This is a genomic window from Bacteroides sp., from assembly GCF_030151085.1.
Taxonomy (GTDB): Bacteria; Bacteroidota; Bacteroidia; order Bacteroidales; family Bacteroidaceae; genus Bacteroides.
In genome coordinates, this window is record NZ_JASLER010000080.1 from 1 (window position 1) to 82,163 (window position 82,163).

69 protein-coding genes, 2 tRNA genes and 1 pseudogene are annotated in these 82,163 nt (G+C 41.0%); 34 read left to right on the forward strand and 38 right to left on the reverse strand.

Annotation, left to right across the window (positions count from 1 at the left end):
• The 8 genes from Q1W14_RS15830 to Q1W14_RS15865 form a co-directional block, all read left to right on the forward strand.
• Positions 1 to 375, forward strand: a 375-nt coding sequence (locus Q1W14_RS15830; protein ID WP_300703119.1) for a hypothetical protein, incomplete at its 5' end; no start/stop codon positions are given.
• Positions 359 to 1,516 carry a F0F1 ATP synthase subunit A gene (gene atpB, locus Q1W14_RS15835; RefSeq protein WP_300703120.1) on the forward strand — a complete coding sequence of 386 codons (1,158 nt, stop codon included), beginning with the start codon at positions 359 to 361 and terminating at the stop codon, positions 1,514 to 1,516. The genes Q1W14_RS15830 and atpB, both read left to right, overlap by 17 nt.
• 37 nt (positions 1,517 to 1,553) lie before the next feature.
• On the forward strand, positions 1,554 to 1,811 hold the full coding sequence (gene atpE / locus Q1W14_RS15840) for an ATP synthase F0 subunit C (RefSeq protein WP_018668722.1): 258 nt from the start codon (positions 1,554 to 1,556) through the stop codon (positions 1,809 to 1,811).
• A 28-nt stretch (positions 1,812 to 1,839) separates the two neighbouring features.
• A complete protein-coding gene (gene atpF, locus Q1W14_RS15845) occupies positions 1,840 to 2,343 on the forward strand; it encodes a F0F1 ATP synthase subunit B (protein ID WP_300703125.1) in 504 nt (167 codons plus the stop codon).
• A 12-nt stretch (positions 2,344 to 2,355) separates the two neighbouring features.
• Entirely contained in the window at positions 2,356 to 2,916 is a 561-nt protein-coding gene (locus Q1W14_RS15850) for a F0F1 ATP synthase subunit delta (protein WP_300703128.1), read from the forward strand.
• 123 nt (positions 2,917 to 3,039) lie between these two features.
• Positions 3,040 to 4,623 carry a F0F1 ATP synthase subunit alpha gene (atpA, locus tag Q1W14_RS15855; RefSeq protein ID WP_300703258.1) on the forward strand — a complete coding sequence of 528 codons (1,584 nt, stop codon included), beginning with the start codon at positions 3,040 to 3,042 and terminating at the stop codon, positions 4,621 to 4,623.
• A 91-nt stretch (positions 4,624 to 4,714) separates the two neighbouring features.
• Positions 4,715 to 5,605, forward strand: a complete 891-nt coding sequence (locus Q1W14_RS15860; RefSeq protein ID WP_300703130.1) for a F0F1 ATP synthase subunit gamma — start codon at positions 4,715 to 4,717, stop codon at positions 5,603 to 5,605.
• 207 nt (positions 5,606 to 5,812) lie between these two features.
• Positions 5,813 to 8,023 carry an HRDC domain-containing protein gene (locus tag Q1W14_RS15865; RefSeq protein WP_300703131.1) on the forward strand — a complete coding sequence of 737 codons (2,211 nt, stop codon included), beginning with the start codon at positions 5,813 to 5,815 and terminating at the stop codon, positions 8,021 to 8,023.
• A 52-nt stretch (positions 8,024 to 8,075) separates the two neighbouring features.
• Here Q1W14_RS15865 and Q1W14_RS15870 read toward each other — a convergent pair whose 3' ends face one another.
• From Q1W14_RS15870 to Q1W14_RS15890, 5 genes are all read right to left on the reverse strand, one after another.
• Entirely contained in the window at positions 8,076 to 8,975 is a 900-nt protein-coding gene (locus Q1W14_RS15870) for a sugar nucleotide-binding protein (RefSeq protein ID WP_300703133.1), read from the reverse strand.
• A 19-nt stretch (positions 8,976 to 8,994) separates the two neighbouring features.
• Positions 8,995 to 9,555: an occludin gene (locus tag Q1W14_RS15875; RefSeq protein WP_300703135.1), complete on the reverse strand. Its 561-nt coding sequence runs from the start codon at positions 9,553 to 9,555 to the stop codon at positions 8,995 to 8,997.
• A gap of 102 nt (positions 9,556 to 9,657) precedes the next feature.
• Positions 9,658 to 10,437 carry a hypothetical protein gene (locus tag Q1W14_RS15880; RefSeq protein ID WP_300703137.1) on the reverse strand — a complete coding sequence of 260 codons (780 nt, stop codon included), beginning with the start codon at positions 10,435 to 10,437 and terminating at the stop codon, positions 9,658 to 9,660.
• Positions 10,438 to 10,458: 21 nt separating this feature from the next.
• Positions 10,459 to 11,178 carry a response regulator transcription factor gene (locus tag Q1W14_RS15885; RefSeq protein ID WP_300703138.1) on the reverse strand — a complete coding sequence of 240 codons (720 nt, stop codon included), beginning with the start codon at positions 11,176 to 11,178 and terminating at the stop codon, positions 10,459 to 10,461.
• 151 nt (positions 11,179 to 11,329) lie between these two features.
• Positions 11,330 to 12,871 carry a HAMP domain-containing sensor histidine kinase gene (locus tag Q1W14_RS15890; protein WP_300703140.1) on the reverse strand — a complete coding sequence of 514 codons (1,542 nt, stop codon included), beginning with the start codon at positions 12,869 to 12,871 and terminating at the stop codon, positions 11,330 to 11,332.
• A gap of 181 nt (positions 12,872 to 13,052) precedes the next feature.
• On the opposite strand from Q1W14_RS15890, the gene Q1W14_RS15895 reads away from it, so the two are divergent.
• Both Q1W14_RS15895 and Q1W14_RS15900 read left to right on the forward strand, forming a co-directional pair.
• Positions 13,053 to 15,185, forward strand: coding sequence for an outer membrane beta-barrel family protein (locus tag Q1W14_RS15895; protein ID WP_300703142.1), 2,133 nt, complete (start codon positions 13,053 to 13,055; stop codon positions 15,183 to 15,185).
• 230 nt (positions 15,186 to 15,415) lie between these two features.
• Positions 15,416 to 16,615, forward strand: coding sequence for a TlpA disulfide reductase family protein (locus tag Q1W14_RS15900; RefSeq protein ID WP_300703144.1), 1,200 nt, complete (start codon positions 15,416 to 15,418; stop codon positions 16,613 to 16,615).
• Between the two features lie 19 nt (positions 16,616 to 16,634).
• On the opposite strand, the gene Q1W14_RS15905 is transcribed toward Q1W14_RS15900, so the two are convergent.
• Positions 16,635 to 17,927, reverse strand: coding sequence for a PAS domain-containing sensor histidine kinase (locus Q1W14_RS15905; protein ID WP_300703146.1), 1,293 nt, complete (start codon positions 17,925 to 17,927; stop codon positions 16,635 to 16,637).
• A gap of 15 nt (positions 17,928 to 17,942) precedes the next feature.
• Positions 17,943 to 19,349, reverse strand: a complete 1,407-nt coding sequence (locus tag Q1W14_RS15910) for a sigma-54 dependent transcriptional regulator (protein ID WP_300703148.1) — start codon at positions 19,347 to 19,349, stop codon at positions 17,943 to 17,945.
• A 241-nt stretch (positions 19,350 to 19,590) separates the two neighbouring features.
• Here Q1W14_RS15910 and Q1W14_RS15915 point away from each other — a divergent pair, with 241 nt between their 5' ends.
• The 3 genes from Q1W14_RS15915 (at position 19,591) to Q1W14_RS15925 (ending at position 24,555) form a co-directional block, all read left to right on the forward strand.
• On the forward strand, positions 19,591 to 22,020 hold the full coding sequence (locus Q1W14_RS15915) for an ABC transporter permease (RefSeq protein ID WP_300703150.1): 2,430 nt from the start codon (positions 19,591 to 19,593) through the stop codon (positions 22,018 to 22,020).
• 55 nt (positions 22,021 to 22,075) lie between these two features.
• On the forward strand, positions 22,076 to 22,753 hold the full coding sequence (locus tag Q1W14_RS15920) for an ABC transporter ATP-binding protein (RefSeq protein ID WP_300703152.1): 678 nt from the start codon (positions 22,076 to 22,078) through the stop codon (positions 22,751 to 22,753).
• 131 nt (positions 22,754 to 22,884) lie between these two features.
• A complete protein-coding gene (locus tag Q1W14_RS15925; protein ID WP_300703153.1) occupies positions 22,885 to 24,555 on the forward strand; it encodes a formate--tetrahydrofolate ligase in 1,671 nt (556 codons plus the stop codon).
• Between the two features lie 99 nt (positions 24,556 to 24,654).
• Here Q1W14_RS15925 and glyA read toward each other — a convergent pair whose 3' ends face one another.
• The 5 genes from glyA to pyrB all read right to left on the reverse strand — a co-directional run bounded on the left by glyA (position 24,655) and on the right by pyrB (position 28,864).
• Positions 24,655 to 25,935 (reverse strand): serine hydroxymethyltransferase, encoded by a 1,281-nt coding sequence (glyA, locus tag Q1W14_RS15930; protein WP_300703155.1) that lies wholly within the window; start codon positions 25,933 to 25,935, stop codon positions 24,655 to 24,657.
• Positions 25,936 to 26,061: 126 nt separating this feature from the next.
• Complete coding sequence (locus Q1W14_RS15935) at positions 26,062 to 26,835, reverse strand: porin family protein (RefSeq protein WP_300703157.1); 774 nt, start codon at positions 26,833 to 26,835, stop codon at positions 26,062 to 26,064.
• Between the two features lie 6 nt (positions 26,836 to 26,841).
• Positions 26,842 to 27,426 carry a flavin reductase family protein gene (locus tag Q1W14_RS15940; protein WP_300703159.1) on the reverse strand — a complete coding sequence of 195 codons (585 nt, stop codon included), beginning with the start codon at positions 27,424 to 27,426 and terminating at the stop codon, positions 26,842 to 26,844.
• 15 nt (positions 27,427 to 27,441) lie between these two features.
• The gene (pyrI, locus tag Q1W14_RS15945; RefSeq protein ID WP_300703161.1) at positions 27,442 to 27,903 is read right to left on the reverse strand and encodes an aspartate carbamoyltransferase regulatory subunit; all 462 of its coding nucleotides are present in this window, start codon (positions 27,901 to 27,903) and stop codon (positions 27,442 to 27,444) included.
• A 25-nt stretch (positions 27,904 to 27,928) separates the two neighbouring features.
• The gene (gene pyrB / locus Q1W14_RS15950; protein ID WP_300703163.1) at positions 27,929 to 28,864 is read right to left on the reverse strand and encodes an aspartate carbamoyltransferase; all 936 of its coding nucleotides are present in this window, start codon (positions 28,862 to 28,864) and stop codon (positions 27,929 to 27,931) included.
• A gap of 612 nt (positions 28,865 to 29,476) precedes the next feature.
• Between pyrB and Q1W14_RS15955 the strand changes: the two genes are divergently transcribed.
• The 5 genes from Q1W14_RS15955 (at position 29,477) to Q1W14_RS15975 (ending at position 35,618) form a co-directional block, all read left to right on the forward strand.
• Entirely contained in the window at positions 29,477 to 31,801 is a 2,325-nt protein-coding gene (locus tag Q1W14_RS15955; RefSeq protein WP_300703165.1) for a transglycosylase domain-containing protein, read from the forward strand.
• Between the two features lie 15 nt (positions 31,802 to 31,816).
• Entirely contained in the window at positions 31,817 to 32,194 is a 378-nt protein-coding gene (locus tag Q1W14_RS15960; RefSeq protein WP_300703167.1) for a 2-amino-4-hydroxy-6-hydroxymethyldihydropteridine diphosphokinase, read from the forward strand.
• A gap of 19 nt (positions 32,195 to 32,213) precedes the next feature.
• Entirely contained in the window at positions 32,214 to 32,969 is a 756-nt protein-coding gene (gene kdsB, locus Q1W14_RS15965) for a 3-deoxy-manno-octulosonate cytidylyltransferase (protein WP_300703169.1), read from the forward strand.
• An 18-nt stretch (positions 32,970 to 32,987) separates the two neighbouring features.
• Positions 32,988 to 34,274: a pitrilysin family protein gene (locus tag Q1W14_RS15970; RefSeq protein WP_300703259.1), complete on the forward strand. Its 1,287-nt coding sequence runs from the start codon at positions 32,988 to 32,990 to the stop codon at positions 34,272 to 34,274.
• 186 nt (positions 34,275 to 34,460) lie between these two features.
• Positions 34,461 to 35,618 (forward strand): phosphatidylinositol-4-phosphate 5-kinase, encoded by a 1,158-nt coding sequence (locus tag Q1W14_RS15975; RefSeq protein WP_300703171.1) that lies wholly within the window; start codon positions 34,461 to 34,463, stop codon positions 35,616 to 35,618.
• Between the two features lie 125 nt (positions 35,619 to 35,743).
• Here Q1W14_RS15975 and Q1W14_RS15980 read toward each other — a convergent pair whose 3' ends face one another.
• On the reverse strand, positions 35,744 to 36,682 hold the full coding sequence (locus Q1W14_RS15980; protein WP_300703173.1) for a ribose-phosphate pyrophosphokinase: 939 nt from the start codon (positions 36,680 to 36,682) through the stop codon (positions 35,744 to 35,746).
• Between the two features lie 178 nt (positions 36,683 to 36,860).
• Here Q1W14_RS15980 and Q1W14_RS15985 point away from each other — a divergent pair, with 178 nt between their 5' ends.
• The 3 genes from Q1W14_RS15985 (at position 36,861) to Q1W14_RS15995 (ending at position 43,504) form a co-directional block, all read left to right on the forward strand.
• Positions 36,861 to 41,147, forward strand: a complete 4,287-nt coding sequence (locus Q1W14_RS15985) for a DUF5113 domain-containing protein (RefSeq protein ID WP_300703261.1) — start codon at positions 36,861 to 36,863, stop codon at positions 41,145 to 41,147.
• 151 nt (positions 41,148 to 41,298) lie between these two features.
• Positions 41,299 to 42,027 carry a DUF5932 domain-containing protein gene (locus Q1W14_RS15990; RefSeq protein ID WP_300703176.1) on the forward strand — a complete coding sequence of 243 codons (729 nt, stop codon included), beginning with the start codon at positions 41,299 to 41,301 and terminating at the stop codon, positions 42,025 to 42,027.
• Between the two features lie 22 nt (positions 42,028 to 42,049).
• A complete protein-coding gene (locus Q1W14_RS15995; protein WP_300703178.1) occupies positions 42,050 to 43,504 on the forward strand; it encodes an AbgT family transporter in 1,455 nt (484 codons plus the stop codon).
• A gap of 5 nt (positions 43,505 to 43,509) precedes the next feature.
• Here Q1W14_RS15995 and Q1W14_RS16000 read toward each other — a convergent pair whose 3' ends face one another.
• The 5 genes from Q1W14_RS16000 to Q1W14_RS16020 all read right to left on the reverse strand — a co-directional run bounded on the left by Q1W14_RS16000 (position 43,510) and on the right by Q1W14_RS16020 (position 47,301).
• Complete coding sequence (locus Q1W14_RS16000) at positions 43,510 to 44,436, reverse strand: fimbrillin family protein (RefSeq protein WP_300703180.1); 927 nt, start codon at positions 44,434 to 44,436, stop codon at positions 43,510 to 43,512.
• Positions 44,437 to 44,641: 205 nt separating this feature from the next.
• A tRNA-Arg gene (locus Q1W14_RS16005) sits at positions 44,642 to 44,715 on the reverse strand.
• Positions 44,716 to 44,834: 119 nt separating this feature from the next.
• A tRNA-Lys gene (locus Q1W14_RS16010) sits at positions 44,835 to 44,910 on the reverse strand.
• Positions 44,911 to 45,000: 90 nt separating this feature from the next.
• A complete protein-coding gene (locus Q1W14_RS16015; protein WP_300703182.1) occupies positions 45,001 to 45,804 on the reverse strand; it encodes an MBL fold metallo-hydrolase in 804 nt (267 codons plus the stop codon).
• 114 nt (positions 45,805 to 45,918) lie between these two features.
• Positions 45,919 to 47,301, reverse strand: coding sequence for a peptide MFS transporter (locus Q1W14_RS16020; protein ID WP_300703184.1), 1,383 nt, complete (start codon positions 47,299 to 47,301; stop codon positions 45,919 to 45,921).
• A gap of 407 nt (positions 47,302 to 47,708) precedes the next feature.
• Here Q1W14_RS16020 and Q1W14_RS16025 point away from each other — a divergent pair.
• Positions 47,709 to 47,837 (forward strand): annotated as a pseudogene (locus Q1W14_RS16025) (DUF4846 domain-containing protein); the annotation flags it as partial.
• Between the two features lie 14 nt (positions 47,838 to 47,851).
• Here the strand turns inward: Q1W14_RS16025 and Q1W14_RS16030 are convergent.
• Positions 47,852 to 48,415 carry a Crp/Fnr family transcriptional regulator gene (locus Q1W14_RS16030; RefSeq protein ID WP_300703186.1) on the reverse strand — a complete coding sequence of 188 codons (564 nt, stop codon included), beginning with the start codon at positions 48,413 to 48,415 and terminating at the stop codon, positions 47,852 to 47,854.
• A gap of 93 nt (positions 48,416 to 48,508) precedes the next feature.
• Between Q1W14_RS16030 and Q1W14_RS16035 the strand changes: the two genes are divergently transcribed.
• A complete protein-coding gene (locus tag Q1W14_RS16035; protein WP_300703187.1) occupies positions 48,509 to 49,198 on the forward strand; it encodes an HAD family hydrolase in 690 nt (229 codons plus the stop codon).
• A 115-nt stretch (positions 49,199 to 49,313) separates the two neighbouring features.
• Here the strand turns inward: Q1W14_RS16035 and uxaC are convergent, their stop codons facing one another.
• Positions 49,314 to 50,720: a glucuronate isomerase gene (gene uxaC / locus Q1W14_RS16040; RefSeq protein WP_300703189.1), complete on the reverse strand. Its 1,407-nt coding sequence runs from the start codon at positions 50,718 to 50,720 to the stop codon at positions 49,314 to 49,316.
• A gap of 221 nt (positions 50,721 to 50,941) precedes the next feature.
• On the opposite strand from uxaC, the gene Q1W14_RS16045 reads away from it, so the two are divergent.
• The gene (locus tag Q1W14_RS16045; protein WP_300703191.1) at positions 50,942 to 52,003 is read left to right on the forward strand and encodes a substrate-binding domain-containing protein; all 1,062 of its coding nucleotides are present in this window, start codon (positions 50,942 to 50,944) and stop codon (positions 52,001 to 52,003) included.
• Positions 52,004 to 52,038: 35 nt separating this feature from the next.
• Positions 52,039 to 53,487, forward strand: coding sequence for a tagaturonate reductase (locus tag Q1W14_RS16050; protein WP_300703193.1), 1,449 nt, complete (start codon positions 52,039 to 52,041; stop codon positions 53,485 to 53,487).
• Between the two features lie 439 nt (positions 53,488 to 53,926).
• Here the strand turns inward: Q1W14_RS16050 and Q1W14_RS16055 are convergent, their stop codons facing one another.
• The 3 genes from Q1W14_RS16055 to Q1W14_RS16065 all read right to left on the reverse strand — a co-directional run bounded on the left by Q1W14_RS16055 (position 53,927) and on the right by Q1W14_RS16065 (position 56,649).
• A complete protein-coding gene (locus tag Q1W14_RS16055) occupies positions 53,927 to 54,448 on the reverse strand; it encodes an FHA domain-containing protein (RefSeq protein ID WP_300703196.1) in 522 nt (173 codons plus the stop codon).
• A gap of 21 nt (positions 54,449 to 54,469) precedes the next feature.
• Entirely contained in the window at positions 54,470 to 55,582 is a 1,113-nt protein-coding gene (locus Q1W14_RS16060; RefSeq protein WP_300703198.1) for an SPOR domain-containing protein, read from the reverse strand.
• 83 nt (positions 55,583 to 55,665) lie between these two features.
• Positions 55,666 to 56,649 (reverse strand): Gfo/Idh/MocA family oxidoreductase, encoded by a 984-nt coding sequence (locus tag Q1W14_RS16065; RefSeq protein ID WP_300703200.1) that lies wholly within the window; start codon positions 56,647 to 56,649, stop codon positions 55,666 to 55,668.
• A gap of 151 nt (positions 56,650 to 56,800) precedes the next feature.
• On the opposite strand from Q1W14_RS16065, the gene rfbC reads away from it, so the two are divergent.
• From rfbC to Q1W14_RS16080, 3 genes are read left to right on the forward strand one after another with little or no spacing between them, the layout of a single operon-like run.
• Positions 56,801 to 57,349, forward strand: coding sequence for a dTDP-4-dehydrorhamnose 3,5-epimerase (gene rfbC, locus Q1W14_RS16070; protein WP_300703201.1), 549 nt, complete (start codon positions 56,801 to 56,803; stop codon positions 57,347 to 57,349).
• 3 nt (positions 57,350 to 57,352) lie between these two features.
• Positions 57,353 to 58,666, forward strand: coding sequence for a UDP-glucose/GDP-mannose dehydrogenase family protein (locus tag Q1W14_RS16075; RefSeq protein ID WP_300703204.1), 1,314 nt, complete (start codon positions 57,353 to 57,355; stop codon positions 58,664 to 58,666).
• A gap of 17 nt (positions 58,667 to 58,683) precedes the next feature.
• The gene (locus Q1W14_RS16080) at positions 58,684 to 59,472 is read left to right on the forward strand and encodes a DUF4738 domain-containing protein (protein WP_300703207.1); all 789 of its coding nucleotides are present in this window, start codon (positions 58,684 to 58,686) and stop codon (positions 59,470 to 59,472) included.
• 10 nt (positions 59,473 to 59,482) lie between these two features.
• Here Q1W14_RS16080 and Q1W14_RS16085 read toward each other — a convergent pair whose 3' ends face one another.
• Positions 59,483 to 60,760, reverse strand: a complete 1,278-nt coding sequence (locus Q1W14_RS16085) for a DEAD/DEAH box helicase (RefSeq protein ID WP_300703209.1) — start codon at positions 60,758 to 60,760, stop codon at positions 59,483 to 59,485.
• Positions 60,761 to 60,821: 61 nt separating this feature from the next.
• The gene (gene serB, locus Q1W14_RS16090; RefSeq protein WP_300703211.1) at positions 60,822 to 62,051 is read right to left on the reverse strand and encodes a phosphoserine phosphatase SerB; all 1,230 of its coding nucleotides are present in this window, start codon (positions 62,049 to 62,051) and stop codon (positions 60,822 to 60,824) included.
• A 265-nt stretch (positions 62,052 to 62,316) separates the two neighbouring features.
• Between serB and Q1W14_RS16095 the strand changes: the two genes are divergently transcribed.
• Entirely contained in the window at positions 62,317 to 62,817 is a 501-nt protein-coding gene (locus Q1W14_RS16095) for a TlpA family protein disulfide reductase (RefSeq protein WP_300703213.1), read from the forward strand.
• 113 nt (positions 62,818 to 62,930) lie between these two features.
• Here the strand turns inward: Q1W14_RS16095 and Q1W14_RS16100 are convergent, their stop codons facing one another.
• From Q1W14_RS16100 to lon, 3 genes are read right to left on the reverse strand one after another with little or no spacing between them, the layout of a single operon-like run.
• On the reverse strand, positions 62,931 to 64,067 hold the full coding sequence (locus Q1W14_RS16100; RefSeq protein ID WP_300703215.1) for an LptF/LptG family permease: 1,137 nt from the start codon (positions 64,065 to 64,067) through the stop codon (positions 62,931 to 62,933).
• A complete protein-coding gene (gene tgt / locus Q1W14_RS16105) occupies positions 64,064 to 65,194 on the reverse strand; it encodes a tRNA guanosine(34) transglycosylase Tgt (protein WP_300703217.1) in 1,131 nt (376 codons plus the stop codon). The genes Q1W14_RS16100 and tgt overlap by 4 nt, the downstream gene beginning before the upstream one ends.
• On the reverse strand, positions 65,191 to 67,671 hold the full coding sequence (lon, locus tag Q1W14_RS16110; protein ID WP_300703220.1) for an endopeptidase La: 2,481 nt from the start codon (positions 67,669 to 67,671) through the stop codon (positions 65,191 to 65,193). Before lon ends, tgt begins: the two co-directional genes overlap by 4 nt.
• Positions 67,672 to 67,842: 171 nt before the next feature.
• On the opposite strand from lon, the gene Q1W14_RS16115 reads away from it, so the two are divergent.
• On the forward strand, positions 67,843 to 68,550 hold the full coding sequence (locus tag Q1W14_RS16115) for a methyltransferase (protein ID WP_300703222.1): 708 nt from the start codon (positions 67,843 to 67,845) through the stop codon (positions 68,548 to 68,550).
• Between the two features lie 154 nt (positions 68,551 to 68,704).
• Entirely contained in the window at positions 68,705 to 69,418 is a 714-nt protein-coding gene (locus Q1W14_RS16120) for a tetratricopeptide repeat protein (RefSeq protein ID WP_300703224.1), read from the forward strand.
• A 69-nt stretch (positions 69,419 to 69,487) separates the two neighbouring features.
• Here Q1W14_RS16120 and Q1W14_RS16125 read toward each other — a convergent pair whose 3' ends face one another.
• From Q1W14_RS16125 to Q1W14_RS16135, 3 genes are read right to left on the reverse strand one after another with little or no spacing between them, the layout of a single operon-like run.
• On the reverse strand, positions 69,488 to 71,497 hold the full coding sequence (locus tag Q1W14_RS16125) for an alpha amylase C-terminal domain-containing protein (protein ID WP_300703225.1): 2,010 nt from the start codon (positions 71,495 to 71,497) through the stop codon (positions 69,488 to 69,490).
• Between the two features lie 28 nt (positions 71,498 to 71,525).
• Positions 71,526 to 71,972 (reverse strand): YhcH/YjgK/YiaL family protein, encoded by a 447-nt coding sequence (locus Q1W14_RS16130; RefSeq protein WP_300703227.1) that lies wholly within the window; start codon positions 71,970 to 71,972, stop codon positions 71,526 to 71,528.
• A gap of 32 nt (positions 71,973 to 72,004) precedes the next feature.
• Complete coding sequence (locus tag Q1W14_RS16135; protein WP_300703229.1) at positions 72,005 to 72,670, reverse strand: DUF2461 domain-containing protein; 666 nt, start codon at positions 72,668 to 72,670, stop codon at positions 72,005 to 72,007.
• Positions 72,671 to 72,969: 299 nt separating this feature from the next.
• Here Q1W14_RS16135 and Q1W14_RS16140 point away from each other — a divergent pair, with 299 nt between their 5' ends.
• A complete protein-coding gene (locus Q1W14_RS16140; protein WP_300703232.1) occupies positions 72,970 to 73,194 on the forward strand; it encodes a hypothetical protein in 225 nt (74 codons plus the stop codon).
• A 187-nt stretch (positions 73,195 to 73,381) separates the two neighbouring features.
• Here the strand turns inward: Q1W14_RS16140 and Q1W14_RS16145 are convergent, their stop codons facing one another.
• From Q1W14_RS16145 to Q1W14_RS16170, 6 genes are all read right to left on the reverse strand, one after another.
• On the reverse strand, positions 73,382 to 75,079 hold the full coding sequence (locus Q1W14_RS16145; protein WP_300703235.1) for an alpha-amylase family protein: 1,698 nt from the start codon (positions 75,077 to 75,079) through the stop codon (positions 73,382 to 73,384).
• Positions 75,080 to 75,101: 22 nt separating this feature from the next.
• Positions 75,102 to 75,920 (reverse strand): patatin-like phospholipase family protein, encoded by an 819-nt coding sequence (locus Q1W14_RS16150; protein ID WP_300703237.1) that lies wholly within the window; start codon positions 75,918 to 75,920, stop codon positions 75,102 to 75,104.
• Positions 75,921 to 76,078: 158 nt separating this feature from the next.
• A complete protein-coding gene (locus Q1W14_RS16155; RefSeq protein WP_300703240.1) occupies positions 76,079 to 77,617 on the reverse strand; it encodes a 4Fe-4S binding protein in 1,539 nt (512 codons plus the stop codon).
• Between the two features lie 30 nt (positions 77,618 to 77,647).
• A complete protein-coding gene (locus Q1W14_RS16160) occupies positions 77,648 to 78,583 on the reverse strand; it encodes a DUF362 domain-containing protein (protein WP_300703243.1) in 936 nt (311 codons plus the stop codon).
• Between the two features lie 29 nt (positions 78,584 to 78,612).
• Entirely contained in the window at positions 78,613 to 79,122 is a 510-nt protein-coding gene (locus Q1W14_RS16165; RefSeq protein ID WP_300703246.1) for an ECF transporter S component, read from the reverse strand.
• 65 nt (positions 79,123 to 79,187) lie between these two features.
• Positions 79,188 to 80,309: a DUF362 domain-containing protein gene (locus Q1W14_RS16170; RefSeq protein ID WP_300703249.1), complete on the reverse strand. Its 1,122-nt coding sequence runs from the start codon at positions 80,307 to 80,309 to the stop codon at positions 79,188 to 79,190.
• Positions 80,310 to 80,480: 171 nt separating this feature from the next.
• On the opposite strand from Q1W14_RS16170, the gene Q1W14_RS16175 reads away from it, so the two are divergent.
• Positions 80,481 to 81,128: a DUF4476 domain-containing protein gene (locus Q1W14_RS16175; RefSeq protein ID WP_300703251.1), complete on the forward strand. Its 648-nt coding sequence runs from the start codon at positions 80,481 to 80,483 to the stop codon at positions 81,126 to 81,128.
• Between the two features lie 80 nt (positions 81,129 to 81,208).
• Positions 81,209 to 81,940, forward strand: coding sequence for a DUF4396 domain-containing protein (locus Q1W14_RS16180; RefSeq protein ID WP_300703254.1), 732 nt, complete (start codon positions 81,209 to 81,211; stop codon positions 81,938 to 81,940).
• A gap of 8 nt (positions 81,941 to 81,948) precedes the next feature.
• Here the strand turns inward: Q1W14_RS16180 and Q1W14_RS16185 are convergent.
• Positions 81,949 to 82,163, reverse strand: a 215-nt coding sequence (locus Q1W14_RS16185) for a bifunctional hydroxymethylpyrimidine kinase/phosphomethylpyrimidine kinase (protein WP_300703256.1), incomplete at its 5' end; no start/stop codon positions are given.

Genomic DNA, 82,163 nt, shown 5'->3' on the forward strand with positions numbered 1-82,163 from the left:
ACGATATTAGTAGGAGGATTAGGCGGTTGGGCCTATTATTCGGTTTTTCCGCACCACTATTTTGGTGGTTATCCGCTAATACCTGTTTTCTTTTACGTATACGGAGTGTTTATGGTGAGCATGACCGAAAATTGCCGTAAGCGAATGCCGCGGCGGATGTTGCAGATATACTTGCTAATGCGTGTTATGAGGATGCTGGTATCAATGATCGTAATGGTGATTTATTGTATTGCTGTGCGTGAAGAAGCGAAAGAGTTTCTATTGACGTTTATAGCAAACTATCTGATATATTTGATGTTTGACTCCTGGTTTTACTTCAATTTTGAAGCGAACCGGAAACTGAAAAAGAATAAAGAGAATGAGACAATTGCGTAACATACTGACTGGTGTACTACTGGCTTTCGGATTACTGATGCCGGTCATTGTACATGCCGATAGTATTCCTGCCTCCTTGAATGGACTGGAAACGGATCTAGACAGCATAGCCCAGCGTGATAAGGTGACTTCTGCCGAACAAAAGGAAAATACGGTGGATGTAAAGGAAATCGTTTTCGGTCATATCGGCGATTCGTACGAATGGCATATCACGACTTGGGGGAACACGCCTATCACTATTCCGTTACCCGTTATTGTCTATAGCCAGACTACCGGTTGGCATGTATTCCTCTCTTCACGTTTGGAAGAAAACGGCGGTAGTTATGAAGGTTTCTCTATTGCACCTTCAGGCAGTAAGTACGAGGGGAAGATAGTAGAGCATGATGCTGCCGGAAGTGAAATCCGTCCTTGGGATATTTCTATCACGAAAGTGACGTTGTCCTTGCTTATCAATAGTGTGTTATTGCTTGTCATTATTCTGGCAGTGGCGCATTGGTATCGCAAGCATCCACAAGATAGTGCAGCGCCGGGTGGTTTTATCGGATTTATGGAAATGTTCATTATGATGGTGAACGATGATATCATTAAGAGTTGTGTAGGACCTAAATATAAAAAGTTTGCGCCTTACTTGCTGACAGCGTTTTTCTTTATCTTCATCAATAACATGATGGGGCTGATACCCTTCTTTCCGGGAGGTGCCAATGTAACGGGAAATATAGCTATCACAATGGTGCTTGCACTCTTTACGTTCGTTGCCGTAAATTTATTCGGTACAAAAACGTATTGGAAGGAAATATTCTGGCCGGATGTGCCTTGGTGGTTGAAGGTTCCTATACCTATGATGCCATTCATCGAATTCTTCGGAATCCTGACGAAACCGTTTGCTTTGATGATTCGTCTTTTTGCCAATATGCTGGCGGGACACATGGCGATGCTGGTACTTACCTGCCTTATCTTTATTTCGGCAAGTATGGGACCTGTACTCAATGGAACTTTAACCGTAGCTTCCGTGCTCTTCAATATCTTTATGAATGCACTGGAATTACTGGTTGCCTTTATTCAGGCTTATGTATTCACTATGCTATCTGCAGTATTTATCGGTCTGGCACAAGAGGAACATAAAGTCAGTGAAAAGAAATAAAATCATTAATAAAATAACCATTTAAAAACAAAAAGTTATGTTACTATCTGTATTATTACAAGCTGCTGCGGCAGGTGTGGGAGTTAGTAAGTTGGGAGCAGCAATTGGTGCTGGTTTGGCTGTTATTGGTGCCGGTCTGGGTATTGGTAAGATTGGTGGCTCTGCTATGGAAGCCATTGCTCGCCAACCGGAAGCATCGGGAGATATTCGTATGAACATGATTATTGCGGCCGCCTTGATTGAAGGTGTTGCTTTGTTGGCAGTAGTAGTATGTCTGTTGGTATTCTTCTTATAATGTAAATTGTCAAAAAGTAAATCGAATTATGTCATTGTTATTACCTGATAGTGGCCTGCTGTTCTGGATGCTTCTTTCATTCGGTGTAGTGTTTGTGGTGCTTGCCAAATACGGTTTTCCCGTAATCACCAAGATGGTGGAAGGCCGCAAGACATACATAGACCAGTCAATGGAAGTGGCGCGCGAAGCAAACGCCCAACTCGCCAAGCTTAAAACGGAAAGTGATGCATTGATCGCTGCCGCCAACAAGGAGCAAGGACGCATCTTGCGGGAGGCGATGCACGAACGTGACAAGATCATTGTTGAAGCACGTAAGCAGGCTGAAATTGCCGCTCAGAAGGAGCTGAAAGACATTAGAGTCCAGATTCAGCAGGAAAAGGAAGAAGCCATCCGTGATATTCGCCGCCAGGTAGCAATCTTGTCTGTGGATATTGCAGAGAAAGTAATCCGTAAGAATCTGGATGAAGAGCACGAGCAAATGGAAATGATTGACCGTATGCTCGATGAAGTGCTGGCAGCCACTAACCACTAATCACTAAAAAAGATGGATATAGGAATTGTTTCGATGCGATATGCGAAAGCATTGATGGATTATGTCAAAAGCACGGGAACGGAGGAAGTTATTTATAAAGAATTCCGTATGTTATCCCATAGCTTTAAAAAGCATCCTGATTTGCGTATGGCGCTGGATAACCCCATCCTGACGACTCGTGAAAAGTTCTCGTTGATATGCACCGCCGCTATGGGCGATGCTGCACCCGGACGTGAGTTTGCTCGTTTCATCACATTGGTGCTAAAGAACCGCCGTGAAGGCTTCTTGCAATACATTTGCCTGAGCTTTCTGGATTTGTACCGGAAGGACAAGCATATCGGTATTGCCAAACTGACTACTGCTGTGCCTGTAAGCAAGAATGTGGAGGACCGCATCAGAAACAGCGCCTCTTCCTTGCTGCATGCTCACATGGAGTTGCAAACCGAAGTAGACCCTTCTATTGAAGGTGGCTTTATTTTCGATATTAATGACGTCCGGCTGGATGCCAGCATCGCTACACAACTCAAGAGAGTGAAACAACAGTTCATTGATAAGAATAGAAGAATCGTGTGATTTACGATCGGACGATTTACGATTTACGATTGAAGTTACTTTTAGTTGTAAAGAGTGAATCGGTCAAATAAAGAAGAGTATTTTTAATCGTAAATCGTAAATAACTAAATCGTAAATAATATGTTGTCTGAAAATATAAAAGTAAGCGAAGTTTCCGATGTCCTCCGTAAACAGTTGGAGGGGATTGATACCCGCGTGCAACTGGACGAAATAGGCACAGTGCTTCAGGTGAGCGACGGTGTGGCGCGTATCTACGGATTGCGTAATGCCGAAGCTAATGAATTGCTGGAGTTCGACAACGGTGTCAAGGCAATCGTGATGAACCTTGAAGAAGATAACGTTGGTGCGGTATTGCTGGGTCCTACCGATAGAATAAAGGAAGGCTTCGTTGTGAAACGTACGAAGCGTATCGCTTCTATTATGGTGGGTGAGGGGATGCTTGGACGTGTTATCGACCCGCTGGGTGCACCACTTGACGGAAAAGGATTGATCGGTGGCGAGCTTTGCAATATGCCGTTGGAACGTAAAGCTCCGGGAGTAATCTTTCGTCAACCGGTGAATCAACCCTTACAAACAGGATTGAAAGCTGTAGATGCTATGATTCCTATCGGACGCGGGCAGCGTGAGCTGATTATCGGTGACCGTCAGACAGGTAAGACTGCTATTGCCATTGATACTATAATCAATCAACGTGCTAATTTTGAAGCCGGCGATCCGGTATATTGTATCTATGTAGCTATCGGTCAAAAAGGTTCTACGGTTGCATCTATCGTAAATACGTTGCGTGAGTATGGTGCTATGGATTATACCATTGTAGTAGCAGCGACGGCGGGTGACCCGGCTGCTTTGCAATATTATGCTCCGTTTGCGGGTGCAGCTATTGGTGAGTATTTCCGTGATACCGGTCGCCATGCACTGGTGGTTTACGATGATTTGTCAAAACAGGCGGTTGCTTACCGTGAAGTTTCTTTGATTCTGCGTCGTCCGTCAGGTCGTGAAGCATATCCGGGTGATATCTTCTATCTGCACTCCCGTTTGTTGGAGCGTGCGGCAAGAATTATCAATCAGGAAGAAGTAGCCCGTGAGATGAACGATTTGCCGGATAGCCTGAAAGGTAAAGTGAAGGGTGGTGGCTCATTGACTGCATTGCCTATCATCGAGACACAAGCCGGTGACGTATCTGCGTATATCCCAACGAATGTAATTTCTATTACGGATGGTCAGATCTTCCTCGATACGAACCTCTTTAACCAAGGTAACCGTCCGGCTATTGACGTAGGTATCTCCGTAAGCCGTGTAGGTGGTAATGCTCAGATCAAGGCAATGAAAAAGGTAGCAGGTACTCTGAAGATAGATCAGGCACAGTATCGCGAACTGGAAGCATTTACCAAGTTTAGTGGAGATATGGACCCTGTTACGGCATTGACCATCGACAAGGGACAAAAGAACACGCGTTTGCTGGTACAACCACAATACTCTCCGATGCCGGTAGAAAAGCAGGTTGCTATTCTCTACTGTGGTACTCACGGTTTGTTGAAGAACGTACCCTTGGATAAAGTCAGCGAATTTGAAAAGAATTTCCTTGAATATCTTGAATTGAATCATCGTGAAGATGTTCTCGATATACTGAAAACAGGTGTTATCAACGATGAGGTCAGCGGGAAGATTGAAGAGACGGCGGTGATGATTGCAAAACAATTTATGTAATGTACAATTAGACAATTTACGATTTACGATTTGCCATGCGGTTTATAGCGCAGCCCAATTGTACATCGTAAATCGTAAATAGTAAATCAATATGGCTTCACTGAAAGAAGTAAAAAATAGAATTAACTCCGTCAAGAGTACGCGTCAGATTACATCGGCTATGAAGATGGTGGCATCCGCTAAGTTGCACAAGGCGCAAGGGCGGATTGAGAATATGCTGCCTTATCAACGGAAGCTGAATGAAATTCTGACTAACTTCTTGCGTACGGATGTTTCTGTTGAATCGCCTTATACGGATATAAGGCCTGTGACGCGGGTGGCTATTGTGGCGTTTTCGTCCAATAGTTCGCTATGTGGTGCATACAATTCGAATGTGGCTAAAATGCTGGAGCGGACTTTAGCGGATTATAAGTCGTTAGGTAAAGAAAATATCTTGATTTATCCGGTAGGGAAGAAGATCGAAGAAGTCGTAAAAAAGCTGGGTTATGTGCCACAGGGCAGTTATCAGGTAATGGCCGATAAACCGGCATATCCGGAGGCGTATGAACTGGCCGGCAAACTGATGGAAGAATTTATAGAGAAGCACATCGATCATGTAGAGCTGATTTACCATCACTTTAAATCTATGGGTACGCAAGTATTGCTTCGTGAGAATTATTTGCCTATTAATTTGGCACAAGTAGCTGAAGAGGCTGCTGAAGATTCTAAAAAGTCTTCACGAGGTTTTAATAATGATTATATTGTAGAGCCTTCGGTAGGTGAATTGATAGCGGAACTTTTGCCGAAAGTATTAAGTCAGAAAATATTTACTGTATTGCTTGACTCTAATGCTTCCGAACATGCCGCCCGTACGCTCGCCATGCAGACGGCTACGGACAATGCTAACGAATTAATACAAGATTTGACGAAGCAGTATAATAAGAGTCGTCAGCAGGCTATTACGAATGAATTGCTCGATATTATTGGTGGAAGCTTGAAGTAACTGCTTACTGGTAAATAACCGATTGACTAGGTCGGCATTAAATACATATAAATAGGACAGAGATTGTGAAATAAACATTATCTTTGTCCTATTATTGTATATAATAAATGGTTACTGTATACGATAAATCTGAACGTGAAAATATGACTTTAGATGAAATCCATGATCTAATGATAGAGAGTGGATTGGCAGAATAAAAACTTAATAATGGAACAAAACCCTGAATTGGCGCTTGCATGGCAATTCATTGAAAACACAGGCACCCATCTTTTCTTGACCGGTAAAGCAGGAACCGGTAAAACAACTTTCCTGCGAAAATTGAAATCAGAGAGTCCGAAACGGATGATCGTACTTGCACCGACGGGAATAGCCGCTATTAATGCAGGCGGCATCACAATCCACTCATTTTTCCAATTACCTTTTGCACCTTACGTGCCGGAGAGTTCTTTTAGTTCGAAAGACGGAACTCCTCAATACCGTTTCCGGTTTGGTAAGGAGAAGATCAATATTATTCGTAGTATAGACCTGCTGGTGATTGATGAAATCAGTATGGTACGTGCCGATCTGCTGGATTCAATAGATGCGGTATTGCGACGTTACCGTGACCGGAGCAAGCCTTTCGGTGGGGTACAACTGTTAATGATAGGCGACCTTCAGCAACTTGCTCCCGTAGTGAAAGATGACGAGTGGCAATTGCTGAGTAAGTACTATGAAACCCCTTATTTCTTTTCCAGCCAGGCGTTGAAACAAACGGAGCATTGTATTATCGAATTGAAAACGGTCTATCGCCAAAGCGACGGTAATTTTCTGAAATTACTGAACTGTATTCGCGAGAATCAATGTGATGAGCAAGTGCTGAAAACGCTGAATAATAGATATATTCCGGGCTTTGAACCTCGCAAAGAAGAAGGATATATTCGCTTAGTAACACATAATTATCAGGCTCAACGTATTAACGATCATGAACTGGAACAACTTCCCGGTCGTTCATTTGCTTTCCGTGCAACCATTGATGGGAAATTCCCTGAATATTCTTACCCTACGGATGAAGTGCTGGAAGTGAAGCGAGGTGCTCAGATTATGTTCGTAAAAAACGATACTTCCGGCGAACACCGTTTTTATAATGGTATGATCGGAGAGGTGACCGATGTTTCATCGAGCTTTATTGAGGTACGCAGCAAGGATAATGACGAATCATTTGTTCTGCAAGAAGAAGAATGGACGAATGCCAAATACGTACTGGACGAGGAAACGAAAGAGATTACAGAAGATATTGAAGGAACTTTCAGACAATACCCCATTAAACTTGCTTGGGCTATTACGATTCATAAAAGCCAGGGCTTGACATTTGAGAAAGCTATTATTGATGCCAGTGCTTCGTTTGCACACGGTCAGACATACGTTGCTTTGAGTCGTTGCAGGACATTGGAGGGTTTGGTACTTAGCGCTCCGTTATCTGCAAGAGCTATTATCAGTGATAGTGCAGTAGACCTCTTTACAACGGAAGCACGAAGAAACGAACCGGATGAAACACGTTTCCGCTCCTTACAGCAATCTTATTTTCTGGAGTTGTTATCCGGCTTGTTCGATTTTCAACCGATGGAACAAGCATTAAGGCGGTATGTGCGTCTTGTTGACGAACATTTATACAAATTATTTCCCAAGCAGCTGGCTACTTATAAAGAAGAAACGGAGCGATTCCATGAAAAAGTGACGAAGGTTTCCCAAAAGTTTAATTTGCAATATACCCGTCTGATTGATGCGGCACAGGATTATGCTACGGATGAGACTTTACAGGAACGCATCCATTCCGGAGCAGATTACTTCAAGAAAGAGATACAGCCATTGTATGCTACCTTGCTACGTCTTGCACCCCTTGAAGCCGATAATCGGGAATTGAAAAAGAAACTCAAAGATGCATACGAAGAGTTGCGGGACTGTTTCTTATTAAAGGACGATTTGTTGGATTACGTTATAAATCAAGGTTTTCATACCAGTGAGTATCTGAAGCAGAAAGCAATCTTATCTATAGAAGATTCAGGAAAACCCATTTCCGGCAAAGAAGATATGCGCCGCAGAGGAAGATCGGAAGAAGCCGGAAAAACGACATCAGAGCGTAAAAAGAAAGAGAATGCTCTGAGTGTGGAAGCAACAGCGGATGTCCTGCATCCGGAACTTTATGAACGCTTAGTAGCATGGCGTAATGCAGAAGCATCACAATTAAAACTACCTGTATATACTGTTATCCAGCAAAAAGCTATTTTAGGCATCAGTAATTTGTTGCCTTCGGATAAGACGATGCTCGTACGCATTCCCTATTTTGGAAAGAAAGGAGTGGAGAAGTATGGTGACATTATCCTGGAAATGGTACGAACTTATCGAAAAGAGAAAGGACTGGCAGAACCGGAATTATTGTAATAAGAAATGTGAATTCATGCATGAATTCACACAGATAGCTATTAACTTCCTCTTAAAGTTCAAACATCAGGTGTATTCCTTCGTCTAGGGTATGGGGTTGATATCCTAATTCTTTCCGGACCTTTTCAATACTTAAACCGCTGAACTGAGGACGTGGTGTTTTTTCTCCCATCTCTTGCGTAGTAACAGGACGAATAAGTGAACGGTTTAATCCAAGTATATCCGCTACCCGGAGAGCTATATCGGAAATGGTAAGGCAGTCGCTTCCACAGATATGGTAGATTCCATTGTATGGATGAGTTATCAGCTTTTCCACACCCTGGGAAACATCTCCCACATAGGTAGGAGTGCGCCATTGATCGGAAACGACAAAGATTTCTTCGTTGCTCCTTAATCTATTGGCAACAAGTTGTAGGATATTACCATGTTGTCCCGGAAGTGCAGCGCCATATACTACAACGACACGAACAATGGCATAATTTTGGCAAATGGCTGCAATACGCTTTTCACCTTCCCATTTGGTATAGCCGTAGTAATTAACAGGAGCGGGAGTATCCTCTTCCGTATAAAGCCTATCTGTATGCCCGCTAAAGACAAAATCAGTAGAGAGGTGTATCAATCGGCTACCACATGCCTGGCAGTGCTTGGCCAGGTTTTCTACGGCAGTGATATTTATCGCATCTGCTTCCTCATGGTGTGTTTCGCAATAATCGGGAACGGAGAGGGCGGAAGTATTGATTACAGCATCAGGTTTCAGCTCTTCGAATAACTTTGCCAAAGCCTTGTCATCACAAATATCCGTACGGATAAAATGATAATTTCCCGATTCCGGGGCAATGTCTTCGTGTAAGGAACAGCCCGCAACCTGATAGGAATGATTACGGGATAAATCATCAAGAATGCGTCGCCCGGTGAAGCCATTGGCGCCTATAATTAATACTTTCTTTCTCATGGTAATCTTTTTTGTATGCTCAATACATCCCATTTCTTCCTTGTTGTACCTCAATCCGTATTCCAAACGAGCCATTGGAAGATTTCAGCTCGAATGCACCTTTGAAATTATTCTTTTCCCAAGGTAAAGCAGAAGGGTTACGAACTTTCCAGCCATCTTTATCATACTCGCCATATGTATTGATGCGCATGCCGTTCTTTAGCTTGAAACTTCCCATTTGCAGATTGTCCGTAGAATTCCAGAAGCCTGTAAGACCAAAAGGATTGGAACTGAAATACTGGGAGTTATTGAGGGAGAATATGTTTGAAAGTCCTTGCGAGTAAGTTACGTCAGGATTCAGTTGAAAAATCCGGCTGTAATCTTTACTGGCATCCGGTATCTCCAATGTAAACTTGGGAAGTTTGGGAGCAGATACATTCATCAGTCCCATATCGAGCAGGAATCCGTCATAGTTCTTAACGTTCGGCATTAGATCCCTGCCCGATGGTGGTACGTCATCAGAGGCAACTACTTCGTTTTGCGCATTGATAGTAATAATGCTCGTAAGCAAAGTGATGATGCAGAAGAAGATTCGTTTCATATCTTTGTTCACTTTTTAGTTAATGTCTGCGCTATACATGGCAGACTGAACAAAGATACTTCTTTCCTCTTATTCTTAAAAATTTCTTTGTATTATTTCTATTTACTTACCAATACGAAAGACCGGACCGAAAATGGGTACTGTTGTCCACTTCATTTTTGTGGGATCATATACACGTTCCACACCGCCGTGAATTTCGAAATGATCGGTTACTTTCACTTCCATTACAATGCCATACTCACTTTGCCGATACATAGGGTTCATATAGCCATTCAACGAATTAGACTTTCCAAAACCGGAGTATTGACCGAAGGCGCGGATGCGAAGACGATCATTGATACGGTAAGCAATGGAAGCATTAAGTCCTAAATCCATTTGTGCACCATGTATGCGGGAAGGAATGGTGTATTTGGAGGCATAAACACCTCCTGACAATTCCCAGCGTTCATTGGGAGAATAGTACGTAATTCCTGCTCCTGCGTCCATAATGGCGCCCATCGTTGGATAAGTACTATAGCTGCTGTACATATCCAGTATTACTTCCGGAGATAGCAGAAAGTTTGCATAGCGTTCATAATCCATATCAAAGGGATTGGATTTGAAAGGCATCTTCTCCATATCCGCCCAGGGCAGTGGCTCTATATATTCGGGCGGAGTGACGTGCAGGGTAACGCTGTCTTGCTGGTTCATAGGATAGTTTAGTTCCGGTTGCTCTTCTGAAAAAGTGCCGGCACGATTGGGTGGCATACCCTTCTTCGAAACGGAAGGAACTTGTTCCTTTATCACAGGAAGACGGTCTTTGATCGTATCGCCCGGAAGCTCGCTCTGAGCATGTGCGTAAAGCGACGAAAGGGCAAAAATGAATAATAATAACTTCTTCATAAATAGTAGTTTAGTTTTCGTTTAGTTAATTATCAGTTTATATCCAATACCTCGTACATTGACGATGCGTATACGATCATCTTGCGACAATTTATGGCGTAATTTGGTGATGAATACATGCAGGCTGCGGGAGTTGAAAAAGCTGTCGTCTCCCCAAAGGTCGAGCAAAACATTTTGGGTATTGACTACCTGGTTACGGTTTTCGCAAAGCCGTTTCAGGATTTCGGATTCACGGTGGGAGAGTTCTACTTCGGTATTTATGTGCGATGAAGTAAGGGCTCCAACGTATGTAAGGCGTTGCGTTACGGAGTTGAAGCGGTAACTGCCTATTTCAAAGCTGGTCGTTTCCATCGGTTTCTGGTTGGTGAAGGAAAATGCTTTGCCTACCAGTGCTTTGATGCGGATAATGAGTTCCTGCATGCCGAATGGCTTTTTCAGGTAATCATTAGCACCCAGCTCAAATCCTTCTACTACGTCATTAATCGCAGAACGGGCGGTAAGGAACAAAACCGGAGTACCTTTGTCTGTCTGCCGGATGCGTCGTACCATCTCGAAGCCATCCATACGGGGCATCATAACGTCTGCTACCAGGACATCGGGACGGATGTCGAAGAATAGCCGCAATCCTTCCTCACCGTCCGAAGCAGTGTGAATAATGAAGTTTTGCCCTTCCAGCGTATCTTTGATAATCATGGCAAGGGTTTGCTCATCTTCTACTAATAGTACGTTAATCTTTTCCATGGCTTATAATGCTTTTTTTGTTTCTTATCAGTAAATCTTCTGTTTCGGCAGATCCAACTAACTGTTTCACCTAATGAAACTAACAGTTTCAAAGCATGAAACTTGTAGTTTCAAGGGATGAAACAAACAGTTTCACCGGGTGAAACTATTTCTACTCCCGCTTCAAGTGTACAATGAAGCTGCTTCCTTTTCCGGGTTCACTCTTTACTTTTATAGTTCCTCCGTGTTTCTCTATCATTGTTTTTACGTAAAATAGTCCTAAACCATAGCCTTTTACGTCATGCAGATTGCCTGTAGGAACACGATAAAACTTATCGAAGACATGTTGCAGCTTATCAGCAGGAATGCCGATACCGCGGTCGCTTACGGAAATCTCAGTCCATTTATCTTGTCCGATGGAGGTATTCCGGCATTGAATATGTATCTCAGCCTCACTCTGTGAATACTTGATGGCATTGTCTATCAGGTTACTGAGGATATTGCTGAAATGCGTCCGGTCTGCAAGGGCAGTCAGATCTTTGGGTTCCAGATCGACTGTAATATGTACAGGCTTTTCTGCTTTCAATTTATGTTGCTCGATGAGCGGTTCTAAGATGCTGTGCAACGAAAGCTCTTCGGGGTGCAGACGGAACGTTTTACGACGCTCCATACTCATGGAGAGTATTTGCTCAACCAGTCCGCTAAGACGTTGGAGTTGCTCTTGGCAAATGTTCAGATATTTGTCACGTTTTGCCTTTTCTTCGGCTTGGTTGAAGTTGAGTAGGGCATCATTGGCGGCGTAAGCTACGGCAATAGGGGTCTTCAATTCATGGGTGATGTTGTTGGTGAAGTCGCTCTTCATCTCCTCCAAGGTCTTCTGTTTTAAAATAGTTCGGATAAGGAACCAGAAGGAAAATCCTAAGATAATCAGGATAATAAAAGATGTGGTAAGTATGCCCGACATCTGCTTTAATATCAGTATGTTGATAGGTTCCATCGTTAGCCGGTAACTCTCGCTGTTGTGCAAGTTGAAGGCATAGTTGTATTGCTTGGCTTTGGGGCTGGGTATATACTCTGGGGTGCCGCATACGCCTATTGTGTCGGTAAAGGCTATCGTCGAATCTCTACCTCCTCCTTTATATAAGTGTTCCAACCGATAGGCTACATCAAGTCCATACTCGCGCAATGCGCTGATGAGCAAACTGTCATAGACCGCCAGATCGGGCCCTGAAATAATATCCAAACCGGAATGTAATCCTCGTTGGAAATAATTCGCCAGCTTCTGCATGTTGTTTTGCTTGCTAAGCATAACGTCAACACTTTCGTTGACTCTCATAGCCGAAGTCAACGAGTCAAAGGGAGTACCCTCGGTAATAGTGTCTTTTTCTATATTGACTGTGAGGCTATCTGTATTGTCAGGCTCGCTTGTGGAGGAGTGTCTGGTGATACTTGCAGTACTGCTTACGTATGGTTTATCATTGTCAAATCCTGTAGATACATTTACTGTCCCTGTACTGGTAGTATCATTTCGAAAATTCTCTACGCGTATTATCATCTCGTTATAATCGCTCATGCGCATGGCTTCGGTGATATTGCGTTCCATTTCGTCGTGCATGGTGCGGTAGAGCCCCATCAGCCAGTAGGTCTGATAACCGAATATGCCGGTCAGAGAAAGAATGACGAGCAAGGTGATGTATTTGGAGGGTAGTTTCATGAGTATTTGTTGTTTGAGAATGCAAGGCAAATATAAACACTTTTATCATGCGGTAGGCTATATGATAAGACTAAATAACACTTCTGATAACAGTAAATAAGACTGAATAAGATTGCGATAACGCAGACATCTCTTTTTTATCCCGTACTTTGCAGCATCGAAAACATTAAAACATGTAGCTATGCAATACAAGTACATTTTCCCTTTCGTATTTTGTGCGTTCAGTACAAGTCTTTCTGCCCAGCAAGTGGCAGACAATAATGAAAGAACTCTCAGTGCAGATAGTTTAATCACTAGTGATTCCCGTTTAGATAGTCTTTTTCAAACTCTGCCTGAAGTAATGGTTACCGGAGAACGTCCCATCGTTAAAGCCCAGGCAGGCAAGCTGGTATATGATTTGCCTCGTCTAATTAGTAATCAGCCTATAGATAATGCCTACGATGCAATGAAAGAGCTCCCCGGTGTTACTGAAATGAATGGCGGACTTCAACTGGCAGGACAAAGTGTTACCGTTATCCTTGATGGCAAAGTAACCACTCTCAGTACCGAACAACTTTATGCTTTATTGAAAACCATCCCTGCCAGCCGCATAGCGAATGCGGAAGTAATGTATAATGCTCCTGCACGCTACCAAGTGCGTGGTGCTCTTATCAATATCACTTTAAAGCAAGCCGCAGGCGGTTCCAACTCCTGGCAAGGTGAACTCTATGCCAAATACCACCAAAAGCACTACGAAGGTTTTGAAGAACGTGCCAGTTTACTTTTCAATAAGAATAAATTCTCAGCAGACTTTCTTTACTCGCATAGCCACGGTCGGGGATACTCTGTTACCGACAAGGAGGCTATGCATTCTCTCTCAGACGGCTCGGTTCACCCCATGACGACAAATGAGGTGGGCCACAGCCGCTCCCATACCCATAGTTTCCGCATAGGTACGGACTATAACATTGCCGAAAACCATCAACTGAGTTTTGTGTACAATGGTAAATATGGCACTTATCATAACCGGGTGAATATTGAAGGCAGCCAAGTGTCTAATACGAAAAGTAACAGTACAGACTGGATGCATAACGGTCGATTGGATTACCGTACGCCTTTCGGTCTGAAAGCCGGAGCAGAATTGACTTATTACAATTCTCCATCCGATCAACTACTTCACAGCCGCTTGCAGGATGAACAACTGGATTTCCTCACCGAAGATTGTCAGCGCATCAACCGATGGAAGTTGTTTCTTGCTCAGGAGCATACCTTGAAGAACGGTTGGGGATTGAATTATGGAGCCATTTATACTACCAGCATCGATAACAGCTTTCAATATTATTTTGATCCGGAGACAGGCGAACCGCTAACTTCTTCTGATGCTATCAGTAATATGAAGTCCCGTCGCCGAGAGCAGACATTGAATTTCTATGCAGGCTTCAACAAAAGTTTCGGTGATAAGCTTTCGATGGATGCTTCATTGGCGGTAGAGTATTATAAAACCCCGGTATGGAACCAGTGGGATTGGTATCCTACCATCAATTTGACCTATATGCCGGCTGCGGGACATGTATTGCAAATGTCTTTGAGTAGTGATAAGGAGTATCCTGACTATTGGGCTGTACAAGATAATATCTCTTATATAGGCGGAGGATATTCTGAGATTCATGGTAACCCGTTGCTGCGTCCGGCACAAAGCTATGAATTTCAAACGACTTATATTTTGAAGAGCAAATACATCTTCAGTGCCTGGTTCAATCATACGAAAGACTACTCTGTGCAAACCCTTTATCAGGCTTCCAACCGTTTAGTCGAAATCTATAAATATTTCAATTTTGATTATCAACAACAAGCAGGAATACAGGCATCTGTGCCATTTAATATAAAGAAGTGGTTGAACTCGCGTATCACCTTAATAGGAGTATGGCATCATGAGAAAGACAACGATTTTTGGGATATTCCATTCAACCGTAAGAAGTTTTTTGGTATCGCCCAGATGAACAATAACTTCATTCTATCCACCAAGCCCGATTTGAAGTTGAATGTGACCGGATTTGTGCGTAGCAGTGCCATTCAAGGTATATACGATCTTCCTGCATCGGGTAATGTAAATGCAGCTTTGCGTTATAGCTTGGCCAAAGGGAAAGCAATAGTTAATCTGTATTGCAACGACATCTTCGAAACAGGGCAGGTTTCACCACGCATCCGCTTTAATACGCAGAATGTGACGAATCATTATAGTTGCTACCGTGAGATAGGAGTGTCGTTCACTTATAAGTTCGGTGGATATAAGGAAAAGGAACGTGAGGCGGTAGATACATCACGTTTCAAATAGAACGGGTTTGCACTTGTACTAGCTTAGGCTCACATTCCTATAAGCGTAAGTTCATACTTATAGGAGTGTGAGCCTACGCTAGTACAAGTGTAAATTTAAGCAGTTGCATGTGTTTTACCTTCTTGTTTTGGGAATATGGAAAGTGTAACAAATTATAAAATAGAATATGGTATAGCCGTAATATACGTACTTTTAGTAACTTGCCTTCCATTATAATAATACTGTGAAATATGAATAAGAAAGGATTTATTGTTTGGATACTTCTTTTAACGGCAAGCATCTGGGCGCAAGCACAAGGAATCTTTGTGATAGAAGGACTAGTGAAGAATGTAAAACAAGGAGTTCGCTTAGAATTGTACCGGATGGAAGGAGGGGTAGGCAATGTCATTGCTGTTGATACCTTGCGAGGAGATACTTTTCGCTTCGAACAGCCGGCGCTGGGGCAGGAAATAGATCGCGTAGGGTTAATGATTATAGATGGCAACGTATTTAATATAGGACTTGACTTATGGGTTAAAGCTGGCACTCATATTCGTTTGAAGGGGGAAGACATGAATATTTATACCTGGAAAGTAGAGAATGATAATCCTCTTCAAAAGACACGACAACTTTTTGTGGATGATTCTTACGATTTATGGAATCTTATTCAAGAGACCCGTATGGACTATATGCGCCTTAGGCGTACTTATGAAAAGAAAGAACTTACTGAGGAAGAAAAGGCATGGGTTCTCTCTTTACGTGATAGTTTAGAACGTAAAGAGGATGAGTTGATTATACGTATTTCTGCCAATGATATAGCCCGCATGAAGCAATTGCCGATTGATGAAGTGTGGATGCAGAAACTGATGGATTTGGCAGTGAGCGTAAAATCCACAAAGAATTTTCCTTATCGCAAAGAAGTGGAGCTGCTTTACAACATGCTATCTGATGAACAACGACAGACTCAGCAAGTAATGGATATTGAAGCTTATTTGGCGCCTCCCGAGTCAGTGTCACTTGTAGAAAAAGCTGCGGACGGTGATTTATTCGACTTGCAGGGACAAGTACATCATTTATCCGATTTTAAAGGTAAATCGGTCTTAATAGATTTCTGGAGCCGCGGATGTGGACCTTGCCTCATGGCATTGCCAGAGATGGAGGAAATCAGCAAGAAGTATGAAAACAGTTTAGTCTTGGTCAGCCTGAGTATAGATGACAAAACCGGTTGGGAGATAGCTTCGAGACATCATAAGATTACCTGGTGGAACTTGAACGATTTGAAAGGACAACATGGGATCTATGCCAAATATACTTCAGGCTCTATTCCCCGTTACGTCTTTTTATCTTCCGAAGGAGAGGTGGTTGAAATGTGGTCGGGTTATGGAAAAGGCAGCTTGAAACTTAAAATGCAGGAATTGTTGAATACGGAGAAGAAAGGAGATAAGCTTTAAATGAATAATAATTGCAAGGTTATATTGAAGGAAACAGCAACGTAAACGTACTCCCTTCTCCGGGCTTCGAACTGGCAGTTAGATTACCATTGTGTTGGTGCATAATCTGCCGGGATATAGTTAGCCCGATGCCCGAACCTGTGGGTTTGGTAGTGAAGAAGGGAACGAAGATACGTTCCAGTACATCTGGCTCGATGCCGGTTCCGTCGTCCGTTACTCTTAGATAGGGCCGGTTAGCGGAAGAGATGCCTGCGGAAAGGGCGATATGCTTCGCCTCGTTTTCGCGGGCATTCTTTATGAGGTTGATAAGGATTTGCTCAATCAGACTCTTATCGGCAATAAGTTTCAGGGGAGACGGAGACAAAGATAGAGAAAGATCATTGCAGTCGTTTTGCATCAGTTGCAGGACATCTTGCAGAAGTTCTCCGGCTGTATGTAGTTTCAAGACAGGCTGAGGTAAGTGGGATACTTCACGGTAGTTACCCATAAAATGTACCAATCCATTGCCGCGTCGATTGATGGTTTGGAGCATTTGGCGAATGTCGGATTTGGTGGTTTCATCTCCGTCCAGTTCATCTATCTGTTTCGAAAGTAGTTCGGTAAGAGAAATAACGGGAGTGATGGAATTCATTATTTCGTGCGTCAGTACACGGATCAATTTCTGCCAGGATTCTGTTTCCTGGGTATCGAGGGCAGAATGTATGTTCTTCATACTGGCTATGATAAGCCGCCTGCCTTGAATGGTGAACTCCATACCCGATAGTGCCATCTGTATGGTTTCATCCTTTTGATGTATTTGCAGAATAGAAAGGTCTCCGGCTTTTAGTTTGCGAAGTCGTTCGGGCAGTTCGGGGTGAAGGGATTCTATGTCGCCGAGTCGCTTTGCGGCTTCGTTCATCCATTCCATCGTACCGATGGGAGTATAAACCAAGATTGCGATGTCTATGTGATTGGCAAGTGCCTGAAAGTATTGCAAACGGCTTTCTTTCTTCTGAAGAGTATGACGGTAGTGCTCTAGCGCATTTTGCATCTCTTCCAATAACTCAGCTGGGAGGGATTGCTGGCTCTCTTTTCCTTGTACCGGTGAGGACTGGAATTCAGAATAACGAATCGACCAGATGAATTGTGCCATAAAGTGAGCGGATCGTAGGAGGTAGCGGTAGATAAGCCAGGCTACAGTTAGTGTCAGAAAGGAAGCGACACATAGGCTGATATAGAAACCGTGCAATGCAAGCCATGCAGTTGCAAAGCAGCATAGTAGCAGTGCTACAGTCAGTAGGAAAGGTGTCTTTGTCCAATGTTGTATCTTCATAACTCTTTTGATATATTATAATCCGAATTTTTCAATCCTCCTGTAAAGCGAAGTTCTGGTAATTCCCAGCATCTCGGCTGCTAACGTGATGTTTCCGCCACAGATGCGCAGTACCTCGTTGATGTTTTCCCGTTCCATCCGCTCCAGATTGTATCTCTCTTTTTCGGAGACGGCTCCTTGCGGCTGACGGTTGTGCAGGCTAAAATCTTCAGCTGATAGCAAACTACCTGTAGAGAGGATTACCGCACGCTCGATGGCGTGTTCCAATTCGCGCACATTGCCCGGCCAGCGATAGAGTTGCATCTGTTTGCGGGCTTCTTTTGAAATGCCTCGCAAGTCTTTCTTGTATTTCTTCCGATAGCGTTGCAGAAAAAAGTCGGCAAGTAAAAAGAGATCATTACCCCGTTCGCGAAGTGGAGGAATACGGATTTCAATGGTATTGATGCGGTATAGCAAATCCTGACGAAACTGCCCCTTGTCGATAGCTGCATATAAATCGGTATTTGTAGCACAAATCAACCGCACATCCACAGGATAAGAATCAGTGGAGCCTAAACGCGAACTTCTTCTTTGCTCAATAACAGAAAGTAACTTTGATTGAAGGGGCAGGTTTAAGTTACCGATTTCGTTGAGGAACAATGTACCGCCGGATGCAACTTCCACTCGTCCGGGCTTGTTTTTATGTGCATCGGTAAAAGCTCCTTTCTCATACCCGAAGAGCTCGCTTTCAAATAATGTCTCGGGAATGCTGCCTAGGTCGATAGGTACATAAATTTCTTTCTTCCGAGGCGACTGTTCATAGATGTATCGGGCTATCAAGTCTTTTCCTGTTCCATTTTCTCCCAATAGCAGGAGGTTGGCATCAGTATCCGAGCATTTTCGGATCGTCTGGAATATGGCATGCATGGCTGCCGATTCACCGATAACATGAGCAGGCTCAAGAGCGGAAGAAAGGACTTCGGTTTGTTCTTTTAGAGTTTCTTGCTGTTGTTTCAGTTTCTCTTTCTGTTTGGTGAGGGTTTCTACTTCGCAACGGCTGAAACTGAGTTGCAGAGCGGAGGATATGGTTGCCAGAAGTTTATCATTCTGCCACGGTTTAGGGATAAAGTCTGTAGCACCTTGCTTGATGGCTTGCACGGCTTTCTCGGTATCGGCATAAGCTGTGATAAATATCACTACTGCTTTCGAGTCGAGCTTTAATATTTCTTCCAACCATTGGAAACCTTCTTTTCCGCTTACTGCATCGCGCCTGAAATTCATGTCTAGCAGAATGACATCAAAGCGGGTACGTGAAATAAGCGGCAATAATTCTCGGGGATCGGAAAGAGTGGTAATGCTTTCTGCCAATGGGCGCAAAAGCATCTTCAAAGTAAAAAGGATATCTTCGTTGTCGTCTACAATCAATATTTTGCCTCGTTTCATAGCAGCTGTTATTAGTAGGATAGGAGCAAAGGCAGTTCAGTCTAACTTTACTTTTGCAAAGATAGGCAAATATTCTGAAATCAGAGTGTACGATACCGTGCATCTGGTGTACGATATCGTGCGTTTTTATTGATTTAGGTTTTATTCAAGTATTTGAAATACAGAAGAATTATGTTTTGGTATAATTATTGCAAAACTTTCGTATAACGAATTGTTCATTGTCTTCATAAAATAGTAAACTATGATAAAGCATTACATCAAAGTAGCTCTTCGGCTTATCAAGCGGAGCATGTTGTTCTCTTCCATCAATATGCTGGGTTTTGTGTTCGGCATGACAGCGGCATTCCTTATATATCTGTGGGTGGTGAACGAACTGACCTATGAAGATTATAATCCAGATGCTGATAGAATATATAGAGTGGTAGAAGTTTACCGGAAGGAAACGGGAGAAATAAAAGAATCTCCCAGTACAATTATTCCTTTAGTTGAAACTTTCAGAAAGGAATTTCCGCAAGTGGAAACAGCCACTATCATCAAGTATGAAAATGAAGCTACCATTGAGAATAGTACAGGCAAAAGTATTTCGGGGCTTCAAGCGTATGCCGATACTGCTTTCTTCAAAGTATTTACATTCGAGGTGGTAGCAGGTGATCTTGCCGATATGAAAAGGTGTGATTTTTGTATACTTTCCGAACCATTTGCAATCAAGCTATTTGGCAGTACTGTAGCGGCGATCGGTAAAAAGGTAAAGTTACCTTCCGATTATCTATATAAACTTGAACCCAGACCGGTAGTTGCTGTTGTCAAGATTCCCCCTAAGTGTCATATTTTTTTTGATGTACTATTTGATATCAATGGAGTGTGTGCTTACACAAACGGAATGCATTTCAACTCAATGGCTAACCGTGAACATCACCAAGTATATGTGAAGATGAAACAAGGTGACGAAGGTAAAATGTACCAGAAAGAGCATAAGGAGATGAGCCAGGTACTAAGCAAATTGGGGGATAAGAATACTCTTGTCCGTTTCCAGCCCATCAAGGATATTCATTTGAAAACAAACTTTCCAGATCCAGATATAAAGAATCACGGGAGCATGGCAAGTATTTATTTGTTTGTCGGTTTGGCTGCTTTGGTCATCTTCATGGGTGCATTCAACTTTATGACACTTTCTACCGCTAGGGCCTCTCTACGTTATAAAGAAATAGGCGTGCGCAAAGTTACGGGTGCTAAGCGGAAAACATTGATTACACAATTCTTGTCCGAAAGTATAGTACAAGCAGTTATCTCATTAATGCTGGCTTTGGCATTGACGGAGCCGATGCTTCCATTCTTCAATAGGGTAATGAATGCAAATATATCGTTGAGCCTGAGTTGGAGTATCTTATTTTACATCCTCTTTGGCATTATTGGAGTAGGGTGTATTGCAGGCAGCTATCCGGCATTCTACCTTTCGTCCATCAATCCGCTCATTGCTTTTAAAGGCGGACAAAAGACGGGTCAGAAAGGCGGATTAATAAGAGGGCTTGTATGCATACAGTTTGTAATCGCTATTTTCCTGATGATCGTTACAATGACTGTTTATAAACAACTGCATTATATGCAGAATAAAGATTTGGGGCTAGACAAGGAAAACATCGTAGCGGTATATACCAATCTGTGGTATGATGTCGGCGCCTTCAAACAGGAACTCATGAAGAATCCTGTTATTAAAAGCGTAGCAATGGGAAGTTCTATAGGCAACTTTTGTGAAAGCGGAGAATGGAAAGACGGAGCTATGACAGGCTGGACGGATATAGACGGAAAAGAGAACTCCTTGAAGATGTTAGCAGTCTTTACAGATGCTGACTTCTTAAAAACTTTCGATCTGAAACTGATTAAAGGTGAACTGCCGGATGATGATTATGATAACTACTGGGGAGGCGGAGGCTATCAGCGTACAGTGGTAATCAATGAAACAGCTTGGAAAGCCATGAAGATGGCTGATCCCATAGGGACGGAATTCCGGTTCACGGAAGGATGGGGCGGGGATTTTACTTTTCGTATTGTAGGTATTGTAAAAGATTTCAATTTCCAGTCTCTACGTGAGCAGATAAAACCTGCTTTCATTTGCTATAACCCCGAACAGATAGAATATCTATTTATCAAGATTGCACCCGAACGTCGGCAGGAGACTTTGAAGTTCATTCAGCATAAGTTTGAGGAAATGGCACCTTTGTTTGTTAAAGAGTTCCGTTATCAATATTTCTCCGACGCTCTGAACAAGAACTATACTAAGGAACAACAGCAAAGTCGCATGCTGCTCTTCTTCACAGTACTAGCCATTGTAATAGCTATGATGGGAGTATTCGGATTGGTTTCCCTCTCTACGGAGCAACGAACCAAGGAGATAGGCATCCGGAAAGTAAATGGTGCGCATTCCGACTGTATTGTGAGGATGTTCTGCCGGGAATACCTCAAATGGGTGGGCATAGCTTTCGTCATAGCATGTCCTTTAGGGTATTTCTTCATGCAGCGTTGGCTCACTGAGTTTGCTTATCAGACTTCTATCAGTTGGTGGTTATTTGTACTGGCAGGAGTTCTTATCGGAGGAATTACCTTATTAACCGTTATTTGCCAGACGTGGCGGAAAGCTTCGCAGAATCCAGTGAAGTCATTGCGTTACGAATAGATTCAAAATAATATACTCATTATTAAAATCAATCATTAAACTAAATATCCATATTATGATAAAGACAATTGGACTCAGCAAAATATTCCGCACCGAAAGCGTGCAGACTACTGCCTTGAACGAAGTAAGCCTCGATATCAATCAAGGCGAGTTTATAGCTATTATGGGACCATCCGGCTGCGGAAAATCCACCTTATTAAATATACTGGGCTTGCTCGATAATCCTACTTCGGGAGAACTTTGGTTCTTAGATCAAGAAGTATCCCGTTTCTCCGAAAACAACCGTACCGATCTTCGAAATGGCAACATCGGTTTCGTCTTCCAAAGCTTTAACCTTATTGACGAACTCACTGTTTTCGAAAATGTAGAGCTTCCACTTCTCTATGCCGGAGTCTCCGTCCGAGAACGAGCCGAACGTGTGAACAAAGCTTTGGAACGAATGCAGATCGCCCACCGTACCGAACATTATCCTCAACAATTATCGGGCGGTCAGCAACAACGTGTGGCAATAGCCCGTGCCATTGTTACTAACCCCCACATTATCCTTGCAGACGAACCTACAGGTAATCTGGATTCAACCAATGGTAACGAGGTAATGTCACTATTGAAAGAGTTGAATGACGATGGCGCCACAGTTGTAATGGTTACTCACTCCGAAGATAATGCTCGTGAAGCCAAACGCATTATCCGCATGATGGATGGGTGCATTTTGACCGAAAGTACCAGAATATAGCAAGAGACAAGTAGTGCTATTAAAATAATGTTTGTTTTTTTATTATTGTTGAACGAAGGAGTTATAACCTTTTTTTATTAATTTTGCAACTTTTCGAAAATCGGAGTTGTTACTTTAAGAAAAGACTAGATATGAAATCAGACATTGAAATAGCTCGTAGCATAGAGCTGAAGAAGATAAAGCAGGTTGCAGAAAGTGTAGGTATCCCACGTGATGAAGTAGAAAACTATGGACGTTATATCGCTAAGATTCCCGAGTATCTGATAGATGAGGAGAAAGTAAAGCAAAGTAACTTAATACTGGTAACTGCTATTACTGCAACTAAAGCGGGTATTGGAAAGACAACCGTCTCCATCGGTTTGGCTTTAGGATTGAACAAGATAGGCAAAAAAGCGATTGTTGCTTTGCGTGAACCTTCTCTCGGACCTTGCTTCGGTATGAAAGGTGGTGCGGCAGGTGGTGGTTATGCTCAGGTGCTTCCCATGGAAAAAATCAACCTGCACTTTACAGGAGATTTTCATGCCATCACTTCGGCGCACAATATGATTTCAGCTTTGCTGGACAATCATCTCTATCAGCATCAGGCTGAAGGTTTCGGACTGAAAGAGATTATCTGGCGACGTGTGCTCGATGTGAACGACCGCTCCTTGCGTAGCATTGTTACCGGCTTAGGACCTCGCAGTAACGGAATTACCCAGGAGTCCGGCTTTGATATTACTCCTGCATCCGAAATCATGGCAATTCTCTGTCTCTCGAAAGATCTTAACGACTTACGCCGTCGCATCGAGAACATAATCCTCGGTTTTACATACGATGATAAACCCTTTACTGTAAAAGATTTAGGTGTAGCCGGAGCTATTACTGTTCTGCTGAAAGATGCCATCCATCCTAACTTGGTACAGACTACCGAAGGGACGGCTGCTTTTGTTCATGGCGGACCGTTCGCAAATATAGCACATGGTTGTAATTCCATACTTGCTACCAAGATGGCAATGACTTTTGGCGATTACGTAATAACAGAAGCAGGTTTCGGTGCCGACTTGGGTGCGGAGAAATTTTATGATATCAAATGTCGTAAAAGCGGTTTACAGCCTAAATTAACTGTGATTGTTGCCACTGCGCAAGGATTGAAAATGCACGGTGGTGTAAGCCTTGATCGTATTAAAGAACCTAATATGGAGGGTTTAAGAGAGGGCTTCAATAATTTGAATAAACATGTGCGCAATCTTCGCTCGTTCGGGCAGACAATTGTAGTTGCATTCAACCGTTTTGCTAGTGATACGGACGAGGAAGTGGATGCAATCCGTCGCCATTGTGAAGAGAACTTACAGGTAGGCTTTGCCATTAATAATGCTTTTACAGAAGGCGGTGAAGGTGCTGTGGATTTAGCTAATCTTGTAGTAGAAACCATTGAGAAGAATCCGTCTGCTCCTTTGCAATATGCATACGCGGAGAGTGACTCTGTATCGCAGAAAATAGAGAAAGTAGCTTGCAATTTGTATGGTGCCAGTGTGGTAACTTATAGCAGTGCTTCGCGCAAGATGATGAAGATGATCGAAAAAATGGGAATTGCCCATTATCCGGTTTGTATTGCTAAAACTCAATATTCATTCTCTGCTGATCCAAAGATATATGGTGCAGTCGATAACTTTGAGTTCCATATCAAAGACATCGTTATCAATAATGGTGCTGAAATGATAGTAGCTATTGCCGGTGAAATACTTCGTATGCCGGGCTTGCCTAAAGTACCGCAAGCACAGTTTATCGACATTGTAGATGGCAATATAGAAGGGCTGAGTTAATTGAGAATTGAGAATAAAAAAATAGGCTGCGCATTGATACCAATCATGCGCAGCCTTTATTTTGTGAGAACTATTATTTTTTGATTCTCAATTCTCAATTTAATAAGCAAACAACGGATATTTCTCCATTGTCTTACCTACACGTGCACGAACTTCTGCAATTACTTGTTCGTTTTCTACGTTAGAAAGAACGGTTTCAATCATTTCGGCGATCTCTTGCATTAAATCTTCTTTAGCACCACGAGTCGTGATAGCAGGAGTACCCAAACGGATACCTGAAGTTTGGAAAGCAGAGCGGCTATCAAACGGAACCATATTCTTATTTACGGTGATATCAGCAGATACCAATGCTTTTTCAGCTACTTTACCGGTCAAATCAGGATATTTGCTACGGAGGTCAACCAACATAGAGTGGTTATCTGTACCACCGGAAACGATAGTAAAGCCGCGGTCTATCAAAGCCTGTGCCAATGCAGCAGCATTCTTTTTCACTTGCTTGGCATATTCTTTCCATTCCGGTTGAAGGATTTCACCGAAAGCTACTGCTTTGGCAGCAATAACGTGTTCCAACGGACCACCTTGGATACCGGGGAATACGGCTGAATCGAGCAATTGAGACATCATCTTGATTTCACCCTTCGGAGTAGTCTTGCCCCATGGATTGGGAAAATCTTTACCCATCATGATAACACCACCACGAGGACCACGCAATGTCTTGTGAGTAGTAGAAGTTACGATATGAGCATATTTAACGGGGTTATCCAGTTCGCCGGCTGCAATAAGACCGGCAGGATGTGCCATGTCGATCATCAATAAAGCACCTACTTTATCAGCAATTTCGCGCATGCGCTTGTAATCCCATTCGCGGGAATAAGCCGAACCACCACCAATAATCATTTTCGGTTTCTCACGCAAAGCAACTTCTTCCATTTGATCGTAGTCTACGCGACCGGTTTCTTGGTTCAAGTTATATTCGCACGGAGTATAGATAATACCGGAAGTATTTACTAAAGAACCATGAGAAAGGTGTCCGCCATGTGCAAGGTTCAATCCCATGAACTTGTCACCCGGGTTGAGTACTGCAAGGAATACGGCTGCATTGGCTTGTGCACCTGAGTGCGGTTGTACGTTTGCCCATTCAGCGCCAAAGATTTCTTTCAGGCGGTCAATGGCAATTTGTTCGCTTTGGTCTACTACTTCGCAACCACCATAATAACGCTTGCCGGGATAACCTTCGGCGTATTTGTTGGTGAGGCAGGAGCCCATAGCCTGCATAACTTGGTCACTTACAAAGTTCTCTGATGCAATCAGTTCAATGCCTTTGAGCTGACGTTGATGTTCTTTTTCGATGATGTCGAAAATTAAATCGTCTCTTTTCATTATTGCTTACTTAGATAAGTTTGATTAATCTGTGTTTCCTTATTAAGCGTACAAATTTAAAGGAAATAAATGAATAAATTGAAAGAAAATCTGTTTTTTTGGTTAACAATTTGCTGTGTCGAAGCTTTAGAAGAATACCCCTAAAGAAAAGCTAAGTACATTGTCATGCCGGTGGAATCGGATTTCGTTGTTGGTGTCGGCCTCGTTGATGGTATTCCCGCTTGAAGGAACATCGTATGAAACCTGCTTGGAGATATTATGCAAACCGATGTCGTAGCGGAAATCAAAAAAGATACGTGATATGGTTACTGCAACACCCGCCGTAATACTGAGGTTCAGCGGACGTAACTGTTCTTTGATATTCTGCTGATCGAAGTTCTCAAAAGTCACTTTACTTTTTTGTGCCCAAATATAACGTATCTTAGGACCGCCAAATATAGCAAGGCTGTAAGGACCTTCCTTGATAATGTTATAACCGTAGATTACAGGAACATCAATACTATGGATAGACGAAGTAATGGAGGCTTCTGCCGGTATAGCGCCAACAGGGGCATCATCCGGCAGAGGCTTTTCGAAGGTGATATTGCAACGGTTGATATTATAAGATACCTCCGGTTGCAAGAAATGACGTTCAACGTTTATCCGCATAAAAACGGAACCGAAATAACCTATCTTATAATTATTCTGTACTTCCTCGATGGCAACACCATTTACACTGAAATTGGAAACCAGGAATAAGGAAGAAGTAAAACCACCTTTGACGCCAAAATTTGCAGAGCGTTCTTTCCGTGTTTTAGGGTGGTCATCATCGTAAGTACCGGGGACTGAAGGATGCTGTCCCCACATCATTGCAGAGAATGTCAACAACCCCATACAGATAATAATTAGTTTACGTCCCATCCTTATTTATAGTCTTGCTGCCTTATTATTTCTTTTTTCCACTGACCAGCCGAATTTGCCGATTTTCTCACCTAATTCATAATATCCACCGTGCACATATACCAAAGGATTGGTTTCTGCCAATTCCAGTTTTCCGTTTTCCGGATTCAGATTGTTTGTATCGGCACGAACATTCACCACGTCGGCTATGAACATGTCGTGTGAACCAAGGGCTACAATCTCCTTCACCCGACATTCGATGCAAAGCGGTGATTCTTCGATGAGGGGTGCACTAACTACGGTACATTTACCCGGGGTGAGGTTCATTTCTTCAAACTTATTGTAATCCTTTCCGGAGCGAACACCGCACCAGTCAGTAGCACGAGCCATATCTTTGGTGGTAAGATTGATGACGAACTCCATATTCCGTTTGATAATGTCGTAGGAATGGCGTTCAGGGCGTACGGAAATATAGCACATGGGCGGGTTCGTACAAATCGTCCCCGTCCATGCTACAGTCAGTATGTTAAATTCCTCCGGAGTGCTTCCGCAACTTACCAGGACAGCAGGTAACGGATAAATCATTGTTCCGGGTTTCCAATCTTCTTTCATAAGTAAAAACTCAGCCTATATAATTTCGATATCCTCTCTTGTTTGTTCCTTCTCGCAATAATGGCATCTGATTGTGCAATTATCCTTGTCTACTACATGGAATAAGGTCGGCATCGGCTCATTGTTTGTGATACACTTGGGGTTGGCACATTTTACGATACCACGTAATTCTTCCGGCAGACTAACTTCGCGCTTCTCTACTACTTCGTAATCGCGGATAATATTCAGCTTTACGTTAGGAGCTACAACGGCAATACGGTTAATTTCATCATCGCAGAAAAACTTATCGGCAATTTTGATGATGCCTTTCATCCCCAACTTCTTACTCTTAAGATTAAAGCCGATGGTGATGTTATTCTTCATGTGTTCCAATCCCAGTAAAGAGACTACCGTAAACAAATTCTCGGAAGGGATATGGTCGATAACAGTACCGTTTTCGAGTGCGGCAACCTGTAATTCTTGTTTCTTTTCGTTCATTTTGATTGTATTTAATCACTAACCACTAATCACTGATTCTCACTTCCTCCAGTGTAATACCCAGTACATCGCAAAGAATTGCTTCGCGGGCATACAAGCCGTTTTGTGCCTGTTGGAAATAGTAGGCTTTCGGACTATCATCCACATCGTATGCTATCTCGTTGACGCGTGGTAGCGGATGCAGAATACTCAAGTTGGGGCGGGTGTGTTCCAACATCCTGTGGCGCAGGATATACACATTCTTCACGCGTTCGTATTCCATGAGATCGGTGAAACGTTCACGTTGTACACGGGTCATGTAGAGAATGTCGGCATCAGCAATAACTTCTTCGGTGAACTCAGTGTGTTCCACGTACTTGATGTTATGTTCGCGGCAATAAATCTTGTATTCTTCCGGCATTTTTAACTCATCAGGAGCAATGAAGTGGAAGGTAGGGTTGAAGTGGCGCATTGCCATCAGTAGGGAGTGGACGGTACGTCCATATTTCAAATCGCCTACCAAGAAGATATTCAGATTCTCCAAAGTACCTTGGGTTTTGTAGATGGAGTAAAGGTCAAGCATCGTTTGTGAAGGATGCTGGTTGGCTCCGTCTCCGGCGTTGACAATGGGGATATGGGTTACTTCACTGGCATAGCGTGCGGCTCCTTCGAGATGGTGGCGCATCACGATGATATCGGCATAGCTGCTCACCATCTTGATGGTATCTTTTAGCGTTTCACCTTTCGATGAACTGGTAGCTTTCGGATCGCTGAAACCGATGACACGTGCTCCAAGCCGGTTGGCAGCTGTCTCAAAACTAAGCCGGGTACGGGTAGATGGCTCGAAAAATAGGGTGGCGACTACTTTCCCGTCCAGTAAGTGCCGGTTAGGATGTGCTTCAAACTCTTTGGCCATTTCGATCATATAGAGAATTTTCTCCTTAGAATGTTCGGCAATGGTAACTAAACTTCTGTTTTCCATATCGTTGAATTCTTTTTATACTTTTCGAGAGTGTAAAGTTACGGAAAATACATGGGCTCAGAAAATCTACGGGACTTTTTTTCATGGAAAATTATTGTTTTTCCGAATGACGCAGCTTACCGAGACAAACCACGCAGCCAATCGTCCTAGATGACGCAGCTCAAGTAGCGCGAGCTGTGTCATTTGCTTTGTTAAGCTGCGTGGTTTGTCTCGGTAAGCTGCGTCATTCGGAACGAGATGTTGCGTCATTCTCCGCTTGTCAGGAAGTGAAGAATAGAAGCAACAACATCAGTGTATTTCTTTTTTTCTTTTGTTGATGTTGTTATAATAATATATATAGTATAAATACATGGCATTTAATGGTGTTTTCTTTGATTTTCAACTGCTTACCCAATGTTAAAACAGTGTTAATACCGCCGATTCCTAAGCAAAAAAAGACGAAAAACGACAAAAAGCGTCGAGGAATCGGCTTATTTCAACACCTAAATACGAGCTAATTTTTGCCATAAAACATTTGTTAACATTCGAAAAAGATAAAGAAAAACAGGGACACATTCAATATATTTCCGTACCTTTGTCCTAATATTAAAGAATGATTTTTAAGAATTGAGCATGATAAAGAAAATCGTAAAAATCCTCTGGATTTTCATCGCACTCATTGCGCTGGTGTGTGTCATTATATTCTTCTCTATTTCAAAAGGTTGGGTGGGTTATATGCCTCCGGTAGAAGATTTGGAAAACCCTAACTATAAGTTTGCTACGGAAGTCCTTTCTGAAGATGGAAAAGTCCTTGGAACTTATTCTTATAGCAAGGAGAACCGTGTTTACATAGGCTATGGAGATTTATCTCCTAATATTATCAACGCATTGATTGCTACTGAGGACGTACGTTTCACCGAACATTCGGGTATTGACGCCAAAGCTCTGTTTCGTGCTTTAGTGAAACGTGGTGTTTTTATGCAGAAAAATGCAGGTGGAGGTAGTACCATTACCCAACAGCTTTCCAAACAGCTTTATTCGCCTAGTGCCGATAATATAATAGAACGTCTTTTCCAGAAACCTATCGAGTGGGTAATTGCTGTGAAGTTGGAGCGCTATTATACCAAAGAGGAGATACTTACTATGTATCTGAATAAATTTGACTTCCTGAATAATGCAGTAGGTATAAAGACTGCTGCCTTCACTTATTTCGGTAGCGAACCGAAAGATTTGAAAATTGAGGAAGCCGCTACTTTGATAGGTATGTGTAAGAATCCGTCACTTTATAATCCTGTTCGCTTTAACGAACGTTCGCGTGGACGCCGCAATGTGGTACTCGACCAGATGCGTAAGGCAGGATATATCACTTCCGAAGAATGCGATTCATTGCAAGCGTTGCCGCTGAAGTTGGTTTATAACCGTGTAGACCATAAAGAAGGCATGGCCACTTATTTCCGTGAATATTTGCGTGGTGTATTGACTGCTAAGGAGCCTAATAAGTCTGATTATCGCGGCTGGCAAATGCAGAAATATTACGAAGATTCTCTCGACTGGGTGAATAATCCATTGTATGGCTGGTGTGAAAAGAATACCAAAAAGGACGGCAGCAAATACAACCTCTATACAGATGGTTTGAAAATTTATACTACAATCGACTCTCGTATGCAGAAGTATGCCGAAGATGCCGTAACCGAGCATCTGAAGGAACTTCAAGGTTATTTCTTTAAAGAAAAGAAAGGAGCAAAGAAGGCACCTTATACTTTCAGGTTAACTCAGGAACAAGTGGATGAGATCTTAGGACGTGCCATGAAGCAATCTGATCGTTACCGTTCTATGAAAAGTGCAGGTGCTTCGGATGCTCAAATCAAGAAAGCGTTCGATACTCCGGAACAAATGTCCGTGTTCAGTTGGGAAGGAGAAAAAGATACCATTATGACTCCTATGGATTCTATCCGTTACTACAAATTCTTCCTCCGTGCCGGATTTATGTCTATGGACCCGCGTAGCGGACATGTAAAGGCATACGTAGGTGGTCCGAACTATCATTATTTCCAATACGATATGGCCATGGTAGGACGTCGCCAGGTGGGTTCTACAATTAAGCCTTATCTGTACACATTGGCTATGGAAAACGGTTTCTCTCCGTGTGATGAAGTTCGCCATGTGGAATACACTTTGATTGATGAGAACGGAAAACCTTGGACGCCGCGTAATGCCAATAAAAAACGTTATGGCGAAATGGTAACCGTGAAGTGGGGGTTGGCTAATTCGGATAACTGGGTTACTGCTTATTTAATGAGTAAACTGAATCCATATAACCTTAAACGTTTGATTAACACCTTTGGTGTGCGTAATCGCGAAATAGTACCTTCTGTTTCACTCAGTTTAGGACCTTGTGAAATTTCAGTAGGTGAAATGGTAAGTGCTTATACTGCCTTCCCTAATAAAGGTATTAGAGTGGCACCGTTGTTTGTTACCCGTATAGAAGATAGTGACGGTAATGTATTGGCCACTTTCTCGCCCGAGATGCAAGAGGTTATCAGTGCTTCCAGTGCTTATAAAATGCTGGTAATGCTACGTGCTGTTGTTAACGAAGGTACCGGTGGACGTGTTCGCCGTCTGGGTGTAAAAGCAGATATGGGCGGTAAAACAGGTACTACCAACTTTAATGCCGACGGTTGGTTTATGGGCTTCACTCCATCGCTTGTTTCAGGTGTCTGGGTAGGAGGTGAAGACCGTGATATCCACTTTGACACTATGTTGCATGGTCAAGGCGCTTCGATGGCATTGCCTATCTGGGCTAAATATATGGTAAAAGTTTTTGGCGACAAGTCTTTAGGATATGATGAGAATGAAAGGTTCCAATTGCCCGAAGGATTTGATCCATGTAAAGATACACCGGAAGAAAATACAAACGTCGAGGAACCGATAGGGGGACTTGACGAACTGTTTAATTGATTTGAAAATAGAGAAGTGGTTTATACTATCAGCATCGGCAGTAACGAACAACGGAGAGATAATTTGGCATTAGCTCGTAAGAGGTTATCCGAACTTTTCCCTGGAATCCATTTCTCAAAAGAGGAAGAGACGAAGCCTTTGTTCTTTCAACGTCCGAATCTGTTTTCCAATCAGGTGGCACAATTTTCTTCTGCACGTAATGCAGAGGAGGTTATTGCGCAATTAAAGTCAATTGAGCGAGAAGCAGGAAGAACTCCAAACGAAAAAAAACAAGAAATCGTTCGTTTGGATATAGACCTGTTATCCTGTGACACTCAAGTTTATAAGTCCGAAGACTTGAAACGCGACTATATACTCCGGGGGCTGAAAGAACTGGAATTAATTCAATCGTAATTTGTAATTAGTAATCATAATGAAGTTTTTAGGAATCATTCCCGCCCGTTATGCGTCTACGCGCTTTCCTGCTAAACCATTGGCAATGTTAGGCGGAAAAACTGTAATACAACGAGTCTACGAACAGGTAGCAGGCATTCTTGATGATGCTTACGTAGCTACTGACGACGAGCGTATAGAAGCCGCAGTGAAAGCATTTGGCGGTAAAGTGGTAATGACTTCCGTTCATCATAAAAGCGGTACGGATCGTTGCTATGAAGCTTGTACCAAGATAGACGGGAAGTTTGATGTCGTTGTAAACATTCAGGGAGACGAACCATTTATCCAGCCTTCACAGTTGCAGGCCATCAAAGCATGTTTTGATGACGCTACCACACAGATAGCTACATTGGTGAAACCTTTTACCTCTGACAACAGCTTTGCTGCCTTGGAAAATGTAAATTCTCCGAAAGTAGTATTGAATAAGAATATGAACGCCTTGTATTTCAGCCGTTCTATTATTCCCTATCAACGTAATGCTGAAAAAGCAGACTGGCTGAAAAAACATACTTATTATAAGCACATCGGCTTGTATGCTTATCGTGTGGAAGTATTGAAGGAAATCACGTCTTTACCTCAATCACCCTTGGAATTAGCCGAGTCATTGGAGCAATTACGTTGGTTAGAGAATGGCTACACGATCAAAGCCGGTATAACTGAAGTTGAAACCATTGGCATCGATACTCCGCAGGACTTAGAGCAGGCGGAGCAATTTCTTAAAACTTGTGCCTTATAAATTATGAGTCAATTGTCTGTGAACAGAACTATCCAGCCCGAGATCTTAGAACCGGAGCAACTTGCTATACAAATGCCGGAACATCAGATATTACCTAACGGTGTATCTTTGAATATAATCAATGCCGGCGAGAATGAAGTAATACGTATTGATCTCTTGATAAAAGGAGGGAGATGGCAACAATCTCAACCTCTACAAGCATTGTTCACAAACCGAATGTTGCGTGAAGGAACCAGTCGTTATTCTGCTGCCGAAATTGCAGAAAAACTGGATTATTATGGAGCTTGGTTAGAACTGTCCAGCGCATCCGAATATGATTTTATCACACTCTATTCTTTAAATAAATACTTGCCTCAGACATTGGACGTACTGGAATCCATTGTAAAGGAGCCCTTGTTTCCTGAAAAAGAACTAGATGTAATCGTTAATAATAATATCCAGCAGTTTCTTATAAATACCTCTAAAGTCGATTTTTTAGCGCATCGTGGGTTAGTAAAAGCCATCTATGGCGAACATCATCCTAGTGGACATTTGGTGCAAGAGGAAGATTACCACCGCATCAATCCTATTCTATTGCGTGAATTTTATACTCAGAACTATCATTCTAATAATTGCAGCATCTATCTATCGGGAAAGGTCGATGGCGATTCAATCCGTAGAATAGAATCTATTTTTGGAACAGAACCTTTCGGAACAGACTTCCGTATTCCCGAAGAGAAGACTTTTACGCCTGTCACTTCTGCCGAAAAACGGATTTTTATTGAGCGTCCCGATGCATTACAGAGTGCGGTACGTATGGGAATGCTTTCACTCGACCGCCAACATCCCGATTATTTGAAAGCACGTGTACTGATTACTTTGTTCGGAGGCTATTTTGGAAGTCGTCTCATGTCCAATATTCGTGAGGAGAAAGGATATACATACGGTATCTCTGCCGGCATCATGCCCTATCCGGGGCAGGGAGTACTGACCATAAATGCCGAGACTGCTAATGAATTTGTAGAACCTTTGATCAGTGAGGTCTATAATGAAATAGATCGCCTTCAGAATGAGTTGGTTTCCGACGAAGAGTTTTCTACAGTGAAGAATTATATGTTGGGAGATATGTGTCGTAGTTACGAATCGCCTTTTTCACTGGCGGACGCATGGATCTTTGTTCAGACTTCGGGGCTGAAAGATTCGTATTTTACCGATGCCCTTAATGCTGTAAAAGCAGTTACTCCACAGGAAGTTCGTGAACTTGCCCAACGACATTTATGCAAAGAGAATTTAAAAGAAGTCGTGTCCGGCAAAAAAATGTCATAAAAAGCGTAAACTACTACGTTGTTTTAGCAGATAAATTGTATCTTTGTGCATAAGACTTTAGGTAGGTGTAACGTTTAGTGCCCTTTTTACGTCTTTTAATCACAGGTTGTTCTTTTGTGAACCTTACGGAAACGGTGCATACATCGGCATCGTTTTAATTTTTAATTTTTTAAATTTGAATAGTCAATGAAATATCTATATACTGCACTGATTCTGGCATTTTTGTGTCAAGGGGGAGCTACTGCCCAAGAAAAAAAAGAGGGTTTTCTTGATAAAGTAAAAAACACATTCTCTTCTGAAATAAAAATTGGTACTTATACTTTTAAAGATGGTTCCGTATACACCGGCGAGATAAAAGGGCGTAAACCAAGCGGAAAAGGAAAAACCGTCTTCAAGAATGGTGATGTATACGAAGGAGAATATCTAAAAGGTAAACGTGAGGGTTTTGGCTCTTTTATGTTTACGGATGGCGAGAAGTATGAAGGACAATGGTTTCAGGATCAGCAGCACGGAAAAGGTATTTATTACTTTATGAATAATAACCGTTACGACGGTATGTGGTTTCAGGACTACCAGCACGGAAAAGGTATCATGTATTATTATAACGGCGATACATACGATGGTGACTGGATAAACGATAAACGCGAAGGTAAAGGTACATATACCTGGAAAAATGGTTCTCAGTATGTAGGTTCATGGAAAAAAGATAAGAAGGACGGTGAAGGTACATTAACCTGGAATGATGGGAGCAAATATGAAGGCCAATGGAAGAATGACGTCCGCGATGGCAAAGGAACTTTTGAATATGCTAATGGCGATAAATATGTAGGTGATTGGCAGGATGACATGCAACACGGTAAAGGCATCTACTTCTTTCATACAGGCGATCGATACGAGGGTTCATACGTGCAAGGTGAGCGTACCGGAGAAGGTATCTATTACCATGCCAGTGGCAACAAGTATGTAGGAGGCTTCAAAGATGGCAAGCAAGAGGGACATGGTATATTCACTTGGGCAAGCGGTGCCGTTTACGAAGGAGACTGGAAGAATAATGAACGTGATGGACGCGGTACTTACAAATGGAATGTAGGCGATTCATACGAAGGTGAATGGAAAAATAATAAATTCAACGGTCAGGGAACTTTAATTCTGACTGATGGAACAAAATATAAAGGTGGCTTTGTGAATGGTTTGGAAGAAGGTAGTGGCGTACAAGAAGATAAAAACGGTAATCGCTACGAAGGCTTCTTCAAACAAGGAAAGAAACACGGTCCATTTGTGGAAACTGATAAGAATGGAAAGGTAGTACGCAAAGGCACTTATAAAATGGGAAAACTTGATTGATTTCCAACGGGAAATCAATAATTATAAATTGAGAATTAAAAATTAAAGGCTGCGCAATGTTCGTTTGAACTGCGCAGCCTTTAATTTTTAATTTCTAATTCTTAATTTCTAAACGCACTCTGCGTTTAGATAATATATTGTGAACTGATTGATTCGTTATTCATCACTCGTTTGATCGTTTCGGCAAACATTTCGGCAATGCTCAATTGTTTCACCTTAGCGCATTTCTTAGAGTAGGGAATACTGTCAGTAAATACCATCTCAGTCAAACCGGACTCTTGCACACGGAAAGAGGCAGGGTCGGACATTACACAGTGACTGGCAATAGCACGAACGGAATTCGCTCCGGCTTCTTTCATGATATTAGCTGCTTTGGTAATGGTTCCGGCAGTATCTACAATATCGTCGATCAATACAACATTCTTATCTTTTACATCACCGATGATTTGCATGGTAGCAACTACATTGGCCTTTTCGCGTGTTTTATTGCACAACACCAAAGGTACACCAAGATATTTGGAGAATGTGCTGGCACGTTTTGAACCACCTACGTCAGGAGTTGCAATAACCAAATTTTCTAGTTTCAATGATTCGATATAGGGGAGGAATACAGCTGATGCATACAAGTGATCTACCGGAATATTGAAGAAACCTTGAATCTGGTCAGCATGAAGATCCATAGTAATCAAGCGGTCGATACCTGCTACTGAAAGCAGATCGGCAACCAATTTTGCGCCGATTGATACACGAGGCTTATCTTTTCTATCCTGACGTGCCCAACCAAAATAAGGGATAACGGCCACAACGCTCTTAGCCGATGCTCTTTTTGCAGCATCAACCATTAACAGAAGTTCCATTAAGTTGTCGGAATTAGGAAAAGTTGATTGAACTAAGAATACATGTGCGCCACGAATAGACTCTTCATAAGAAACTGCAAACTCACCATCAGCAAAATGGGTGATGTTCATCTTTCCAAGAGGACAATCAAGGCTAGCGCAGATTTTTTCTGCAAGGTATCTCGAGTTTGTTCCGGAGAATACCATAAAGGGTGCTTTTTCGCTCATTTCTGTAATAGATATTACCTATTTATTAATTTGCGTGCAAAGTTATGAATTTCCAGTTACATAATACAAGACTTATTGTAGAAAAATCTTTTTTCTTTCCCGGATTTATTTGTAGTTTTGCTTTATGAAACGGCTTTCTTCAATCTGGTCGGTAAGTTTGCTGTGTCTTTGTACAGCAATGGTTTCGTGTGTGGGCACTGCTCCTACGAAAGAAGTGCGCCTGATTGATTCATTGAATCAAGTAGCTTACACTTATCGTTATAAGGATCTGGATTCATCCTGTCATGCAGCTTCGCGGGCTTATCGTGAAGTAAGCCTCTATAGACAAGGCAAAGCGGAAGCATGCAACAACCTTGGATTTTGTGCTTTTATGCGGATGGATTTTGAACAAGCAGTGAAGTACCATCAGGAAGTTTATGGCTTGACCAAGAATGAACTGGAACTGCTTATTGCCGATATAGGTCTGATGAAAATATATCAGCGTACTGCTCTGAATAAGGAATTTTATGACTACCGTAATAGTGCGCTGCGCCGTATGAAACGAATAGCCGAAGATAAAAACCTATTTGTAGATAAGCATGAATTGATGCGTTTGAACTATGCACGTTCTGAATTCAATATTGTTTCTGCCGTTTACTATTACTATTTGCAGCAGCGTCCTGAAGCTATGGCGTGCATCAATGAGGTATCCGAAAACGATGAATTGGCGACAGATACCAATCAACTGTTATACTATCATTATATAAAAGGTTCTGCTGCATTGTGCGAAGGTGAAACCTTGGACGAACAACGTTTATGTGAGTTCGATGAGCTTTATACGACGTGGCTTCTGGCTTCACGGAAAGGTTATCCTTATTTTGAGGGAAATGGGGTACAGGGACTTGCCAATCTAATGGCAGCACCGGATAATTATGAGTTCTTTCAGAATCGTCGATCCCATGCCTTGAAGCAGTTGGGTGTTCCGGTCGATTCTTTACTTCCTATGCGGTTGGGGCAGTTGGCTTTACAGAAATTCCGGCAATACAATGATTTATATCAGATTGCGGGAGCATACGTTTCTATCGGGAAATATCTGAATTCGCATGGCAGGTATGAAGAAGCACTAGATACGCTGAAAACAGCATTGGAGTGTGTAAACGACCATCATCGCCTCTATTATAATTGCCACGATAGCCTGGATTGGCTGAAAGCATACGATAATCGGGATACGATTTATGCTGAAAAAGCATGGATAGAGCATAAATTGAAGACAGTACCCGAATGGATTTCACGTATTCGCGAACAGTTGAGCGTATCGTATGCAGGCTTGGAGATGAAAGAAAAGTCTGATTACAACCGTAACATATATTTGGATATTCTGGAGGATACCCGTCAGGACAAAGAATTGGAGAGTCGGTATACGGCATTGGAGAATGAAGCAAGGCAGTTGAATGTATTACTATTCTTTATTATTATAGGCTTTATTGGGGTGCTTTTATTCTTTTGGTTCTTCAATAAGCGTTCAAAAGTGAAAAACAAATTGCATTTGCTGCGTTTGCAACAAATGCTGGATATTTGCCAGAAGATAACTGCATCCATTCCGGCTGATGCTCAAACGGAAGAAGAAGTAATCGAAGCTATTCAATCGGTCGTAGCCCCGGAAATAGAGGAATTATTTGGGGTGAGTGATATTCATATAGAAAATGGGCAGCTTGTATTTCCAAAGCGTTTAAGTAAGGATGAACAGGCCATGGTGAAGGTGATAACTCCCTATATACAATGGGCTTTGGACAATGGCATGACTTCAATATCTTTGGGAGACGAACGCAAGAGATTGGAGAAGCAACGATATATCTACGAGCAACATATAGCCGGAAATAAACGGCAGAATTTGATTAAAAAAGCATGTATGTCTATCGTCAATGGCATCCATCCGTATATTGACCGTATCATTAATGAGGTGCATAAGTTAACGCAGAAAGGCTTTATCAATGACGAAAATATCAAAAATGAAAAGTATCAATATATCGACGAATTAGTAACCACGATCAATGAGTATAACGATATTCTTGCCTTATGGATAAAAATGAAACAAGGTTCATTGAGTTTGAATATCGAGAACTTTGAACTGAATGAACTTTTTGAACTGATACGGAAAGGTAACCGGGCTTTTCAGATGAAGCAGCAACAACTGGATGTGGTTCCAACTAATGCATACGTAAAAGCAGATAAAGCTTTGACTCTTTTCATGATTAATACATTAGCGGAGAATGCACGCAAATATACTCCTCAGGCAGGAACAGTGAAAGTTTATGCTCGTCAAGAAGCTGACTATGTGGAAATCTCTGTAGAAGATAATGGTTGCGGATTATCCCCTGAAGATGTTTCGTGCATCGTTGGTGAAAAAGTATATGACTCCAAAGCTATTGGTATGAGTGACGCTCCGGATCGGGATGAACTATGGAAAAATAAAGGTAGTGGCTTCGGACTAATGAACTGCAAAGGTATTATTGAGAAATACCGAAAGACCAATGAACTTTTTAGAGTTTGTCTTTTCAATGTAGAAAGTACCTTAGGGAAAGGTAGCCGTTTCTATTTCCGGTTGCCGACGGGGATACGCAAAACTCTTACTGTGTTGATACTGTGTTTATCTTTGGGGTTGTCATCTTGCGGCAGAGATGTGGAGAGTGTTTCGGATAAGACCGCATCTGATTCCATAACATTGGCTGTAGAAAATGAATATGAGACTTTATTAGACATCGCTTCCGATTTTGCTAACAACGCTTATTATTCCAATATAGATGGAAATTATGAGCAAGCTTTGCAATATGCGGATTCTGCCATCTATTATTTGAATGCTCATTATGGAAAATATGCCCAAGTTTCACATCATTATATGACATTAACGGGTGACGGACAATCTGCGGAACTAGCATGGTGGAATGAAATGTTTAATTCGGATTTTCATGTAATTCTGGATGTCCGTAATGAAGCAGCCGTGGCATTTCTTGCTTTGAAACAGTGGGATAATTACAGTTATAATAATACGGCATACGCTTCTTTGTATAAATTGTTGGGGGAAGATCAGTCCTTGGAGAATTATTGCCGTCAATTGGAACGCTCCACTAACAATAAAATGGTGGGAGTTATCTTAGGAGCTGCTCTGTTATTTGCGTTGTTGTTGGGGTACTATATTCTTTATTTCCGTAAGCGGATGGTGAACCGATGGAATTTGGAGCAGGTTTTAGAAATTAATAAGCAGGTTTTCGCAACTTCATTACTATCAACACCCGAAACAGATGAGATGTTGCAACGTGAAGAAAGCACCTTAAAAGAAATCCCGAAGCAAATAGTGAATGCTGCATTTGAGGCGGTAAATGAATTATTAAGTATTGACAGATTGGGAATAGCTGTATATAACGAAACGGCTCATCGACTTGAGTTTACATCCAATCCCCCGGAAGCACAAGAAGATATACTTTGGAAAGACAAGATACATCAATGTTTTGAAGAACAAACGTATCTGACGGAAAAGAGCATGCAGGTACTACCGCTTATTATAGAAGCCGGTGGAGTTTCCCGTTGCATCGGTGTACTATGCTTGGAACGTCGGGAGGGGACTGAACGGGAGAGTGATCATTTGCTTTTGGAACTGATTGCCCGTTATGTTGCCATCGTTATATTTAATTCGGTAGTGAAACTGGCTACTAAATACAGGGACATTGAAACAGCACAGGATGAAACCCGTCGCGCTTCTTGGGAAGATAGTTTGCTACATGTGCAGAATATGGTATTGGATAATTGTCTTTCAACCATTAAACATGAAACCATTTATTATCCCAACAAGATAAAGCAATTGATTGGCAAATTACGTTCAGGTCAATTAACTGAGATGGAGGAGTATGAAAATATTGCAGCAATCGGAGAACTTATTGAATATTATAAAGGTATCTTTACCATCCTCAGTTCCTGTGCTTCCCGTCAGTTGGAAGAAGTAACATTCAGGCGTTCTGTTATACCGGTTTCGGATCTTATGAATGCCGCTGAGAAATATTTCCGTAAAGTAAATAAAGGTAATGCGAACTCTATTACCTTTGAAACCGGAATCCTGAATGAGAATGTTATCGGAGACAAGAACCAGTTGCATTTCCTTTTGGAGAACTTGATTGATGAAGCACTTTCAGTGCCCATTGACGGAGAAATCTCATTGCATGGTGCAGTAGATGGAGAATATGTACGTTTTCTATTTACGGATATGCGTCGGGAGAAATCGCGTGAAGAATTGAATCAACTATTTTATCCGAATCTGACACGTATGACCGCCGGTGAGAAAGGTAAATTACATGGAACGGAATATTTAGTTTGCAAACAAATCATCCGCGACCACGATGAGTTTGCCGGACGCCGTGGTTGCCGTATCAATGCAGAACCGGGTGAAAATGGTGGTTATACGGTTTATTTTACTATACCCCGACGTGGCCGGTAGATATAGAAAAGCGCTTTTTTACGCAGATAGCTGCGTGACCGTATGCAGATAAGTGCGTAAGCTTACACAGATAAGTGCGTTGCATCAAGCAGATATATGTGCAGAATACTTTATATTTCAGGTTGTTTCTAAATAGGATTATATACATAATATGGAAGGAAATAAATTTAAAGTTATCATCGTTGAAGATGTCAAATTGGAATTGAAAGGTACAGAAGAGATCTTTCGTCATGAAATACTCGATGCCGAAGTGATTGGCACTGCCATGACGGAAAAGGAATTCTGGCCCTTGATTGAAGCGAATGTCCCTGATTTAGTTTTGCTTGATTTAGGTCTGGGTGGTTCTACAACAATAGGTGTGGATATCTGCCGTAATATATTCAAACGTTATCCCGGTGTTCATGTCCTTATATTCACCGGCGAGATTTTGAATGAAAAGTTATGGGTCGATGTTCTTGATGCCGGTGCCGACGGAATTATCTTGAAAACAGGAGAACTCTTGACGAAAACAGATGTACAAGCTGTTATGGATGGGAAAAAACTTGTTTTCAATTACCCGATCCTGGAAAAAATAGTAGAACGTTTCCGTAAGTCTGTGCTGAATGACGCCAAGCGTCAGGAAGCTATCATTAGTTACGATATTGATGAGTATGATGAGCGTTTTCTTCGTCATTTAGCTTTAGGCTATACTAAAGAAATGATAGCCAATTTAAAGGGAATGCCCTTTGGAGTAAAATCTTTGGAGAAACGCCAGAATGATTTGGTCGGTCGTCTTTTCCCTGCCAGCGAACGGGTAGGAGTGAATGCCACGCGTTTGGCAGTTCGGGCATTGGAACTCCGTGTTTTAGATATTGATAATCTGGAAGCTGACGAAGAATAAATCTTTCGTTAAGTAAGGTACTATGAGGAATAAATGGCACATGCCGCATCCTGCAACGATGTTCTTCCTGTTAACGCTGGCAGTCATCTTTTTATCATGGATATTTGATATCTATGGAATCAGTGTGATTCAGCCTGACACAGGGGAGGCGATACACGTACAAAGCTTGTTAAGTCCGGAAGGTATCCGCTGGCTGTTACGTCATGTAATAACCAATTTTACTGGTTTTGCACCGTTGGGATTGGTTATTGTGGCTATGTTTGGCATAGGGGTAGCCCAGCATTCCGGTTTTATTGATGCTTGTATTCGTAGGGGGGTGAGAAAGCATCGTGATCAATGGCGTATTATTCTTTGGGTAATTATATCAGGACTATTATCTAACGTGATAGGGGATGTGGGCTATGTTATTATGATACCTATAGCTGCTACTTTGTTCCAATCTGTGGGATTGCATCCTATTGGGGGCATTATCACTTCATACGTCTCTACTGCTTGTGGATATAGTGCCAATATATTTTTGAGTACACTAGACCCCATGTTATCTGCTATGACCCAAGAAGCCGCAGATATGGCTAATATTACTCCTGTACAAACAGGGCCATTGTGTAACTACTATTTTTTCGCGGTTTCTACTTTCATTCTGGCAGTCATTGTCTATTATATTACCCGTAAGAGTTTATTGCCCATGCTGGGGGAGTATGCGGGAAATGTTAGTTTCGACGGTTATAAGCAATTATCACGCAAGGAGCGTAGAGCAATGCTGAGTGCGGTCATAGTAGGAGCGATTTATATGGCTGTTATTCTGTGGGCTACTTTTTCATCGTGGGGCATATTGCGAGGGGTTAATGGAAGTCTGATTCGTTCTCCTTTCATCATTGGAATTTTGTTTATACTGTCTTTCGGCATCGGATTAATGGGAATGGTATATGGTTTCGCTTCGGGACGTTACCGTAAAGACGGAGATGTGATTGAAGGATTCACGCAACCGATGAACTTGCTGGGAGTTTATTTTGTAATAGCTTTTTTTGCATCGCAATTGTTTGCATGCTTTGAATATTCCCGCTTGAATAAGTGCTTGGCAATAATGGGAGCGGATATGCTTTCATCAGTCCATTTAGGCAGCTTGTGGACACTGATTCTATTTATTATATTCTCGGCACTTGTCAATCTGATTATGGTTTCTGCCACGGCTAAGTGGACTTTTATGTCCTTTATCTTTGTACCGGTACTGGCAAATATGGGCATTTCGCCGGATATCACTCAGTGTGCCTTCCGCATAGGTGATAGTGCGACGAATGCCATAACTCCTTTTATGTTCTATATGCCATTGGTGTTGACGTATATGCAGCAATACGATAAACAGACCACATACGGCTCACTATTTAAATACACTTGGAGGTATACTTTGGTAATTCTCGTTGCTTGGACGGCATTGTTTATACTTTGGTATGTAAGTGGCTTGCCATTGGGCTTATAGGACTATTACTGGTTTGGATATATCGGATTTCCAGTTTCATCTACATCTATCCAGTCTTTAATGCTGGCATCTGAAAATGATATTGTATTTCCATCAATAACAGCACTGAAAACGTATGAGAAACCTCCGGCTAGTTTGCCGTGTATCGGAATGTTTGCAGTATAAGTTCTGGGTACAGTTTCTCCATTTGCCAGAATTTTCAAAGTCAATGGCATTGGATCATCGCTTGTAATCGGTAATATGATAGCTTGAGCCAGGAATTTATTAATTCCCATACTAAAAGGCGTTTTATCGTAGGTACGAGCGGGATCAATAATACCTATTTGTAAATGAAGGCTGGCACCTGGAGTCGGTGGCAGAATGGTAGCTGAAATCAAACTATCCAGTTTCAAATTATCTCCGGCAGATACTTCAATAACGACTTGAGTGGATACATGTTGAAAGACAATAGGAATATGTACTTGCGAAGTAATAACATCTTGATCAAGGTTTTCCCACCATAGATAATCTATACCATTCTTTAATGGTTCTGTCTCTCCATTATTAATTTCAGGAGGGGCGACCAGTGAATTGCTTGAAAGTGCATACATATCATAAATACCATTGTTTAAATACATTTTGTAGCCTTTTACTCCGGTAAGCATTCCTACTGAAGATGTTATATAATAACCATCGGCAAAAGGATCATTAAGCCTGGTATCCGTAGCCTTGAAAGAATAGACCTGGCTTATTACTCCTTTGGGCATAGGAGACATAGCACGTGTCATATGACGGCTTTCCAGTGATGCTGAAAAAGAAATAAGTACATTCTCTTCTTCAGGATTATCCTTGCCCGGATCATTATCTGGTGACCAACCATAGATATAAGTCTCATTCTTTGCACATCCTGCTAATAGTAGTAAAACACAAATAAAAATAGAAAATCTCTTCATTGCTAATTCTGAATTAGGTTATAAATCCTAATAACAGTCAAAAAGTAAGTTGGTTTAAAATAACCAATTGATTTTGCAGGAAGAGCTAATTCTTATCATGCTTATTTGTGTTGCCTGAATTCTTTTTGGATACTACATCATCTCTGATACTTATATAAGAAAACCGCAAAAAGCTTTATTGTTAGCTATTTGCGGTTTCTTTATGTGATTCCGTTGCGATTCGAACGCAAGACCCACGCCTTAGAAGGGCGTTGCTCTATCCAGCTGAGCTACGGAACCATCCTTAATTGCGGTGCAAAGGTACGCTTTTTTGTGAAAACTGCAAATATTTGTATCTAAAATATTTATTGTAATGCAGTTCTGTAATCAAAAAAGAGCGACCTGTATCACTCTTCCTTTGGTACACCCTCAGGGACTCGAACCCTGGACCCATTGATTAAGAGTCAATTGCTCTACCAGCTGAGCTAAGAGTGCATACTGTTTCTTGTTTGCGGGTGCAAAAGTAGTCCTTTTTATTTATCCAGCCAAACAAAAGACTGTATTTTTTCGATGAAATCGGCTTTTTTATTCAAATTCATATAAATCAGAAGGAGTGGTACGCTTTAATGCGCATAACTGTAGATCTTTACCTACAATGATACCTTTCTCCCTCAATTTCCATTCAACAGTTTTATATGCCAGTTCAGGATGGTTATTGTCTTTGCTTAAATGACAAAGCCAAATATATTGCAGATGCTCCGTAACGTTATCAGCTAAAAACTCCGCAGTAGCAATATTACTCATATGTCCGGTGCGGCTGATGATACGTTCTTTTAGATATTGAGGATAAGTGCCCATACGTAACATTTCCTCATCATAATTTGCTTCGAGAATCAAATAGTTTGCTTTGCAAATATATTCGGCAGCGGTTGGAGTGATTTCACCAAGGTCGGTGAGGAAAGAAAATACCTTTCCATCTATTTCGATACAATATCCTACGTTATCGGTACCGTCATGAGGTACCTCAAAAGATTCGATACGAAAGTCTTCCAACTGCATTGCTTGCTGCTTTTCCAGGTAACGAACAGAAGTGTATAACTTTTCTGTCATACAATAGCTTTTATTGATTCCTTCGTGGATTCGGGCAGTGGTATAGATAGGTATATTTAGCTTCTCGCCCAATCCACCTACAGCCTTTATATGGTCTGCATGGTCGTGGGTAACAAACACGGCACGTATCATTTCTATATTGACGCCAACATCTTTCAGTCCTTTCTTAATAGTGCGCACTGCAATACCGGCATCAATGAGTATTCCGTATTTTTCCGTTCCTATATAATAGCAGTTGCCACTACTTCCGCTTGCAAGGCTTATAAATTTTACTTTCATCTTGATTTCCTTAATTACACAAAGCCGCCACTTTTAAACAAAGTGACGGCAAAGATAGTGCAACCTATCTTCGCATTGGGTCGCAAATATACATAAAATATGCAATATACGGTCTTATGCTTTCTTCTTTTTGTCGATGAATTCGGTTGTTTTAGCAAAAATCAATAAAGCAATAGCTGCAATTAGCCCGATACCAGCGAAGTAATACCAGATGTAATGTGCATTAACACTGGCTGCTTCCCATGCTTCACGTGTGTCGAACAAGGCTGGATCCGGGCAATATTTAGTAAGCAATACACCAGCTATACCGAACCCGAAAATGGAGGACAAAAAGGAGTGGAGATGGCTGAAACCAAGATACATGCCTTCTTCTCCTTTGGGAGCTTGGAAAGAGAAATATTCCAGATAACGGGGAGAAATGAAGCATTCGGCCAGTGCTTGCACTACAATGCCCAGCACCATCATTAATGTAATGTTACTCATGCCGGTTATCAGATCATTACCCAGCAGATTCCCGCATGCCATCAGCAAGGCCGAAATCGGAATCAGGAACATTCCAATATTCATGGAAGTAATGGCCGTGCGTTTAGCCATCCATTTAGTGATAAGGCTTACCAAGCAGACAACAACGAACGGATTAACGTTGGCTATCCAGCCCGGCTTTGCAGTTTCACCTGCCATACGTATAACATATTTGGGCATAGTGGCGTACAATTGTTGCTGCACCATCCAAAAGCCTGTTACAATCAGAATTAGAATCAACAAACGCCAATTTGTAATGATACGGAGAAAGCCTTGCCCGATTTCGCGCATACTTTTTCCTTCGCCTGCTGTATGGGTCGATTTATACAAAAAGATAACAGCAAGCAAGGCTAAAATCGTCATTGTTCCTGAGAAGAAATTGATGTAAATATAAGCTTGGTCACCAATGGCATTACGCAAAGGGTCAATGATGGTTTTTCCGGTGAAAGCACCTACATTCACCATCATATAGAAGATGGAATACCCACGTGCACGGGTAGCTTCCGTAGTTTCTTTAGCAACTGATGCGGAAATAATAGATTTTATAAACGAACCGCCCACCATGAGAACAAATAGAACAGGTACAATCATCCAGCGGTCATTGCTGCTGGGCAGTCCGGTGAAACGGGTTGTTTCTCCATATTGTACCAATCCTGCAGCTTCCAGCAGAGTGGGGAGTAGTCCTAATCCCAGGTATCCGACGGAAAGCAAAGAGAAGGCAATCATCATTGATTTGCGGAAGCCTATTTTATCGGCATACGCTCCGGTAAAGATGGGCAACAAATAGAGTCCTCCCGAGAATAAACCGGATATCATACTCGCTTCAAAATCGTTGAAACCTAAAATACTGGAAAGATAAATGGTGAGGACAATAAATACGGCATAATATGCCATGCGTTCAAACAGTTCTACTGTGTTACTTACCCAAAAGGCTTTACTAAAACCTCTGGAGGTAGTTTGGGGTGATTGAGTCATCCTTTACTAAATTAATTATTATGTGTTAAATGATAAATGATTGCAAAAATACGGTTTTAGAGCATAAGATGCAAATAGCCTATATATTTCATCTCTACAATATTGATATTTCTACAAAAAAAATCAGGGCAATCGCACTAAAGTTAATTCATATCGACACGGAGAATACCTGCACCTTACCTTCTCCGCTACAACTCTGCTATTTCTCCGCTTGCGGGTATTCATAAGCGGAGAAATAGCGGAGGAATAGCGAAGCGGATATATTTCATTCATAGTACCTTTTCGGACATAAGTAGCTTGTAAGATACAAGATCTTCGCTACCGAGGAACAAAGCGTTTGCCGCCGAGGAGCGATCTTTCCTCTGGTGCCGGACAATTGGTTCTTTTCTGAACGGGGGTGAGGCTTTATTCATATTCTTGTAAATCCTTTGAACAGTAAACTTTCTCCTTGGTATGAACAGGCTGAAACAGATAGTGGTAAACTATATACACCTGAATGGACATTTGAAAAAAGAGATTTGAAACGTTTCAAATGAAATGATGAAAACAATCAATGATCCAGTTCTTTTAAAAATCTGTTCAAACTCCTGATTTCTATTCCTAAATAGGAAGCCATATCGGTTTTGGATAATTTAATACCTTGTTTATCTTGTAGGTCAAGCAATTTAGAGAGACCGTATTTTATTGTGTATAGCTGCTGATGAGCCGCTCTGCAACTGGTATTAATAATACGTTCTGCCAATTCTTCAAGTAATATTCGACTGAATTGGTGGTTATTATCCAATAATGATTTGAAGTAGGAGGTGGAGAATACATACACTTGTACATCGGTAACCGCTTCTACATTGCATAAACATTTTATATTGCGTAGTGCTTCTATTTCGCCTATAATTTCTCCTTTACCTAGAAATTCTAATATAAAATCTTTGCCATTATCTTCACTGTAAAAGCATTTGGCAAATCCATTTCTGACGATCGCTATTTTGTATGGTTGCTCATCTTGCTTACACAATAAAGTCCCTTTAGAATAGTCCTTCAGAGTAACTCCTTTTTTAGGATCTTCATTGTATGCCTTTTCAATGAATGATAAAAGTAGAAGATTTGTTCGTGACATTTTGCTATTTTGGGACATTTGTCCTTTTAAGTAATTAAATACTGACGTAACTTTGCACCAAAGATATGAAATAACAGTAAAAAAGAGCAATGTATGAAAGATAAAATAGAATTTGTAGCTTTTGATGCAGACGATACACTTTGGGAGAATGAACTTTATTTCCAGGAGTTTGAACAAGAGTTTTGTAAGCTTCTGAGTAAGTACTTGCCTGCTGCCTCAATAACGGAAGAGTTATTCAATACAGAAATGAAAAACCTGTATATGTATGGTTACGGGCTGAAAAGTATGATGCTCAGTATGATTGAGACTGCCTGTCGGGTTTCAGCTCATAATGTGGAAATACATTGTATTGAGGAGATTATAAGATATGGGCAGGAGCTTCTGCAAAGGCCCATTACACTATTAGACGGCGTAAAAGAGGTGCTTTTGCAACTTCAAGGAAAGTATAAACTGGTATTGGCAACCAAAGGTGATCTGTTTGATCAGAAGAGAAAAGTTGTCAGTTCAGGGTTGCAGGACTATTTTTGCCATATAGAGATAATGTCTGATAAGAAATGTGCTGATTATCAGAAACTACTAGCCCATTTAGATTGTAAGTCAGAAAACTTCCTGATGGTAGGTAACTCTGCTAAATCGGATATTCTTCCTGTATTGGAACTTGGTGGATGTGCTGCCCATGTCCCACATCATATAACATGGGCGCATGAGCAGTTTGAAGGAAAAATAAATCATCCGAATTGTATTATGTTGGATAATATCAGTGAGATTCTGACTATACTTTAATCATTAAGAATGTACAGGTATATACCCATTTTATACCAGTCATTAAAAGCGAGGGGCGCAGCAAAGTTATATTGCTGCACCCCTCGCTTTTTAGTAAAATCTTGTTCTATCTTTTTTAGAATTGGAAGAAGTTCTTAGCATTATTATAGCTGATATCTTCAATCATCTGATTTACACGTTCCATTTCGCTATACGGGATCTCACCGTTTTCTACATCACGACCTACGAGGTTACACAAGTTACGGCGGAAGTATTCATGACGCGGATAGGAGAGGAAAGAACGAGAATCGGTCAGCATACCCACAAAACGGCTCAGCAGACCAAGTACAGAGAGTGCATTCATCTGCTTTTCCATACCGTCTTTCTGATCGAGGAACCACCAACCTGAACCGAACTGTATTTTTCCGGCAACCGTGCCATCCTGGAAGTTACCCAGCATCGTAGCAATGACTTCATTGGCACACGGGTTCAAATTGTAAAGAATAGTTTTTGTCAGTTTACCTTCGGAATTCAGATGATCGAGGAACTTGGACAAAGCTTTGGCAGTAGAAAACTCACCGATAGAATCAAAACCGGTATCAGCACCAATCAATTTGAACATCTTACTGTTATTGTTGCGGATTGCACCGTAGTGGAATTGCTGCGTCCAACCCTTTTCCCAATCCATTTCACCAAATACCACCAACATGGCAGACTTGAATTTCAGAATTTCTTCTTTACTAAGTGCAGTACCACCATATACCTTATTAAAAATAGCTTTGATTTCAGCATCCGTATAATCTTCGGCATAGAACTCTTCAATACCGTGGTCGGACAATTTACAACCTTGAGCAGCAAAGAAGTCGTGACGCTTACGCAAGGCAGCAATCATATCATCGAAATTAGAGATAGTAACGCCACTCACTTCTGCTAATTTTTCAATGTATGCACGGAAATCCGCAGGAACTTCTACAGCCATAGCTTTATCTGGACGCCAGGTTGGAAGCATTTTCACTTCAAAACCGCTTTCACGAGTTTTGATGTGATATTCCAGGGAATCTATCGGATCATCTGTAGTACAAACAGCTTCCACATGGTAACGGCGCATCATGCCACGAGCAGAATATTCGGGCTGTTTCAATTTCTCGTTACATTCATCAAATATCTCACGAGCAGTTTTCGGGTTCAATATTTTATCGATACCAAAGGCGGTCTTCAACTCCAGATGAGTCCAGTGATACAGAGGGTTACGGAATGTATAAGGTACGGTTTCAGCCCACTTCTCAAACTTTTCCCAGTCTGTAGTATCTTTGCCGGTGCAGAAACGTTCGTCCACGCCATTGGTACGCATGGCACGCCATTTATAATGGTCACCACCCAGCCAAATTTCCGTTAAAGATTTGAACTGATAATCATCCGCTACCATTTGAGGATTCAAGTGACAGTGATAGTCGATAATCGGCATTTTGGCCGCATGTTCGTGGTACAACTTCTGTGCAGTTTCTGTTTGCAACAGAAAGTTATCGTCCATAAAGTTTTTCATCTTCTTGTGTTTTAAGTATCTATAAATATTACTATTCTTTTAATGCATCTATATAGTGCTGATTTTAAATGCAATAGGATTGATAATTCTTTTTTCTTTTATTAACCGTTATCGAACACAAAAGTAGATATTTTACTTGGAGAAACAAAAGAATTCGTATCTTTGCCGCAAATATTTATAATATTTAAGCATTAAAACACAGGACCTTTATCACAAAAAAGATGGAAAGCAATAACTATACTATTAAAGATATAGCACGCATGGCTGGTGTTTCTGCCGGAACTGTAGACCGCGTATTGCACAATCGCGGAGATGTTTCTACTGCCAGCATGGAGAAAGTAAAGAAAGTCCTCGATGAAATAGATTATCAACCTAATATGTTTGCCATAGGCTTGGCGGCTAAAAAGCGTTACCACATAGTTTGTATTATTCCTTATTATGTTGAGCACGACTATTGGCATTCAGTGGTACAAGGCATTGAACGTGCAGCTCAGGAATTACGCCCGTTCAATGTGGGCATAGATTATTTGTACTATCATCATGCCGATAAATCTTCATACGAAGCGGCCTGTGCTACTGTGCAAAAGGAGATGGTAGATGCTGTACTAATAGCCCCCAACTTTCGCGATGAAACCATGCAACTAACTGTTTCTCTGGAAGAAAAACATATTCCTTATGTATTTATTGATTTCAACATAGAGCAAACACATCCGTTGTGCTATATCGGTCAGGATTCAATGATTAGCGGTTATATGGCTGCAAAGATTTTGATGCAATACTATAAAAAAGGGCAGGAGGTTATTCTATTTCTGAATAATCAAAAGAACAGTCCGGCTGAAATCCAGATGCAACGTCGCATGGAAGGCTTCATGCAATACTTATCCGACGAACATGACGACTTGGTAATTCATGATATTGTCCTCCAAAAGGAAGATGCTGAAGGTAATAAATTATTGTTAGACCGTTTTTTTGCTGACCATCCGCAAGCTCTGCTAGGTGCTGTTTTCAATTCACGCGTGTATGAAGTGGCAAACTATTTGAATGAAAAAGGCAAACGGATGGAAGGTTTAGTGGGGTATGACCTTTTGCAGAAGAATGTGGATTATTTGCAAAAGGACGTAGTAAATTACCTTATCGGACAGCGACCGGGACTGCAAGGATATTGTGGTGTAAAAGCTTTATGCAATCACACAGTATTCAAAAAAGCAGTAACCCCTGTAAAGTTCATGCCTATTGACATTCTAATGAAAGAGAATATCGACTTCTATTTTGAATTTGAATAAACCAGAATCATATCAATCATTTAACTCATTTTGAAATGAAAGCATTAAACAAAGAAACGGCTCCTAAAGCACAACGTCCGGAGCGAATTATCCAGTTCGGTGAAGGGAATTTCCTGCGCGCATTTGTTGACTGGATTATCTACAACATGAACCAAAAAACTGACTTCAATAGCAGTGTTGTCGTCGTACAGCCCATTGATAAAGGTATGGTAGACATGCTGAATGCCCAAGACAATCTCTATCACGTAAATCTGCAAGGCTTGGATAAGGGTGAAACGACAAACAGCTTGACAATGATTGATGTTATCAGCCGTTCGCTGAATCCTTATTCCCAGAACTCAGAATTCATGAAACTTGCCGAACAACCTGAGATGCGTTTTGTGATTTCTAATACAACAGAAGCCGGAATTGCATTCGATCCTTCATGCAAACTGACAGATGCTCCCGCTTCCTCATATCCCGGAAAACTCACCCAGCTACTTTATCACCGTTTCAAAACCTTTCATGGCGACAAAACCAAAGGTTTGATTATTTTCCCTTGTGAACTTATCTTCTTGAATGGACATAAACTGAAAGAAACCATCTACCAATATATCGAATTATGGCAATTGGGTAATGAATTCAAAACATGGTTTGAAGAAGCCTGTGGCGTTTACGCCACTTTGGTTGATCGTATTGTACCGGGATTTCCACGAAAAGACATCGCTGCCATTAAAGAAAAACTACAATATGATGATAACTTGGTTGTACAAGCAGAGATATTCCACTTGTGGGTTATTGAAGCTCCGCAGGAAGTTGCTAAAGAATTCCCCGCTGATAAAGCCGGTCTGAACGTATTGTTTGTACCTTCCGAAGCCCCGTATCACGAAAGAAAAGTAACACTCCTGAACGGTCCGCATACCGTATTGTCTCCCGTAGCCTATCTATCAGGTGTGAATATCGTTCGTGATGCTTGCCAACATCCCGTAATTGGCAAATATATCCACAAAGTGATGTTCGAAGAGCTGATGGAAACACTAAACTTGCCGAAGGATGAACTGAAGAAGTTTGCAGAAGATGTATTGGAACGTTTCAATAATCCATTTGTTGACCATGCTGTGACTAGTATCATGCTGAATTCTTTCCCAAAATACCAAACTCGCGATTTGCCCGGTCTGAAGACTTATTTGCAACGTAAGGGTGAACTGCCTAAAGGATTAGTTCTTGGATTGGCAGCTATCATCACGTACTACAAGGGTGGTGTTCGTGAAGATGGTACGGAAATCACACCAAACGATGCTCCGGAAATCATGCAATTACTGAAAGATCTATGGGCAACGGGTGATACTCAGAAGATCACAGAAGGTGTTCTTGGCACGACCACTATTTGGGGCGAAGACTTGAATACTGTTCCGGGGCTTACAGCTGCCGTAAAAGCCGATTTAGATTCCATCCAATCTCAAGGCATGTTAGCAACTGTGAAATATTTGATGGAATTCAATTGAAATAATTGCCGAAACACTTGACATCGCTTTTGTGATGTTGTATATTTGTAAAGTGAATTTATAGATACTTCAATTTTAAATTAGGATAGACGGAGGGGCATTGCTTCTCCGTTTCTTTTTTCTCCTCACGGCTTCTCATTTTAAATGCCGCATGTTTGCTCCCCCAATGCCACACTTTAACTCCCGAAATGCCACACCTTAGCAGGTGAAATGGCTGGCATTTGCTCTGAAAACCTCTGTGATTTTGGCGAAAAGCCCCGGTATTCCAGATGTTGAGGTGTGGCAAAACAGATGATGCGTTCAGGGCAAACGGATGATGTGTTTAAGGTAAACAGATGGTCTGTTCAGGTGAAACACATCATACGTTCTGATAACAAAAACGGGAGGCTTTAACCTCCCGTCCGTTAATCTTTCGTAAATCTACTCTTGACAAATCGATTCATTCAGCACCACGCAGAATAAAAGTAGTTGCTCCAATGGTAACAATAGCACCATCTTCAATGCGTATACGGTCTTTATCTCCTAAAATTTCATTATTCAAGAAGGTACCCGTCAAACTGGGAGCATCGCGGAGAGTGTATACTAAACTGCCTTGCTTATTACGCTTTACGTTGATTATGCAATGGCGGCGATCCATACTCATGTCAGAGCTTTCAATCGGAGCATTAATAACTGTTCCTACACAACGACGTCCAATGACATTATCACCTTCTTCCAACGGCAATACTTGTTTGAAGCCAAATACATTCTCTATCACCGTAATGCTACCAAAAGCTTCTTTGAATTCCGTCTCGTCCAGTTGTTCTTCTTTCTGAGGAACTTTCATTTTTGTCTTGCCCAAACGTATGCTGAACTGTTTCTTACACTGTTCGCATACAAAAACCAAAGACTGTCCTTCGGTGTATTTGGTTTCATCGAACGTTAAGTAATTCTCACATTTGGGACAACGGATTCTTTTCATCAGGATTAAGAAGATTAATAATTAATTTTTCAGCACCCATGCATTCTCATATGTTCCGTTTTGGCGGATCTTATTCAAAGCCTGATATGCTTCTACCTCTGTACCGCAAGATTCAATGCTGACGCGCATCTTACCATTACCTACAATAGCTTTTGCACCGAAAAAACCTTTTTCAATCAATTGTTTAGCCATAGTTTCAGCATCTTTTTCGGTACCGACACTGGCAATAATGATATGATATTGTTTAGAAGAAACTGTTTTAGTTTCTACTTTCGGAGTAGTTGCAGGCTGTGAAGTCTCTTCTGTATTCTTGGGTTGAGCCGCAGGAGTAGAGGTCGTAGCATTAGTTTGTCTCACTTTTACTTCTCTTACGGCAACAGGAGTTATTGTTTTCTTTTTAGATTGCGCAGGCTTGGATTGAGCCGAACCTTTGGGAGTCTCGTCTGCTTGACGAACAATAATTGGTGTAATAGCGAGCGATTTGCTTTCAATTATCTCGAAAAGTTCGCCGGGTAGCAACTGTGCATAATTACCTTCAACCACTTCCGTATTTTCTATCGGAGCAGATAGGAAGAAAAAGAGAGCGATTACCGCTATCATAGCTGCTGCATTAGACAGATAAGAGTAATTGATCTTTATTTCGAACTTCCGTTTTTCCTCTTTAATAGCAGGCAAGGAGGCAGCAACCTTTTCGGGAGTAGTTTTCCCTAAAGCTGTTAATTCTTGCATTTCAAAGCTATCCAAGCCATATAAATAAGGAGTCGTGATCTTATTATCATAAGGTACGAAGTCGTAGGTACCATGAACGGAATATCGCAATTCGCCAACATTGACCAAATCGACTTTGCCTTCTTCGTGAAGCGTAACAAATAGTTCGCTAACTTCCTTATCAATGATTTTCGTTGCATCCGAAAAATTGGTGCCATATACCGCCATGTAAGACTGTACCAGCAAACCATCATTCATCTTTAGCTGAGAATTAAAACCTATTATCCGGGTGGGAGGCAAGAATATGTTTTCTTTCGCCACTCTCATTGCCGGGGTGTAATGGGCAACAAATCCACCCAAACCCGGAACAATGACACAATCATTCTCCAGTAATAAGACTTCAATATGTTTTGCTAATTCAATCATGCTGCAAAAGTAGCTGAAATATCGGATATACGCCAGTTTCAGGGCTTTTTTCTTATTAACAAATTATCAACAACCATTACGTCCTATTCGAAATCCATAGGATATTGTACCCCCCACTCACTGCGTAACTCATCTAGTATCTGCATGATACGCAACGTTTCTTCATGGGGCATATCTTTAGTTTCGAGTACACCTTCCTGTAAAGCTCTGATGGAGGCTTCCACTTCGTATTCGTAACCGGTAATCTGAGCAGGGCAGTGAAGTTGCTTTATAATCTCATGTCCTTTTGAATAAACGGTAGCTTGCTGCGGATTGTTTATGTTATCTACAATAATATATCCTTCATCTCCTGATATGACACCATGTCTGTCTCCGGCACAAAGCATGCTACTTTGCATGACCGCCATTTTTCCATCTTTAAAGCGGAAGGTAATACTGTTTTGTGCATCAACGCCATATTCATTTTTCACGCAAGCAGATGTTATATTTTCTATATCATTGCCGAATGCCATCAGAGCGAAGTTAATAGGATAAACCCCTAAATCGAGCAATGCACCTCCTGCTAATTCCGGTTTGAATAAACGTTCTTTATGTGCAACGGCATAGCTTAATCCGGCCGTGAGCATCGACGGGGTTCCTATTATTCCATCGTCCAGTAATTGCCGGATCGTTTTGGAAAAAGGCATAAAGCGAGTCCAAATGGCTTCGGTGATAAATACTTTTTTCTCTTTTGCCAGTTTCAACAGGGCTTTTGCCTGGCGGACGTTAGCTGTGAATGCCTTCTCGCACAAGACGGGTTTGCCATGTTCTATGCAAAGCCGGGCATGTTCATAATGCAGGGAGTGTGGAGTGGCAATGTAAACTAAATCGATTTCTTTGTCGGCAACCAACTCTTCGTATGATCCGTATGCATGCGGGATGTTGAATTTGTCGGCAAACGAACAGGCTTTTTCCAATTGACGCGATGCGATGCCGTACGCTATGGCATTCTCCATTCTATTTAATGTATCAGCCATTTTCTGTGCAATGCTTCCTGCACCAATGATTCCTACTTTACATATATTCATACTATACGATTTATTGAGATGGGTAACTTTTGCAAAGATAATAAACTCCTCAGCATACTATGCCCAATATATTAGAATTTTTTCCTACTTTTGCATAGTTTTACCGGCCTCCTGATAATTGATGGGAAGCGATTTATAAAACATTTTGAAAATGAACTATATACAAACAGAAATTGACGGCGTTTGGTTGATTGAACCCAAAGTTTTTAATGATGCGCGTGGCTACTTTATGGAAGCATTTAAAGAAGACGAATTCCGTGCACATATCGGAGACGTACATTTTATTCAAGACAATGAATCGAAATCTTCTTTCGGAGTACTTCGTGGATTGCATTATCAGAAAGGTGATTGCAGTCAGGCCAAACTGGTGCGTGTCCTTAAAGGTAAGGTATTGGATGTTGCCGTTGATTTGCGTCAGTCTTCTCCCACATTCGGTAAATATGTCAGTGTGGAACTGAGCGAAGAAAACAAACGCCAATTCTTTATCCCGCGTGGATTTGCCCATGGCTTTTTGGTATTGAGTGATGAAGCGGTCTTTACTTATAAGGTGGATAATGTATACGCTCCTCAAGCCGAAGCTTCTATTCGGTTTAACGACGAAACGATAGGTATTGAATGGCCTATTGTAGAAGAACAACTTTTATTATCAGGAAAAGATGGAGATGCCGTATCCTTCAAAGATGCGGAATATTATAAATAAACTATGAAAATAGCCATCGTCGGTACAGGATACGTCGGTTTGGTAACCGGCACCTGTTTTGCAGAAATTGGTGTCAACGTTACCTGCATAGACACGAACAGTGAGAAAATTGAATCTCTGAAGAAAGGTATTATTCCCATCTATGAAACCGGATTGGAAGAAATGGTCAACCGCAATGCGAAAGCCGGACGATTGAAATTTACTACTTCTTTAGAAGGTTGTCTCAATGAGGTGGATGTTATATTTAGTGCCGTAGGTACACCGCCTGATGAAGATGGGAGCGCTGATCTCAGCTATGTGCTGGAAGTTGCCCGTACTATTGGGCGTAATATGCAGAAATATGTATTGGTAGTTACTAAGAGTACAGTGCCCGTAGGTACTGCTAAGAAAGTACGTGCTACCATTCAGGAAGAATTAGATAAAAGAGGTGTCAATATCGTTTTCGATGTAGCTTCCAATCCGGAATTCTTGAAAGAAGGTAATGCTGTTAGCGACTTTATGAGTCCCGACCGTGTTGTGGTAGGAGTGGAATCAGAACGTGCACAAAAGATAATGAGCAAGCTTTACAAACCATTTTTGCTGAATAACTTCCGGGTTATCTTTATGGATATTCCTTCAGCAGAAATGACTAAATATGCTGCTAATTCAATGCTTGCCACCCGTATCAGCTTTATGAACGACATTGCCAATCTGTGTGAAATAGTTGGTGCAGATGTAAATATGGTACGTAGTGGAATCGGTTCTGATACCCGCATCGGACGCAAGTTTTTATATCCCGGCATAGGTTATGGTGGTTCTTGTTTCCCCAAAGATGTGAAGGCTTTAATTAAGACTGCCGAACAGAATGGTTATCAGATGCGTGTGCTGCAAGCAGTGGAGGAAGTGAACGAAATTCAAAAAAGTATATTGTTCGAGAAATTATTAAAACTTTTCGACAACAACTTGCAGGGTAAAACTGTTGCTTTGTGGGGATTAGCTTTCAAACCTGAAACCGACGATATGCGCGAAGCTCCGGCTTTGGTGCTCATCGGCAAATTATTGAAGGCCGGATGTAAAATACGTGCATACGACCCTGCTGCTATGACTGAATGTCGCCGCAGAATAGGGGAGAGCATTTATTATGCCGGCGATATGTATGATGCCGCATTGGATGCAGACGTATTAATGTTGGTAACAGAATGGAAAGAATTCCGTCTTCCTTCGTGGGCTGTTATCAAGAAAACAATGAATCAGCCTATCGTTTTGGATGGTCGTAATATCTACGACAAAAAAGAAATGGAAGAACAAGGGTTTGTTTATCGTTGTATTGGTAAATAAGAGAGGAGAAATTGTGCATGAGAGGGTTTGTCATTGGAGTATGTTCTATTGTTCTGTTCGCTGCATGTGGTGGTAAGCAGGATGCAAAGTCGACAGAGAATCTTACTGCCAAGGAATTATTGCAGGGTATCTGGGTGGATGATGATACGGAAATGCCCTTAATGCGTATTATGGGAGATACTATCTATTATGCTGATCCGCTAAGTGTACCCGTTACTTTTAAAGTAATAGATGACTCACTGTATGTTTATGGCAACGAAACAGTTGCCTATAAAATAGACAAACAGGCTGACTATAGTTTTTGGTTTCATTCCTTGGCAGATGAAATTGTAAAACTGCATAAATCGGAAAATGCTGAAGACTCTTTAGCGTTTGCCAATCGTGAAGTAGAAATAATTCCTACAACTCCTGAGATTCTCAAAAAGGATAGTGTAGTGATGTACAAGGGTACTCGATACAGGGGATATGTGTATATCAACCCGTCTAAAATGAAAGTATTCAAAACATCTTATTCGGAAAATGGATATAGTGTAGACAATGTATACTATGATAATATAATACATATCTGCGTCTATGAAGGTAAAAAAATGCTGTATGGGCAAGATATTACCAAGCAGATGTTCAAGGATGTATTCTCCGAAGATTTTTTAAATCAAACGATTCTTGCCGATATGAATTTTGTAGGTGTAGATAGTAAGGGGTATCATTATCAAGCTACGCTCGGTATTCCCGAAAGTTCGGTATACAACCTGATAAATATAACGATTGACTTTAACAATAATGTAAGCATAAAAAAAGCGGAGTAAATCCGCTTTTTTATTTTGTTTCCCTTTTCTGTGAATATTGCTGTGGCTTAGTTTTATTATTATTGTTCCGGTTATTCCTATTAACTTTCTTGCGTCCGTTATTGTAGTTATTCCGCCTCTGGCCATTAAAAGAACGAGGGGCGTATTCGGGTGCTTCACCTAATTCTTCAGGAACAGGGATTTTGTATATCTCCTTTTCTAAAAAGTTTTCAATGTTTTTGAAGTTGGTCTGTTCTTTCTCGCTAACAAAGGTTAGAGCAACTCCGTCGTTATTGGCACGGGCTGTACGTCCGATGCGGTGCACGTAGTCTTCGCTATCATGAGGCACATCATAGTTTATCACCAACCGAATGTCATCAATGTCAATACCTCTTGCTACAATATCTGTAGCCACCAAGATATTAATTCGTCCAGCCTTAAACTCATACATAACCGCTTCGCGCTGTGCTTGCTCCAAATCAGAATGCATTTCACCTACATTCAACTTCATTTGTTTCAAGGCCTTTGCTACTTCTTTCACTTTTATTTTAGAAGAGGCGAATACGATAACACGTTCGGGTTGTTGTTCGGTAAAGAGATTACGGATGATACCTAACTTTTGATTCTCATAGCAGACGTATGCAGCTTGGATAATCTTCTCTGCGGGTTTGGATACTGCCAGTTTGACTTCAGCCGGGTTGTTGAGGATATTCTTGGCTAATTGCTGTATCTTGGCGGGCATAGTAGCCGAGAACATAATTGTTTGCCGTTCTTTGGGCAGGAATTTGACTATTTGCATAATATCGTCATAAAATCCCATATCCAGCATTCGGTCTGCTTCATCCAAAATAAAATAAGAAACACGAGACAAGTCTACGTAACCAAGACTGAGGTGGGCAATCAAACGTCCCGGAGTAGCAATTACAACATCGGCTCCCAAAGCCAATCCTTTCTTCTGTTGCTCAAATAGTATTCCGTCGTTTCCACCGTACACGGCAACACTGCTGACAGGCATAAAGTAGGAGAAGCCTTCCATTTGCTGGTCAATCTGTTGAGCTAGTTCCCGGGTGGGCGCCATTATGATACAATTAATGGCATCTTCAGGATGTCTGCCTTCCGAAAGTTCGTTAAGGACAGGCAATAAATAGGCGGCAGTTTTTCCCGTTCCGGTCTGTGCCACGGCTATCAAATCTCGACCTTCGAGAATAACGGGAATAGACTCTCCTTGAATGGGGGTGCACTCATCAAAGCGCATGGCGTCGAGCGCATCCAGCACTTGACTGTTTAATTCTAATTCGGAAAACTTCATGTTTCTTTTTATTTGTCGACAAAGATAATGCAAATTGGGTGTAATACAACAATAAAGAATCTTATTTCGGTATATCGATGTATGAGTCTTTGAACCCTAAGAAATATAGTACTCCATCCAATCCAATTGTATTAATAGATTGCTTGGCGTTAGCTACTACTTTAGGCTTAGCATGGAAAGCAATTCCCAATCCGGCAATACCGAGCATAGGCAAATCATTAGCGCCGTCACCGACGGCAATAGTTTGGGCAATGTCTACTTTCTCTACTTGGGCAATCAATCTCAGGAGTTCGGCTTTGCGTTTACCATCTACCACATCACCTAGGTAGCGACCGGTTAATTTACCGTTTTCAATTTCAAGCTCGTTGGCATATACATAGTCGATGCCGTATTTCTTCTGTAAATATTCTCCAAAATAGGTGAAACCTCCCGAGAGGATCGCTATTTTGTAACCGTACTTTTTCAAGACATACATTAATCGGTCTACACCTTCTGTAATAGGTAACTTCTCTGCTATTTCCTGCATGACCGATTCATCCAGACCTTTCAGTAAAGCCACTCTCTCGCGGAAGCTTTCTATAAAATCAATTTCACCACGCATAGCACGTTCAGTAATGGCTTTTACCTGGTCACCTACGCCTGCACGGATGGCAAGTTCATCAATAACTTCAGTCTCAATCAGAGTGGAATCCATATCGAAGCAAATCAAACGTCGCATCCGTCGGTACATATTATCTAATTGGAAAGAGAAATCCATTTCCAAATCAGTAGCCAGCTTCATCAGTTGTTCCTGCATGCCAATACGATCTTTGGGAGTTCCACGAACAGAAAACTCGATGCAAGCTCGTGTACGCGCTTCACACTCATTTAAAGGGATACGACCTGTCAAACGTTTAATAGCATCAATATTCATGCCTTGTTCTGAAAGAATACGGGTTACAGCAGCAATCTGACGGGCAGATAACTGACGTCCCAATAAAGTAAGAATATAGCGGTTCTTGCCCTGCATACCTACCCAGTCTTCATACTCCTTGGTAGTAATAGGATAAAAACGAACCGTAACACCCAAAGAAGATGCTTTGAACAACAATTCCTTCATAATGAAACCCGAATGCTGCTCCTCCGTCATACATAAAATACCCAATGAGAGCGTATTATGAATATCAGCCTGACCAATATCAAGTATGGTGGCATCATATTTAGCCAGTATTTCAGTAACAGAAGCTGTCAGTCCCGGACGGTCTTCACCCGTAATACGGATAAGAATGAGTTCAGTGTTTAATGGTTGCATAATCTATCGTTATTATTGCTACAAAAGTAGGGAAAAACTTTCGATTTATGCTAAATAACATAAAAAACTACACTACAAAAGTGAGAATTTTACTTGTTTATTTGGAAGTTAAATTAAGAATTACTTACCTTTGCACTCGGTTTCAGAATTAAAGGCTTTGAATATCAACGGATTCCCCGCTTTTTTCAAACCTGATAAGAAATATTCCGGGAAGAAACCACTGTTGAAGGACAGTCCCGGATAGTACTAACCAAAATCATATTGCATGAAATATGTAAAATGGATTTTTGTTGTATTACTCATAAGTTCCTTGACTTCTTTTGTAGAAAAAGACAAACCCACCGGTGGTTTGAGCGTGGGCGACATAGCCCCGGATTTTTTAATCGAATCTATGTCAGCCGAGCAACCGGCAACTGATCTTTCTAAATTGAAAGGAAAATATGTGTTGCTTAGCTTTTGGGCAAGTTATGATGCGCAATCCCGGATGCAAAACGCAAGTTTGAACAATGCGCTTCAATCTACTTCCCGCAACAATGTAGAAATGGTTTCCATCTCATTTGACGAATACAAGTCTATTTTTGATGAAACCGTTCGTAAGGACCAAATAGTTACGCCCACTTGTTTCGTGGAAACTAAAGGCGAATCTTCAGGCTTATTTAAAAAGTATCGTTTAGGCCGTGGATTTACTAACTATTTACTGGATGATAATGGTGTTATTATTGCCAAAAACATCTCTGCTTCAGAACTTTCAGCTTATTTAAATTAAACTGAGAAAGGACAGAACAAAAGAGGAAAATGAATACAACAAAAAGCCCCTCCAGCACTTGTGGTAACACGAGAGCAGGAGGGGCTTCTTATTTTATACTATTTCTTCGTCTTTTACTTAGGCGCTTTCCTGTACAGATAGAATGCGATAAATGCGTAAAGTACATTAGGAATCCACATAGCTATCATAGGAGGCATATTGCCGGTAACAGCAAAAGTAGATGCAATCGTTTGGAAAAGAATATACGAGAAACTAAGTGCCAAGCCGATGCCAAGATGAAGTCCCATTCCTCCTTTGGTTTTCTTGGATGATAAAGAAACGCCAATTATCGTCAAGATAAAGGAGGCAAACGACATAGCTATACGTTTATGATACTCAATTTCAAACTCCTTGATATTGGCAAATCCTCGTTGCCTTTGCCGGTCGATATATTCACTCAATTGAGGACTGGTCAACATTTCTTGCTGGTTTTTCATTATTAGAAAATCCGCTGGCTCCATAAAGAGTGTCGTATCAATCCGATCACCTTTCGTAATGCTTTCTTTCATTCCATCCATCTCACGTATCATATAATCTTTGATGGTCCACTTATGAACTGCTGTAGTATCGTATGTAATGGAACGTGCTGTAAGATGGGAAATTAATTGCTTGTCCTTGAACTTATCCAAAGAAAAACGATATCCGGTTTTGCTGTAGTCTTCAAAACGCTCAATATAGGCAATTACACCCGAGTCTACTTCTAACTGAATATTACGTGCTGTATTTTGCTTACGCTGCTTGTAATATTTATCTTCGAAATTAATACGTGTTACACTGCCTTTTGGTATGATATAAGAGCCCAAACAGAAGGTGACAATGGCAATTACTGCTGCTGATACCATATATGGACGTAGCATTCGCTTGAAGCTCATACCCGTGGAGAACATGGCTATGATTTCCGAATTCTCCGCTAGTTTGGAAGTAAAGAAAATAACCGCAATAAATACGAATAGTGGGCTGAACAAATTGGCGAAATAGGGAATGAAGTTCAGGTAATAATCAAAAACAATGGCTTTCCATGGCGCATCGTGCGACATAAAACGGTCCATCTTTTCATTAAAGTCGAATACAACCGCAATAGAAATAATCAAAGCGATTGCAAAAACATACGTTCCCAGGAACTTTTTAATGATGTACCAGTCCAGCAGCTTCAGGAATTTACCTCCCGGTAGCTTCATGTTTTTCAGTATCTTCCAGTTAATTTTTCTCATAATCTTGTGGATACACGTTTCACCATCATCGGTTTCCATATCGCGAAGTCTCCCGCAATGATATGTTTGCGGGCTTCGCCCACTAACCATAAATAGAATGCCAAATTATGAATGGATGCGATTTGCATGGCAAGCAATTCCTGGGCATGAAATAGATGACGCAAATAAGCTTTGCTATACATTACATCTACGTATGATGCTCCGTCTGACTCAATTGGAGAGAAATCCATTTCCCACTTCTTGTTGCGCATGTTGATTATACCGTCTTTAGTAAACAGCATCCCATTGCGTCCATTACGGGTAGGCATTACGCAGTCGAACATATCCACACCACGTTCAATGCCCTCCAGAATATTTACAGGTGTACCAACGCCCATCAGATAACGTGGCTTATCTTTGGGAAGTATTTCATTGACCAACTCAATCATTTCGTACATTTTCTCTGCCGGTTCACCAACCGCTAATCCACCAATTGCATTTCCATCTGCTCCCTTAGAAGCGATAAACTCAGCAGATTGTGTACGAAGATCTCTGTAAACACAGCCTTGTACAATAGGAAATAATGATTGCTGGTAACCATATTTAGGTTCTGTTTCATTGAAGCGTTTTATACAACGATCTAACCAGCGATGTGTCAATCCCATAGACTTCTTGGCATATTCATAATCCGAATCTCCCGGGGGGCACTCATCGAAAGCCATCATAATATCCGCACCAATCGTTCGCTCAATATCCATCACCTTTTCAGGAGTGAAGATATGTTTGCTGCCATCAATGTGCGAGCGGAATTCAGCACCTTCTTCCCGCAATTTGCGGATGCCGGACAAAGAAAATACCTGGAAACCACCACTATCTGTCAGCATAGGACGGTCAAAGCCGTTGAACTTGTGCAGTCCACCAGCTTTTTCTATTACATCCAGTCCCGGACGCAAATAAAGATGATAGGTATTACCTAATATAATCTGTGCTTTAATATCTTCTTTCAACTCAGGCAAATGTACACCTTTCACTGTTCCCAGTGTACCAACCGGCATGAAGATAGGTGTTTCAATCTGTCCGTGGTCGGTAGTTATCAGTCCGGCACGTGCATTAGTCTTGCTGTCTGTATATTGTAACTCAAATGTCATTCTTCTTTCTTTTCGGTCTTTTCTTTTTTAACAGTCAAATCAATGGCATCAGTCACCTTCTCGTTAGTCAGGGCTATGGCAAAAACTTCTCTTACATCTTTCACATAATGGAAGGTGAGTCCTTGCAGATAGATTTCCTGAATCTCATCTATATTCTTGCGATTTTCGTCGCTTAAGATAATTTCTTTGATACCTGCACGTTTGGCTGCTAATATTTTCTCCTTGATTCCACCTACAGGAAGTACTTTGCCACGAAGCGTAATTTCACCTGTCATGGCAAGGTTTGCTTTTACCTTCCGTTGGGTAAGGGCAGAAGCGAGAGAAGTAGCCATTGTGATACCAGCGGACGGACCGTCCTTCGGTATAGCACCTTCCGGCACATGTACATGGATATTCCAGTTTTCAAAGATATCTTCATCAAGATTCAGTAAAGAAGCATGTGCTTTAATGTATTCCAGTGCCAACATTGCTGACTCCTTCATTACATCTCCCAAGTTTCCGGTCAACGTTAAACGTCCGCCTTTTCCCCGGCTCAGACTGGTTTCTACAAATAATATCTCACCACCTACAGCAGTCCATGCCAAGCCTGTTACTACACCGGCATAGTCATTACCTTGATACTTATCGCGAGTATATTCCGGAGCACCTAGAAAATCATATAAGTCCGTCGGTTTGATTTCGGATTTTGCAAAATAGCCATCAGTGGCATATTGACGTGCTGACTTACGAAGAATCTTTCCGATTTTCTTTTCTAGTTCACGCACACCACTTTCACGGGTGTAGTTTTCGATAATAGCTTCCAGCGTATTCTTAGGAATCTTAATATCATTTTTCTTCATACCGTTGGCTTCCAATTCTTTCGGAAGCAAATGCCGGCGAGCTATTTCTATTTTCTCTTCTGTTATATATCCGCTTACTTCGATTAACTCCATACGGTCCAACAATGGACCCGGAATAGTATTCAGATTGTTAGCAGTAGCTATGAACATAACCTTGGATAAATCGAAATCCACATCAAGGAAGTTGTCATGGAAGGTTGTGTTTTGCTCCGGATCGAGTACTTCGAGAAGGGCAGAAGAGGGGTCTCCCTGACGGTCGGCACTTACTTTATCAATTTCATCCAATATAAAGACAGGGTTCGAAGAGCCTCCTTTTATCAAACTTTTGATAATACGTCCCGGCATTGCACCAATATATGTTTTACGATGTCCACGAATTTCTGCTTCATCATGAACACCACCCAAAGACATACGAATGTATTTCCGCTTTAATGCAGCGGCAATGGAACGTCCCAAAGATGTTTTACCAACTCCCGGAGGGCCGTAAAGACAAATAATAGGCGACTTCATATCCCCCTTGAGTTTTAATACGGCAAGGTGTTCTAATATTCTCTCTTTTACCTTTTCCAGACCATAGTGGTCTTTATTCAAAGTCTTTTCCGCATTTACCAGATTCAGGTTATCTGAAGTATAAATCCCCCAAGGTAAACTAAGCATTGTCTGCAAATAGTTCAACTGGATACTATAATCAGGAGACTGGGGATGAGTACGTTCCAACTTATCAAGTTCTTTCATGAACGTGTCTCTAATTTCAGCACTCCATTTTAAAGAATTAGCCTTTTTCCGCATCTCTTCTATTTCTTGCTCTTGGCCACCGCCACCTAATTCATCCTGAATGGTCTTGATTTGTTGTTGCAAGAAATATTCACGTTGCTGTTGGTCTATATCTTCCCGTGCACGCATTTGAATAGACTCCTTGATTTCGGCAAGTTGTACTTCACGGTTTAGCATTTCTAATAAACGGTAAGTACGTGCTCTCAAGGAATCAATACGCAGTAATTCTATTTTTTCATCTTTCTTCAAGGGGAGATTCGTGCAGATAAAGTCTACCAAAAACATCGGGTTAGTAATGTTCTTGATGGCAAATGCAGAATCTTGCGGAAACATATCCGAGGATTTCACATATCTTATAGTTAAATCCTTACATGCTTCCACTAATGCTTGAAACTCCTTATCTTTTTTATCAGGGATCTCTTCATTCAAAGTAACCACACGTCCTTTTAGATAAGGGGTAGTATTCACAATTTCACTAAGTTCCATACGTTTGGAACCTTGTAAAATAACAGTTGTAGTCTGATCGGGCATTTCTAATACACGAACTATTTTCGCAACTGTTCCAATCGTATGCAAATCTTCAAATTGGGGATCTTCTGTTTCCGCAACTTTCTGGCATACTACGGCTATATATGTATTTTTCTTTTCTGCTTCACGCACCAGTTTCAGGGAAGATTTTCTTCCTACAGATACAGGCATAAACACACCCGGAAATAATACCATATTTCGAAGAGGGAGTATGGGAAGGATTTCAGCTACTTCAATATCCATTAATTGTTCTTCATTTCCCTCAAAATCAGCAATTACAGAGAAAGCGTTTCCATTTCTATCTTCGATATCACTCAGGTAATCTCTTTTCTTCATTTCATTCTTTTTAGTTTATGTCATAATGACAGGCCGATAAAGCGCCTGCAAAGTTAAGCTATTTCTTCTTAATTAGAAGTTCTTCTCCCTTTAAAAAGACAAAAACAGTGCCAAATTTGCACTAGTTCTATCATCTTTGACTATTTTTGAGGCTTAATTAGAAATATATCTATGTCAAATACCTCTTTTACATTTAAACAATTTACAGTAAATCACGACAAGTGCGCTATGAAAGTAGGTACGGATGGTGTATTATTAGGAGCGTGGGCATCGGTAGCTAATGCCAAACATATACTCGATGTCGGTACCGGCACCGGATTGATAGCCTTACAGATAGCTCAACGTAATCAAAAAGCAGCGATAACCGCTATTGAAATAGATCCTTCGGCTGCCGCACAAGCCAAAGAGAATGTACAATGCTCTCCATGGGCAGATAGAATAGATGTTATCTGTAGTGATTTTCGAAGTTTTCAGTCAAAAATTAAATTTGATCTGATTGTTTCCAATCCTCCATATTTTATAGATGCTTTAAATTGTCCGAACGAACAGCGTAACATAGCACGACATACAGGAGGATTAAATTATGATTTGTTATTCCATCATGCAGCGCATTTACTAGAAGAGGAGGGGGGCGTGAGTGTTATTATTCCGGTCGAAGCCGAAAGAGCAGTCATAGACGCAGCTTGGGATAATAAACTTTTTCCTTCAAACTGTATGCGAATTTTCACTAAACCCGGCAAACCATGTCGGCGAGTGTTGTTTACGTTTAGATTTCAATATAAAGAATACATCGAAGAAAGCCTTTGTATTGAAGTAGAACGTAACAATTATACCCCTGAATATATTGCTCTGACCAAAGATTTTTACTTGAAAATGTAAGAATCACATGAAGTGTAAATAATAATATCAATGCGTGTTTACGTAAAATAACACATGTTACAGCTCTCGTAAAATCCTCAAAAAATGTAAAAAGGTTTTGTTCCTTAGGTTTAGGCTTGTAATTTTGGGATATCAACTAAAATTATAAAGCAATATGAAAAAATTAATCTTATCTCTCGCACTTTGTTGTGCAGCTACTAATTTCTTTGCGCAGAATGCTGATCCTGCACAGTTAGTGAACGATGGAAAAGCTGCACTTGAAGCTAAAAATTACCAGGAAGCATTTACTAAATTCAGTACTTATTTGACACAAACCAACAATCAGGATTCTGTTATAGCATTCAATTGTGGTGTTTGTGCCGATAAGATTAAAAAACCGGCAGAAGCATTGAAGTATTTTGATATTGCCGTTCAAAAGAAATACAATTTAGCTAACGCTTATATCGGCAAGGCTGGTGCATTGAAAGATCTAAAGAAAAATGATGAATATGTAGCTACTTTGAAAGAAGGGTTGGAAGCTAACCCCGACAATAAAACATTGACTAAACTGTATGCTACTTATTATGTAAATGAAGGAATCATGGCACAAAAAGCCAAAAAGATTGAGGCTGCAGAAGATGCTTACAAACAAGCAATAGCCATTCAGCCTGATAATCTCAATGCACTCAATAGTCTAGGTTCATTGTACTACAGTCAAGGTGCTACTACATTAAAGACCGATGCGGAAAAAGCTAAAGTTGAATTTAAAGAAGCTAAAGGGTATTTAGAAAAACTGATCCCATTACTTTCGGCAGATAAACCGGCACAAAAGAAAATGATGGATAATGCAAAGACAATGCTCAACTTTATAGATTCTCAGTTGCAATAAGAAAATTTTAAGTTATAATAAAAAAAGAGAGCAGGTATTGCAATGATACCTGCTCTCTTTTTTTATAAATTACTTAGTCTTTTTCAAAACCATAGCTGTGCGTGCGGGAACATAGAGTTTCAGCCACTCTTTCTTTTCCTTTGCATATAGCGGGTCGAAGATAGTAAAGTGTTTAATTGTATCATCCGTTAGTCCTTGGCCACCATATTCAGGATTATCCGTATTCAGAATTACTTCGTAAGAACCAGCTGGAACCAGGAAACCGTAATCAGTAAACGATTGTTTCGGATTAAAATTGAATACAAAGATTAAATCCTTTCGCATGTACACCAGTATCTGATCTCCGTCATTATGCCAGATTTCCTGAACCGGTGTATCTTGGAAGTTCTTTATACTTTTCACAACACCCAACATGGCAGTATCAAAATCTCCCATATAATGGTACGTCAGATTCTTTTTATCCACCAAGTCCCATTGACGGCGAGCATATTTACAAGACCATCCATTACCTTCACGTGGGAAGTCAATCCATTCAGGATGCCCGAATTCATTACCCATGAAGTTAAGATAACCACCGTTTATTGTACTGACCGTCAATAGACGTATCATCTTATGAAGAGCAATACCACGGTTTACAGTGTAATTCTCATCTCCCTTTTGCATGTGCCAATACATATCGGCATCAATCAGACGGAAAATAATTGTTTTATCACCCACCAAGGCCTGATCATGGCTTTCAGTATAAGAGATTGTTTTTTCGTCTTTACGGCGATTGATTACTTCCCAGAACATGCTGGATGGTTTCCAATCTTCATCTATCTTTTCCTTAATAGTTTTAATCCAGTAATCAGGAATATTCATAGCCATGCGGTAATCAAATCCATAACCTCCTTCTTCGTATTTGGCAGCCAGACCTGGCATACCGGAAACTTCTTCAGCTATAGTGATAGCTTTGGCATTCACTTGATGGATTAGACGGTTGGCTAGTGTCAGGTAGCAGATAGCGTTATCATCCTGATGTCCGTTGAAATAATCTCCATAGTTACAGAATGCTTCTCCCAAACCATGGCTGAAATACAACATTGATGTTACTCCATCGAAGCGGAAACCATCGAAATGGTATTCTTCCAACCAATATTTACAATTGGATAACAAGAAATGAATTACTTCATTTTTTCCATAGTCAAAGCAGAGTGAATCCCATGCCGGATGTTCACGACGTTCACCTGGATAGAAATATTGGTTCGGATCACCTGCAAAGTTACCCAATCCTTCTACTTCATTCTTTACTGCATGCGAATGAACGATGTCCATAATAACGGCAATTCCCATTTCGTGTGCAGTATCGATCAATTCTTTCAGTTCTTCCGGAGTACCAAAGCGTGAAGAAGCGGCAAAGAAACTGGAAACATGATATCCGAAGCTACCATAATAAGGGTGCTCCTGAATAGCCATAATTTGTATGCAGTTATATCCGTCATTGGCAATACGTGGCAGAATTTTCTCCTGAAACTCTTTATAACTGCCTACTTTTTCTTCTTGCTGAGCCATACCGATATGGCATTCGTAGATCAGTAAAGGATCAGTAGACGGTTTAAAGGCATGTTTTTTTATTTTATACGGTTTATCCGGTGACCAAACTTGTGCACTGAAAATCTTGGTTTGTTCATCTTGCACTACGCGTGTTGCCCATGCTGGAATACGTTCACCTTGGCCGCCTTCCCAGTGTACCATTAGTTTATACAAATCACCGTGGTTAATGGCATCCACTGGCAGTTTTATTTCCCAGTTACCATTTGCTTTGCGTTTCAGGCTGTATTTCTTTTCTTCTTTCCAGTCGTTGAACGTTCCAATTAAATAGATCTGAGTTGCATTAGGCGCCCATTCACGAAAGATCCAACCGTCGTTAGTGCGGTGCAGTCCAAAGTATAGATAACCGGATGCAAAATCCGAAAGCGTTTGTTTACCTTTATTGGTTAACTCGGCTTCTTTTTCTATGGCATGTTGATGACGCCCATTGATGGCATCAGAATATGGCTCTAGCCACGGGTCATTTTTAATCAATTTCAATGTTTCCATAGGGTTAAATATGAGTTACGAGTTTATATTAGGCTTTAACTTTCACGATTACTTTCTTTACGCCATCGGGAGTAATTCCTGGAGCATGTCCGTCTTGAGGAAAGAATATTGCAAACATTCCGGGTTTTACGGCGACATAATTTTCGGCTAATCCTTCATAGAAAGTAATATCTTTTTCTGCATTGTAGGGGGCGTCAGCGGGGACGCAGTCTTTGGCAGGCATATAACCCATGATTTCCGTACCGGTAAGAGGAACTTGAATATCGATGAAATCAATATGAGTTTCAAGTTTTGCTTCTTCCTTAGTCTTCGGATGGGTCTGTGCTACATTTACATATAAATCTTTGCTAATAAGCTCTATTTTGCCAATTTCCAATGCATTTAAGTCGTTTGATTTCAAAAAATCAATACCTTGAGCTAACAAGGGATTTAATGAAGCATATTTTTCTAAATTTTCAAGTTTGTCTATAACCATAATTCAAATGTTTTAAGTTGATATATAGGTAATTATTCAAATTCGTCGATAGTATAATTAACGAAATCAGAGAAGCGCTTCATTTGCTTGAAGATTTCGTCAGTACGATCCAAGAAATCAGCAGCAAGGAAAAAGCTGTCAGGCTGGTTGCAGCAGACGGTGTATTCTTTGCATTGCAAGTATTTCAAATAGGGATAATCTTTTGGAAAACCTTTCGGAGCAGTCTTCAGGAAGTTTTCTCCTATAACAGGAAAATATTGATTGAAATTCTTATCTTCTACAATTTCCCGGAATTCGTCCATATTATCAAATACTGCTTGACGCAATGCTTTAAGCAATGGAGGAGGAGGGCAGTAGCTTCCACCAGCCAGGAGGCAGTTGTCAGGCTGTATGTGGACGTAATAGCCACAGTGGTCTGATTTTTTCCCTTTAGCATTAATATAACCTCCAAAATGGTTTTTGTAAGGCGTCTTGTCTTCGCTGAAACGTGTATCACGATAGATGCGGTAAGTACAATCTTTAGCTTGTACTCCTCGAATACTTTCATCAAATAGAGAGATACGGGAAATGAGTACTGTGAGCAAGTTTTCGAACTCATTACGGGCTATTTCATATTGTTCCCGATGGGCATTGAACCATTCACGGTTGTTATTTGCGGATAGTTCTTTTAAAAATTGAAAAATAACAGGGATATTCATATTGTATTCTTTCCTTATTATCTGCCAAATTTACGGATTATTTTCTAACATACGACAAAGAAAGGTAAAAAAAAGCATCGGCTCTGGTAAACCGATGCTCCTTACACATTTATCAATCAAACAGACGCTTCTGTTTTTTGATGTACTTACTTATCACAAGCGGGTACGTCTCCTTTAATTAATCTTATATCTAATACTATGAAAAACACATATAGTTAACACACCAAATCTACATTTTGTTCGATAGAGTATGTGTAGATTTTGCAAATATTATATCTTTGCACTAAAATATAGAACTTATGGCTGAGTATAAATATGATGAAGAAAGCGTTAACACGCTGATAGAGTGGGCAAAAACGACTACTTTTCCTAAAACAGTAAAATTGAGTGAAGCAGAAAATATTTTTGATGTAAAGAGATATGTGCAGGCTAATTTGAGTGATATCGCTGCACATTATCCGGATGCTTTTTACAATCCGTCTATAACCAGGTTATATCAGTTGAAAGAAAAACTGGAAGAATAGCAATAATTGCCGGTTTTTACACACCTAAGTGCGTAGGCTTACGCATATAAGTGTATCGCCTTACACATATAAGTGCGTTGCCTTGCATTGATAAGAGTGAAAAATTACGGGATGAACTTACCTATGTCTATTTCGGTAAGTTCATCCCGTAAAATTGTATAATGCGTTAAAAATATTAAGGACTGCGCTATAGTTTTATTTTCAATATTTTCCCGCTACATCCCTCAACAGATACATCCGTTGCTTTATAGGGCAACAAACTAATCTTCTCCTCTTTTTTACTAAGCAAGTCTACAGCTTTATATTGATCCATCTGTGGTATTTGTAGAAAGTCAAAAGCATGCGAAGGTATGTTGATAGCCAAATCCACTGAAACATGATCGAAGTTTACTACGAATAACAACAGATCTTTTTCGAACTTGCGTATGAAAGCGTATTGTTTATGCTCATTGAAGCGCCACCCGTTAAGATTAGCATACATCAAATCAAAAAATGCACCTTGGGAGATTACCTTTTCTTCATTACATAACGTTAATATCCGCTGATAAATGCTGTGCAGATGTTTTTGGTCTTCAGTCAACATCTTGCCATCGAATTTACCACCATTACGCCAACGACGAATGGTATCTACACTCCAATAATCAAAGATAGTTGTACGACCATCTCTACCACTGAATCCTTCACTATCCATGCCTAATTCTCCGAATTCCTGTCCGAAGTATACCATCATCGGATTCGTATTTATGCAAGCCGAAACGATAAGTGCCGGAATTGCTTTGCGTGGATTGCTGGCAAAAAAGTCAGAAGCTATACGTTGTTCATCATGATTTTCGAGGAAGTTCAGCATTCGTTTTTCCATTCCGCCCAGGCTTTGCCAAGAATGAGTGATGGCGGTTGCCGATTCCCCTCCACAAACGATGTTGCGAAGTGTATCATACAATCCTACTTTATCATATAAATAGTCGAATTTACCACGTAGCAAGTAGTTATTATATTCCTTCGGATTATAAACTTCAGCAATAAAGAGTAGGGAAGGATATTGAGCCTTTACTTGTGGAATAACCCATTCCCAAAACTCAACAGGCACCATTTCTGCCATATCACAACGGAATCCGTCAATATCCTTTCCTGCCCAAAACATTAAAATGTCTAACATCTTAGCCCAAGTATCAGGAATCGGATTGAAGTGGCGGGTACCGCCATTCTGATAATCGACACCATAATTCAGCTTTACGGTTTCATACCAATCGTTGATATTAGGATAGGCATCAAAACGATTGTTGCCGGTTGCTTTGGCAGGAAACTCCTTATAAGGTTCGGCAGCTGCACCTTTCATGTCAAATTGTCCGTGCAACTCAGCTTGGGGGATATAATAGAAATTATTGTAAGGACTGAAAGCATAGTTTGTATCGTCATTAGCTCCTAATTGAGAAGTTCCATCGGGTTGTGCGTCCGAGTGATACTGACGAGCTACGTGGTTAGGTACAAAGTCGATGATAACTTTCAAGTTACTACGGTGAGTACGTTGCACCAGCTGTTCGAATTCTTTCATTCGTTCCGGAACATCCTTAGCTAAATCGGGATCTACATCGTAGTAATCCTTGATAGCATACGGCGATCCGGCCTTTCCTTTCACGATTGCAGGATGATCGGGACGGATGTTGTAACGACGGTAATCGGTTTGTGTGGCGTGTTCAATAATGCCTGTATACCAGATATGGGTAGCGCCTAGCTTCTTTATCTCATTCAAAGCTTTGGTTGTAAAGTCTGCCATTTTACCGCATCCGTTTTCTGTGATGCTGCCATTATTGATGCAGTGATTATTGTCATTCCCAAATAATCGGGTAAATACTTGGTAAATAATCAATTTGTTATCTTCATTCATTTCATTAATATTTAGAGAATGGTTATTTAAGTTCTTCTTTCCAGATATTTCCTTTGTCAACTAACAAGCCTTCTAATATATCATTAGCAGTATTATATCCTTGCATGAATATTTCTTCCGCTTTTTCTAACTCCGTATTGCTGTAGCCATCCAAATTATAGGGTTCTATCAGCAAGTCAGCCTTTTCACGTTCAGGAAATGAATTGGAGCGGAACATAAAGTTATAAGAGCGTAAGGCGATGCTGACAATGTTCATTTTATATTCAGGAGCCATAAGCGGACTGACATTGACCGCCACTACTTTTCCACAAATACGCCGGATGGTAGAAACCGGTAAATTCATCAGAAGTCCACCGTCAACATAATGAGTACCTTCTATTTTTACCGGAGCAAACAACACAGGCATACAACATGAGGCAGCTACACGTTCAGCAATGTTTCCCTTGTGGAAATGTGCCAAACGACCGTGGTCTAGATCTGTTGCAGTAATGATAAGAGGTATCTGTAGGTCTTCTAACTTTTTGGCTTTCAAATTGCTTTTCAAGAAGTCGACAAATTCACCTAATTCAAATAAACCTACCTTGGGAATCACCATCTTGGTTAAATCTTGAAATTTATGTCCGCGAAAGAAGTCCAGTACTTTGTGTGGTTCGTTTCCATCTGCATAAAACACTCCTGCCAGAGCACCCGCACTGACACCGGAAAGTATGTCTGGTTTAATATCATGCTCCAGTAAAGCTTGCATTGCACCTAAATGGGCAAATCCTTTAATAAAACCACCGCTTAAAGCAAAACCTACCGGATATTTTTTAGTAAACCAATTGTTTGTAGTTACCTCCATGTTAAAAATACACTCTATTGTTCGGCACGAATTTAGTTATTTTATTGAAGGGAGAATGAAAATATAAGAAAAATGTTCAAAGACTGATAGAAAAAGATGGGCATGTAATTCGTTTACATGCCCATTCTATATATATAATGATAAAAAAATGTCTATATTTAGAAACCAAAATCATCAACTTTTATCTTTTCCTGTTCCTTTTCTACAAATGGATGTGCTTCTTGTTGTACCTTATGTCCCTCTATATGCACTGCACGGAAGGGGCGGGATGGACAAATATACTCACAGCCACCGCAACCTACACAAATATCAGTATTTACATGTGGAATAGTAAGACCATCTTTATAAGGAACCATAGACAATGCTTGGGTAGGACAATGCTCCGAGCATGCACCGCAACTGGTGCCGTCGGTATACACAATGCAATTCTCTATAATGAATACCACTTGTCCTATTTGTGTCAGATGCTTTTGCTCTACAGTTAAAGGCTTAATAGCTCCATTCGGACAAACCTCACCGCAAACAGTACACCCAAAGTTACAGAAACCTTTTTCGAAAGATACGGTAGGCTGCATGATGCCTTGCAGGCCATATTCCATAAATGATGGCTTTAATACATGTGAAGGACATTTACTTACACATAAATGACATGATGTACAGTTTGCCTGGAAATGTGCCAGACTGATAGAACCCGGAGGAGTTATCGGAGTTTGGCGTTTATCACTTTTTTGTCCGGCGGCTGTGGCTATTGCAGCTTTAGTTTGTGCCATTACTTCTGTGGCGGCACTTGCAGTGGTTAGTCCGGCAATTAAAAAACGACGTTTTGATGTATCCGATGCTGAAGCTTTCTCATCTGTATGTTTCTTTAATGCAGCAGATGGTAATGAGTATACCAAAGCTTTTTCCTTGCAACTGCCCAGACAATCAAAGCAATCCACACAACGGGAATAGTCTATTCGTTGGTTCTTACTATCAATGCAAGAAGCCTTACATTTTGTACCGCAAATCATACAATGCGTACATTTATTCTCGTCAATGCGTATTTTAAAAAAGGAATAACGGCTTAAAAATCCCAATAACGTACCTACCGGACACATGGTATTACACCATGTACGCCCATGTTTCCAAGCAAGAAAGCCTATAAGCAGAAAAGTTACCAATCCAATTATAAAAGAAGAGATGCTAAGCAGAGAGGCATCTACCTGATAGAATGTATAATTGTCGAAACGGGAAACAATGGATTCCAACAAATTGTTTCCCGACATATATACCGGCTTAAATACATTGGTTACCATACGTCCAAAAGCACTATAAGGATCTAAAAAACCAAGTAGTGCTGTAAATCCGCATAAAAAGGTAAGGATCGTAACTGCCAAAACCGTCCATCTTAGAATATTTTTGGCAGGAGAGTAACGAAAACGCTTTTTCTTTTTTGCCGTTCTCTTGGAAATCCAGTTCACTAAATCCTGAAAGACTCCCATAGGGCAGATCACAGAGCAGTAAATACGACCAAATATCAATGTAATGGCAATCAATGCAACCAATATAAAAATACTGAGCGACATTAATGCAGGCACAAATTGGATATGTGCTAATACATGAAATTTATTAGGTAGTATTTCTGCAAAATCCAGAAAGTAAAAGGTTATCAATCCGAATAATAAGACAGATAATACTATTCTTGTTTTTCTCAACATGAGTCTGTTTTATTTTGAAAATAGGTTGTTCTAGATCTTAATGCGCTTGATATTCAATTTATCCAAATCCATCGTTCCTATTCTCAGCGCTTCCCCGTTTGCGAGATGTCCTACAGCATCGAGGGGCATTTCACGTACTTGATTAAAGAATTTGGCAGCCGCCGTATCCACAGCAACAATATCTTGTGAGATGAAAAGTCCTTTGGTCAGAACAACATCCGATGCCGAACGTCCTTGCGGGCCGTTGGTCTTCATGATGCGATAAGCATCTACGACGTTAAGTACGGCTTTCTTCTGAAGTGTACAAATGTCGGCGATGCACTGCTGTAAGTCATTCTGATGGAAGAATCCCCGATCCCACACAATACCCATGTGATTTTTCATGGAGATTGTCAACTGGGCACCTCCATGATTTTTGAGAATAGGAACATTGATCCATACATCACAATTCAAGATGGCTTCATGAATCTTGGCACTCTTCAATTTCTTACCTTGAGGCAAAGAAACATTCCGGTAGTAGCTTTCCAAATGGGCAGGCATTACTTTAGCACCGGCGGCTTTAGCAGCAGCTTCAATGCCACTAGTTTTATAACACTTCTGCCAATCGTCACAAGTATGGTCGAAAACAGTAACTTCTTTAGCACCGGCGGCAAAGCATTGTTTTACAATTTCTGTGATGAGTTTGGGATTTGTATTTCCTGCCAGTTCAGGGGATTTATCCCAGCCGATATTAGGCTTAACCACAACCTTTTGTCCGGGTTTGATAAAGTTCTTCATTCCGCCCATTTCTGCAATACCACGTCGGAACATTGCTTCCGGTTCGCCACCCATTACAGCTACAAGGTCTACTTTATTACCCCCTGCATTGGTAAAAGTCTGTGCCAATACATCCATGGCTTCCGAACTCTGCACCGTCATAACAGCTCCGGTTACTGCGAGTGTCTTTAGAAAATCTCTTCTGTCCATAAGGTTAACTTTAAGTTTTAAATCGTTTCTTAGATCTTAGCAATCGCTTTCAATAAAGCATATCCGCCGAACCATTGAATCAGCATACCGGGGATACCCATGCGGAAATCTTGTACGGCAAGTAAGAGGTTACCGGTTAACGCCCATTCAAAGGCAGTACCTACAACCTGATAAGCAAGAACAACACCTAGTAATGCCAATAAAGATACACTTTTGGCATAGCGGGCAGCAAGTGCAGCAGCTCCTGCCAATAAGCCTGATTTAATCAAAATAGCCGGTAATACGGCAGCAGCAGGCATAGCGAAAAGCAGATGATTGATAACAGGAGATAATATAGCGGTCAGCAGACCAACCCGGAAACCATATTTATAAGCAGCTATCAAAGTGAAAAAGTAAATAGGAAGTAGTGTAGGACCACCGGCGGGAACCAAATGGCAGATTTGTGGTAAAGCAATGTTTCCTACAACAAATAAAAGAGCGAATAAATAGGTCTTTACATTTCCGAAAGACAAGGAGTAAAGTTTAGCGGATGTTTCCATTTGTATAATATTAAAAGTGAATTGATAAATCTATTTAAAGTATGACTATTAAAATGGGAAAAGGTTTAAATCTTAACCAAATCATATTCCATAGTTCCTATTCCCAACTTCTCTGCATGGCGTAATCCGGCCAGCCAATCTGTGTCGGGGTGCATGATATGGAATTTGTCACAACCACATAAGTCATCATGCTCATGTTCCTTGAAAAGTACATTGCTGCTATGCAGTATCGGTGCTTGGGTGACCATATCCGCGCAAGCTTTATCCAAGGCCACAGGATCTGCCGAAGCTAATATCCCTAAATCCGGAATAATAGCTGCATCATTATGGTTCCAACAATCGCATTCAGGTGAAACATTCATGATAAAACTGATATGGAAATGAGGCTTATCTTTCAATACAGCGAGCGTATATTCTGCGATTTTATAATTCAGACGCTCTGAGGTGTCCCAATCTGCCACTACGGCAGCATCATGCTGGCAAAGGGCTACACACTGGCCGCAACCTACACATTTTACGTAATCTATTTCGGCTTTGCGTTGAACATTCAGGTGAATAGCATCATGGGCACAATTTTTTACGCAGATGTTGCAACCTATGCAATTCTCTTCGGCTATTTTGGGTTGGGAGGAAGCATGAAGTTCCAGTTTACCACCTACACTGGCGCATCCCATTCCCAGGTTTTTCAGAGCTCCACCAAAGCCCGCTTGCTCGTGACCTTTAAAGTGGTTCATGCTGATGATGATATCTGCATCTGCAATAGCTGTACCGATTTTAGGAGCTGGACAATATTCACCATCTATAGGTATCTCCCGATAGTCCGTACCTTTCAGTCCATCGCCTATAATAACCTGGCACTGGGCGGATATTGGATTGAATCCATTCTCCATTGCACTTTGCAAATGATCTACTGCATTGGAACGACGACCGGAATATAGGGTATTACAGTCAGTCAAGAAGGGTCTTGCACCTAGTCCGCGAAGCAGATTGGCCATACGTGCGGCATAGTTTGGGCGGATATATGCCAGATTACCCGGTTCTCCAAAATGTATTTTTATGGCTACGAAATTATCTTTCAAAGGGAGTTGCTCAATACCGGCCCGTTTTAATAGACGTTCCATTTTATCTAAAAGATTAGAGGTAGGAGAGGTACGCAAATCAGAGTAGTATACTTTTGCTTTTTCCATGTTTATACCTATTAATAGTGATTGTTCCTGCAAAAATAATAGATAAAATTAAATAATTGTAGGTATATGGATAAAAAAAGTAGGGATATCCCTTTTGATTAATAGGGTAAAAGAAGGGAACTGTTTCACTTCTCCGTTTATCTTTGCAGTAAACTATAAAACTAAATTAAGATGGACATTATTAGACGAACTATTATTTGGTTGGTGCTTGCTATAGGATTAACAAGTTGTTCCGGCTTATTTTATGATCTGAAATCAGATGTGTTGCAAAACATCCAGAAAGGAATGAGCAAGCAAGAAGTGAGTAAATTATTAGGTGAGCCGCAATACCGGCGCTTTGACCGTGATTTTGATGAATGGGAGTATTCTAAGTGTATATCCGGAAATGGGTATACTACGATTATTGTTAGTTTTGAGGATGGCAAGGTAGTTGGTATGGATTCCTTTGCAACCTATGATAACCGTCCGGTTCAATCTGTAACAGTTGCTCCTAATGAAGTAGTAGTTTCTCCACCGCACACTATTTATACGAAAGGAATGCCAGAAGTAGAATTTCAGGGTTTCTATGACAAGGTAAAATCACGTCCATTCAAAGACGATCAATTTGAGCTGATGGAAATAGGGGCAAATAACCGATTAAGTTGTAATCAATGTGCACGTTTGATGTCAATCTATCCTTTTGATGACGACAAAATGAGGGTACTTAAGTTATTTGCTCCCCGTATTGCTGATCGGGAAAACTATGAAGAGATTCTGAACGTCCTGGATTCCTTATTCAAGAGAGATGATGCCAAGAAGTTATTAAGAATAAAGAACTAAAACATTAAATGTTGTAGTACTAACCAACCTTTTCTATTTCAGAATGTTTCTTTGTGATTCATTCTAAAAACAGTATAGGTATGCTAACAACAATCTCTTTATTTTTCATTTGTTCGGGTATTGTAATATCCTTTATAATTGCCAATGATTTGACAAAGCATAAGCAATCTATGAAGATTATGAATGTGGTATGGGTATTAACCGGACTGTGGGCCAACTATTTGGCTCTTTGGGCTTATTTTAAGTTTGGAAGAGAATATGGCATGATGATGCAAGATGATGATAAAGAGATGAAAATGACGCCCGGTATGAAAATGGATGCGATGGATATGCCAATGAATATGACAATGGGCGATATGAGCCGCCCTCATTGGCAGTCTATTGCATTGTCTGCTTTACATTGCGGTGCGGGCTGTACACTGGCGGATATTATTGGAGAATGGTTTACTCACTATTACCCTATTAGCATTGGTGGTAGCTTGCTCATAGGTAGCTGGGTGTTCGATTTTATTTTAGCATTGATTATCGGAGTATATTTCCAGTTTTATGCAATCCGCGAGATGGAAAAGATATCTGTATCCGCAGGTCTTACCCGTGCCTTCAAGGCGGATTTCTTTTCTTTGACTTCCTGGCAGGTAGGTATGTACGGATGGATGGCGATTACTTATTTCGTTCTGTTTAAAGATGCCCCATTAGCTAAAGATTCTTGGAATTTCTGGTTTATGATGCAAGTTGCTATGCTTATCGGTTTTGTTTGTGCCTACCCAATGAATGCATTGCTCATTAAGTTAGGAGTAAAGAAGGGCATGTAACATTATTCCTATTTTGATAGAGGGAAGTGCCACAAAGGACCATTTCCATGTCCTATTTGCAGATCTTTACCATTACTAATGGCAGTGCTTATATAGGCTTTTGACTGACTAACAGCTACTTCTAGACTTTTATTACATGCCAAATAAGTGGCAATAGCAGATGAAAGTGTGCAACCGGTACCATGCAGGTTATGGCTATCTATCTTAGAATGAGTATACACGG

Coding starts and splice junctions, on each gene's coding strand:
- atpB (WP_300703120.1), top strand. CDS start 359: ATGAGACAATTGCGTAACATACTGACTGGTGTACTACTGGCTTTCGGA.
- atpE (WP_018668722.1), top strand. CDS start 1,554: ATGTTACTATCTGTATTATTACAAGCTGCTGCGGCAGGTGTGGGAGTT.
- atpF (WP_300703125.1), top strand. CDS start 1,840: ATGTCATTGTTATTACCTGATAGTGGCCTGCTGTTCTGGATGCTTCTT.
- Q1W14_RS15850 (WP_300703128.1), top strand. CDS start 2,356: ATGGATATAGGAATTGTTTCGATGCGATATGCGAAAGCATTGATGGAT.
- Q1W14_RS15860 (WP_300703130.1), top strand. CDS start 4,715: ATGGCTTCACTGAAAGAAGTAAAAAATAGAATTAACTCCGTCAAGAGT.
- Q1W14_RS15865 (WP_300703131.1), top strand. CDS start 5,813: ATGGAACAAAACCCTGAATTGGCGCTTGCATGGCAATTCATTGAAAAC.
- Q1W14_RS15870 (WP_300703133.1), bottom strand. CDS start 8,975: ATGAGAAAGAAAGTATTAATTATAGGCGCCAATGGCTTCACCGGGCGA.
- Q1W14_RS15875 (WP_300703135.1), bottom strand. CDS start 9,555: ATGAAACGAATCTTCTTCTGCATCATCACTTTGCTTACGAGCATTATT.
- Q1W14_RS15880 (WP_300703137.1), bottom strand. CDS start 10,437: ATGAAGAAGTTATTATTATTCATTTTTGCCCTTTCGTCGCTTTACGCA.
- Q1W14_RS15885 (WP_300703138.1), bottom strand. CDS start 11,178: ATGGAAAAGATTAACGTACTATTAGTAGAAGATGAGCAAACCCTTGCC.
- Q1W14_RS15890 (WP_300703140.1), bottom strand. CDS start 12,871: ATGAAACTACCCTCCAAATACATCACCTTGCTCGTCATTCTTTCTCTG.
- Q1W14_RS15895 (WP_300703142.1), top strand. CDS start 13,053: ATGCAATACAAGTACATTTTCCCTTTCGTATTTTGTGCGTTCAGTACA.
- Q1W14_RS15900 (WP_300703144.1), top strand. CDS start 15,416: ATGAATAAGAAAGGATTTATTGTTTGGATACTTCTTTTAACGGCAAGC.
- Q1W14_RS15905 (WP_300703146.1), bottom strand. CDS start 17,927: ATGAAGATACAACATTGGACAAAGACACCTTTCCTACTGACTGTAGCA.
- Q1W14_RS15910 (WP_300703148.1), bottom strand. CDS start 19,349: ATGAAACGAGGCAAAATATTGATTGTAGACGACAACGAAGATATCCTT.
- Q1W14_RS15915 (WP_300703150.1), top strand. CDS start 19,591: ATGATAAAGCATTACATCAAAGTAGCTCTTCGGCTTATCAAGCGGAGC.
- Q1W14_RS15920 (WP_300703152.1), top strand. CDS start 22,076: ATGATAAAGACAATTGGACTCAGCAAAATATTCCGCACCGAAAGCGTG.
- Q1W14_RS15925 (WP_300703153.1), top strand. CDS start 22,885: ATGAAATCAGACATTGAAATAGCTCGTAGCATAGAGCTGAAGAAGATA.
- glyA (WP_300703155.1), bottom strand. CDS start 25,935: ATGAAAAGAGACGATTTAATTTTCGACATCATCGAAAAAGAACATCAA.
- Q1W14_RS15935 (WP_300703157.1), bottom strand. CDS start 26,835: ATGGGACGTAAACTAATTATTATCTGTATGGGGTTGTTGACATTCTCT.
- Q1W14_RS15940 (WP_300703159.1), bottom strand. CDS start 27,426: ATGAAAGAAGATTGGAAACCCGGAACAATGATTTATCCGTTACCTGCT.
- pyrI (WP_300703161.1), bottom strand. CDS start 27,903: ATGAACGAAAAGAAACAAGAATTACAGGTTGCCGCACTCGAAAACGGT.
- pyrB (WP_300703163.1), bottom strand. CDS start 28,864: ATGGAAAACAGAAGTTTAGTTACCATTGCCGAACATTCTAAGGAGAAA.
- Q1W14_RS15955 (WP_300703165.1), top strand. CDS start 29,477: ATGATAAAGAAAATCGTAAAAATCCTCTGGATTTTCATCGCACTCATT.
- kdsB (WP_300703169.1), top strand. CDS start 32,214: ATGAAGTTTTTAGGAATCATTCCCGCCCGTTATGCGTCTACGCGCTTT.
- Q1W14_RS15975 (WP_300703171.1), top strand. CDS start 34,461: ATGAAATATCTATATACTGCACTGATTCTGGCATTTTTGTGTCAAGGG.
- Q1W14_RS15980 (WP_300703173.1), bottom strand. CDS start 36,682: ATGAGCGAAAAAGCACCCTTTATGGTATTCTCCGGAACAAACTCGAGA.
- Q1W14_RS15985 (WP_300703261.1), top strand. CDS start 36,861: ATGGTTTCGTGTGTGGGCACTGCTCCTACGAAAGAAGTGCGCCTGATT.
- Q1W14_RS15990 (WP_300703176.1), top strand. CDS start 41,299: ATGGAAGGAAATAAATTTAAAGTTATCATCGTTGAAGATGTCAAATTG.
- Q1W14_RS15995 (WP_300703178.1), top strand. CDS start 42,050: ATGAGGAATAAATGGCACATGCCGCATCCTGCAACGATGTTCTTCCTG.
- Q1W14_RS16000 (WP_300703180.1), bottom strand. CDS start 44,436: ATGAAGAGATTTTCTATTTTTATTTGTGTTTTACTACTATTAGCAGGA.
- Q1W14_RS16015 (WP_300703182.1), bottom strand. CDS start 45,804: ATGAAAGTAAAATTTATAAGCCTTGCAAGCGGAAGTAGTGGCAACTGC.
- Q1W14_RS16020 (WP_300703184.1), bottom strand. CDS start 47,301: ATGACTCAATCACCCCAAACTACCTCCAGAGGTTTTAGTAAAGCCTTT.
- Q1W14_RS16030 (WP_300703186.1), bottom strand. CDS start 48,415: ATGTCACGAACAAATCTTCTACTTTTATCATTCATTGAAAAGGCATAC.
- Q1W14_RS16035 (WP_300703187.1), top strand. CDS start 48,509: ATGAAAGATAAAATAGAATTTGTAGCTTTTGATGCAGACGATACACTT.
- uxaC (WP_300703189.1), bottom strand. CDS start 50,720: ATGAAAAACTTTATGGACGATAACTTTCTGTTGCAAACAGAAACTGCA.
- Q1W14_RS16045 (WP_300703191.1), top strand. CDS start 50,942: ATGGAAAGCAATAACTATACTATTAAAGATATAGCACGCATGGCTGGT.
- Q1W14_RS16050 (WP_300703193.1), top strand. CDS start 52,039: ATGAAAGCATTAAACAAAGAAACGGCTCCTAAAGCACAACGTCCGGAG.
- Q1W14_RS16055 (WP_300703196.1), bottom strand. CDS start 54,448: ATGAAAAGAATCCGTTGTCCCAAATGTGAGAATTACTTAACGTTCGAT.
- Q1W14_RS16060 (WP_300703198.1), bottom strand. CDS start 55,582: ATGATTGAATTAGCAAAACATATTGAAGTCTTATTACTGGAGAATGAT.
- Q1W14_RS16065 (WP_300703200.1), bottom strand. CDS start 56,649: ATGAATATATGTAAAGTAGGAATCATTGGTGCAGGAAGCATTGCACAG.
- rfbC (WP_300703201.1), top strand. CDS start 56,801: ATGAACTATATACAAACAGAAATTGACGGCGTTTGGTTGATTGAACCC.
- Q1W14_RS16075 (WP_300703204.1), top strand. CDS start 57,353: ATGAAAATAGCCATCGTCGGTACAGGATACGTCGGTTTGGTAACCGGC.
- Q1W14_RS16080 (WP_300703207.1), top strand. CDS start 58,684: ATGAGAGGGTTTGTCATTGGAGTATGTTCTATTGTTCTGTTCGCTGCA.
- Q1W14_RS16085 (WP_300703209.1), bottom strand. CDS start 60,760: ATGAAGTTTTCCGAATTAGAATTAAACAGTCAAGTGCTGGATGCGCTC.
- serB (WP_300703211.1), bottom strand. CDS start 62,051: ATGCAACCATTAAACACTGAACTCATTCTTATCCGTATTACGGGTGAA.
- Q1W14_RS16095 (WP_300703213.1), top strand. CDS start 62,317: ATGAAATATGTAAAATGGATTTTTGTTGTATTACTCATAAGTTCCTTG.
- Q1W14_RS16100 (WP_300703215.1), bottom strand. CDS start 64,067: ATGAGAAAAATTAACTGGAAGATACTGAAAAACATGAAGCTACCGGGA.
- tgt (WP_300703217.1), bottom strand. CDS start 65,194: ATGACATTTGAGTTACAATATACAGACAGCAAGACTAATGCACGTGCC.
- lon (WP_300703220.1), bottom strand. CDS start 67,671: ATGAAGAAAAGAGATTACCTGAGTGATATCGAAGATAGAAATGGAAAC.
- Q1W14_RS16115 (WP_300703222.1), top strand. CDS start 67,843: ATGTCAAATACCTCTTTTACATTTAAACAATTTACAGTAAATCACGAC.
- Q1W14_RS16120 (WP_300703224.1), top strand. CDS start 68,705: ATGAAAAAATTAATCTTATCTCTCGCACTTTGTTGTGCAGCTACTAAT.
- Q1W14_RS16125 (WP_300703225.1), bottom strand. CDS start 71,497: ATGGAAACATTGAAATTGATTAAAAATGACCCGTGGCTAGAGCCATAT.
- Q1W14_RS16130 (WP_300703227.1), bottom strand. CDS start 71,972: ATGGTTATAGACAAACTTGAAAATTTAGAAAAATATGCTTCATTAAAT.
- Q1W14_RS16135 (WP_300703229.1), bottom strand. CDS start 72,670: ATGAATATCCCTGTTATTTTTCAATTTTTAAAAGAACTATCCGCAAAT.
- Q1W14_RS16140 (WP_300703232.1), top strand. CDS start 72,970: ATGGCTGAGTATAAATATGATGAAGAAAGCGTTAACACGCTGATAGAG.
- Q1W14_RS16145 (WP_300703235.1), bottom strand. CDS start 75,079: ATGAATGAAGATAACAAATTGATTATTTACCAAGTATTTACCCGATTA.
- Q1W14_RS16150 (WP_300703237.1), bottom strand. CDS start 75,920: ATGGAGGTAACTACAAACAATTGGTTTACTAAAAAATATCCGGTAGGT.
- Q1W14_RS16155 (WP_300703240.1), bottom strand. CDS start 77,617: ATGTTGAGAAAAACAAGAATAGTATTATCTGTCTTATTATTCGGATTG.
- Q1W14_RS16160 (WP_300703243.1), bottom strand. CDS start 78,583: ATGGACAGAAGAGATTTTCTAAAGACACTCGCAGTAACCGGAGCTGTT.
- Q1W14_RS16165 (WP_300703246.1), bottom strand. CDS start 79,122: ATGGAAACATCCGCTAAACTTTACTCCTTGTCTTTCGGAAATGTAAAG.
- Q1W14_RS16170 (WP_300703249.1), bottom strand. CDS start 80,309: ATGGAAAAAGCAAAAGTATACTACTCTGATTTGCGTACCTCTCCTACC.
- Q1W14_RS16175 (WP_300703251.1), top strand. CDS start 80,481: ATGGACATTATTAGACGAACTATTATTTGGTTGGTGCTTGCTATAGGA.
- Q1W14_RS16180 (WP_300703254.1), top strand. CDS start 81,209: ATGCTAACAACAATCTCTTTATTTTTCATTTGTTCGGGTATTGTAATA.